Origin of the sequence: Nonomuraea sp. NPDC050786, assembly GCF_040654115.1 — a bacterium.
Classification (GTDB): domain Bacteria; phylum Actinomycetota; class Actinomycetes; order Streptosporangiales; family Streptosporangiaceae; genus Nonomuraea.
Window position 1 is genome coordinate 279,001 of the sequence record NZ_JBFAHJ010000003.1, and the last position, 113,448, is coordinate 392,448.

Here is a 113,448-nt window from a genome sequence, read left to right on the forward strand (position 1 = left end):
TTCGAGACCGCGCACATAGTTGAGCACCGGCGGCGGAGCCCACCTCTGCACGGCCGCGCGCCGGTCGACGAACGCGGTGATCGCCTCGTCGTGCATCCGGGCGACCTCGAGCAGCGCATCCTGCAGGGAGAGCGACTTGTGGGTCGCCAGCACGGTCACGAGGTTGTGCCGGGCCTTGTCGGCGCGGCGCTCCTTGGCGTACGAGAGCAGGTCGTTGTCCCACCCGACGAGGTCGCATGCCAGGTCGGAGAGGGCTCGCACGTCGGGGTGGTACCAGTCCGCGGTCTCGATCCGGTAGCCGCCGCCGATGTCGATGAGCGCGAAGCAGGTGTACGTGGCGCCGGTGGTGCGGCGCATCAGGAGGTAGTCCTCGGGGGTCGGGATCAGATCGGCCTCGCGGTTCGCCGCCTCCCAGATCTGGGCGAACAAGTACTCCTTCACCGCGCTCCGCCACCGGTCCAGCTGTTCGGGGGTGGCTATCGCGGAGATGCGGTCCATGAGCTGCTTGAGGGCGAGGCCGAACACGTCGCCGGGCTCCGGATCCCTGTTTCCCTCGAGGCTCTCCAGGAGCGACGGCAGCGCGCGGGCGACCGCCGCGGCCCGACGGCCCATGAACTCGCTCTCGCAGAACCCATCGTCGAAGGCCCAGAGCCAGAAGTACCAGTCGGTGATCAGCCGGAGACTGTCGCGCGGAACGGTGGGGTTGGTCCGTGCCGGAAGGTGGCCGAGCTCCGAGCGACTGAAGTGCTCGAGGGAGTCGGCGCTGGGAAGCATGTTGGAGGCGGCCACCCATGCCTGACTCTCCGCAGTGACCTCCGCCGCATGGACGTTGATCTCGTTAGGGAACGGGCATGGCAACGGAGGAATGTGGAGTGGCCGCCTACTGAAGGGGTGCGCAGAATTCGCCACCTCCCCAGCATGACTACAGACTGCCCGTAAGGCCACACTCGATCACTTCAATACCATAAAAGCTTATTTCATATTATGAATCACGATTCGTAAACCATTGTATAAACCGGTCATTTGCGAACATTCGCGCCGTGTCCAAAGCCGACGGCGCGCCCGCGTGCGGATCGGCCCCCGCGTCCAGCAGCGCTCTGACCACTGCCGATTCCTTCTTGAAGACCGCGCCCGCGAGCGGGGTCTGCCCGCGGCCGTTGATCCCGTTGGGATCGGCGCCGCAGCTGACAAGCATGCGTACAGTCTCGGCGTGACCGTAGTAAGCCGCCAGCATCAGCAAAGTGTCACCTTTGCCGTTGGTCAGGTTGACCGGCCCCCCGGCCTCGACGTACGCCCGCAGCGCCTCCGTGTCGCCCGCCCTCGCCAGGTCGAACATCCTGGTCGCCGACTCGTCGAGTTCCGGGTCCCGGTCCATGCGTCCCATTGTGCCTCGATAGGGTGCCGTGCACGGAGTCGTTCCGTCCGTCTCTGCGCGGAATCGTTCCGACGCGCCGTAGGTTCTGGAGATGAGTACCTAGGGAAAGGCTGTCCAACCGTGTTCGACCCGACGGATCTGTACGAGCTCGCCGATGACGTGCCCGAGCTACCCGATCCGGTGTTGTTGTACCACTTCGACGGTTTTGTCGACGCGGGGAGCGCCGGACATCTTGCGCTGGGCCACGTGCTGGCCGAGCTCGAACACCGGGTTGTGGCGACGTTCGACGTGGACCGGCTCCTCGACTACCGCTCTCGCCGTCCCATCATGACCTTCGACACCGATCGCTGGGTCGAGTGCGAGAGCCCGGAGCTGGCCGTTCATGTCGCCAAGGACGCGACAGGGACGGAGTTCCTGGTCATGAACGGGCCCGAGCCCGACCGGGAGTGGGAGCTGTTCACCAAGGCCGTGTCGGACCTGGTGGCGCGGCTGGGCGTGAGCAAGCTGGTGACGCTGCACGGCATCCCCATGGCGGTTCCGCACACCCGTCCGCTCGGCATCACGATGCACGCCAGCCGGCCCGAGCTGATCAACGCGCAGACGAGCGCGTTCGGGCGCGTCCAGGTGCCGGGGAGCGTGGCGGCACTGCTGGAGCTGCGGCTGGGAGCGCAGGGCCGCGACGCGCTCGGGTACGCGATCCACGTGCCGCACTACCTGTCTCAGGCCGAATACCCGACCGCCGCCGTGACCGGCCTGGAGGCCGTGACGAGGGGGACGGGGCTGGTGTTCCCGATGGAGTCGCTGCGCGACGCGGCCCGCCGTACGACGACGGAGATCGAGGAGCAGATCAGCGCCTCCACCGAGCTGTCCACGGCGATCAAGGGGCTGGAGCAGCAGTACGACGCCTTCGCCGCGGGCGCCGAACGCGAGAACCTGATGGCCGAGACCACGCCGATGCCCACGGGTGACGAGCTCGCCGCCCAGTTCGAGGCCTTCCTCGCCGAGCGGGACGAGGACTGACCCGCGCCCGCTCCACGTGTGTGGGGCGGGCCGGGGATCTTCACCGGGATAGCCTGGGGAAATGAGCGAACTCCGGGTGGGGCTGGTCGGCTATGGCACCGCGGGGGCGTACTTCCACGCCCCCCTCATCCGCGCCACCCCAGGGCTCTCCCTGTCCGCCGTCGTGACCGGGAACGCCGCCCGGCAGGCCGAGGTGGCCGAGAAGTACGGCGCGGCCACGGTGCCCGACGTGGAGGAGCTGTGGGGCAGGTGCGACCTCGTGGTGGTCGCCTCGCCCAACAGGACCCACGTGGCCACGGCCACGGCCGCGCTCACCCACGGCCTGCCCGTCGTCGTGGACAAGCCCCTGGCCAGGACCGCCGAGGAGGGACGCGAGCTGGTCCGGCTGGCCAAGGAGCGCGGCCTCATGCTGAGCGTCTACCAGAACCGCCGGTGGGACGGCGACTTCCGGACCGTGCGGATGCTGGTCGAGGAGGGGCGGCTGGGTGAGGTGCTGCGGTTCGAGTCGAGGTTCGAGCGGTGGCGGCCGGTGCCCAAGGGCGGCTGGCGCGAGACCGGGGGCGCGGAGGAGATCGGCGGGCTCCTCTACGACCTGGGCAGCCACCTCGTCGACCAGGCCCTGCAGCTGCTCGGGCCCGTCCGCGAGGTCTACTGCGAGAGCGACGTGCGGCGTGCGGGCGTGGCCTCCGACGACGACACGTTCATCGCGCTGACGCACGCGGGCGGTGCGCGGTCGCACCTGTGGATGAGCTCGGTGTCGGCCTTTCGCGGGCCCCGGTTCCGGGTGCTGGGGTCTGCGGCGGCGTACGTGAAGCACGGGATGGACCTGCAGGAGGAGCGGCTGCGGGCGGGGATGGCGCCCGACTCGCCCGAGTTCGGGGAGGATGACGAGGGGAGCTGGGGCCTGCTCGGCACGGAGGACGCCCATCGCGCCGTGCGGACCGAGCCGGGGGCGTACCTGGACTTCTACCGGGGTGTGGCGGCGGCGCTGCGCGAAGGCGCGCCACCGCCCGTGGACCCGGAGAGCGTGATCGACGCGCTGGCCGTCATCGAGGCCGCCCGCCTCTCCGCCACCCAGGGCACCGTCGTTCGCCTGGCCTGACGTCCCCGCCGGCGTCAGTCGCGCAGGCGGGCACGGAGCGCGGTCGTGTCGGCGTCGGTCCAGCCGTGGCGCGTCAGCCACCCCATCGGCCCGCCGAACCGGTCGTCGAGCACCCCGAGGAACTGCTCGATGTAGCGCGCCCGGGGCATGTGGTCGTCGGCCGGGCGCGAGTCCAGGTCGCCCCGGTACGTCTCGCTCCCCCGCAGCCGCTTGAGGATCAGCTCCAGCCGCTCCCCCGTGGCCTCGTAGTCCTCGACGATCGCCTCCCGGGTCGCCCCGGCGACCTCAAGGGCCAGCGCCGACAGCACTCCGGTGCGGTCCTTGCCCGCGGCGCAGTGCACCAGCGCCGCCCCGTCGTCCAGCGACATCGCGCGCAGCGCCGCGACCACGGCGTCGGGGCGGTCGCGCAGGTAGCCGAAGTAGAAGCCGGTCACCCGCAGTTCCTCGTCCAGGACGCGCTCGGCCCAGGGCAGCACCCGGTCGCCGTCGATGGTGTCGGCCTCGACGTCGGTGTGCGTGCCACCCTCCGCGAACAACGTCAGATGGTGGTGCCGCACCTCGGGCACACGGGTGAGGGGCCCTGGGCCCTCCAACGAGACCTCGGCGTTCGAGCGGAGGTCCACGACGTGCCGCAGGTTCAGCTCGTTGACCAGCAGCGTCACGTCGGCGGGCGTGAGGCCCTGCAGATTGTCGGCACGGAAGATCCGTCCGCGACGGGTGCGGCCGCCGTCGCGGGTGGGCAGTCCGCCCAGGTCACGCGCGTTGACCGCGCCTTCCAGGTCTATCCACCTCGTCATCTCATCCATTATTGCGACCCTATATGTCCGCCAAATATGAGCGGATTCGAGGTTCATAACGCAGCATGAACGTATGGATCCACGAGCTCTGCCTCCACGGCTGGTGATCGATCCATCGCTGCCCCCGGAGATCTCGGTCGAGCTGCGGTCGAGCCCGCACATCCTCCGCAAGGCCCGATCGGGTGCGCGCATGGACACCACGAAGAACCCAGCCGTCCTCTTCCTCCTCCCCAGCTTCCTGGCGATGCTCGGCGTGCTGACCGGCATGGAGGGCCTACTGGTCGCGGGCATGGGAGTCGGCCTGATCGTCCTGATCCGGTGGCTGGCAGTGGACAGCACCTATCGCTCGACCAGGCGCAAGCTCAGCCTGGCCCAGGTCCATGCCAACTACTACGTCATCCCGGAGGACCTGGACCACCCCTGCCAGATGCTGCTGCGCAGGGCCCAGAACGCGGTCGACGCGATCATGGCCTCCCGCGTCCACAAGGACGGCCTGATCGACAGCATCGAGAACCAGGTGTCGCTGCCCGAGGAGATCTGGCAGATCGCCCAGCGGCTGCGGCGGCTGTCGTCCATGCACGCCGAGCACGGCAAGCTCGTCCCGCGCGAGCTGCCACCGGGCCTGGAGGACGCGTTCAAGCCCTACTCCAGCGCGCTGGACGCCGCCTGGACGTCGCTGTCGCGGCGCGTACGCCACCTGGAGAAGTACGCCAAGCAGGTGATCAAGGCGGACCGGGTCTACCACGCGCACCGGCGGCTCGAGACGCTGGCCGCCAAGACCCCCGAGTACCAGCAGCTGATCGCCGACACCGTGCGGGACGACCTGGCCCACCAGCGCATCAGGGAGCTGGCCGATCAGGCGGCGCACGTGCGCAAGCTGTTCGAGGAGAGCATCCTGCAGGCCCGGCAGGCGGCGGGCGAGCTGATCAGGAGCCCGCTCAGCTGAGGGTCAGGGCGCGGCGCGCCTGAGGAGCTCCAGGGTACGGCGCATGCCGGCCTCGTTGCCGAGGCTGCGGTAGATCTCCCTGGCCTGCTCCAGCGGCTCCACCGCGGCCCCGCGGCCCCCCGCGTCCAGGTGGGCCTCGCCGAGGTAACGCAGGCTCCTGGCCATCCACCACCGGTCCTCGAGCTCCTCGAACCCCTGCACGGCCCGCCGCAGCTCCCGCTCCGACTCCTCGATCCGGCCCAGCCTCGCCAGCGCCCGACCGGCCGACACGGCGGTCCTGGCCACCCCCCACGAGTCGCCCAGCGCCGCGAGGATCTGCTCGGCCCGCCGTACGTACTCGAGCTCGCGCAGCCCGTTGTCCGGGTCGCCCACCTCACCGGCGGCCCGCAGGCAGCGCGCCTCCTCCCACAGCTCACCGCGCTGCCGGAACATCTCGGCGGCCCGGTCGAGGCTGAACCCCGCCCTGGTGAACAGGTTGACGGCCAGCCGGTGGTCGCCGTCCCCGTGCTCGGCGCGCGCCTGCGCGGCCAGCACCTCGCCGTAGACGCGCAGCGTCTGGGCCTCCGAGTAGCGGTTGCCCTCCCGCTTGAAGATCTCCAGGGCGTCCTCCAGCAGCTCCCTGGCCTCGTCCGGGCGGCGTTCCGCCATGCGCATCTCGGCCAGGTTGCGCTGGGTGCGGGCCATCCACCACAGGTCGTCCTCGCCCTTGAACGCGGTGATGGCGCCGATGAGGTACTCCTGCGCCCGGTCCAGGTGGCCGTCGCTGAACAGCGTCATCCCGATCGTGCGCATGGCCCTGGCCGCCCACCACGACTCCCCCAGCTCGGCGAACGCCTCCAGGGCCTGCTCGGCCTCTTGCAGCGCCCGCTCGCGCAGGCCCAGGCCGCCGTGCACGGAGGCGCTGTCGAGCAGCGCGATGGCCAGCGCGCGCCGGTCGCCGCTCCGCGCGGCGGCCTCGCAGCCGATCTCCGCCACGGCCGCCCAGTCGGCCCAGTACGCGCGCAGCGAGTGGCACAGCGAGCAGAACGCCCTGGCCAGCCCCCACGTCAGCTCCCACAGCTCGAGCTGGCGGGCCAGGTGGATCATGGCGATCAGCGACAGCCGTTCGGCGTTGAGCCAGTCGGCGGCCCGTACCTCCCCGTCGGGGGCGGAGCGGCGGCCGCCGCGGCTCCAGTCCTGCGGCCAGCGGTCCTGCGCGGCCTCCTCGGCACGGCGGCGGTAGCCGTGGAGCACGCGTTCGACGGCGGCCCGGCGCCGCGCGGCCTCGTCCTGCTCGGCCAGCTCCGCGGCGAACACCCTGACCAGGTCGTGCAGGCGGTAACGCATCGCGCCGGTCTGGTCGGTGCCCGAGCACTCGGCGAGCTGGGCGTCGATGAGGGCCTCGAGCTGGTCGGCGCCGTCGAGCCCGGAGATGTCGAGGAGCTCGCCGGCCACCCATCCGGGCACGTCCGGCGCGGTGAGCGCGCTGAGCAGGCGCAGCAGGCGGCGCTGCATCCCGGTGCAGTCGTCGTAGCTCAGCTGGACGGAGGCGCGCACGCTCTTGTCGACCGTCGGGGCCACTTCGAGCTGGTCGAGGCGGCGGCGGGTGTCGGCCAGGCGGCCCGCCATCTCGCGCATGGTCCACTGCTCGCGGGTGGCCAGCCGGGCGCCGCAGATGTTGATCGCCAGCGGCAGGTAGTCGCACATCCGCACGACCTCCTTGGCGGCGTCGAGGTCCTCGACGACCCGGGCGCCGCCGGCCAGCCGGGCCAGCAGCTCCACGCCGTGCGCCTCGCTGAGCACGCCGAGCCGCGTGTCATGGGTGCCGTTCAGGAACAGCGGCGCACGCGACGTGACCAGCACCGCGCACCCGGGCTCGGCGGGGATCAGCGCTTTGACCTGGTCGGCGTCGTGGGCGTTGTCCAGGCCGACGAGGATCCTGCGGCCCTTGGTCCAGGTCAGCCAGAGCTTGCGTAACTCGTCGAGGCCGCCGGGGTCGGTGGTCAGGCGCACGTCCAGCGCGCGCAGAAACCCTATGAGCACCTCGTCCGGGCGGACCGGGTCGTCCACGCCGCCGCGCAGGTCGGCGTAGAGCCTGCCGTCGGGGAACCAGCCGGACACCTCCTGCCCGAACCGGGTCATCAGCGCCGACTTGCCGACGCCGCCCCGGCCGTACACCGAGACGACGAGGGGCGGCGAGAGGTCCGAGGATTTCCTGCGCTCGGTGAAGACCTCGCGTAACTCGGCGAGCGACTCCGCACGGCCGGTGAAGTGCTCGGGAACGGGCGGCCACTGGTCGGGAGAGAGCGAGGCGGGCCCGGGCAGCGGCCGGCGTCCGGGCTCGCGCGTCTCGGTGGTGGCCCAGGTGGTCAGCCCCACGAGGACGGCCGCCGCCCCCGTCACGGCGATCTTGGCCGCCGACGGGATCTCCCACTCCATGGACGCTGTCAGCACGCTCGCCGCGGCGGCCGCCAGTCCGGCGGAGACCGGCGCGGCCCAACGTACCCTTCTCCGTCGTGGTTTCGGCTTGTCCGGCAGCTCGCCTGTCAACGAACACCCCCTTGGGGGTGATTCAAACCGATGGGGTACGGCTTGCGCCAGCCGTACCCCATCGTTCATTCACTAGCCGATCACCTGACAGGTGGCCGTCGCCGTCTTGGTGGGGTCGCTCTCCGAGGTGGCGGTGAGCTTGACCCTGGCCAGCCGGTCGCCGCCGGACGCGCGCACGGCGTTCACGGTGACCAGATCCTGCTTGCCGAACGCGACGGAGGCCAGCGCGTTCGGGAGCTGGGCGGTCCAGCCCTTGCCCTGGACCTCGGCCTTGAGGCGGTAGACGTCGGAGTTGAGGTAGGCGCTGACGTCCTCCGGGTGCTGACCCTGCGCCGGCGCGGACCTGCCGGTGTTGAAGAGCGGGAACTTGCAGCTGGAGGCGGCCTTGCCGGTCGGCAGGCCGGCCGTCGGGAGCACCTTGACGCCGCGCTTCTGCGGGCCCGCGCCGTCGAGCGAGCGGATGGCGACCGTGTAGGAGAGGTGGCCGTCGCGGTCGCGCTTGACGTCGGTGATGTAGAAGTGCAAGCGGTTGGCCTGGTCGACGTACTCGTACTCGCTGCCGGAGTCGGTGCCGGCGTGGAAGAGGGCGTCGGCGAGCTGGCGGTAGTCGCCGATCGTGATCGGCACCCTGGTCCCGTCGGGCATGACGTAGTCGGTCATGTTGATGTCCTGCGGGTTCGCGTCGATCACCCACTCGAACGGGGCCCTGTCCTGGTTCTTGGTCTTGGCCAGCAGGACGCCGGAGTCGGGCGTGAACGAGTCGGTGCCCATGCGGTCGACGACCTCGACCGTGTAGTTGTCGTAGCCGCCGCCGTCGCAGAGCGGGTCGGCCTTGTCGCACGAGCTCTTGTCGCCGTCGGTGTCGAAGGAGATGTTGACGCCGGACAGGCCGTTCTTGCCCGGCTGGGCCACGCGGGCCAGGACCCTGGCGGTGACCAGGCCCGACTCGTCGAGCGCCGCGCGTGACAGGCGCAGGACGTTCTGCTCGTCCACCATCTCCAGCTTGATCTTGTTGCGGAGCATGTGCTGGGCGCCCATGGAGGCGCCGGCCGTCGGCGGGATCAGCCAGCGGGAGTGCGGGCCGCCCGGGCCGTTGAAGCTGCCGCGGCTCAGCATCTCCCAGACGCCGGTGTACGCCCTCTTGGGCGGTACGGAGTACGGGTTGTTGTAGTTGTCGGCGATGCCCATGATGTGGCTCAGCTCGTGGGCGTAGACGGCCATGCCGGAGCTCTCGGCCTGCACCGAGTCGACGCCGAAGCGGGCGTTCGGCCAGAAGTTGGAGCCGGCCTGCCAGGAGGTCCAGTCGACGTAGCGGGTGTCCACCCAGTTGGGCAGCGCCGGGTCCGGCGGGCCCCACTCGTCCGGCACGTCCTCCTTGGTCGGGAACTTCATCATCCCGAACTCCTGCCAGGTGGACGACTCGTCCTGGCCGGCGCTCAGGTAGAAGACGAAGTCGAACTGCTTGGCCGCCTCCTCGCCGACGGCGGCGATCCAGGCGGCGTTGCCCTCGGTACGCAGGTTCTTGGTGCAGTCGTCACCCGCCGGGCAGCCGGTGCCCCCCTGGAACTCCATCGCGTACTCGTGGTCCTTGCCCGACAGCGTGTAGGGCCCGAACCCGGTCAGCTCCACCCCGTACCTGCCGCCCGAGTCCTCCATCCAGTACTCGTGGATGGTGTGTCCCTTGTTGAGGGCGTTCGGGGTGTTGAGGAAGTCCTGGTAGAACTTGGCCACCTGGTCGCGCGGGACGTCGTGGGCCTCGGCGCTCGGGTTCGCGTAGATGGTCGAGCCCTTGGGCTGCGTGACCACGAACGGCTGGTTCGGGTAGTCGAGCAGCACGAGCGCGCCCTTGAACGTGCGCTTCGACCCCTTGACGGCCGGGTCGTTCCACTTGGTGCCGGGCGGCTGCTTGTAGTCGGCCCACGTCATGCTGTCGGGGTTCGCCCAGTTCTGCGGGTCGATGGGCTTGATGTCGCCGGGCGTGCGGGTGCGCAGGGCCTGGGCGTCGGCGGGTGCGTCGAGCTGCCAGGGCTGCGTCTGCGGCCAGTGGTTCTGCCGCCATGGATACTCGGGGTCCGTGGGGGGTGCTGCGGAAGCAGGGGTCGCGATCAAGCTCACCGGGATCAGCACGATGGCCGCCAGCAAACCCTGTAACAGCTTCTTCGGGGCAATCACGGATTGACGGTATAGACGTTATCGACGGAGATCAACGATCAGCGCTGTGAAATGAGCGCTCTGCCGTGGGTCAGCGGAACTGCTCCTCCACCAGGCTCAGCAGGTCCCGGAGCTGGTCACGCCGCTCCTCCCCCAGCACGGCGAAGAGCTCCTGGCCCGCCTCGCGGCGGGCGTCGCGGGCGCGGGCGGCGAGGCGGCGGCCCTCCGGGGTGATCTGCACCAGCGTGGAGCGGCGATTGGCGGGATCGACCTCCCGGCGTACGAGCCCTGCGGACTCCAGGGCGTCCACCACCGGCGTGAGCGAGCGGGGCACGATCCGCAGCTGGTCGGCCAGCTGCACCATGCGCAGCGGCCGCGCCGCGTCGGCGAGCGCGCGGAGGGCGCGGGCCTGGCCGGGGTTGAGCCCGAGCGGCTCCAGCCGGTGGATGTACCCGTGCCGCAACCGCCGCCCGACCAGGTGCATGAGCTCGGCGAGCTCCGTCTCTTCCATACCTCCGAAGTTTAGCCGGAACAAATATGAGTTAACCTCTGTTTGAGTGGACATCTGAAAGGAGGCCCCACTTGGCGGAGGAACCACGCGCGCCTCTCGGGCGCATCATCAAGCTGTTCCGCCCCTACCGCGGCCGCCTGGCCCTGGTGGGCGTCCTCATCCTCCTGTCGTCGCTGGTGGCGCTGGCCTCGCCGTTCCTGCTGCGCGAGGTGCTGGACGTGGCGATCCCGGCCAGGGACGCCGGCCTGCTCACCCTGCTGGCCCTGGGCATGATCGCGGTGGCGGTCACCACCAACGTGTTCGACGTGCTGCAGACGCTGATCTCCACCACGGTGGGCCAGCGCGTGATGCACGACCTGCGCCTCGCCGTCTACGGTCACCTGCAGCGCATGTCGCTGGCGTTCTTCACCCGCACCAGGACCGGCGAGGTGCAGTCGCGCATCGCCAACGACATCGGCGGCATGCAGTCGGTCGTCACCACGACGGCCGCCTCCCTCGTCTCCAACTTCACCACGGTGATCGCCACCGTCGTCGCCATGGTCGCGCTCGAGTGGCGGCTGACGGTGATCTCGCTGCTGCTGATGCCGGTGTTCGTGTGGATCAGCCGCAACGTCGGTCGCGAACGCAAGCGCATCACCGCCGAGCAGCAGCGCAAGCTGGCCGGCATCGCGTCCATGGTCCAGGAGTCGCTGTCGATCAGCGGCATCCTGCTGGGCCGCACCATGGGCCGCTCCGGCGAGCTGACCGAGAGTTTCGGGCGGGCCTCCGGCGAGCTGGCCGACGTCGGCGTGCGGGTGAGCATGTCGGGCCGGTGGAAGCAGGCGTCGATCCAGCTCGTCATGGCCGCGATGCCCGCCTTCATCTACTGGGCCGTCGGCTACACCGGGGCGATCTCGGTCGGCACGCTGGTGGCGTTCACGACGTTGCAGACCAGCCTGTTCCGGCCGATGGTCTCGCTGCTGCGGCTCGGCGTGGACGTGCAGAGCTCGCTGGCGCTGTTCGCGCGCATCTTCGAGTACCTCGACCTGCCGGTCGACATCCACCCTGGCACGCGGGAGCTGCGCGGGGTGCGCGGCGAGGTCCGCTTCGAGGGCGTCGACTTCTCGTACGGCGAGACCCCCACGCTCACCGGCGTGGACCTCACGGTCCCCGCCGGCTCGAGCCTGGCCGTCGTGGGCGAGACCGGATCGGGCAAGACCACGCTCAGCTACCTGCTGCCCAGGCTCTACGACGTCACCGGTGGCCGCGTCACGATCGACGGGGTGGACGTGCGGGAGCTGACGTTCGAGACGCTGAGCGAGGCGGTCGGCGTCGTGTCGCAGGAGACGTACCTCTTCCATGCCTCCATCGCCGACAACCTCCGCTTCGCGCGGCCGTCGGCGACCGACGAGGAGCTGGAGGCGGCGGCGCGGGCGGCGCGCATCCACGACCACATCGCCTCGCTGCCCGACGGCTACGACACCCTGGTGGGCGAGCGCGGCTACCGGTTCTCGGGCGGCGAGAAGCAGCGCCTGGCCATCGCCCGCACGCTGCTGCGCAACCCGCCGGTGCTGGTGCTCGACGAGGCCACCAGCGCGCTGGACACCCAGACCGAGCGGGCCGTGCAGGAGGCGCTCGACAACCTCGCGCAGGGCCGTACCACCATCATGATCGCGCACCGGCTCTCCACCGTCCGCGACGCGGACCAGATCGTCGTGCTGGACGGCGGGAAGATCGTCGAGCGCGGCACCCACGACGAGCTGATGGCGCGCGGCGGCCACTACGCGGCGCTGGTGAGTCGGGACGAACCGCTCGAGCTCGTTTAAACCTCAATTAAACGTGTCTTGCCTCACATTCCGGTCAGACCGGAATCCGCCTCTGAGATCACCGTGTTTGACCCCCCGGTGAATCTTCAAGGCTAGGACCCGTTTTGTCTCTCTCCTCCTCCACGTTCAGGGCGCTTCGGCACCACAACTACCGGCTCTGGGCGGGAGCTGACCTCGTCTCCGTGACGGGCACCTGGATGCAGGTGCTGGGTGTCAACTGGCTCATCCTGACGCTGACGGGCTCGGCGACCAGCGTCGGGCTGAGCCTCGTCATGCAGGCGCTGCCGACGCTGCTGCTGGGCATGTGGGGCGGCGCGCTGGCCGACCGGCTGCCGAGCCGGCCCGTCGTGATCGCGGCGCAGCTCGCGCAGGCCGCGCTCGCCGCCGTACTGGCTCTGATCACGGTGAGCGGCGTCGAGTCGGTGCTGCCGATCTACGGGGTGGCGCTGACCGGCGGGGTCATCACCGCGCTGGGCGGTCCCGCGCTCGGACGGTTCGGCGCCGAGGTGGTACCGCCCGCCGACCTGCCGAACGCGATGGCGCTCGGCTCGATCCTCAACTCCGCGGGCCGCATCCTGGGCATGAGCCTGGCGGGCGTGCTGCTGCCGTTCACGGGGAACGAGGGGCTGTTCGTGATCAACGCCGCCAGCTTCTTCGTGGTGGTCGCGGCGGTGCTGGCCATGCGGCGCGAGGAGTTCCACCGGCTCGCGCCCGCCGGGCGGCGGCCGGGCTCCGTGCGCGAGGGCCTGGCCTACGTGCTGCGCACCCCGTGGCTGCTGGTCGTGCTGGCGCTCTGGTTCGTGTCGGGCAGCGTGGGGCGCAACTACCAGGTCACCATGGCCGCCATGAGCGCCGGCCCGCTGGCGGCGGGCGCCGGCGGCTACGGCCTGCTGTCCACGGTCTTCGCCGTCGGCACCGTGCTCGGCGGCTTCCTGGCCGCCGCGAGGCCCCACCTGACGCTCCGGCTGCTGCTGGTCACGGCGTTCGCGACCGGAGTGGCGCAGGCGGTGAGCGGGCTGATGCCGGAGCTGTGGATGTTCGGGGCCGTGCTGCTGCCGATCGCGGCCGGCGCGGTGGCGCTCGACACCACCGTCTCGGCGCGCGCCCAGCTCGACAGTCCCGAGCCCATGCGCGGCCGGGTCATCGCGGCGCTGTCCATCGTCAGCGCGGGGTCGGGCGCGCTCGGCGGGCCGCTGCTCGGCTGGCTCAGCGACGGGCTCGGGCCGCGGATCGCGCTGGAGATCGGCGGCGTGTCCTGCGTGGCCGCCGCGCTCCTGGCCGCCGCCGGGCTGGCCCGGCTGTCCGGCCGGACCTTCAGGCAGGCCGTACGGCTGCGCCCGCGCCTGGAGAACGCCTGACAGGCTTACCAGTGAGCTAATATCTCCTTACCTCGATTGCTTGCTCTCTCGTCTAGAGCTAACCTTCAACTGAAGTTAGAGGTTACCTGCAAACAAGATCGCAGCGAGGAGGTTTCGACATGCTCTTGACCTCGATTGACCCGTTCTTCCAGGAGTTCGAGCGCCAGTTCGACCGCCTGGCTCGCCAGACCTTCGGCACGGAGGGCGCCGTCATGCCCATGGACGGGCTGCGCCGCGACGACGACGTGCTCCTGCGCTTCGACCTGCCCGGCATCGACCCCGACTCCATCGAGGTCACGGTCGACCGCGGCGTCCTCAGCATCACCGCCCGCCGGGAGGAGGAGCTCGCGGAGAACGAGCGGCTCTTCGTGCGAGAGCGCCCCATGGGCTCGTTCACCCGGCGCGTCTACCTCTCCGAGCACCTGGACAGCGAGCAGATCGACGCGGGCTACGCCAACGGCGTGCTCACCGTCCGCATCCCGGTGCTGGAGCGGGCCAAGCCGCGCAAGGTGGAGATCCAGCGAGGCGAGACCAAGGCCATCAGGGCCTGACCCGCGGCCGGGGGTGGGCACCCCCGCCCACCCCCGTACGACGAGGAGCCCATGATGGCCGACCTGCCCTTCGACGACGAACACGCGCCTCTCTACTCCCTCGGGCAGGTGGCGGAGATGCTGCAGGTCCAGCAGGCCTACCTGCGCCGGCTCGACCAGCACGACGTCATCAGCCCGAGCCGTTCCAGCGGCGGCCAGCGGCGCTACTCCCGGCGCGACATCATGATCGTCCAGCACGTCACGCGGATGGCCGACGAGGGCATGACGCTCATCGCCATCCGCCGCATCCTCGAGCTCGAGCGGGAGCTCGCCGAGCTGCGCCGGCAGCTGAAGGAGGCCCGGGAGCGGATCCAGGAGCTGGAGTGACGTGATTGGACGCCATCCGGCCGGGTAGCAGTGGCCACCATGGCAACCGACGTCATCACGCTGATCACCAGTGACCACCGGACCGTGGAGGGCCTCTTCGAGCGGCTCAAGAAGGAGGAAGGCGACCCGTCGGCCGCCGTGGCCGAGCTGCACGCCCTCCTGATCGCGCACTCGCGGGCCGAGGAGGACCGGGTCTATCCGCACATCGACGCCCACCACAGCGTCGAGGAGCACAAAGAGGCCGAGATCCTGCTGGACGCGCTCGTACGGGCCAAGCCTGGCACACCGGAGTTCCGCAAGACGCTCGATGAGCTGATCACGTCCGTCACGCACCACGTCGAAGAAGAAGAGAGCAAGATCCTGCCCGCCCTCGCGAAGTCCGCCGGCGAGAAGCAGCTGAAGGAGCTCGGCAAGGCGTTCAAGGAGCGCAGGGCCGAGGAGCTCAAGGCGCTCGGCGTCCCCAAGCAGGCGGCCCCGTCCGGCTCGCGCGAGGGGGCCAGCAAGGCGGAGCTGTACGAGAAGGCCAAGAAGGCCGACATTCCCGGCCGGTCCCAGATGGACAAGAAGGAGCTGGCCGAGGCGCTACGGCACACCAAATAGGAGGATTTCGGGCTCCTCGCTGGGTAGGGGGCGCGTATGACCGAAAAACCTCCGGACCGGTTCGGCCTCAGCGACGAACAGGAGATCGAGGTCGAGGAGTGGACCGACGACCTCGGCCTCTATCACGAAGTCGTCGAGGACGACCCCCAGCACAGAGACACGCTCGACGAACGCCTGCGCCGGGAGGCCAGGGACCGGCTCCACGAGCCCCGGCCCAAACACCGGCTGACGCAGCCGGACGAGGGGCTGGAGCCCGACACCGAGGGCGAGGAGATCGCCTCGGACTGGGGCGACGACGACGGCAACGACCTGTCGGCGGAAGAGCGTGCCGTCCGCATCGACCCCGACGAGAGCCTTCCGTGAGAGGTACCGGCGCGGGCGTCAGGCCCGTCGCCGCCTCACGCGAGGCGTTCGAGCACGGGCAGCAGCGCGTGCAGGCCGTCGACCACCGCGTCGGCGGCCTCCGCCTGCGGGCGCTCGGCATGCAGGTATCCCCACGGCCCGCGGCGCAGCAGAGCGGTGCGCATGCCGGCCGCGGCGGCGGGCAGCACGTCGTTGTCCAGCCGGTCACCGACGTAGAGGATCTGGCCGGGCTCCCGCCCCGCGACGGCCGCGACCTTGGCGAAGAACCCGGGGGCCGGCTTGGAGACGCCCCATCCCTCGGAGGTGTGCACGGAGTCGGCGGGCAGGTCCATGGCGACCAGCGCGTCGTAGGCGCGTCTCGGCTGGTTGCCGGCGATGATCACCTGGTAGCCGGCGCCGCGGATGGCGGCCAGCGCGTCGCGCACGTCAGGGTAGAGGTCGTCGGCGTCGAAGTGGTTACGCAGGCCGTGGGGGTCGTCGCGCTCCCATGCGGCCTCCTCGGCGAGGAGGTCGAAGCCGGGGCGTACGAGCTCGAAGGCGTCGCCGTGCGGACGGTCCAGGGCGGCCATCCCGCCGAGCGCGCCCATCAGCACGAACCCGCTCACGCCCAGCCGCTCGGCCCAGCGCGCCCAGATTCGCTCCTCGCTGATCAGCGTCTCCCCGACGTCGAACACCACGGCCTTGATCATCGTTCCCCCGTTTCGACCTGCCCGCATGGGCACTGGTGTAAAGCCTGACAAACACCCGCAAAGGGGGATTTTCTCATGCCATCAGAGCGCGACGCGAAGGACCGCCAGCTCGACGCCCACCGCGTCCCGGTGGACGACCTCACCATGACCACCGACCAGGGCGTCGGGGTCGACCACACGGACGACTCGCTGCGGGCGGGCGAGCGCGGGCCGACCCTCATGGAGGACTTCCACTTCCGGGAGAAACTCACCCGCTTCGACCACGAGCGCATCCCCGAGCGCGTGGTGCACGCCCGGGGCGCCGGCGCGTACGGGATCTTCCAGCTCTACGAGCCGCTCGGCGACCTGACCACGGCCGCCTTCCTGAACGACACGTCGAAGCCGACGCCGACCTTCGTCCGCTTCTCGACCGTGGCCGGCTCGCGCGGCTCGGCCGACACCGTGCGCGACGTGCGCGGGTTCGCCACGAAGTTCTACACCTCGCAGGGGAACTTCGACCTCGTCGGCAACAACTTCCCGGTCTTCTTCATCCAGGACGGCATCAAGTTCCCCGACTTCGTGCACGCGGTCAAGCCGGAGCCGCACAACGAGATCCCGCAGGCGCAGTCGGCGCACGACACGTTCTGGGACTTCATCCAGCTGCAGCCGGAGTCGCTGCACATGGTCATGTGGCTGATGTCCGACCGGGCTATCCCGCGCAGCTACCGGACCATGCAGGGGTTCGGCGTGCACACGTTCCGGCTGGTGAACGCCCTGGGGCAGGGGACGTTCGTCAAGTGGCACTGGCGGCCGGTGCTGGGGACGTACTCGCTGGTGTGGGACGAGGTGCTGCGCATCCAGGGCAACGACCCCGACTACAACCGCCGGGACCTGTGGGAGGCGATCGAGCGCGGCGCCTACCCCGAGTACGAGCTGTGTGTGCAGCTCGTGCCGGAGTCGCGGGAGCACGACTTCGACTTCGACCTGCTCGATCCCACGAAGATCATCCCGGAGGAGCAGGTGCCGCTGCGGCCCATCGGCAAGATGACGCTCAACCGCAACCCGCAGAACTTCTTCGCCGAGACCGAGCAGGTGGCCTTCCACACCGCCAACGTGGTGCCCGGCATCGACTTCTCCAACGACCCGCTGCTGCAGGCCAGGAACTTCTCGTACCTCGACACCCAGCTGCTGCGCCTGGGCGGGCCGAACTTCCCGCAGATCCCGATCAACCGGCCGGTGAACGAGGTCCGCAACGACCAGCGCGACGGCTTCCACCAGCACATGATCCACGAGTCGCGCACGAGCTACGCGCCGAACTCCATCAGCGGCGGCCACCCTGCGGCGGCCGACGGCTACCGGCACTACCAGGAGCGGGTGGACGGCGTCAAGATCCGCAAGCGCAGCCCCAGCTTCGACGACCACTACAGCCAGGCCACCCTGTTCTGGAACAGCATGGCCGACTGGGAGAAGCAGCACATCGTCGCCGCGTTCCTGTTCGAGCTGGGACATGTGGAGCGCCCGCACATCAAGGAGGGCCTGCTCCGGCACCTCGGCCAGATCCACCCGGACCTGGCCGCGCAGGTGGCGGCGGGGCTGGGCCTGCCCGAACCGCCGATGGCCCAGGTCCACTCGAACGCCTCACCCGCGCTCAGCATGACCGGCCAGCCGCAGAGCGTCGCCACCCGCAAGATCGCCATCCTGATGGCCGACGGGACGGACGCCGGAGAGGTCACGGCCCTGCGCGAATCGCTCGAGGCCAAGGGCGCCATCTGCGAGGTGGTCGCCCCGGCGGAGGGCACCGTCGGCGGCATCCCGGTGGACCGGCAGCTCAGCGCGGCGAACTCGGTCATCTACGACGCGGTGGTGGCCGCCGACGGCGCCGCGCTGGCGCCGGTGGGGCGGGCGCAGTTCTTCGTCAAGGAGGCGTTCAAGCACGGCAAGGCCATCGGCGCGGTGGGGTCCGGGCGCGAGCTGCTCGAGGCCGCGCGGCTGCCCAACGACGTGGGGGTGGTGATGGGGGACGGCATCGCGGAGAAGTTCGCGACGGCGGTGGCCGGGCACCGCTTCTACGAGCGGGACGTGAGCGCCGTTCCGGCGTGATCGGTACGTGAATCGGCCGCCCTTCGGGGCGGCTGATTCGTGTGGCGTGAGCGTGCGTGTGATGGAATACTTAGCGTGTCCGTTCGAATACGAAGGGAAAGATTCCATGGTCGCCATGATGGAAGAGAAGTACCAGACGGAATCGACCTCAGCGGAACTCCCAGACGTGCCACGCACCGCTCGGGAGTTGTTCGATGTCCTACCCCCCCTCCCCGGCTTCCGGGTTGAGGTCATCGGAGGGAAACTGATCGTGAGCCCGATGGGCAGCCCCGAGCATTTCTGGATAGGCGAAGAGCTGGCCGACGCTCTGCGTCCGTTGCGCAAGGAGCGCGGCTGGCGTGGATCGCAACATGGTCCAGGCATCTGCATCGAGGGTCCCCGGGACTCGCTCTCCCCCGACTACGTGCTGACGTCACCCGATTGCCCACGATGGGGCAGCAATGAGCTGCTGTCATCCGGAGTGATCATGGCAGCTGAGCTGGTTTCGCCCAGCAGCGTTCGCGACGACCACGAGGACAAGTTGCGCCTCTACGCGCTGGGCAAAGTGCCGGTCTATCTGCTGATCGACCCGATCGCAGAATGCCCGAGCGCGACTGTCTACAGCGACGTCGAGGACAGCGCATATCGCGCGATCACCTCAGTGCCCATGGGAAAGCCGCTCTATCTGCCGGACCCCATCAACTTCGAGCTCGACACGTCGATCTTCATGGTGTGAGCTTCTCCATCGCCTTGGCGATGCGCTTCTCCGACACCGGCGTAGGCGTCCCCAAGGTCTGAGCGAAGAAGCTCACCCTCAGCTCCTCGATCATCCACCGGATCTCCACCACGTCCGCATCCCCCCTTCGCACCGGGGGGAGCTTCTCCAGCAGGTCGTGATAGTCGTCCTCGACCTTGTGCACCCGGTCCATCCACTCCTGGTCCCGCCAGGGCTCCTCCGGGAGCTTGGCGAGGCGGCGGTCGATTGCCCGGATATATCGGAGGATGTCAGAAAGGCGCCGGTAGCCGGTGGCCGTGGCGAAGCCCCGGAAGACGAGCTTGCCGAGCTGGTCGCGGATGTCGTCCGTGGCCGCGCCGGGCCGCAGGGCGTCGAGCCGGGCCCCGGCCTCGTGCCACACGCTCAGGATCTGCTCCACCTTCGACAGCACGTCGGCCGCCGTGTCGTAGAGGTTCGCCCGTACGTGCTGGTAGAGACGGTCGAAGGCCACCGGGTCCCACGCCGGGCCCCCGGCGTCGAGCATCAGCTTGTCCACCGCCGCGTTCACCACGTCGTCGAAGAGCGCCACCGCCCCGCCGTGCGGGCTGCGTGACAGCGCCAGCTTGGCCTGGTTGGACAGGCCGCCGAGCAGCGACTTGGCCGGGTTGGTGACGTTCAGGAGGAGCAGGCGGCGCACGCCGGGCCAGTGGGAGCGGCGCTGCTCGGCCGCCGTCTCGAAGATCTTGATCGAGACGGAGTCGCCCGCGTCCACCAGCGCCGGATAGCCCTTCATCCGGCCCTGCTCGAACACCTTGGGCAGCGTCCCGAAGCTCCACGTGTGCAGGCCCGTCTGCTCCAGGTCGTCGCCCGCCTGCGAGAGCGTCTGCCGCAGGCGCGGGGCGAGGCGGCGTTTCAGCGCGTCGAGGTCCTTGTCCTCGGCCACCGTGCGCCTGCGCTCGTCGATCACCCGGTACGTGATGCGCAGGTGGTCGGGCACCTGGTCGAGCTGCCAGGCGTCGCGCGGCACGCGTACGCCGGTGAGCCGCAGCAACTCGCGCTCCACGGCCGCCAGCAGCGGCTCGCCGCCCTGCTTGACCCCCGCCAGCACCTGCTTGGCGTAGTTGGGGGCGGGGACGAAGTTGCGGCGCAGGGCCTTGGGCAGGGAGCGGATCAGCGCGGTGATCAGCTCCTCGCGCAGGCCGGGGATCTGCCAGTCGAAGCCGTCGGAGCTGACCTGGTTGAGCACCTGGAGCGGCACGTGGACGGTCACGCCGTCGGCGTCCGCGCCGGGCTCGAACTGGTAGGTCAGCTTCATCCGCTGGCCGAGCTGCTTCCACGTGTCGGGGTAGTCGCGGGCGCTGACGTCGGCGCCCTCGTTGACCAGCATGTCCGGCGAGAACGTGAGCAGGTCGGGGGTCTCCTGCCTGGCCTTCTTCCACCAGGAGTCGAAGTGGCGGGCCGAGACCACGTCGGCGGGCACCCGCTGGTCGTAGAAGTCGAACAGCGCCTCGTCGTCCACCATGATGTCGCGGCGGCGCGCCCTGTTCTCCAGCTCCTCGACCTCCTCGAGGAGCCTGCGGTTGTCCTTGAGGAAGCGGTGGTGGGTGTCCCAGTCACCCTCGACCAGGCCGTGCCGGATGAACAGCTCCCGCGACAGGTCGGGGTCGATGCGGCCGTAGTTGACCTTGCGGCCCACCACGAGCGGCACTCCGTACAGGGTGACCTTCTCCAGGGCGATGACCGCGCCCTGGTTCTTCTCCCAGTGCGGCTCGGAGTAGGTCCGCTTGACCAGGTGCTGGGCGAGGGGCTCCACCCAGTCGGGCTCGATCTTGGCGTTGACCCGCGCCCAGAGCCGGGAGGTCTCGACCAGTTCGGCCGACATGACCCACTGCGGCTGCTTCTTGGCCAGGGCGGAGCCGGGGAAGATGGCGAAGCGGGCGTTGCGGGCCCCGAGATATTCCTGCATCGGCCTGCGGCCGTCCTGCCCGCGCTGCTGCTTGTCCAGGACGTCCTTGACGCCGATGTGCGACAGCAACCCGACCAGCAGGGAGACGTGCACGTGGTACGGCTGCGCCGGCTGGCTGTTGGGCTGCGCGCCGAGCGACTGGCGGAGCTGGCTGTAGATGTCCTGCCACTCGCGGACCCGCAGGTAGTTGAGGAACTCCGCCTTGCACAGCCTCCTGAACGCGCTGGACGACAGCTCCTTCTGCTTGTCGCGCAGGTAGTTCCACAGGTTGAGGTAGGCCATGAAGTCGGACTCGGGGTCGGCGAAGCGCCGGTGCTTCTCGTCGGCCTGCTGCTGCTTGTCGGACGGGCGCTCGCGCGGGTCCTGGATGGACAGGGCGGCGGCGATCACCATGACCTCGCGCAGGCACCCGTTCTTCTCGGCCTCCAGCACCATGCGGCCCAGGCGCGGGTCGACGGGCAGGCCGGCCAGCTTGCGGCCGGTGCCGGTGAGCTTGCCGTGGCCGTCGAACGCGCCCAGCTCGTGCAGCAGGTTGACGCCGTCCTTGACCTGGCGGCGGTCCGGCGGCTCCACGAACGGGAACGCCTCGATGTCGCCCAGCCCGATCGAGGTCATCTGCAGGATGACGGAGGCCAGGTTGGTGCGCAGGATCTCGGGGTCGGTGAACTCGGGCCGGTTGAGGAAGTCCTCCTCCTCGTACAGCCTGATGCAGATGCCGTCGGAGGTGCGGCCCGAGCGGCCCTTGCGCTGGTTGGCGCTGGCCTGCGAGATGGGCTCGATGGGCAGGCGCTGCACCTTGGTGCGGTGGCTGTAGCGGGAGATGCGCGCGTAGCCGGGGTCCACGACGTATTTGATGCCGGGGACCGTGAGCGACGTCTCCGCCACGTTGGTGGCCAGCACGATGCGGCGGCCGGTGTGGCTCTGGAAGACGCGGTGCTGCTCGGCGGCGCTCAGGCGGGCGTAGAGCGGCAGGATCTCGGTGTTGCGGAACTCGGCCTTGCCGAGCGCGTCGGCGGCATCGCGGATCTCCCGCTCGCCCGACAGGAAGACCAGGATGTCGCCGGGGCCCTCCCCGATCAGCTCCTTGCAGGCGTTCACGATGCCCTGGGTCTGGTCGTCGTCCTCGTCGAGCGGCCGGTAGCGCACCTCGACCGGGTACGTGCGCCCGGAGACCTCGACGATCGGCGCGTCGTCGAAGTGGCGCGAGAACCGCTCGGGGTCGATCGTGGCGCTGGTGATGACGACCTTGAGGTCGGGCCGCTTGGGCAGGAGCTGTTTGAGGTAGCCGAGGATGAAGTCGATGTTGAGGCTGCGCTCGTGGGCCTCGTCGATGATCAGCGTGTCGTACTGGTCGAGCATGCGGTCGTTCTGCAGCTCGGCCAGCAGGATGCCGTCGGTCATCAGCTTGACCAGCGTGCGGTCGCTCGCCTGGTCGGTGAAGCGGACCTTGTAGCCCACCACCTCGCCGAGGCCGGTGCCGAGCTCCTCGGCGATGCGCTCGGCGACCGTGCGGGCGGCGATGCGGCGGGGCTGGGTGTGGCCGATGAGCCCGCGCACGCCGCGGCCAAGCTCCAGGCAGATCTTGGGGATCTGGGTGGTCTTGCCGGAGCCCGTCTCGCCCGCGATGATCACGACCTGGTGGTCGCGGATGGCCGCGAGGATGTCGTCCTTGCGCTGGGAGACCGGCAGGTTTTCCGGATATGTCACCACCGGCACGGCTTCGCGGCGCCGGACGAGCCGCTGCTCGGCCCGCTCGAGATCGGCGAGGATCTCCGCGACGATCTTGTCCCGGGCGTCGCGGGAGCGCACCCGGCGCATGCCGTCAAGCCTGCGCCGCAGCCGCCGCTGGTCGCGCGGCATGAGCTCGGGCAGGCGGGAGTGGAGCTCGGCCAGTGGAGAGGACAACGAAGGCGTTCCCATACTGCTTTCAGGATATTTGAGCCCGGCTTCCCCGGAGCCAACCGCCCATGCTGCCCGACCGTGGCGGCGACGCGCATCCCAATATCAGCAGGCGAATGCCTGCCGGAGCGGATGGCCGGCCTTCCGGCGCGCCGTACGGGGTTCGTCCCGGGAGACGCGGACGACGGCCGGCCCGGGGCCAGGCCGCCGCGGTCAGCGGGCGGCGGCCAGGGCGGCGCCGATGATGCCGGCCTCGTTCTGGAGGGCGGCGGGCACCACGGGCGTGTCGATGTGGACGTGCGGCAGGAACTTGTCGGCCTTCCTGCTCGCACCCCCGCCGATGACGATCAGCGAGGGAGACAGCAGCATCTCCACGTGCCGGAGGTACTCCTCCACCCGCTCGGCCCACTTCTCCCAGCTCAGGTCGTGCTCCTCGCGCGCCCGCGCCGACGCCCGGTGCTCGGCGTCCTTGCCGTGGAGCTCGAGATGCCCGAGCTCCGTGTTGCGCACCAGCGTCCCGTCGGTGAACAGCGCGCTCCCGATCCCCGTGCCGAACGTCAGCACGAGGACGGTGCCCTGCTTCCCCCGGCCGCGCCCGAAGGTCATCTCGGCCACGCCGGCCGCGTCGGCGTCGTTCAGCACCGTGGCCCCGCCGAAGAGCTTCGCCGCGTCGACGCCGATCCATGAGTGGTCCACGTTGGCGGCCGTCAGCACGACGCCGTCCTTGACCACGCCGGGGAACGTGACCCCGACGGGACCGTTCCAGCCGAAATGCTTGATGATCGCCTCCACCGCCTCGGCGACCTCATCGGGATTGGAGGGCTGGGGCGTGGGGATGCGCAAACGCTCCTCGACCAGTTCGCCGGCCTCGATGTCGACGGGCGCGCCCTTGATTCCGGAGCCGCCGATGTCAATGCCCAACACGTTCATGCCAATCCCCTCTGCCCTTCAGGACGGGAAAAATTCCCCTCCCGATATTTCCAGAACGAGTGAACCCCCTCTGCACGCCTCCGCGTATCTCGCGTCACAAGCGCTAACTAGGAGGCAACGGATGCGGCCACGCATCATCACACTCTGCGCTGTTGCGGTCGTTCTGGGAGCGACTCTCACCACTCCCGCACACGCCACCACCAGGAACCGTTTCGACGTCATCAACCTTGTGTCGGATATCAAGGGCAAAGCCCCTGTCACCGACCCCAAGGTCGTCAACCCGTGGGGCCTGGCCATGGGCAAGACTTTGTGGGTCTCGAACACCGGCACCGGCAGCGCCACCGTCTACTCCGGCACGGGCAAGAAGGAGCAGACCGAGGTGGCCATTCCGGGCGGAGCCCCGACGGGCCAGGTGTTCAACCCGGGCGAGGGCTTCACCGTCAAGGGCAAGCCCGCCACGTTCATCTTCTCCAGCCCGAGCGGCGCCATCAGCGGCTGGAACGCGGAGGTCGACCCGGCCAACGCGATCATCGCGGCCTTCACGCGTGGCGCCGACTACAAGGGGCTGGAGCTCGTCGAGACCGACGACAGCGCCTTCCTGCTGGCCGCCGACTTCGCGAGCGGGCGCATCCACGCCTTCGACGAGGACTTCCAGCGCATCCGCCTGAAGAGCTGGCAGTTCAGGGACCCGGGCGTCCCCCGGACGTACAAGGCCTACAACGTGGCGGTCGCCAACAGCAGCATCTGGGTGGCCTACGCCCTGCGTGACGAGTCCACCGGCAAGCCCGTCTTCGGCGCCGGCAAGGGCTTCGTGAGCCGTTTCAACGCCGGCGGCCGCGTCACCGGCCGGATCTCCCGAGTCGGGCTCAACGCTCCCTGGGGGATCACCGCCGCGCCGAAGGGCTGGGGTCAGTACGCCGGCGCGCTGCTGGTCGGCAACTTCGGCGACGGCACCGTACACGTGTACAAGCACTCGCGGCACCTCGGCGCGCTGCGCACCGCCGACGGCAAGCCGATCGTGCTGCCCGGCCTCTGGGACCTGGAGCCCGGCACGGCCACCACCGGCGGCGAGAACTCCCTGTGGTTCTCCGCCGGCATCGACGGCACCAAGCACGGCCTGATCGGCGTCATCGCCCCGCAGGGCACCAGGCCGACGTCCACCGGCGCGCCGTCGAGCACCCCGACGAACCACCCGTCGGGCCACCGGTCGAGCGCGCCCAGCAGCTCGCCGTCCTCCCAGAACCCGTACGGCGGGTACTGACCGGCGCTCGCTCGCCGTCGCCCCCAGCCTGGCGGGATGCGCAGCTCGCCGACGTGAGGCTGGGGGCGGCGGTCATACTCGGCGACAAGGCTTCGATACGGTCGGAGCGTGAGCGGAGTGACCTTCAGCGAGTGGCTCAGGGAGCAGTGCGAGCCCGAGTGGACGGCCGTGGTGACGCACCCGTTCGCCATGGCGATTACGACGGGCGCGGCGGCCGACGAGGACATGCGGCGCTACCTGGAGCAGGACTTCCAGTTCGTGGACTCGTTCACGGCCTTGCTCGGGGCGGCCGTGGCGAGTGCCGACACGTTCGAGGCGCGGGTGCCGTACGGGAGGTTCCTCGGGCAGGTCGCCACCACCGAGGAGAAGACGTACTTCCACCGGGCGCTGGCCGAGCTGGGCGGGCGGACCGAGGTGCCGCTGGAGCCGGTGACGGCGGCGTTCAGGCGGCTCATGGACGAGGTGCGGGCGTCACAGGACTACCTGCTGATCGTGGCCGTGCTCTGCGTGGCCGAGTGGTCCTACCTGGGGTGGGCGTCGCGGGCCGGGGAGCCGCTTCCTGAGCGGTTCGTGCACCGCGAGTGGATCGAGCTGCACGAGGGCGAGGAGTTCCGCGCCTGGGTGGCCTTCCTGCGCGGCGAGCTCGACCGGCTGGGCGCGGAGCTGGACGGGCCGCGCCGGGCGGAGGTGCTCCACGTGTTCCGGCGCGCGGTCGAGCTGGAGCGGGCCTTCTTCGACATGGCCACCAGCAGCGCCCATCAGTAGGCCAGTACGGCCGCCAGGTCCTCGTACGTCCGGTAGTGGACGCCCGTCATGCCGAGCGCCCTGGCCGCCTCCACGTTCGGCAGCCGGTCGTCCACGAACAGGCAGCGCTCGGGCGCGGCACCGGCGCGCTCGGCCGCGATCTCGTAGATCCGGCGATCGGGCTTGGCCACCCCCACTTTCGCGCTGCTCACCACGTCGTCCGCGAAGTAGGTGAGCCCCAGCAGGTCGAGCTGCTCCTCCAGCCGGTCCATGGCGTTGGTCACGATCACCACCGGCACGTGCTGCTGCACCTTGGCCAGCAGCGCCCTGACCTCCTCGTCCACCCAGTACCGGATCTGCGCGAACTCGGTGACCGCCTGGCGGGCGCGCTCGTCGCCGCCCAGCGCGGCCACGATGGACTCGAACCACTGGTCCTCGGTGACCTGGCCGAGCGTGGGAGGCAAGATCAGCTTGGGGTCGAGAGCCGTCTTCATGAGCGGGAGGCCGTAACGGGCCTCGATGTCCGCCTGGGCCGCGTGGTCGAAGTGGCGGAGCACGCCATCGAGATCAGACAGAACCGCGTCAAAGGGGATCACAGCCCCTCATTGTGACAGCGATCCGCTTTTCGCGCGCCACCAAAGGTGCCGGGGCGACCGGCGGCACTACCATCTCCGAGACAGGATTCGGTATCGGAACGGTAGGGCATGAAGGATCACCGGCTGCCACTCGAGCTGGGCCGGCTGTTCGCCGACGGCGGCGGGGGGCGCAGGCTGCCCGTAGCGCTGCCGCCGGGGGACGTGGTCTGGCCCGACCCCGGCTACACCGGGCAGGGCGAGGCGGCCAGGCCGGCGTTCTGGATGAGCGACGAGGCCGCGAGCGGCGAGGACTGGGCGCGGGTGCGCGAGTGGCACCCGCACAGCGGCCTGTGGCCGGTCCTGCTGGACGAGTCGGCGCAGCCCTGGGCGATCGGGCAGATCGTGCCGGACGATCCACGCCAGATCGACCACTTCACCGCCGAGGGGTTCATGACCGAGGTGTGGGAGGAGTGGGTGGCCCAGATGCCGCAGGGCGCGCTGGCCGAGCTGGAGCCGTACGGCGCGATCTGCCCCGGCCCTGCCCCGCCCGGCGTGCTCAAGGCCGATCCCGAGGCGGTCGCCGACTGGCTCGCGCGGGAGCTGGCGGTCAAGGGGATGCCGCTGGGCCTGGTCGCCGCGCCCCGGGGCGCCGACGCGCTGGCCGTGATGGGCTGGCAGGGCGCGCTGCACCACAACGAGTGGATGGTGCCGATGGCCGCCGTGGTGCGCAGCTGGGAGGAACGGTTCGGGGCGCGGGTGGTGAGCGTCGGGTTCAACACGCTGGACCTGAGCGTGGCCGCGCCGCCTGTCGATCCGGAGCACGCGTTGCACGTGGCCGCGGAGCACTGGACGTTCTGCCCGGACAACATCGTCCAGGGACCCGGCGACCTGGAGGGCTACGCCGAGCAGATCATCGGCGGGCACGCCTGGTCGTTCTGGTGGGACTGAGCCCCGGCCGCCCACCCCCCTCTCCCGTGCGGGAAAGGGGGTGGGCCGTCGCTCACGGAATGTGGGCCACGGCGCCGTACGTCCCCGAGGAGCTCGGCTGATCGGCGCAGGCGGTGTCGAGGCCGTTCGGCCGCCATTCCGGGACCCACACCAGTCCCGGATCCACCAGCACCAGACCGTCGAGCAACGCCGCAACCTCCTGCCTGGTCCGGATCGCGTGCCCGGGCAGCGTCATCGCCAGCAGGTCGTGAACGGCCGGCAGCAGCTCCCGCGGGATCGCGTCGAACGTGGTCTGCAGCAGCGACAGGTAGCTCCTTTCCGGCACCACCTGCCGGATCCGCTTGATCACGTAGTGGAAGTACTCGTCGTCGTTCAGGCTGTGGGTCGACAGCAGCAGCACGGCCATGGGCCGGTCCCAGTCGAGGAACGTCTGCATGACCCGGTCGTCGAGGAGGTCGTCGATCTCGCGCACGTCGCCCTCTACGACGCGTACGAGGTCGGTGACGGGCTCGATGGTCGCCCGGGCTCCGGCCAGCACCATCGGGTCGTTCTCCACGTAGACCACACGGGGGACCGCGGCGCCCAGGGCGTCACGGGCCACGTCGTGCAACTGTCTGCCCGCCGGCAGGCCGCTGGGCACGCCACTCCCGACGATCACGAACTGGTCCACGCCCGCGGTCGCGAGGTGGCGTACCACACGGCATAAATAGTGCAGCACGGCCCGTGCGGCCGTCGTCACGATGGGCGCGGCCTGGTCGTAGCGGTGCACCGCGTCTCTGTCCGCCACGAAATTGTTCTTTCCACCCGTGGCGGCGTCGAGAACCCGGGTGATCCTGGCTTGGGTCATCTCCAGCTTCGCCAGGTTTCGGATGGCACGCTGACGCATTGAGTGTTGCCCCTTTCCCCTCGCCCACTATCTCGGGAAAAGCTGATCCTTTCGGACCCCACACTCGATGACCCAGACCATATGATCCCCGATCGGGGAGAGATGACAACCGGAAAAGCCATTAGTTTTCGGTATATCTGGCTAACCCTCTACCGGGAATAACGATCTCTCCATTCGGGGAAGAGATCACTTTCCGAGGGAACGCGAAAGCCGTTCGCGATGGAAATTGAGGACCTCGAAGGTCTCCTCGCGCGTGGTCGTCGTGACCGACAGCTTCGTGAAAGCCTGGTGGTACGCCTCCACCGCGGCCGTGTCCGCGACGATCTCGTCCGACTCGATGCCGTGCGCGCACGCGATGTCCGGCTCGAACGCCTCGGCGAAGCGCCACAGCGTGAACGGGCCGGTGCGCGGCACGTAGGCCGGGTCCTCCATCGGCACCACGTGCAGCGAGACGTTGGGGCGCTTGGCGTGGTCGAGGAGCTGCTCGATCTGGCGGAGCTGGACGTGCGGCCCGACGATCGAGCGCGCCAGCACGCTCTCGTCGATCACCGCCCACACCACGATGCCGCCGTCGCCCGCCACGGCCTCCTGGCGGGCCAGCACGAGGGCGAGCGCCTCGTCGACCGTCTGCTGCCCGAGCGTCGCCGGCCCGGCCGCGGTGATGGCGGCCCTGGCGTACTCCTCGGTCTGCAGCAGCGGCGGGACGAACTGGGGCTGGTACGTGCGGATCACGGTGGCCCGCTGCTCGAGCGCGTACGTGGCGGCCAGCCAGACCGGCACCGGCTGCGCGTCGTACCAGGCGGCCTGGCGCTCGCCCCTGGCCAGCGAGAGCACGTATTCGCGGATGGGCGGTGCGGCGACGCCGTAGAGGGTGAGCAGGCGCTCGACGGAGATGGGGGCGGGGGCGATCCGGCCCTGCTCGACGGCCGCGATCGCGGCGGTCCCCCTGCCGATGGCGGTCTCCACCTGCTCGACCGAGAGGTCGGCGGCCAGGCGCAGGCCGTGCAGCCGCTTGCCGAGCGCCCGGCGCTGCGGCCCGCTCAGCGGCGCGGCCGCGTCGGGGATGTCGGAGGCGGCGGGCTCGGACTCCTCGCTCAGGCCCTCGGCCTTGCGCGCCAGCTCGACGACGCCGCGCAGGACGGTCAGCGAGCTCTCGGAGAGCCCCGAGGCGTTCAGGCCGACGGCGGCCGCGCGCAGCTGGAGGTCCTCGACGGCGCCGGACTCCAGATAGTCGTCACCGACCAGCCAGCCGACACTCACCTGGAGGCAAGAGGCCAGCGCCCGGAGCACCTGGAGCGTCGGGTTGGTCTGCTTGCCGGTGCGCAGCTGGCTGACGTAGGCGCGGGTGATGGGGATGCCCGCCTCCGTCAGGGCGGAGGCGACCTGCGCGCCGGTGAAGCCGCGCTTGGTCAGCGCGAGATCGAGCCGCTCGGCGAAGTTCGCCACGGCACACCTCCTACCGCCCGTGAACTTTTCCAGCGTAAGGGACGCGGGCCGCACTGTCCCCTGCCATGCGGGCCAGCTCTGCCCCGCGCGTAGGTATCAACTTATGCGCAAACTGTCAGTTGACATAGCCCCGTACATAAGCGGACTATCGGAGCGCGTGGTAACTGAGGCTTAACAGCCAGACGGGGAGGAGGTGACCGGACATGACCGCGGAATCCTTGTTCCAGGAAGGTCCGGCCTCCGCCGGCCAGGAGCAGGTGGTCCAGCGGATCTGCGCGCGCGTGGCGGGGCCGGTGGTGGGAGCCGGCGTGCACGTCGCGAGCCTGCCGCTGGGCGGGCTGGAGGTATGGCTGGACAGCCCCCGCCACCGTTGGCGCTTCCATCACCGGATGGCTCGCGAGCTGCGGCTGGCCGGATGGCACACTGAGACGGGATCTGATCGGCTGGTGCTGCTCGGGTGGAGTGCGGTCTGCCTGAGCCATCGGGCCAGGATGCTGAGCGCGGCCCTGGCCGGACGGCTGGCCGACTTCGACAGGACGGCCTTTATGGCCGTCATGGTCGCCACCCGGCTGCGCCACGAGGGGTTCCCCGTCGGGGACCTTCCTGCCGAGGTGGAAGCTCGCTGCGGCGACGCGCTGCGCTGGCCCGCCCGGCTGGCCGATCTCGACGGCCTCGAACGCCGGTCGTCGCTGGAGCCGCTGAGGCTCAGGCTGGCCCAGGTGGCCGGGCTGGAGGCCAAGGTGAGCCGTCGCTGCGGCGAGCATCTCGCGCTCGCCTCCAAAGTCGCGCGCACGGTGGCCGGTGGTGCGGTGCCGGCCAGGTCGCGCGCGCGTTCGTCGGCATCGTCCGCGCCTGGGGCCGGACTGACGGAGCGCATGGTCTGCGTCAGCGTCCCCAACGTGACCAGAAGGGCATCGGTGTCGTCATGATGGTGCCCGCCTCGCTCGCGCTGCCGCTCGGCGCGCCGCCCACCGGCCGCAGGGCCTGGGGTGTCGCGTGCCGGTGCGCGTGCGGTGGGGCGGGAAAGCCGGCGCTGCCATCGGGCGGCGGGCGGCCACCGGCCGAGCACGGCCGGCCCGCCCTTTCCGCGGAACCGATGGCGGCGCGTGTGCGGCTGGCCCCGGCGCTTCCCCAATCCCCCGGCACCGTGCGGCACGTGCCCGACTTAGTCGGCGCGGTGTTGTCGGCCAGCGCGGTAGCGGCTGGCGTGCTGGCCGACTCGAGGGGTTGCGCCTGGGGCTGGCTTTCTCAGCGTCCGCCGGGCCGGGTGGCCGCGTTCGCGGTGCTGCTCGCGGGGTCGTTCGCGACCCTGTGGTGGCGTCGTGGCGACGCGATCGACCTGCGGCTCCGGCGGCGGCGCGGCATCCCACGGGCGGCGGGCGCGATCTGCCCGCCCGGCGCGGCAGTTGGGCCGGCGTGGTTCGCCGTGCTCGCCGTGGGGCCGCCTTTTGTGGAGACGGCCGTGCTGCCGGCAGCCATGATCGCGGCGATTCCGGCGGCCCTGGTGGCCGCCCGCCGCGTCGGGCTCGTCCGGGCCGGCCACGACGGAGGCGTCGCTCTGGGTGGAGGAGCGATGCTGGGTGGGGCGATCAGCGTGGTGGGCGCCATGGTGCTGATCGACCGGCCGTTCTTGGAGGTGCCCGTGACCGGGCGCGCCTCCGTTCAGGTGGCCGTTCTCCTGGCCGCCGTTCTGCTCGCCGCCGCGGCGCTGGTGCGGGTCGCCGGGGCGTCGGGCCATGAGACCGAACCTCGATCTCAACGTGCGGCGGAAGAGGAGCCGGCGATGTGCCGCCGGCTCCTCGCCGAGCCGCGTCATCCCGCGATGAACAGGAGCCGTCATGCTCACCGATGAGCTGCACAGGTCAGAACCGCACGAATTTCACGCGCGCGGGGCGCGGCACGCGCCGCCGCCGTCCTGGGGCGAGGACCAGGGCGACACCCCGCCGCCGGAACCGGCGCGCAGCGTGCACCGGCTGCGCCGCATCCGGCAGGTGTCCGCGGCCGCGATCACCGAGATCGACCAGGCACTGCGGCACCGCGCTTCCTGAACACTCAGCCTTCCGCACAGGAGGAGAACCCATATGCGCACCGTCCTCGCCCGGAGTATCCCGTGAGCCGCGGGAGGGTGGGCGTGATCGTGGCGCCCGCGAACCCCTCGGCGGAGCCGGAGCTGACCCGCCTGCTCGGGTCGCGCGCCGACATGCACGTCACGCGCTTGCCCGTCCGGCCCGGGTCCCTGGCCGAACGGCTCGAGAGCTACAACGAGGCCCTGCCCACCATGGTCTACGCGTTCGACGGGCTGCCGCTGAGCGCCATGGTCATGGCCTGCAGCGAGCCCCGCTACCTGCTCGGCCCCGACGAGGACCGCGACCAGTGCGCGGAGCTGACGGACGCGACCGGGGTGCCGTTCGCCTCGGCCACGCAGGCCACCCGCGAGGCCATGGAGCACGCCGAAGTGAGCGACATCGTGCTGGTCTCGCCGTACCAGCCGTGGCTGACGGAGCTGGCCGAGCGCTTCTGGAAGTCGGCCGGGCTCAACGTCACGCAGGTCGTCCAGGTACGCGCGAAGAACGGCTACTCGTCGTACGCGGTCACCCCCGCCGAGCTGATCAGCCAGGTCGAGCTGGCGGAGCTGCCCGGGGACGCGGCGCTGCTGTTCACCGGCACCGGCATGGCCACGCTGCCCGTGCTGGCGCGGCTCAGCGCCGGCAACGACCGGATCCTGCTGACCTCCAACCTCTGCACCGCCTGGTGGGCCCTGTCCAGGGCCATCGGGCAGCACGTGACGCTCGGCCGCGTGCCGCACCGCCGGTACATGGGAGGCGCGGCATGAGCGGCGTCATCGTGGTGGGAGCGGGGCCCGCGGGGCTCACCGCGGCGCTCTCGCTGGCCCGGGCCGGGATCCCGGTCACCGTGCTGGAGCGCGGGACCGAGCTCAGCACGCAGACCAGGGCCTGCACCTTCCACCCGGCCACGCTCGACCTGCTCGACGACCTCGGCGTGGCCTCCCAGCTCGTCGCCAAGGGCCGCGTCGTGGACCGCGTGCAGTGGCGCGACCGGTCCGGGATCGTGCTGGCCGAGATGGGTATGAACCGGCTCAACGGCCTGACCAGGCATCCGTTCCGGATCCACGCCGACCAGGCCGCGCTGACCCCGCTGCTGCTCGCCGCCCTGAGCGGCTACCCGGACGTGGACGTGCGGTTCGGCACCCACGTGGACGGCGTGGCGGAAGGCGGCACAGGGATCCGGGTCCGCGTCGGCCACACCTGGACGCGGGCCCGGTACATGATCGCCGCCGACGGCGCGCACAGCACGGTGCGCGGCTCGCTGGGGCTGCCGTTCCCCAGGTCCGCCTATCCGACGCAGGCGCTGCGGGTGTTCACCGACTCGCCGCTGGACCGGCTGCTGCCGAGCCTGGCACCGCTGACGTACGTGCGGGACGTGCAGCAGTCGTGCACCCTGCTCGGCCTGCCGGACCACTGGCGGATCATCTTCAAGATCCCCTGCGACGCGCACGAGCCGCTGTCGCCCGCCAACCTGTCCCTGCTGGTCCGCCGGGCCCTGCCGGGGGCGAGCGGGCCGATCCACGTGACGGGCGCCGACCGGTTCGGGCTGTCCAGGGGCGTGCTGACGTCGTACCGGTGCGGCCGGGTGCTGTTCGTGGGCGACGCCGCGCACCTGACCTCCACGATCGGCGGGCTCAACATGAACGCGGGCATCCACGACGCCGCCGAGGTGGGCCAGGTGATCGCCGCCGTGATCGGCGGCTTCGCCCCGCCCGCCGCGCTGGAGGCGTGGGCGTGGCGGCGCCGCTCGGTGCTGCTGCAGCGCGTGGTCCCGCGCGGCGAGACCCGGCTGGCGGGCGTCCGGGAGCACGACAGCGCCAGGCTGGCGGCGGCCATTGCCGGGCTGCGGGCCATCGCCGGTGACCCGGACGCGACCCGCGCCTACCTGGCGCAGGCCTCGCTCCTGGACACCGTGCCGGGCAGACCCCTGGCCGGCATGCCGGGGAAGAGCTGACGACGACCCGTGGAGGAGGTGGCGCCGGATGTGGCGAACCCTGTCTGACGACGCTCGCCAGGCCATTCGGGACCTGTGCGACAAGCACGGAGCCCGCCTCTACGACTACTGCCGCACAGAGCTCGCCGCGGACGACGCCGAGCAGGCGGTGGCCGGCGCGGTGCTGACGGCGCATCTGTACGCCGACCGCGTGGTCGACCCGGCGCTGCGGCGGCCCTGGCTGTACGCGGTGGCCCGCGCGCACCGGGCGATCGTGGCGGGGCCCGCCAGCATCGGCTCGTGGTCGCGGCCGGGCCGGATGTCGGAGCTGCTGCCCGAGGCGCTGCTCTCCCTGGACCGCCCGCAGCGTGAGCTGCTCGACCTGTCCCTGCGGCACGGCCTGGCCGACCCGGAGCTCGCCGTGATCTTCGAGCTCCGCGAGGACGAGGTGCGGGCCGTCGTCACCCGGGCGGCCGCCTCCCTGGAGGAGTGGTTCGCCGCGATCATCGCCGCTCGGGGGCACGACGGGTGCCCCGACCTGACGGCGCGGATGTCGGAGTGGGTCGCGGCGCCCGGCCGGCGGGCCAGGGCCAGGATCGGCCGTCACATCCAGTCCTGTGCGACCTGCCGGGCCGCGCCCAGGACCGTGTCGGCGGCGGCGCTGCTGCGCCGGCTGCCGATCACCACGCTGCCCGGCACGCTTCCCAACCGGCTGGCGTTGGCGCAGCCGTTGCCCGGCGAGGGGCCTCTTTGGCGGGCTGACGGCTTCCCCGTGCAGGCTCGCACACTGGTGGAGATCGGCCCTTCCCCGGCTCCCCAGGTCGCCGACGCCACGCCGCAAGTCCCGGTCGCCGACCCCACGACGGCGACCTCGGGAAAGCCCTGGTCGGCGGCGGGCGCGGCTGCCGCCGACCAGGAGCCTCCCGCGGCCCCAGCCAGTGGGCACGCCATACGTGGGCGGCATCCGTTCACGCCGCCGAGCCGCACCCGGGCCTTCCGCGGCGGAGCGAACGGCGACAAGCTCGTCTACAGCGCCGCCGTCACGGGCTCGAGCAACGGGCACAGCCACGAGCACCATCACGGGGCCATCATCCGGTACGGCGGGATCACCCTGAACGGTGATCTGGTCGAGCTGCGCGACGGGCACGTGCAGGAGTTCTGGCGGGAGCGGCCGGACGACGACGATCCGGAGGCCGGACCGCCGATCAGGGCCGTGGCCAGGCTCGGGCTCGTCGTCGGCGTGGGCCTGCTGGTGGCGGGGCTGGTCTGGGCCGTCGTGAACGCCCAGCGGCATCCCGCGACGCTCACGAAGGCCGCCGCGCAGACGGGCGTGCTGGAGGAGCCCCGCGTGACCGGCTCGCCCTGGGTGGCCGAGGTCGTCCCGGTCGCGGGGTCGGGGCTGACGAGCACGGCCAGGAGGGCGGAGCTGCCCAGGCCCGCGCCTCCGGTGGCGCGGCTGACGCCGCCGTCGGTGTCGCTGGGCTCCGGGCGTACCGGAACGTTCTCGCTGTCGTGCACCGGGCACTGCGAGATCATCTCCGCCACCGGCACGAACGGCATCGCCGTCTCCGGGACTTCCTTCACCGTGCGCGTGCCGCTCTCCGAGCGCGGCTGCTCGGCGCGGCCGGCCGTGCGGCAGGGCAGGATCACCGTACGGTGGGCGGGCAGGAGCACGGGCGACGGCAGGACCACCGGCGGCGCCACCGCCGGGCGCGGCACCCTGACCATGCGCGTGACGTGGACGGTCGCCGGAAAGAACGGCGTGCGGATGCTCGACAGAGAACGCGGCGTCGTCTACTGCAAGTGAGGGCCCCGGGCGTGCGCCCGAGGCCCTCTCAGGCCGCTGGAAGCTCTCAGGCCGCTAGAAGAACGAGAACTCGGGCTCGGGCCGCGGCAGTTCGACCCGGCCGGGGCCGCGGAACGTGCGCGCGTCCTTCGGCACGTCGGCCAGCGGGGTGCCGAGGACGAACGGGACGACGACGCTGGACCTGGCCAGGTCGATGGTGACGTTCGCGCCGGTGCCGCTCTCGTCGCTGTAGGTCGAGTCGGTGCCCGCCACGACGAGACCGATCCGGTGGCCCTTCCTGAAGGTGTAGTCCTGCGGCAGCGTCAGCCACCTGACCGTGCCGTACGTGTTCGGCGGCAGCGGCGTGGCCTGGCTGAGCGAGTCGCGGTTCTGGACGTCGATCCAGCCGCGGGCGACGATCTCGAGCGGGCGGGTGGCCACGTTGGTGACGACCTTCTTGTAGCAGGCGTCGTCGGCCGCGGTGCTCTCGCCGTAGCAGTCCTCCTCGGTGAGCGTGCGGATGCCCTGGCCGAGGCGCCAGTCGACGCGGGTGTCCGCGCCGAAGTCGACGAGCAGGGCGGTCAGGTTGGCGGTCGGCCTGTCCAGCTTGACCCGCAGGTCGGCGGTGGGCGTGCCGGACAGGCGCAGGTCGAGCGGGAGCTCGCCCGTGGTGAACGCCACCCGTCCCGGGTTCGCCGTGCCGACGTCGGCCACCATGTCGCTCTCGCTCATGGCGACGTCGGTGAAGGACGCCGTGCTGTTGCCGGCGGCCGGCTTCAGGCCGAGCGAGCCGTCGGCGGCCGGGCGCAGCGACGCCCTGAGCGCGTACGGCGCCGGCCAGTCGCGCTGCGTGATCCACCGCGCGGGGCCGATCTCGACGTCGGCACGGGGCTCGTTCATGATCCCGTTGCGCACGCCGTGCAGCCAGTAGTCGAACCACCGGTGCAGGGTGTCCACCCAGAGCGCCCTGCGGTCCTGGAAGTCGAACGGGTCCACGTGCTGGGTCTGGCCGACCCAGATCTTGCGCGGCACGTTCCGCTCGGACAGGGCCTTCCACCAGGTGGAGAAGTTGTCGGGCTTGACGTTGAGGTCGTTGACCGTGTGCACGACGAAGACGCTGGCCTTGACCTTGGAGGCGTCGCCGAGCAGGCCCTTGAGGTAGTCGCGCTCGGCCCAGAACACGTTGTAATTACCGGTGTCGTCACCGTCCTCGGCGTCCATCTTGTCGCGTACGGGCTGACACTTGGCCTCGGGGTCGGTGTCCACATAGTTGGCCAGCCAGGAGGCGTAGTCATAGTTGTAGATGACGCCGTTGGAGCGCTGGTACTTGTACCAGGAGCTGATCGCCGAGATGGGGACGATCGTCTTCAGTCCCTCGACGCCGGTGGCGGCCACGGCGTTGGCCAGGGTGCCGTCGTACGACTTGCCGATCATGGCGGCCTTGCCCGTCGTCCAGTCGGCCATGGCCGGTGTGCCGTCCTCCTTGACCGCCTTGGCGCGGCCGTTCAGCCAGTCGATGACGGCCTTGCCGCCCAGCACGTCCGCCTTGCCGCCGATGTCCGGGCAGCCCTCCGAGCGGGTGGTGCCGAGCATGTCGACGTTGAGGACGGCGTAGCCGCGGGGGACGAAGTAGTTGTCGTAGAAGAGCGGGAATTTAACGACATTTCCGGCGGCGTCATAAATTTTGCGCTCTGACTCGTTTCCGCGGCCTGAGTTGTCGTAGTACGGGCTCTCATCGATGATCACCGGCACCTTGAGCCCCGGACCGGACTCCTTGGGCCTGATGATGTCCACCCGCACCTTGTCCGGCTTGCCGTCCAGATCGCTGTCGACGGTGGACTCGACGTACACGTGCTCGCGGACGGCGTCCGCGTACGAGAAGACCGGCTGCGTACGGCCGTTCTCGACGGTGATCGTTGGTCCGGCTGCCGCCTGGGCGGGGGTCGCCATCGCCAAGGCGAGGGCGACGGCGAGCACGGCCGGTCGTAATTGTGGCACGCGTGACCTCCGGGACAGTTGGTCAAATACACCGCAATCTCTCAGACCGCCCGGAAGCTGACAAGATTTCCCGTATGGATGTAGTGGATCGAGTCCGGGGCTGCCTCCTCGGCGGCGCGATCGGCGACGCGCTGGGGGCGCCGATCGAGTTCCAGTCACTGCGGCAGATCCGCAGGGATCACGGGGTGGAGGGCATTACCGGATATGTCGCTGACTGGCGCGGCAAATCCGGCCTCGTCACTGACGACACCCAGATGACCCTCTTCACCGTGGAGGGCCTCCTCCGCGCCCGTACCGGCTCAGAGGCTGGCACCCCCGGAGGCGGGGCGGCGCAGGTGGTGGAGGCGGTGCGGCAGGCGTACCTGCGCTGGCTCGACACCCAGGACCACCACGCTCCCCCGCCGGCGGACCGCCCGCACCGCAGCGGGTGGCTGCGCGAGGAGCGCTGGCTGTACTCGCGGAGAGCCCCGGGCAACGCCTGCCTGTCCGGCCTCCACCGGCCGTTCCCCGGCCCGTCCCCGCTGGGCAACCCCGGCCCGGTGAACCCCGGCTCGAAGGGCTGCGGCACCGTCATGCGCTCGGCCCCCTTCGGCCTGATCGCGCCGCACGACCCTCAGGAGGCGTTCGAGGTGGCGGCGGCATGCGCGCAGATCACGCACGGGCACCCGACCGGCTACCTGGCCGCGGGGGCGTTCGCGGCGATCGTCGCGCGGCTGGCGGCGGGCGAGGCACTGGAGCCGGCCGTCCACAGCACCCTGGAACTGCTGGCCACGTACCCGGCGCACGACGAGACCACCGCGGCACTGCGCGCGGCCGTGGCGCTGGCCGCCGGCGGCGGGCACTCGCCGGAGCGGGTCGAGTCGCTGGGCGGCGCGTGGGTGGCCGAGGAGGCGCTGGCCATCGGCGTGTACTGCGCCCTGGCCGAGCCCTCCGTGGAACGCGCGCTCCTGCTGTCCGTCAACCATTCGGGGGACAGCGACTCCACCGGCTCCGTCTGCGGCAACCTGCTCGGCGCCCTCCACGGCGTCGCCGCCCTGCCCGCCGCCTGGCTGCGACCGCTGGAGGGCCGCGACACGATCGAGCGCCTCGCCTCGGAGCTGGCCGGGTGACGCGGACCACATGGTGTCCACGTCGCCGGGCCGGCGTCTAGGCTGGAGCCTCTCCAGCCGATGAGGAGAAGGCGCATGCGAAACGTCGCTCGGACCTCCCTGGTGGACGCCGCCATCGACGAGCTCCGCAGGGAGATCGCGCGTGGGGTGTGGCCGGTCGGCACGAAGATCCCTTCGGAGAGCCAGCTCGCGCAGAGCCTCGGCATGAGCAGGCTCTCCGTGCGCGAGGCGGTCCGCGTCCTGGCCCACGCGGGGCTGCTGCACACCCGCCAGGGCGACGGCACGTACGTGACCGCCACCGACGAGTCCAAGGTCGCCCTGCGCCGGCGGCTCGACACGGCGGCCGCCATGGACATCATCGACGTGCGCCGCGGCCTCGACCTCGTCGCGGCCAGGCTGGCCGCCGGCAGGCGCACGGAGGAGGACCTGGCCGCGATGCGCGAGACGCTGGCCCGCAGGGACGCGGCCGGCCGGGCGGGCGACCTCGACGGGTTCGCCGACGCGGACGTGGAGTTCCACGTGCGGGTGGCGGACGCGGCGCACAACCCGCTCCTCGCCGACCTCTACCGCAGCATGAGCGACGCCCTGCGCGACAGCATCAGGCCGGAGCAGTCGGGGCTCGACCTGGACGGCTCCCACGACGACCTGCTGCGCGCGATCGAGGACGCCGACGTGACCAGGGCGGTCGCCGTGTCGGTCGCCATCCTCGACCAGCAGGAACGCCACCTCTGACACCGCCCGGACGGCCCGCGACGCCTCACCCGGCGCGGTCCGGTCGCACGCACGTCGGCTGGGAGGCGGCGAAAGCCGGGGTGAGCCGCGACGCGGTGCCGCTCGGGAAAGCGGCGTCGCAGAGCACACCCCGGCGATCTACCCAAGCCCCGCTCAGCGGCCTCGTGGCACGGGGCATGGCACCATCTGCCCCTGCCGAAGGGGCGTAATCATGGCGGGAACGGCCCGCAGCAAGAATTCTCTTCATGAGACCCCCAAGGCCTGCGACTTTTCCCGGCAGGGCGCACAATGGAAGTGAGGCGAGAATTCGGCGAGGAGCGAGGAGGCTTACGCCGTGTCCGCCGCCGGACGCGAATATCTGACTGCGATGCTCGACGTTCTCGTTTACGAGAACGTGCTGGTCGCGTGGCGAAGGATTCCCTGGATCGGCTACCTGATCGTCTCGCACGAGGGCGAGGAGATCCGGTTGACCACGCGACAGGCGGAAATGTGGGCGCGCGGCGCCTTCGCCGTGTATCTGGCGCTCGTGGACCAGCGCCGTATCACTCCGCGCATCCCCGGCGACACCCCGCAAACATAGCCCGCCATAATGTCGCGGTAAATATTGATGTGCGCGGCCGGGATCAGGACGGTTTGTTGTTCATCAGCTCCGTGATCTTCCACTCGGCGCCGTCTTTCATGAGCAGGAACAGCTCGCGGTGAGTGCTGTTCCCCGACTTGCTCGTCGAGCGGACGACGGCGTCCTTGTCGCCGATCGTGCGCACGTCGTCGACGGTGTACGTGGCCTGCTTCGCGCTCCCGCCCTGGAGCACCTTCTGGACGAGGGCGCGGATCGCGTCGGGGCTCTCCGCCGTGGGCGCGCCGTCCAGCTCGACCACCGCGGTGCTGGCGAACGCGCCGACGACCTGGTCCAGGTTCCCGGACTTGAGCGCGGAGAAGAAGTCCTCGACGGCCGAGCGGGGCAGCCCGGCGCCGCTGCTCGTCGCGGTCGGCGTGGCACCCTCGCTGATCGTCTCCTCCGGCTCCCCGGTCTCGGTCTCGCCGGGCGACGTCTCCTCCGTCGTCTCCTCCGTCGGGCTCGCGGCGGCCCCCTTCATCGCTTGCGTACCGTTACCGCCCACGGCGCAGCCCGCGACCAGGAAGGCCGGGACGACCGCCGCCAGCAGGAGCCCTCTGCGCTGAAAAATCTTGCTCATGGCCGCTTGATGCCCCGGCAGGTCTTTCGCGAATGCGGGGTTTGGCCACTCAGCACGACGCCTTTACCTCTGCCGGGTATTACTCACAGTAACGGTTCACGGGATTTGGTGAGACCGGTCAGAGCTTTGATCGTTGCCGCCGCGCAACCAGATCACCGGGCGCCGCCCGATAACGTCCGTCCGGTGCCGCGAATTCAGGCGAACCCCGAACCTCTCCCCCAGCGCGAGGACGCCGAACGTTGCGACAGCGTCGACTCAGGACGGCGTTGCGTGCTGCCGGCGGCTCATCGGAGCCCCCATGTCTATCCCCCGGTGGAGACTGGAGCATAGCCGCCGAGGGGCCGCCGGCGCAGCCGATATGTCAGAACGGCAGCGCCGGGCAGCACTCCTGCAGGGCTAGAGGCCGACCTCCACGCGGCCGTCCGCCACCCGTACCGGATAGACCGGCACGGCCACCGCCTCCTCGTCCAGGCACTGCCCGGACACCAGCGAGAACACCTGCTTGTGCAGCGGCGAGGCCACGGTCGGCTCGCCCTTCCTGGTGCCGACGATGCCGCGGGAGAGCACGTACGCGCCGCTGAACGGGTCGAGGTTGTCCAGCGCGTGCAGCTCGCCGTCGTAGGTCCGGAAGATCGCCACCTGCACGCCCTTCACCAGGGCGCAGACGCCGCGCTCCGGCAGCATGGTCTCGTAGTCGCAGATCCGCGTCCAGTTGCTCATCGGGCCATCACCGGCTTGATCTGGCCGCGCTCGCTGGCGAAGACGATGGACGGGTCGGGCACGCCGGGGGCGTTGACGAAGCTGACGAACCTGCTCAGCTTCTCCGGGTCGTCCAGGGTGGCCGCCCACTCGTCGGCGTAGGTGGCGATGTGGTTCTCCATCTGCGCGTCCAGGTCGGCGCAGATGCCGAGCGAGTCTTGCATGATCACCTCACGGAGATAGTCGAGGCCCCCGTCCAGCGACTCGAGCCAGGCGGCGGTGCGCTGCAGGCGGTCGGCCGTGCGGATGTAGAACATGAGGAATCTGTCGATGGTCCTGATCAGCTCGTCGGTGCTCAGGTCCGTGGCCAGCAGGTCGGCGTGGCGGGGCTTGAAGCCGCCGTTGCCGCCGACGTACAGGTTCCAGCCCTGCTCGGTGGCGATGATGCCGAAGTCCTTCGACCTGGCCTCGGCGCACTCGCGGGCGCAGCCGGAGACGGCCGACTTGAGCTTGTGCGGGGAGCGCAGCCCTCGGTAGCGCAGCTCCAGCGCGATGGCCAGGCCCACCGAGTCCTGCACGCCGTAGCGGCACCAGGTCGAGCCCACGCACGACTTCACCGTGCGCAGCGCCTTGCCGTACGCGTGGCCCGACTCGAACCCGGCGTCCACCAGCCGCCGCCAGATCTCCGGGAGCTGGTCGACCCGGGCGCCGAACAGGTCGATGCGCTGCCCGCCGGTGATCTTCGTGTAGAGGCCGAAGTCGCGGGCCACCTCGCCGATCACGATCAGCTTGTCGGGGGTGATCTCACCGCCGGGGATGCGCGGCACCACCGAGTACGTGCCGTTCTTCTGCATGTTGGCGAGATAGGCGTCGTTGGTGTCCTGCAGCGCGGCCAGCTCGCCCTCGAGCACGTGGCCGTTGTGCAGCGAGGCCAGGATCGAGGCCACGGCCGGCTTGCAGATGTCGCAGCCCCTGCCCTGCCCGTGCTCGGTGATGAGCTGGGAGAACGTGGTGATCTTGCGGACCCGTACAATGTCGAAGAGCTCGGCCCGCGAGTACGTGAAGTGCTCGCACAGCGCCTTGCTGACCTCGACGCCCGACTTCTCCAGCAGCTGCTTGAGCATCGGCACGCAGCTGCCGCAGGTCGTGCCGGCGCGCGTGCAGGCCTTGATGCCGGGCACGTCGGTGACGCCCTTGTCGGCGATGGCCGTGCGGACGTCGCCCGCGCAGACGTTGTTGCACGAGCACACCTGCGCCTCGTCGGGCAGGTCCAGGCTGGCCCCGGCCCCGCTGAACAGCAGGTCGGACGGCGAGGCGGGCAGTTCCTTGCCCACGAAGGGCCGCAGGGAGGTGTACGGGGAGGCGTCGCCCACGCAGATGCCGCCGAGCAGCGTCTTCGCGTCGTCGCTGATGAACAGCTTCTTGTAGACGCCGGCGACCGGGTCCATGTAGGTGACGTCGAGCGCTCCGGTCATCGCCCCGAACTGCGCCACCTCGACGCCGAGCAGCTTGAGCTTCGTGGACATGTCGGCGCCCTCGAAGGTCGAGGCGCCGCCCATGATCCGGTCGGCCGCCACCTCGGCCATCGAGTTGCACGGGCCGACGAGCCCGTAGACCATGCCGCCGACCAGCGCGCACTCGCCGACCGCGTAGATCGAGGGGTCGGAGGTGAGCATCGCGGAGTCCACCACGATGCCGCCCCGCTCGCCCACCTCGAGCCCGGACGACCTGGCCAGCTCGTCACGGGGCCTGATGCCCGCCGAGAAGACCACGACCTGCGCGTCCACCAGCGTCCCGTCCGGCTTGCGCAGGCCGGTGACCCGGCCGTCGTCGCCGGTGACGATCTCCTGCACGCCGGCACCGGCGTGCACGCTCAGCCCGAGCCCCTCGATGTGGGACTTCAGCACCGAGCCGCCGCCCTCGTCCACCTGCCGCGGCATCAGCCAGGGGCTCATCTCGACGATGTGCGCCTTCAGCCCGAGCGCGCGCAGCGCGTCGGCGGCCTCCAGGCCGAGCAGCCCGCCGCCGATCACGACGCCCTCGACCGCGTCCTTGGCGGCCACCCTGATGGCGTCCAGGTCCTCGATCGTCCGGTAGACGAAGGCGTGCTCGGCGCCGGGCACCGGCGGCACGAACGGCGCCGACCCGGTGGCCAGCACGAGCACGTCATAGGGCTCGGTGCCGCCGTCCGCCATGGTGACCAGGCGGGCGTCCCTGTCGATGCCGGTGACCCGGCTGCTCAGCCTCGTCACGACGCCCACGGGCACCTGGTAGGTGAGGTCCTCGGCGGTGATGCCCGACAGATAGGAGGTCAGGGCCACCCGGTCGTACGCCGGGCGCGGCTCCTCCCCGATGACCGTGATCCGGCCGTCGAAGCCCTTGTTCACGAGGGTTTCGACGAGCCGGTGGGCCGTCGGCCCGTACCCAACGACGACGATCCTGCTCATACGGAGATCCCTTCCTGCTCGCACAGCCAGCCGACGATGCCCTCCACGGCGTCGCGGCAGGTCCCGCATCCGGTCGTGGCCCTGGTCGCGGCCGCCACTCCGGCCACGTCGCGTGCCCCGGCCTCCCAGCACGCCCTGATCTGTCCCTTGGTCACGTTGTTGCACTGGCAGATCTTGGCCGCGTCCGGCATCAGCGTCGGGCTGTCGGCCACCGGTGTCGTCGACAGCCCCGGGAACAGCAGCCCCGCCCGGTCCCCCGGCACCTGCGCGCCGCGGTCGAAGAGCTGGGTGAGCGTGCCCACGGCGTCGCTCTCGCCCAGCACGATCGCGCCGACCAGCCGCCCGTCGCGGATGACGAGCTTGCGGTACGTGCCGCGGGCCCGGTGGCTGAAGCGCACCACCTCAGCGTGCTCCTCGGTGAGCTGGGTCTCGCCCATCGCGGCCAGCTCGACGCTCCTGGCCTTGAGCCTGGTGACGAGCCGGGAGCCCCGGTAGAGCGCCTTGCCGCCGGTGATGACGTCGGCGGCCACGGTGGCCTGCTCCCAGGCCGGCGCGACCAGGCCGTACACGGTGCCGTCGTGCTCGGCGCACTCGCCGATGGCGAAGATCGACGGGTCGTCCGTACGCAGCTCGTCGTCCACGACGACCCCGCGCCGCACCTCCAGCCCGGCCTCGGCGGCCAGCCCGGTGACGGGGCGGACGCCGCAGGCCAGCACCACGAGGTCCGCCTCGACGAGCTCGCCGCCGGTCAGCCGGACGCCGTCCTCCTGGACCGACTCGGCGCTGACGCCGGTGCGGATCTCCACGCCGAGCCCGGCCAGCGTCTCGCCCAGCACGAGGCCCGCCTCGACGTCGAGCTGGCGCTCCATGAGGTGCCCGGCCAGGTGCAGCAGCGTCACGGGCAGGCCGCGCCCGGCCAGCCCGCGGGCCGCCTCGATGCCGAGCAGGCCGCCGCCGACGACCACGGCCCTGCGGGCCCGCTGCGCGACCTCCATGATCCGCTCGCAGTCGTCGAGCGTGCGGAACGGGATGGCCCGCTCCACGCCGGGGATCGGCGGCACTATGGCCTCGCTCCCGGTGGCCAGGACCAGCAGGTCGTACGGCTCGCGCCGCCCGCCCTCGGTCACCACGTGCCTGGTGTCCCTGTCGATGTGGGCGACCGCGTCACCGAACGCGGCCTCGACGCTGTGGGCGTCGTACCACGCGGAGTCGAGCAGCCGCACCTGCTCGGGGCGCGAGCTGCCGGCCAGCACGTTGGACAGCAGCACCCGGTTGTACGGCTGGCGCGACTCCGCGCCGAACACAGTGATCTTGATGTGCGGGTCCCTGTCGCGTACCTCGCTGACCAGCCGCGACCCGGCCATCCCGTTGCCGACGACGACGAGCCTCATTGGTTCTCCTCAATCGTGGAGACCCCCGGCGCGATGCCGCAGGGTTCGGTATCGTGCTCGGCGGTGGCGATAACCAAGCCACCATGTGCATGGCCTGCAGTGCCCTCGCCGCCGGGCTGGCGGAGAGGTGAAACGCCTGTGGAGGGCTGGTAAGACCCGACCCGTGAGAGCGGCGACGGCGCGGCCCTGTGAAGCAGGAAGATCCACCCGCGAGGGCTGGAATCCCTCGGCTTCGGCCGTGTGGAGGAAGTCAAGAGTCCCTCTCCACCCTCACAGCGCAGACCTTGAACTCCGGCATCTTCGACGTCGGGTCCAGTGCCGGGTTGGTGAGCCGGTTGGCGCCCTCCCAGTGGAAGGGCATGAAAACGGTGTCGCGCCTGATGGCGTCGCTGATCCTGGCCACGGCCTTGCTCTCGCCCCTCCTGCTGCTGACCCGTACGACGTCCCCGGGCGAGATGTCGAGCTGCTCGGCGAGGTCCGGGTGGAGCTCGACGTACGGCTCGGGGACGGCCTGGACGAGCGGCGCGATCCTGCGGGTCTGGGCGCCGCTCTGGTAGTGGGCGAGCACCCGGCCGGTGCTCAGGTAGATCGGGTAGTCCTCGTCGGTCTCCTCGGCCGCGGGCCGGTGCTGGACGGGCACGAACCTGGCCCGGCCGTCCGGGGTGGCGAAGGAGTCGAGGAACGGGCGCGGCGTGCCGGGGTGCCCGGGCTCCGGGCAGGGCCAGAAGACGCCCTTCTCGGCGGTGATGCGCTCGTAGGTGATGCCCGAGTAGTCGGCCAGGCCGCCCCGGCTCGCCCGGCGCAGCTCGTCGAAGATCTTGACCGGCTCGGTCTCGAAGCGGTGTCCGAGCCGTTCGGCGAGCGCCGCGATCACGTCGAGGTCGCTCCTGACGCCCTCGGGCGGCGCGACGGCCTGGTCGCGGAGCAGGACGCGGCCCTCGAGGTTGGTCATGGTGCCGCTCTCCTCGGCCCACTGCGTCACCGGGAAGACCACGTCGGCCAGCGCCGCGGTCTCGGACATCACGAAGTCGCAGGTCACGAGGAGGTCGAGGGAGGCGATGCGCTCGGCCACGTGCTCGGAGGCCGGCGCGGAGATCACCGGGTTGGACCCGAACAGCAGCAGCGCCCGCGGCCCGTCCGGGGTCCCGAGCGCGTCGAGCAGCTCGTACGCCGACCGCCCGGGCCCCGGGAGGCTCTCCGCTGGGACCCCCCACACGCTCGCCACGTGCTCGCGCGCCGCCGGGTCGTCGATCTTGCGGTAGCCGGGGAGCTGGTCGGCCTTCTGCCCGTGCTCCCTGCCGCCCTGCCCGTTGCCCTGCCCGGTGACGCACCCGTACCCGGAGCCGTGCCGGCCGGGCAGCCCCAGCGCCAGCGCCAGGTTGATGAACGCGGTGACCGTGTCGGTGCCCTTGGCGTGCTGCTCGGCGCCGCGCCCGGTCAGGATGTACGCGTTGCCCGCCGCGGCCAGCGCCCTGACCGCCTGCCGCATCCGGTAGACCGGCACGCCGGTGATCCGCTCGACCCGCTCCGGCCACCAGGCGGCCAGCGACGTGCGCACCTCCTCGAAGCCGGTGGTGCGGGCGGCCACGTACTGCTCGTCCACGAGCTCGTCCGCGATGGCCAGGTGGAGCATCCCGAGCGCCAGCGCCAGGTCGGTGCCGGGCATGGGCTGCAGGTGCAGCCAGGCCAGCTTGGCCGTCTGCGTGCGCCGCGGGTCGATGACGATCAGGCGCGGGCCGCTCAGGTGGCGCACGAACGGCGGCATGGTCTCGGCGACGTTCCCGCCGGCCAGGAGCACCACGTCGGCCTCGGCCAGGTCGGTGATCGGGAACGGCATGCCGCGGTCCATCCCGAACGCCTTGATCGAGGCCGCCGCGGCCGACGACATGCAGAAGCGGCCGTTGTAGTCGATCTGGCTGGTGCCGAGCGCGACCCTGGCGAACTTGCCGAGCGTGTAGGCCTTCTCGTTCGTGAGCCCGCCGCCGCCGAACACGGCCACGCCGTCGGGGCCGTGTTCGGCGCGGATGGCGGCCAGCCGCTCCGCCACGTAGTCGAGGGCGACGTCCCACTCCACGGGCTCGCCGTGGAGGAGCGGGGCGGTCAGGCGCTCGCCGTTGGTGAGCAGCTCGCCCGCCGTCCAGCCCTTCTGGCACAGCGCGCCCGAGGCGTTCGCGGGGATGTCGGTCCTGGGGCTGATGGCCAGTCCGGGGCCGATCTCCATGCCGCACTGGAGCGCGCAGTACGGGCAGTGCGTCTTCACGGGCTCGCTCATTGGGTCAGACCCGGGCATAGGCGAGGCTGGCCACGACCGAGGCGCCGACCTTGCGGGTGTAGCACCACCAGGTCAGGGCGAAACAGGACACGTAGAAGACGCCGAAGGCGAGGAAGGCGGGTGCCGGGGTCCCGGCGGCGGCGAACGCCATCCCGAAGGCCCGGTTGATGAGGAAGCCGCCCAGCGCGCCGACCGCCGAGATGATGCCGATGGCCGCCGACGCCTGGCGCTTGCCGTACAGCAGGCTCTCCTCGCTCTCGCCGCGCTCGGCGATCGCCTTGGCCTGGAAGATGGCCGGGATCATGCGGTACGTGGAGCCGTTCCCGATGCCGGCGGTCACGAAGAGCAGCTGGAAGGCCAGGAAGAAGAGCCAGAAGTCGCCCGAACCGCTGGCCAGCCAGACCAGGAGCACGCCGCCGCCCATCCCGGCGAAGTTCCAGAGCGTGACCGGGGCGCCGCCCAGCCTGTCGGCCAGCCAGCCGCCCACCGGCCTGATCAGCGAGCCCAGCAGCGGCCCCACGAACGCCACCGCGGCGAACGGGGCCTCGGGGAAGAGGCTCTTGCTGAGCAGCGGGAAGGCGGTCGAGTAGCCGATGAACGAGCCGAACGTCCCGATGTACAGGAACGACATGATCCACGTCTGCGCCTTGCCGGCCACGGCGAGCTGCTGGCGCGGGTTCGCCTTGGCGCTGGTGAGGTTGTCCATGAAGAACCAGGCGCAGGCGGCGGCCACGACGATGAACGGGATCCAGAACCATCCGGCGGCGGCCAGGCCGAACGCGCCGATGACCAGCGGCATGACCAGCTGGACGGAGCTGACGCCGATGTTGCCGCCGGCCGCGTTCAGCCCCAGCGCGACCCCCTGCTTGTTGCGGGGGTAGAAGTAGGTGATGTTGGCCATGCTGGAGGCGAAGTTCCCGCCGCCGAACCCGGCCAGGGCCGCGATCACCAGGAAGAGCCAGTAGGGGGTGGCCGGGTTGCTGACCGCCACCCCGAGCAGCACGGCCGGGATGAGCAGCAGCGTCGCGCTCAGCACCGTGAAGTTGCGCCCGCCGACCTTGGCCGGGCCGAACGTGTAGGGGACGCGGAGCACCGAGCCGACCAGGTTGGGCAGCGCGACCAGCCAGAAGAGCTGGTCGGTGGAGAACTCGTAGGCCCCCATCTTGGTGGCCACGATGCTCCACACCGTCCACACGGTGAAGCCGAGGTGCTCGGCCAGGATCGAGAAGATCAGGTTGCGCCGTGCGACACGCTTGCCTGAACTCTCCCAGAAGGCTGGGTCATCGGGGTGCCACTCGGCGATCCAGCGCGCCATCGAACTCTCTCCTACGCTCGGCGTCCGGGGAGTTCCAAGGTAGGAAGCGCGCGTTACGCACTTTGACGATCCGTGGCTGTGCGTTCGTTACGTGTGATTCACCGCTGTAACAAGCCACGCACAAGCGTCACGGACGAAACACGCTCGTAATGATCGACTACCGCTCACCGAAACGTGGGCGTCACCTATGTCACGGTACGTGACCATCAGTCCCGAGGGGCGGCCAGGCGCTGGAGCGGCTCGTCGGTCATCCGGTACCTCAGCCACTCGTCCTGGCGCACCGCGCCGAGCTTGTCGTAGAACGCGATGCTGGGCTCGTTCCAGTCGAGGACCGACCATTCGAGCCGCTGGTAGCCCCGCTCGTCGCAGATGCGGGCCAGCTCCTTCATGAGTGCCACGCCGTGGCCGGCGCCGCGGTGCTGGGGGCGTACGTAGAGGTCCTCCATGTAGATGCCGTGCACTCCCCGCCACGTCGAGAAGGTGAGGAACCACAGCGTGAAGCCGGCCACCTCGCCGTCCTGCTCGGCGATGTGGACGAACGCGGCGGGGTGGTCGGAGAAGAGCGCCGCGTGCAGCTGCTGCTCGGTCGCGCGTGCTTCGTGCGCGGCCTTCTCGTACGTGGCGAGCTCCCTGATCATGCTGAGGATCTGGGGGACATCGGCGGGTGTGGCGGGTCGAATCATGCCGTTCAGTATCGGCCATCCCGTGAGGCGACCGGACGGAACCTTTCACCGGTTACGTGCCCGGCCCAGGTCGCGGAGCTGGTCCTGACCACCGTTCGGGAGGCGCGCCCCTGGGCCGGCGGCCCGTTGACCATCCTGGAGACTGTTACCCATGGAACAACGCACGTTGGGACGGACAGAGCGCCAGGTGGGCATCGTGGGCCTGGGCGCGTGGCAGCTCGGCGCCGACTGGGGGCAGGTGACGGAGGACGACGCCGTCGCCACCCTCAGTGCCGCCGTGGACGCGGGCGTCACCTTCATCGACACGGCCGACGTCTACGGCGACGGGCGCAGCGAGCAGATCGTCGGCCGCTTCGCCAAGGACCGCCCGGAGCTGACCGTCGCCACCAAGATGGGCCGCCGGCTCGAGCAGATCCCCTCGAACTACGTGATGTCCAACTTCCGCGCCTGGAACGAGCGCTCCCGCCGGAACCTGGACGTGGACACCATCGACCTGGTCCAGCTCCACTGCCCGCCGACTCCGGTGTATTCGACGGACGCGGTCTTCGACGCCCTGGACACGCTGGTGGCCGAGCAGAAGATCGCCGCGTACGGGGTCAGCGTGGAGACGTGCGAGGAGGCGCTGACGGCGATCGCGCGGCCCGGGGTGGCGACCGTGCAGATCATTCTCAACGCGTTCAGGCTCAAGCCGCTGGAGCGGGTCCTGCCCGCGGCCCGCGCCGCCGGGGTGGGCATCATCGCCCGCGTCCCGCTGGCCAGCGGCCTGCTGTCCGGCCGGTACGACGAGCACACCACCTTCAGCTCCGACGACCACAGAAACTACAACCGGCACGGCGAGGCGTTCGACGTCGGGGAGACCTTCTCGGGCGTGGACTTCGGCACGGGCCTGGAGGCGGTCCGCCGCCTGGCCCCGCTGGTGCCCTCGGGCGTGACGATGGCCCAGTTCGCCCTCCGCTGGATCCTCGACCAGGAGGGCGCCTCGGTGGTCATCCCGGGCGCCCGCAACCCGGCCCAGGCCACCGCCAACGCCTCCGCGGCCTCCCTGCCTCCGCTCGACGCGGCGACCCTGAAGGCGGTCCAGGAGATCTACGACGACCTGATCCGCCCCCAGGTCCACCACCGCTGGTAGGGCGGCGCTGCTTGCCGGCACCGCGAGACCCCTCTGGTAGGGGCGGCGATGGTTGCCGGCACCGCGAGACCCCTGTGGCCGTACGGTGAGGCAGGGGTTGCGGTGCCGGCGGACGCGCCGCGATTGTCAGTGGCGGCGCGTAGCGTCGCGGCTGTGAATCGTACCGACCGGCTCTACGCGCTCGTCGAGGATCTGCGCGCCATCGCGCCCCGCTGCCGCTCCGCACGCGAGCTGGCCGAGCGGTTCGAGGTGAGCGTACGCACGATCGAGCGCGACATCACCGCCCTGCAGGAGTCAGGGGTGCCGATCTACGCCGAGCCAGGCCGCAGGGGCGGTTATGCCATCGACAAGAAGATGACCCTGCCCCCGCTCAACTTCACCCCCGCCGAGGCGGTGGCCATCGCGGTGGCGCTCAGCCGGGCCGGCGACCAGCCGTTCGGCCGGCAGGCGCGCAGCGCGTTACGCAAGGTGGTGGCCGCGATGCCGGGGTCCGAGGGCGAGCTCGCCAGAGAGCTGGCGCGGCGGGTGCAGCTGATCCAGCATGCGCCCGAGACCGGCGCGGAGACCCAGCCGCTCGGCGCCGAGGGGATCTCCCGGGCCATCGAGGAGGCGCTGCTGCGCCGGCGCGTGCTCAGGCTCGACTACGCCGACGCCAAGGGCATGCTGACCTCGCGCGACGTGGAGCCTGGCGTGTTCCTGGGCGGCCGGGGCGGGTTCTGGTATCTCGTGGCGTGGTGCCGGCTCCGCGATGACGTGCGGGTCTTCCGCCTCGATCGGATCGCCGCCGCGACCGTGACCGCCGAGCGCTGCCCCGACCGGCCGCTCGAAGGCTTCGCCCCCGACGTGCCCGAGATGATTGTGCACGGCACTGTGCTCGATTAGTCAATCGAAAACACCGACATAGGGTTGTCGCCATCACGTTAGATCGTTGTCCTGTTCGAGAAAAACGACTTGGAGACGACGATGGACAACACGGTGACCTGGTTCGAGGTGGCGACCGACGACCCCGAGGGCGCGCAGGCGTTCTACGGCGGGCTGTTCGGCTGGACGTTCACCCGCGACGACGAGGGGCCGCTCGACTACCGGATGATCAACTATCCGGGCGGTGAGCGGCCCGGCGGCGGGCTGTTCAACACCAAGGGCGAGTTCCCCGCACACGCCGTCTTCCACGTGCAGGTTGCCGACGTCGAGGCGGCCTGCGCCAAGAGCGAGTCGCTGGGCGGCAAGGTGATCATGAAAGTGATCGACGACGGCGCCGGCACCGACTTCGCCTACCTCCGTGACACGTCGGGCAGCGTCTTCGGGATCTTCCACCGGAGGTGACCGGCGCCGTCACGGCACCTGGGTGATCCACCGTTCGAGGCCGGAGAGAGCGCCTTCCCCGCGGGCTCCGGCATCCGGACGGGTCGCTTCATACAGAGCGGTTCACCCGGCCCTGGACACGCCGCCGATCGCCGAGCGGCGGCGCGTCCAGGGCCAAGCACGATCAGAAGCGAGCCGGCGGCCAAGCACGGTCAGAAGGCGGCCGCGGCGAGCACGGTCAGAAGGCGGCCGTGGCGAGCCAGCGGCCGAGCAGGTCCGCGTCGCCGTAGACGGTCAGCTCCTCCGGCGAGCGCCGGCCGTACATCAGGAGCAGCAGGTCCCGGGCGCTCCCCTGGACCGCGCTGTCGCCCTTGGCGTGCCCGCGCTCCCAGGAGATCCGCCCGGCCGGCCCCTGGGTGATGGTCCACTCGCCGTCGGCGTCGGTCGCGTGGAGGTGGATCGTGGCCCCCTCCACACCCAGCTCCGCCAGCCGCGGCGTGATCCAGCCGGCGTACGGCAGGTTGTGCAGAAACTCCTCGACGCCGTCGACCGCCACCTCGGCCGGGACCACCGGGTCGATGCCGAGCGCCAGCTCCGCGTCGGCCCGGTGGAGCACCAGCTCGAAGACCATCCGGCGCGGCCACCAGGACGCCTGTCTGTCAGGGCCCCACGTCCACACCGCCGTCGACGGGTCGGTGGCGCGGAGCGTGTCGAGCAGCTCGGCGGCCCCGGCGGCCAGCCAGGCCGCGTCGCCGCTCTGCCCCTCGGCCAGCCCGCTGGGCACCTGGCGCGACCAGATCCGCTCCTGGACCTGGTTACGCAGGATGTGCGTGGCCCAGCGATGCGTCTGGCCGACATGCGTGATCAGGTCGGCCATCGTCCATCCCGGGCACGTGGGCACCGGGATGGACAGGTCCGTGGCCAGGGCGCCAAGCCGCGTGGCCTCCGTGTCGATGAGCGAGTCGTACGTCACAGGACCACACTAGGCCGCCGGGCAGGTGGTGCCCTTCGCCGGTAGCTTGCCGTCGATCAGGAACCCGTCCACGAGCCCCTGCACGCACCGGCTCCCCGACAGGTAGGCCCCGTGCCCCTCGCCCTCGTACGTGACCAGGGTGGCGGTCTTGAGCTGGGCCGTCAGCTTGGGCGCCCACTCGTACGGCGTGGCGGGGTCGCCCTTGCCGCCGACCACCATGATCGGCGCGGACCCGGTGGCGTTGACGTGCCGCGCCTGGTCGCTGCCCTTGACCGGCCAGACCCGGCACAGCCCGCCCGAGCCCTCGGACCCGAACAGCGGCGAGATCTTCATCGCGGCCGCCTCGGTGCGCCTGATCTCCGCCACGCTGGGCCGTTCGGAGGTGTCCACGCAGGTGATGGCCGGGAAGCTGGTCATCTGCGTCGAGTACGAGCCGTCCTCGGAGCGGCCCGTGTAGGAGTCGGCCAGGTACATCAGCCCGTCGCCCCGGCCCTTGAGCGCCTCGCTGAGCGCCTGCTCCAGGAACGGCCAGGTCATCTCCGAGTACAGCGCCGCCGCCACGCCCGTGGAGGCCAGGCCCTGGGTGAGCTCGCGCTGGCCGACCTTGAGCGGCTGCGTGGTGAGCTGCGTCATCAGCTTCTCGACGTTCGCGTCGGCGGTGGTCTGGTCCGCGCCGAGGTCGCACTTGTTCTTGACGCACGCCCGCAGGAAGCTCTCGTACGCCCGCTGGAACCCGCGCGTCTGCACCAGCGTCCGCTGCTCGAACGAGACCGTCGGGTCGAGCGGCGCGTCGAGCACCATGCGCCCCACGTTCTTGGGGAACTCGGTGGCGTACACGGCGCCGAGCTGCGTGCCGTACGACATGCCGACGTAGTTGAGCTTGGGATCGCCCACCGCGGCGCGGATCCTGTCCATGTCGCGGGCGGCGTTCACCGTGCCGATGTACGGCAGGATCTTGCCGGAGTTCTGCTCGCAGAGCTTGGCGAACTGCTTGTTGGCCTGCTCGGTCTCCTGGTGCGTCTTGTTGTCGGCCGGCAGGGTGTCCAGGGCGGTGAACCTGTCCATCTCGGCGTTGTCACCGCAGCGCACCCCGGCGCTGCGCTCGACGCCGCGCGGGTCGAAGCTGATCAGGTCGTAGCGGTCGCGCAGCGCGGTGAGCGCCTTGCCGGCCTGGTCGAGCGTGTCGACGCCCGAGGCGCCCGGCCCGCCGAAGTTGAACACCATCGAGCCCAGCTTCTTGCCCTTGCCCGTGGCCTGGAGCTTGATGAGCGCCAGGTCGATCTTCTCCCCGTCGGGCTTGGCGTAGTCCAGGGGCACCGCGAGCTTCCCACATCGTACGGACGCGTCCTGGCGGGCCGGCGGCTCGCCGTCAGGGCGCTTGATGTCGGTGCACGGTCCCCAGTTGATCGTATCTGTGCCCCCCGTGGACTGCGTGGCGGGCTCCGCTGCCGGCACGGTGGAGCAGCCGGCGGCGGCCGTCATGAGCAGGGCGGCGGCTAGGACGCGTCGCATGAAACTGATTTCCCCTCGTCTCTCAGGGGGAAGTAGTGCCCACAATACGTGACGCCGCACCATACCCGGGTGAGGCGGCACGTACCCCTCCTCGACGTGCCGCCTCACAGGCCAACCGGCGTGGGCGCTGAAATGACGGCGCTCCCGCGAAAGAATCTTCGCGGGAGCGCCGTCCGTGGATGACTCAGACGCCCATCGACTGGGTGTCGTTGCTCTCGGCACCGCCGGCCTCGGTGACGCCGTTCTTGAGGTGGTAGCGGGCGATGGCCTCGCGCAGCACCTCGCCGTCGAGCTCGCCCCGCTTGACCAGGCTGGTCAGCACGGCCAGGGTGATCGACGCGGCGTCCACGTGGAAGTGGCGGCGCAGCGCCGAGCGCGTGTCGGACAGGCCGAACCCGTCGGTGCCCAGCGAGGACCAGTCACCCGGCACCCACTGCGCGATCTGGTCCTGGACGGCCTTCATGTAGTCGCTGACGCCCACGAACGGGCCCTGCGCGTGGGAGAGCGCCTGGGTCACGTAGGGGACCCGCTGCTCGGCGTCGGGGTTGAGCAGGTTGTGCTCCTCGCAGGCCAGGGCGTCGCGGCGCAGCTCGGACCAGGACGTCGCCGACCACACGTCGGCCGACACGCCCCAGTCCTCGGCGAGCAGGCGCTGGGCCTCCATCGCCCACGGGCCCGCCACGCCCGAGGCCAGGATGTTGGCCTTCGGTCCCTGGGTCTGCGGCCCGTCGGCGAACTTGTACAGGCCCTTGAGCAGGCCCTGCACGTCGATGTCGGCGGGCTGGGCGGGCTGCAGGTAGGGCTCGTTGTAGACGGTCAGGTAGTAGAAGACGTCCTCCGGCTGGTCGCCGTACATCCTCCGCAGGCCGTCCTTGACGATGTGGGCCACCTCGAACGCCCAGGACGGGTCGTAGGAGACCGCGGCCGGGTTGGTCGAGGCGATGAGCGGCGTGTGGCCGTCCTCGTGCTGCAGGCCCTCACCGTTGAGCGTGGTGCGGCCGGCGGTGGCGCCGAGCAGGAAGCCGCGGCCCATCTGGTCGCCCATCTGCCACATCTGGTCGCCGGTGCGCTGCCACCCGAACATCGAGTAGAAGATGTAGATCGGGATCATGTGCTCGCCGTGCGTGGCGTAGGCGGTGCCGGCCGCGATGGCCGAGGCCATCGAGCCCGACTCGCTGATGCCCTCGTGCAGGATCTGCCCCTGCACGGCCTCCTTGTACGACAGCAGCAGCTCCCTGTCGACGGCCTCGTACGTCTGGCCGTGCGGCGAGTAGATCTTGGCCGTCGGGAACATGGCGTCGAGACCGAACGTGCGGGCCTCGTCCGGGATGATCGGCACGAACCGGTGGCCGATCTCCTTGTCGCGCATGAGGTCCTTCAGCAGCCGCACGAACGCCATCGTGGTGGCGACCTGCTGCTTGCCCGAGCCCTTCTGGAAGGTGCCGTAGACCTCGTCGCCGGGCAGCTTGACCGGCTTGGCGCGGACGACCCGCTTGGGCAGCACGCCGCCGAGCGCCGCGCGGCGCTCCTTCATGTACTGGATCTCGGGGTCGTTCTCGCCCGGGTGGAAGTAGGGGGGCAGGTCGCCCTCCAGCGCGGAGTCCGGGATCGGCAGGTAGAGCCGGTCGCGGAACTCCTTCAGCTCGGCCTTGGTGAGCTTCTTCATCTGGTGGGTGGCGTTGCGCGCCTCGAAGTCCTTGCCCAGCGTCCAGCCCTTGATGGTCTGGGCGAGGATCACGGTCGGCTGGCCGACGTGCTCGCGGGCCGCCTTGAACGCCGCGTAGACCTTGCGGTAGTCGTGGCCGCCGCGCGACAGCTTGCGGATGTCGTCGTCGGTCAGGTGCTCGACCATCTTGCGCAGGCGCGGGTCGCCGCCGAAGAAGTTGTCGCGGATGTACCCGCCGGACTCGACCGAGTATGTCTGGAACTGGCCGTCGGGGGTGGTGTTCATCTGGTTGACCAGCACGCCGTCGACGTCGGCCGCGAGCAGCGGGTCCCAGTCGCGGCCCCACACGACCTTGATCACGTTCCAGCCGGCGCCGCGGAAGTACGACTCCAGCTCCTGGATGATCTTGCCGTTGCCGCGTACCGGACCGTCGAGCCGCTGCAGGTTGCAGTTGATCACGAACGTGAGGTTGTCGAGCTCCTCGCGGGCCGCCACGCCGATCGCGCCGAGCGACTCGGGCTCGTCCATCTCGCCGTCGCCCAGGAACGCCCACACGTGACTGCGGCTGGTGTCCTTGATCTGCCGGTTGAGCAGATAGCGGTTGAACCGCGCCTGGTAGATCGCGCCGATCGGGCCGAGGCCCATGGAGACCGTCGGGAACTCCCAGAAGTCGGGCATGAGGCGCGGGTGGGGGTAGGAGGGCAGGCCGTGGAAGCCGTGCGAGAGCTCCTGCCGGAACGCGTCGAGCTGGGCCTCGTTGAGCCGGCCCTCGAGGAAGGCGCGGGCGTAGATGCCGGGCGCCGCGTGCCCCTGGAAGAAGACCTGGTCGCCCGACTCGCCGTGGTCCTTGCCGCGGAAGAAGTGGTTGAAGCCCACTTCGTAGAGGGAGGCGGCGGAGGCGTAGGTGGCGATGTGGCCGCCGACGTTGGTGCGGGCGTTGGCCCTGGACACCATGATCGCCGCGTTCCAGCGGATGTAGGCGCGGATGCGGCGCTCGACGTGCTCGTCACCCGGGAACCAGGGCTCGCGCTCCGGCGGGATCGTGTTGATGTAGTCGGTGCTCCGCAAACCCGGCACGCCGACCTGGTGCTCGCGGGCCCGCTCCAGCATGCGCAGCATGAGGTAGCGGGCTCTGGTGCGGCCTTCGGTCTTGACGACATTGTCGAGAGACTCGAGCCACTCGTTGGTCTCGCTGGGGTCGACATCAGGCAGCTGGCTGGGTAGGCCGTCGCTGATGATCGAGAATCGCTGGCGTCCGGAAGCCACTGGGTCTCGCCTTCCGAGGATGACTGATGTCTGGTCTTTTGGGTCTAGCCCTCGCGGTCGCCTTCCATCCTGGTCGCTAGTCGTAGAAAACGCATCTCTACTGGCCGGTAACCAGAGGCGTCCCTGCTGGCAGAGACGATCAGATGGCCTAGACCACCGATGGTAGGACGAATCGCCCCCAAAGGTTACATCGCGGGAGCAATTTAACAAGACAGGAAAACGGACGAAATTTCGCTCGAATGCCCCCTTGCCGCCGCTGCCCCGTACTCTCCTCTCTCCCCAGAAGAGGAGAGGTTCTCACCCGCGACAGCGCGATGTGACCGAGGGAGTCTACCGGTAGGGCTTCTGAGGGTCCTGGACAGGCTCTTCGCCCTACCCCAGGGCTTCGTCCAGGGGGACGTGGCCCTGCTGGAGCGCGAAGATCGCGGCCTGGGTGCGGTCGGCCACGCCGAGCTTGGCCAGGATGCTGGAGACGTGCGTCTTGACGGTCTCCCTGCCCATGCGCAGATCCCTGGCGATCTCCGCGTTCGACCGTCCCCTCGCCACGGCCGACAGCACCTGCCGCTCTCTGGGCGTCAGCAGGTCGAGCGGCCTCGGGCGGCCGCCCTGCCGCACCCGCCCGAGCAGCAGCGCCGCGATCCCGGGCTCCAGCACGCTGCCGCCCCGCGCCGCCGCGCGCACCGCCTCCACCACCTGGTCGACCGCGGTCGTCTTGGACAGGTACGACAGCGCGCCGAGCCGTACCGCCTCCACCACCCTGTCCTCCTCCTGGAACGAGGTCAGCACGATCACCGCGGGCCGCCCGGCCTCCCCGCGCAGCCTCTCCAGCACCGCGAGCCCGTCCATGACGGGCATGACCAGGTCGAGCAGGACCACGTCCGGCCGCAGCCCCCGGACGGCGTGCAGCGCCGCCGCCCCGTCGCCGCTCTCCCCCGCGACCTCGATCCCCTCCTCCTGCTCCAGGACGAACCGCAGCCCCTGGCGCACCACCTCGTGATCGTCGACGATGAGGACGCGGATGGTCATGGCAGGCTCGCTCTCACTGTGGTCCCGCTCCCGTCACTGTGGATCTCCCATCGGCCGCCGAGCTCCTCCACCCGCTCGCGCATCAGCGCCAGGCCCATGCCGTGCTTGGCGGCCACGCCGGAGGGGTCGAAGCCCCGGCCGTCGTCCGACACCTCCACGATGACCGGGCCGGCGTGGCGGCCCAGCCGTACCGTGATCCTGGCCGGCTCCGCGTGCTTGACCGCGTTGCCGAGCGCCTCCTGGACGAGGCGCAGCACCGCGTGCTCGGCCGGGGGCGACAGCGCGACCTCCGCCAGCTCGGCCTCGACCCTGACGCCGAGCCGCGTCTCGTACGCGTGGCAGAGCTCCTCCAGCGCGGGCAGCAGGCCCGCGTCCTCCAGCGCCACCGGCCGCAGCTCCAGCAGCAGCGCCTGCATCTCGCGCATCGCGCGGGCGGCGGTGCGCTCCATCGCCTCGGCCTGTTCGCGCAGGGCGTCCGGCGCGGCCCTGCGCATGCCCCCGGCCAGCAGGCTCAGCGAGAACAGGTCCTGCGAGATCGAGTCGTGCAGCTCCCTGGCGATCCTGCCGCGTTCGGCCTGGCGGGCCTCGGCCCGCGCGGTCAGCCTGGCCCCCTCGACCGCCGCGCCGAGCCGGTCGGTCATGACGTTGAACGAATGCTCGAGCGTGCTCACCTCATCGCTCCCGGTGACCGCCACCCGCGGCCGGAAGTCGCCCGCGGCCACGGCCGTCGTGACGCCGGCGAGCCGGCGCACCCTGGTGGTCAGCCGGCGCGTGCTGAGCAGGCCGAACAGCAGCCCGACCGGCACCACCAGCCCCACCGCCACCAGCCCGGGCGCCAGCAAGGGCGCGAGCGAGCCCAGGACCGGCGCGGCGGGCGCGACCTCCGCCGGGGCCTGGACGTAGACGTAGCCGAGGATCTGCAGGCCCACGGGCGTCTTCACCGTCACGGGGCTGAAGTGCCAGACCGTCGTGCCCGTCCTGGTCCTGCCCGTGCCGCCGCCTCCCTCGCGACCCGGCAGGGGGACGTCCAGGCCGGTGCCCACGCCGTAGATCTCGGGCGCGGAGCTGCCGACGACCAGGCCGTCCGTGTCGACGAGCATCTCCAGCATGGCGAAGCCCGGCTCGGGCGGCCTGACTCCGTCCACGAGGGTCCGCGGCCCCGCCGCCGACATCGCCCTGCGCAGGAGATCGCGGCCCGGGACGTCGGGCGGCGGCGGCAGGAGATCGCGGCCCGAGGTGTTGGGCACCGGCGACGGCCGCCTGGCCGCGTCCAGGCTGAGCAGCTTGGCGTCCCGCCCCGCCTGGTCCCGCAGGACCGAGGCCAGGTCGGTCGCGCTGGCCTGCGGGATCACGTAAAGGGCCACGATCACGGCCTCGACCAGCAGCACCGCGGTGGCCGTGACCAGCACGTACGACATCGCCATCCGGCCTCGGAGCCCGAAACGCCACATCCGCGAAGCGTAACGTTTCGGTCATATTTCTCCCTCCCCCTGCAGGGGGAGCAAAACTTGCGAATCGCTCTTTTCGTACGGCTTTCCGCGTACCAATGTGGGTTGTATGAATGCTGCGGTAGGAGACCGGCTCCTGGTGCACGGGCATATCGTCGGCGAAAGGGACCGGAGTGGTGTGATCATGGAGGTCCAGGGCCCCGAGGGCGGACCTCCGTACATGGTGCGCTTCGACGACGGGCACACCGGACTGGTGTTTCCTGGGCCGGATGCCGTCGTGGTGCATAAGTAGGATTTCACGCGTGAGATCTGAAATCATCTCTGTGGCCACGGGGTCACGAGAGACGGTGCACGACATCACGGGCGAATGCTCGGATTTCGTGCGCGCACAGGGCGGCGACGGGCTGCTGCACATCTTCGTGCCCCATGCGACGGCCGGTGTCGCCCTGCTCGAGCTGGGCTCGCGCAGCGACGACGACCTGCTCGCCGCGCTGCGCGACCTGCTGCCGCCGGACGACCGCTGGGGTCACGCGCACGGTTCGCGGGGTCACGGAAGGTCGCATGTCATGCCGGCACTGATCCCGCCGTACGCCACGGTGCCCGTGCTGGGCGGGCGTTTGGCGCTCGGCACATGGCAGTCGATCGCACTTGTCGATCTGAACGTCGACAACCCGCAACGCCAGGTTCGCCTGTCGTTTTTGTCTGATTGATTCTGAACGACTACGGCCGTACCCGTGGCGACCGTTGACGACTGAGGGTCACAGCGTGTGGACTGTGCCGAAGCGATAAACCGCATAAGCGGGGCCACTCAAGCAGGAGGGATAAACGTGAGCGCGACCGCGGGTCAGGCGCAGGGCGAGCGCGGCCTGGCCGAACGGCTCGGCCTCAAGCCGGGTCAGGTGGTGCAGGAGATCGGTTGGGACGAGGACGTCGACGACGAGCTTCGCGAGTCCATCGAGGACCTGACCGGCAACGAGCTGCTGGATGAGGAGAGTGACGACGTCGTCGACGTTGTGCTGCTGTGGTGGCGCGACGGCGACGGAGACCTCTTCGACGCCCTCAGCGACGCCATGCGAGCACTCGCCGACGGCGGCCAGATCTGGCTGCTGACTCCCAAGGCCGGGCGAGATGGCCACGTGGAGCCGAGCGACATCGGGGAGGATGCCGCCACCGCGGGTCTCTCGCAGACCAGCAGCATCTCCGCCGCACCCGACTGGTCCGGCACCAGGCTCGTCACGCCCAAGGGCAAACGGTAGGGGGCCCGAGCGCCTTCCATGCGGCAGGATGATGCCTGTGAAAGCACATCCTGCCGAGGTCGGTGCCCTGGCTCCGGATTTCGAGCTGCAGGACCAGCACGGCACCCCGGTGAGCCTGTCTCAGTTCCGGGGCTCCAAGGTCGTGCTGGTCTTCTACCCGCTTGCCTTCAGCGGGATCTGTCACAGCGAGCTGTCCGCCCTGCGCGACCAGCCTCTGGAGGGCGCGCAGCTGCTGACCGTCTCCGTCGACTCCGTGTTCACGCACCGTGCGTGGGCGGATCGCGAGGGTTATACGTTTCCGCTGCTCTCCGACTTCTGGCCACACGGACAGGTCGCGCGGGCGTACGGTGTGTTGGACGAGACGAAGGGGGTCGCCCTTCGGGGGACCTTCGTCATCGACGGCGAGGGCGTGATCCGGTGGTCGGTCGTCAATCCGATCTCCTCCGCACGTGACGTCGCCGCCTACGTGAAGGCACTCGCCGACATTTCTTGACTTCGGAGGGAACGATGCCCTGCTACCGCTGCGGGGCCCGGCAGACCGACCCCGTGCGCGGCGCCAGCCCGTGGCAGCGCGGGGTGCGCAACGAGACCCAGGTGTTGATCTGTCCGGACTGTCAACGACTGCACGACCTCGACCTGGACTCCTGCTCGACCTGCGGGTCCTCGGCGCTGATCTGCCGGCTGGGCGAGGTGGAGTGCCGCTCCTGCGGCGCCGTACGGCTGGCCCGCTCGGACGCCCTGACGGCTCCTGCGGTGACGCCGCCTCCCGGGCTGTCGGCGGAGGTGGAGGCGGCGCTCAACCGCGTGCTCGGGCGCGCCTGAGCGCCTTCCATGCGCGATTCCCTTCTCCGGGACGGCCGGTGGAGCACGCCCGCGGGAAGTAGCTGGAACCCCGGGAAGTCCGGCCGGAGCACGACAGACCCTTTCCAGACATTTACTGAGCTGCGCTATCGTCTCTTTCCGTGTCCGCAATGAGTTCGTTCGTAGTCGCGCTCGACGTCGGTGGCACGTCCATGAAGGGCGGCCTGGTCAGCGAGTCCGGCGCGGTGCTGCTGAGCGAGCGGCGCCCGACCCCCCGGGCGGAGGGCCCTGAGGCGGTCGTGGCCGCCATCTCCGAGTTCATCAGCCACCTGGCCTCCTCGGGCGACGGCATCCCCGCGGGCGTCGGCCTGGCCGTACCTGGCCTGGTGTCCGACAACTCCGCCGTCTACGCGGCGAACCTGGGCTGGCGCGACGTCCCCGCCGCCAGCTTCACCAGCCTGGACATCCCGGTCCTGCTCGGCCACGACGTACGCACCGGCGGCCTCGCGGAGAGCATCCTGGGCGCGGGCCGGGGCCTGTCGGACTTCCTCTTCCTCCCGATCGGCACGGGCATCGCCGGCGCCTCGATCATCCGCGGCGAGCCGTACGGCGGCTCCTCGGGCTGGGCCGGCGAGATCGGCCACACCCCGGTCTTCCCGGACGGGGAGCAGTGCGCGTGCGGCCAGTTCGGCTGCCTGGAGACGTACGCATCGGCGGCCTCGGTGGGACGCCGCTACAGCCAGCGAGCCGGCGTGGAAGGCGTCAAGGCGGAGCAGGTGGTCTCCTCCGACGACCCGATCGCCATCGAGGTCTGGGACGAGGCCGTGGAGGCCCTGTCGCTGGCCCTGGCGACGTACACACTGCTGCTGGACCCCTCGGTGATCGTCCTCGGCGGCGGCCTGGCAGAAGCGGGCCCCGCCCTCTTCGACCCGGTACGCACCCGCCTCGTCAGGCGCCTGGCCTTCCGCGACGCACCTCCCTTGGTCCCGGCGGCGCTCGGGGTGGACGCCGGCATGCTCGGAGCGGCCCTCCTGGGCTGGCGCGCCGCCGACCGCCCCGAACTGGGCCCTGGGTGGGTGCTGGATGTGCGATCGGGCCCTGTGGTGTCGTAAGGTGTAGTGCCGATCAGGGGCGGTTAGCTCAGCGGTAGAGCACTCGCCTTACAAGCGAGGGGTCACTGGTTCGAACCCAGTACCGCCCACCTGCGTAGACATTTGATCTCTGATCTTGAAAACGGCGCCTGAGTGACCAAGTGAGTGACTAACTCCCGAAGATCTGGTCCATCGTCGCAGCTCCTTGCATGATCACGGGCCGGATCTGGTGCCGGTAGACCGTCTCGGTGACCACCGTGTTGGAGTGCCCGACCAGGCGCGAGATGTCCTCGATGGGAACGCCGGAGTCTGACAGCACGGACACAAAGCTGTGCCGCAGCTCGCGAGGCGACCACTCCCGCCCGGTGAGCCCTGCCGCTTCCACGACCTTGCGGATGTCACGCCGTACGTTGTGGGCCGTGACCGGTGTGCCGGTCCGCGTGCAGAACACGAGATCCGTGTCCTTCCACCGGTCTCCCGCCTTCTCCTGAGCGAGCTCTTGGGCGGCGTCCAGATGCTCGCACGCGGCCGGATCCCCGACCTCCAGGGCGTCGATGATCCAGGCGTGCTGGGCGCGAACGGCGTCGGCGGTCGATGCCGTCGGAGAGGGTGAGAGCAGCCTCATCCGACGGCTCGTCGAGGCGTTCCACCCTGTTGAGGTTCCAGGAAGTGCCGGCCTGGGCTGCGGCATCGGCGGCTCGGGTGGCGTAAAGGCAGACGTCAGGTCGGCCGGCTCAGCACGAGGAGGAGTCCACCGCCGTCCCCTCAGCGCAGGCCGCGGCGACCAGCGTCGTGCGGAGGGCTGTCAGGCTCGGTGGCGTGGTGTTCGCCGGTTCGGTGCCGCCCGCGGGAACGGATGTCGCCGTAGCCGAAGGCTTGCTCGTCGGCGTGTAGCAGGGGTCAATGTCGTCGCAGGTCGGCGAGGGAGACGGCTCCGCTTCGCCGTCCTCGGACACGTATGTGTACCCGAGGAGCTGCGCCGCGCGCTGGCCGTCCATGAGCGGGGCCATCACGGGGCTGCCCGCCGACTCCTCGACGAAGAGGCCTTCGCCGATCGGGGTGTAGACGGACTGGGCATAGGCCAGTTGGGTGGGGTCGGTGATGGGGCGACCGAGGACTTGCTGCCGTTCCGCCAGGTTGTGGACGAACATCAGGCCCGTGCCGGCCGTGGCGATGGAGTCTTTGAGTTCGGCGAGTGTGGTGGTGACCGGCTGCTCGACCTGGATGCGGATCTTGCCGTCGGTGTACCCCTGGCCGAGCCGGCCTGCCAGCACCTTGTCGACGCGCACCACCAGGCCGGCGTAACGCATGGCCGCGTCCTCGCTGTCGTAGGGAACGACGGTCGAGCCGATCGCCGAGTCGTCGGAGGCGAAGGCGATGCCGGGTTCGATGTCCACGACGGTGCCCTGGACGAGCGCTCCGGCGGCCTTGAAGGCGCCGGAGTCGGGCGCTCCGGGGACGATGTCGGCCACGGAGTCGAACAGGTAGTCCCCGTCGGACATGCTGACCCCGTAGCGGAGCCGCTGCCAGAAGGAGGGGTCGGGGCTGTTGAGGAATGTGCCTGCGAGGGTGCCGGTGGCGATGGCGGCGACGAGGGTGAGGATTACCGCGAAGCGGTTCTTCATGGTTACCACGCCCCGTTGACGTGCGAGCGGTCGTGGCTGCTGTAGGTCTGGGTGGTGGACGAGCCCTGCTTCATGCAGGAGGTCAGATTGGTGTGCCCGAGGCCGATGGCATGGCCGATCTCGTGGCAGGCCGTCTTCTTGCGGACGGTCGAGCTGGTCATGTCGGCCAGGTCGAAGCGGAGTTCGGCGCGGTCGCACAGATACTCGCCGCCGATCTGGTAGAGGGCCCTGACGCACTTGGTCGAAGCGGTGATGTTGACGCCCGTGCTCGAGCCGTCCCAGTCCTTGCCCCAGTAGTCGGTGTAGTAGGCGTCGTACATCACCAGGTCGGTGTGTGTGCCGGCGGTGCTGTCGTAACCGCCTATTCTCAGGTCGGTCTGGTAGTCAAGGTTGGCCATGCCGTAGTCGGCCGCGGTGATCATGTTGCTGGTGAGGGTGGAGCCGTTCCAGTAGACGTCGCGGTTGTCCGTCCTGGGACAGCACCAGGTGGGATGGTACGCGTAGAAACCAAACGTGTTGGCAACCACTGGGGCGGCGGCCGTGAGCCCGGCGGAGAGTGACGCCACGATGGCGAACACCAGAGCGAGTGCTGACTTGCGCATGGATGAGCAATCTAGGCATTCGCCGCGGTGGCCAAAAAGATCGAAAAGATGAACCATCTTGCAACAGCGGATGCACAGTGTCTGACGTCAGTCTCGACCAGCCTGTGCGGCGGCCGGGCACGACGCCCGCTGCTGAACAGCAGTGTTGCGAGGACCCCTTGCACCAAGATGCTCGGAGAACGGCCACGGAAAGGCGTCAGTTCCCCGGATACCGATGCGCGCCATCAAGGGGCTGGAGGTCACCGAGGCCGGCGGCCGTTCCCTTTTCGCCTGGCCGGCGCGGCCCGGCGACGGGAGCGATTCTGTGCGGGTTTCTGCTCCTGCCGCTGTGCCGGCTTCTCCGCAGGGGAGGCGGGAGTACGACCCCGCGAGCTGTTCACCGTCCGGCCGCGGACGATGCCGATGAAATCTTCCACCAGGTCGGTGGTCGCGTCCGTGGGCCAGGCCAGCGCGACCTGAGACTGCGGCGCGTCCGACACCGGCCGGTAGGTGAGATCCCTGCGGTGGTGGAGGCGTGCCAGCGACTGCGGGACCAGGAGAAGGCCGGCGCCGGAAGCCACCAGCTCCACCGCCTCCGCCGTGGTGGCGGGGCGGGTGAACGCGGGCAGCCCGGGCCGGACCGGCCACTCGATGGTGTCGTCCAGAGGATGGAACACCTCGTCGTCGGCCAGGTCGGCGACCGTCACCTCGTCGGCGGCGGCCACCGCGTGGTCCTTGGGCACCACGACCACCGTGGTCTCCACGTAGAGAGGAATCACGCTGAGCCCGTCCCGGTCGACGGGCAGCCTGACGAATCCGGCGTCGGCGGCGCCGTCCCGCAGGAGTCCCACCGCCTCGGCGGCGGGGACCGTGACCAGGGAGATCGGCACGTCGGGCAGCCTCTCGGCCCAGATGTTGACCCACTTCGCGGGTGTCACCCCGGGCACGTACGCCAGCCGAAATGCCTTGCCGGTCTCACCATCAGTCACTTCCTCAGCGTACCGATGTCAGAGAACCCGTTCCGACTGACTACTCTTGGCATCATGCCCTCGCCCAAACCGAAGACCGTCCAGACGATGAAGCCCGAGACCGCGGCCAAGAAGCTGGGCGTCCTCCTCTCGGCCACTCCCGCCGAGTTCCAGTCGGGCGTGGTCTCCAGGGACGAGCTGAACGCGTTGCAGGCGTCGCCACCTGCCTGGCTCGCTGACCTGCGCCGCAACGGCCCGCACCCCAAGCAGGTCGTCGCCGCGAAGCTCGGGGTCTCCATTTCCGGCCTGGCCAGAGGCGGGATCACCGAACCGCTCACCACCGCCGAGATCAATGCCCTCAAGGCGGAGAACCCGGAATGGCTGGAGCGGGAGCGGTCCATCCAGGCCGAGACGCGCAAAGAGGCGCTCCGCCTCAAGCAGCGCTAGACAGCCGAGATCCCGCATGTCTGCGGCCCGGCACGAGCCGGTCGGATGATCGGTTGCCTGCCAGCCGGGACGGTGCTGCCGCCCGACCGCAGGCCAAGAACCTCATCACACCGGCGCCACCCTGCTGATCCGCTGCAAGGACGGCAGGGTGCTGCCCCGCCTGGCGACCATCGCCGACGGGTCGTGGATCTGTGTGCTGGGCGGCGTGCCGATACGGGTGATCGATGCCGACATCACCGTCCCCCTGTCCGGTTCCTGCCACTCGTCCTCGGGTGGCGCTGATGGGGAAAGCGTTCAGGCGATGCGGGTGTCGTACTCCTCGCGATTGGCGAGCACCTCGTCCATGTGCGCCTCGGCCCAGAGCTTGATGCCGCGCATCATGTGCTGGAGCGAGAGGCCGAGGTCGGTCAGCTCGTATGTGACCGTGACCGGCACCGTCGGCGTCACGGTGCGGGTGACCAGCCCGTCGCGCTCCAGGGAGCGCAGGGTCTGGGTGAGCATCTTCTGGCTGACACCGGCCAGCCTGCGGGACAACTCGGAGTAGCGCATCGACCGTGACTCACCGGCACAGTCGTCTCCCGTCAGATGCGGGCCGTCGCTGCCGAGCGCGGCCAGGACCAGCGCGACCCACTTGTCGGAGATCCGGTCGAGCAACTGGCGGCTCGGGCACCTCGCCAGGAACGCGTCGTAGTCGCCCTTCGCTTGCGCCCGATTCTGGGCCGCCGTCCTCGTTGGCATCTACCGCTCCTTCCTACCGGGCGGTGAGCTACGCACTTCGAAGTGCCTACTTTCCGCTGGAGAGCTACCCGCCCATAGTGAAGCAGGTCAACTGTCGAACACAAGGCGCGAGGCGCGAAACCATGAGCAGCTCTACCTTTCGTACGGCCGCCGTCCGCATTCCAGGCGGCCCCGACTCCATTGAGATCATCGACGTTCCCGTCGTCGAGCCTGGCCCCGGCGAGGTCCGGGTCAGGATCGCCGGCGCGCCGGTCAACCCCGTCGACCTGGCCGTCGCCCGCGGCCTCTTCCACGCCATGGGGCTGATCGACCAGCCCGAGCACACCGGCCTGGGCTGGGACTTCTCCGGGACCGTCGTCGCCACCGGCCCCGGCGTGGACCTGGCGGCCGGAGCCCGGGTCGCCGGCCTGGTAGCCGGCTTCGATCGCGACTTCGGCACCTACGCCGAACAGCTCGTCGTGCGGGCCTCCGACCTCGCCGTCCTACCCGACGGGCTGGACCTGATCGCGGCGTCGACGGTGCCGCTCAACGGGCTGGCCGCCGCCCAGATCGTCGATCTCCTCGGTGACGCGCCCGGCGACGGCGATCAGCTGCTGGTGACGGGGGCGGCCGGCGCGGTCGGGGGGTACGTCGTCCCGCTCGCGCAGGAGCGCGGCTGGCGGGTGACCGGTCTGGCCAGAGCCGAGGACGAGGAGTTCATCCGCGGCCTCGGTGCCGAGTTCACCACGCACGCGGAGCCGGGCTGGGACGCGGTCGCCGACGGTGCGGCGCTGCAGGAGCGGGGCCTTTCCCTGGTCCGTGATGGCGGGGTCTTCGTCGGTGTCCAGCCGAGCGCCGAGCCGGCTGCGGAGCGCGGAATCACCGTACACGTCGTGGTTGCGCATCCCGACGGCGCTCGACTGGGCGACCTGCTCGCCCGCTCCGCCTCCGGCAAGCTGCCGACCCGAGTGCACGCGGTCCTGCCGCTGGACCAGGTCGCCCAGGCCCACCACGCCATGGCCAAGGGCGGGGTGCGCGGTCGCTACGTGCTCCAGCCCTGACCGGCTCGCCGAGCCGGCCGCTCACGCCCCTTCACCCGCGACAAGACCTGGACCCCAGGTCAACCACCTCGCCGACGTCAGAATCCGCCGACACATCCCATAGCAACGAACGGAGCAAGCATGATCTGGACAGCCGGCTTCCGCAGCGCAGTGATCAGTCCCTACGAGCAGATCCAGCTCACCGAACCGCGCGGCTTCGCCGATCAGACGGTGCGTCAGGTGCTCCACATGGCCGGCGGCGGAGAACGCCTCCGCGTACGCCTGACGAACCGTTACGGCCGCACCCCTTTGACCATCGCCGCCGTGCGGGCCGCCACCGAGCACGGGCAGGCCACCCCCACTTTCGACGGCGCCGAGAGGCTCACCATCCCACCGGGAGAAGAGGCCGTCAGCGACCCGATCGATCTGCCTGTCGCCCCCGGCGCCGACCTGATCCTCGGCCTCTATCTCCCTGAGGAGACAGGCCTGGCCACCTACTCCCACATGCCCATGGAGACCGCTCACATAGTCGGCGGCAACCACCTCATGTCTCCCGCGCTCCCGGATGCCGAGCAGGTAGCAGCCAGGTTCTACGTCTCGGGCGTCGACGTGCTCGCCCCGGACGACACCGCGATCGCCGTGGCGTTCGGCGACTCCTGGTTCGAAGGGGTCGGCTCCACGACCAGCGCGAACAACCGCTCCGTGGACTTCCTCAACCGCCGCCTCAAGCGGGGATGGGTGGTCAACCAGGGCATCGCCGGAAACCGCCTCCTGCGGGACGAGGTCGGCGAGCACGCGCTGGCGCGCTTCGACCACGACGTTCTCTCGGTTCCCGGCCTGACCCACGTCCTGGTGCACTTCGGCATCAACGACCTCGGCCTCCCCGGCATGGTCGGCGAGCCTCCGGCCACCTCCGACGCCCTCATCGAAGGCTTCAAGGCTCTGGCTCACCGCGCCCACGAGGCCGACCTGAAGATCCTCGCCGCCACCATCGGCCCCTTCGCGGCCGCCGTCTACCCCGGGATCAGCACCCCCGAGGGCCTCGCCGCCCGACGCGAGGTGAACGACTGGATCCGTAGCACCGACACTTTCGACGCCGTCTTTGACGTGGCCCGAGCTGTCGAGAACCCCGAAGCCCCCGACTACATCCACCCCGCCCTGGACAGCGGTGACGGCATGCACCTCAACGACAAAGGCGCCCAAGCCATGGCCACCGCCGTGGACCTGGAAACCCTCGCCCTCTAGGAACCACGACCAGGGCGCCCGACCGGAGGTGTGCGTGTCGTTGCTGCGTGCCGTTGCTGCGTGCCGCCCGCCGTGCGCCCGCCGCGCCACCCCGTGCCCGCCGCCCCCAAGGGCGCGCCGTCATCGGCAATGCAACGTCAGCGCGGGCCGGAGCGGATGCGCCGGCTCACCAGCCCTCATAGAGAACGACGCAGTCGCGTCCTCTAGCCGGCGAGGCGGTGGCGGGCGAGCGCGTCGTAGAACGGCTGGTGGTACTCGGCGACGCGGCGTAGATGCGCGTTCGTGTCGGGTGTCTCGCGCCGCTTGGACGCCTTGGCCTCCAGCCCGCTGCTCTCGGCCACCTCCGCATGCCACCGATCCGTACGCCGCCAGTTCGCCCGCTGCCCGGGATCCCAGCGCATCGCCTCGGCCTTGAACTCGAGCCCGACCCGCTCGCAGTAGGCCCGGACCGTCGCCTCGGGAGCGGACACGAGATCGTCACCATCGATCACCAAGGGGACCTCGCCGACGGCCGACCGCACGGATTCGAAAATGACGTGCAGGTACTCGAACCCGTACTCCTCCAGGGTGGCGGCGGGGTTCATGGCGTAGTGCGAGGAGATCGCCGCCCGCGGCTCCCGGATCATGAAGGTGTTGAGGATGTCGCTGTACAGGCGCCCGTCCTCGAGCAGCGGTGTGTACGTGTAGTCGGAGGTCTCCTTGACGAACACCCGGCGCCCCCCGGCATTCACCTCGAGGATCGCGTCGAGCAGCTCGACCGCCGACGTGACCCGCCGGCCTGCCACCTCGAAGTGCCCGTCCGCCTGCAGGTACGAGAACGGCTCGTGGAGGACCTCGAGATCGCCGCGCTCGAGCATGATGCGCAGGAACGCCGTGGACCGCGACCGAGGAACCGCCCACAGCACGATGGGCTTCTGTGCGGCACTCATTGCGACCACGCAGTGGGCCGGCGGTCCCAGCGATGCTCGCGCAGCTGCGCCATCAGTTCGTCGCTCAGTGGCTCGGCCTCGCCGGCGGCGATGTTGGCGCGCACGTGGGTGAGCTTGCGCATGCCGGGGATGACGGTGGCGACATCGGGATTCGCGAGGATGAACCGGAGGGCGAGTTCCGGCATGGTCATGCCCTCGGGCACGATCCGCGCCAGCCGTTCGGCGCGCTCCACGCTGGGGATCAGGTTCTCGGGCACGAAATACGTGTTCCGCCAGTCACCTTCGGGCCAGCGAGTGTCCCGGGTGAGAGTGCCGGTGAGTGTGCCTTCGTCGAAGGGGACGCGAGCGATCACGGCGATGTCCAGCTCACGGCAGGCCGGGAACAGTTCGTCTTCGGGGGCCTGGTCGAAGATGTTGTAGATGACCTGCACCGCGTCGATCAGCCCGGTGCTCAGCGTCTGCAGCACGTTCCAGGGTTCCCATCGGTTGACGCTGATCCCGACACCTTTGATCAGCCCGCGCTCCTTCATCTCGGCGATGGCGTCCTGCCAGGACGCGTCGTGTGCCCAAGCGTCCTCCCAGACGTGGAACTGGAACAGGTCGACGGACGGCATGGCCAGCCCTTCGAGGCTGCGGTGAAGGTATTCCCAGAGATGATCCGGCGGGTACACATCGGCCAGTTTGGAGTCGCGGGTGGACGGCCAGGTTCGGTCCTTCGGCGGGGGCTTGGTCGCGAGGTAGAGGCGGCGGTCCGGGTGCCGCTTGACCAGCTGCCCGAGCATCCTTTCGCTGTGTCCGCGCCCGTAGATCCAGGCGGTGTCGAAGAAGGTGCACCCGAGCCGCACGCCCTCGTCCAGCGCGGAGTCGCCGGCCACGTCGTCGGCGCCGGTCCATCCGCCCTCGCCGCCGGCTATGCCCCACATTCCGTAGCCGATTTCGCTGACCTTCCAGCCCAGCCGGCCGAATCGGCGCTCACGCATCGCTTTCTTCCTCTCATGTCTGAACCGCGGCTACTTCGCTCCAGCGGTTACCGCCCGAGCCGAACCGGGTCTGCTGCTCCACATGGCCGGCGACCTTTGTCCGTTCGACCTGGACGACGCCCCGGTGCACGGACAGGGTCACGCTGCCGCTGACGTCACCGACCAGCCGGTCGATCGCCGCCCGCGCCGCCTGCGCGGCCGGCTCGAGCCACCGGCCTTCGTACATCGCGGCGCCCAGTACGGCGGCCAGCCGGTCGTAGAGTTCGTGGCCGGCCGCGTCAAGGCTCGCCTGCAGGATGCGGGTCCACGCGGGGGCGAGGACTTCCAGGCCGGGTGCCTCGTAGATGCCTCGGCAGACCGTACCGACGATGCGCCGCTCGACCACGTCGCGAAGCCAGACGCCGTGCCGGGCGCCGATCGTGTTGGCCTGCGTCATCCATGCGACTGGATCGGGCCCGCTGCCGTTGACGTCGGTGACCCGCCCGTCGAGGAATCCGACCGTGACCGTCTCGGGCTCGGCCGGGCCCTGTCCGGGCCAGTTGCTCCACCGCGGGCCGAGGCGGGTGACCGGCGTTTCGAGGTCTTCCAGCTCCGCCGACTCGTGCGAGATGCCGGCGAGGTTGGCGTCGGTGGACCGCTCGGCACCGCTGCCCGGGTCGAGCGGCAGTCCGCGCTCGACGACGGCCGCCAGCATGGCCTCGCGATCGGGGAATCGCTCAAGCGCCTGCGGATTCGTCCACGGCTCGACGACCGCCAGGTCCGGGGCCACCTGGGCGCCGTAGCGCGCGAAGCGGCGCTGGTCGTTGCCGCCGCCGACACAGCCGTGCGCGAATGTCCGGCATCCGTCCGCCTGCATCAATGGGGTGAGTTCGCTGACGAGCACGAAGCGCGCCGCACCGGTCGTGTTCCAGTAACCGCCGTCGTGGCGGGCACCGTACCGGAGGAGATCCGACGCCACGGCGGCCATTGACGAGCGTAAGTCGATGACGACGGCTTCGTCCCCGAGTCTTCGCAGACAAGCAGCGAGCGCGTCCATCGCCGTACGGTCGGACTGACCGATGTCGGCGATGTAGTGCCGCGCCGGCGCGGATATTTCATGAAGCCAGACTCCGACCGCCAGGGAGGAAAGTCCTCCTGATTGGAATACTCCGGCACGCGCGTTGCCATTGACTGACCGCACAACCTCCTCCTTGCGTGGATGATGGGCGTGACGCCGGACCTGAATACGCCGGCGGTCACCGACCCTACCCGCGGATGGCGGCTTTTCACGCCCGGCACGGAATGATCTCGGAACTGCAGCCGTCGCCGCCGGAGCCGACAAAGGTTCTGTATCGGCTTTTCTGCCGGTCCCATTCTGCCGACCGGACGTGCACGTATATGACCCATTGACGGTTGATCATCCGTGGCGTCCGAATGATCAGCAGAGCGCTTCGGCAAGTTGTCACAAAAGAACGCGACCCCGGATTAGCGGACGCGGGCCCGGGTAACGCCGGGTATGCCTCTCGCGCCGCCACCGAGCCGTGCTTGTCCGGCTCGCCGTTCGTCATGCAGGCGTCGAGGCTCTCTCTCGCATCACACGCGGAAGCCCGTCATCCCGCCACTCCGAATTTCAGCGTGCGGCACATTCGCATTTCTGCAGGCCATACCGCCCCGCGCGGCGGCGTCCGAGCCGGCGGTGGTGACAGCCGGGGTTGCGGATCCCGGTTCCGTACTCCAAGATGTGAGTAACTTGTAATAAGCCGTATATAGGTTACTTTGATCGCACGTGCAGCACTCAGCCGACAGGAGAAGGAAGGAACCCATGGTTACTGCACGCACGAGTCAGCACGTCAGGAGCTATCACGCCGTCTCGGAGCCGCCATCGGCGGCACGTGATCGGTGCGCGTGACAGCACCGGTACGGGCCGCGGAGCACCGCGCCCGCTCTCTCTTCTCATGCCTCACAGCTCACCGGCCGAGCGCTACATCCGCATGATCGAGCTGGGACCGACATAGCCGGTCGGCTGCGCCCACTCGCCGGAGCCCGGCGTTTCCCGTGATATTGCGGCCGGTTGTCCATGGCCGCGAACCCGAACATTGTTATTCGACTCTCGTCATGCTTGCCGAGGGCCGGTCCCGGCTACCCGAAAATCACCGACCTGAATAGCGACTGATCCGCCGGGAACGGCGATCCGTTGCCGGTCGAGACCATGGGAGCACGATGCCACGCCATAAACAGAACCGCCTGAGCGAACACGTCCTGGCCTTATCCCTGGGGCCGCAGCATGCGTTTCCCCGGCACCGCACGGTCCTCGACCTCTTCTACGAACAGAAAGAGCAGGAACCGGACCGTCCCGCCATTCGCCATCGGGACACGACGATGAGCTATGCCGACCTGGACACCGCGGCCAATATAACGGCCAATCAACTGATCGGCAACGGCGTCCTGGCCCGGCAATTGATACCCGTACTGGTGGCGGACGGACCGGAATTCCCGGTGGCGCTCTTCGGGGTGATGAAGACGGGTTCGGCGTTCGTACCGCTGGATCCGGATTGGCCGATCGACCGGCTCGGCGCAATTATGGCCGAATTGTCGCCGCCCGCCATCGTGGCGTCGCCCGCGACCGTGGAGACCATCGCCGAACTGGAGTCGGGCCTCCCGACGGTAATTGTCGACTGCGCGGAGGAGCCGTGCGATCCGGCTGACCGGAAATCCCCGCCGGCAGATCGTAGACCGACACCCGAGGACTTGATTTACGGGTTCTACACCTCCGGCTCGACGGGCACGCCCAAGTGCGCTCTCAACCGCCACCGCGGCCTGGTCAACAGGCTGACCACGATGTCACGCCGGTTCGGTGACGGCGCCGATCATGTGACGCTGCAGAACAGCCGCTCCACATTCGACTCCTCGATGTGGCAGGTGCTGTGGCCACTGGTGTCCGGCGGGCAGGTTGTGCTTCCGCACCGCGACGGCATCCTCGACCTCGAGCGGACCGCGATGACCATCGGCCGCTACGGCGTCACGATGACCGACTTCGTACCGTCCGTGCTGGAAGCGTTCGTATCGCTGCTGGAGGTGCGTGAGGACCTGCGCGAGGCGACGTCGAGCCTGCGGCGCATGCTGATCGGCGGGGAGGCGGCCGCCCCCGGTGCGGTGCACCGGCTGCGCGCGCTGCTGCCCGGGCTGGAGGTCACCAACACGTTCGGGCCGACGGAGTGCTCGATCGGGTCGGTGTTTCACGACATCACGGATGCCGACGTGGACCGGATCCCCATCGGGCGTCCCATCGACAACACCGCCGCAATCGTGCTCGACGACGACCTCGAGCCCGTCCCGGTGAACACGCCAGGCGAGCTGTACCTCGGCGGTGAATGCATCGGAGCGGGCTACCTCAACGACCCCGACCGCACCGCCGGGGTGCTCGTGGCCAACCCCTTCCCCGACATCCCCGGCGAGAAGCTCTATCGGACCGGCGATCTGGCGAGGGTCGGCGAAGACGGGTTGCTGTACTACAACGGCCGGCTCGACGAACAGGTCAAGGTCGGCGGGGTACGGGTGGAGCTGGGCGATGTCGCATCCGCCCTGGCCGGCCATCCGCTCGTGGGCAGCGCCGTGGCGCTCGTACTCGGTGAGCCGCCCGAGTCCACGCTGGTCTGTTGCGTCACGCCGCGGTCGCCGGACAATCCACCCTCCGCGGCGGGGCTTCGCGCGTACGCGGCGGAGAAACTGCCGGCCGAGCAGGTCCCCCACCAGATCGTCGTGCTCGACGCGCTCCCGCTCAACCGCAACGGCAAAGCGGACCGCAAGGCCCTGGCCGCGCTCATCGTGGCCGAGACCGCGCGGCAGACACGCCCGGAGGAGCAGGTCGAGCCGCCGACCGACCCCATGGAGGAGCTGGTCTGCTCTGCGTGGCGGGAAGTGCTCGAACGAGACCAGATTTCGGTGGTCGTACCCTTCTCCGAATACGGGGGCACCTCGCTGCTCGCCTACCGGCTCACCACTGCGATCAGCGAGCGGCTGGGCCAGCCGGTACGTCCCCGGGATCTGCTCGTCGCGTCGACCGTGCGCGCGCAGGCGGCGCGGCTGACCAAGGGCGTCGACGACGACAGCGCCGAACTCGCCTACATCAAGCACGACCTGGCGTGGCGACCGCCGCAGACTCTGCTGATCACCGGCGCGACCGGCTTCGTCGGGGTGCACATCTTCGCCGAGTTGCTGATGCACTCCAGCGCCACGCTGATCTGCCTGGTACGGTGCTCCGACCCCCCGGACGGCGCCCGGCGGCTGACCGAGGTCCTCGACCAGTACGGTCTGACGTCCGCCTGGCAGGCGCTGCCCATGGCGCTCAAGACCGGGCGGGTCGAGGTGGTCCCCGGCGACCTGGGCAGCGAGCTACTCGGCCTGCCGCGGTGGCGATTCGACGCGATCGCGTCGACCGTGTCCGGGGTCGTCAACGCCGCGGGCGCGGTGAACTTCCTGTCCGGCTATCTGGACCACCGGCCCGCCAATGTGCTCGGCGTGCAAGAGCTCATCAAACTGGCCTCAGGCGGCGCCCGCCTGCACACCCTGTCCACGTTGAGCATCTTCCCGCCCCCCGGGCCCGGCGCTCCGCGCATCACCGAGGACCAGATCCCCGAGGCGGGGCAGGTCGCCGCGGACGGCTACAACCGATCGAAGTACGTCGCAGAAAGACTGCTCGCCGACGCGCACCGGCAGGGCGTCAGATCCGTGGTGTACCGCCTCGGCGAGGTCTGGCCGCACCGGGCGATCGGTGTGGCCAACCCGGACTCACTGGCGCACAACCTGCTGTACGCCTGCGCGCGCACCGGATGCGTGTTCCCCACCGAAGCCGAGACAGACGTGACGCCGGTGGACGTGGTCGGCGAGTTGGTGGCACGGGCCGCGACCGGCGACATCGAGGTGCCGGACGGCGCGATGCACCTGCTCTGCCCGGCCAGGCTGCGCTTCGCCGAGGCGTTCGGCGTGCTCGCCGACCGGTGCGGGCTCGACCTGGTGGGCTACGCGCGCTTCCGCGAGCGCCTGGAGGCCATCGCCGGGCCGGAGGAACGGCTCGCCAGGCTGTCCATGCTGCTGCCGCCTGCGAGCGCCGGCTGTGACGCGGCGCCGGCCGAGTTCGACCAGCTGTTCACCGACGGCACCCGGCACTTCGACACCCAGCGGTTCAGGCGGCACGCGGCCTCGTTGGCGCAGCCGACGGCAGACGGGCTCAGGACGCTCGATCGCTACCTCAATGAGCTGACCGACATTCCCGCCTTCGTACCACAGGAGAGGTAGGCGCAATGGAAGCGAATTACATCGTGGTGCTCAACCACGAGGAGCAGTACTCGATCTGGCCCGCCGGCCGGGACCTCCCCGCCGGCTGGCGCGAGGCCGGGGTCGAGGGCGGCAAGAGCGAATGCCTGGAACACATCGCGCGGGTGTGGACCGATCTGCGCCCGATCAGCGTGCGACGGTGAAGGAGGAACCCGAGATCATGTCCGCACCCAACGAACGAAACGTCGCCGACATCAGGCGCGCCTTGCTGGAGCGGAAGGTCCGCCAGCGAGTGGCGGAGAAGGCCGAGCGGGAGAAGATCGTCCCCGTCCCGCGTACCGGAAAGATGGCCATCGCCGAACAGCAGCGGTTCCTGTGGTTTCTGCACCAGATGGTCGCGGGCGCACCGGTCTACAACGTCCCGTTCGCGATGCGCCTGCGCGGGCCGCTCGACGTGGCCAGACTCTCCGAGGCGCTGCGCGGGATCGTCGCGCGGCACGAGAGCCTGCGTACGCGGTTCGGCGATGAGCACGGCGTGCCCTTCCAGACGGTCGATCCGCCACCCGAGAGCTGGGACCTGCCGGTGACCGACGGGAGCGAGGAGTCCATTCAGGACTGGATCGACGGGCAGGTGCGCGAGGAGTTCGACCTGCGCAACAGCCCGCCGTACCGGTTCGGCCTGCTGCGGCTGGGCCCTGAGGACCATGTGCTCTCCATCGTCTGGCATCACATCGTCATCGACGGATGGTCCTCGCGCCAGTTCGCCGAGGAGCTGACGGCCCGCTACGCCGATCCGGAGGGCGCGGACTTCCCCGAACTGACCCTTCAGCCCGCCGACTTCGCGGCGTGGCAGCGGCTCTGGCTGCTCAGCGATGAACCGGCCAAGCAGATCGAGTACTGGCACTCCGCGGTGGACGGGATGGAACCGCTGGAGTGGCGTACCGACCGGCAGCGCCCGTCGGCGCCCACCGGGGCCGGCCGCATCTACGAGACCCGCCTGCCCGACGACCTCGCACGCGGGATCCGCGATCTGGCCAAGGCCGAGGGCGTCTCCCTGCTCGCCCTGACGATGGCCGGATACCAGGTCCTGCTGAACCGCTACACCGGCCAGCAGGACATCGCGCTCGGGTCGGTCCTTTCCGGGCGGACGCGCTCGGAGATCGAACCCATGATGGGGTTCTTCGCCAACACGGTGGTGGTCCGCGGCGATCTCGGGGGCAACCCCGTCTTCCGCGACCTGGTGCACGCCGCCAACGACAACATCCTCGAGGCGATGGCCCACCAGGACGTGCCGTTCGGCCGCCTGGTGGAGGAGCTCAAACCGGAGCGGCTGCCGGGGCGGAATCCGCTGGTCGCGCACCTGTTCACGCTGCTGCCCGAGCAGATGATCGCGCGCTGGCGCCTGCCCGGCGTAGAGGTCGAGATGCTGACCCCGCAACCGGAGACGACCCGGTTCGACATCACGTTCCAGATCAACGACCTGCCGGACGGCGGCTTGGGCGTGTGGATCGAATACTCCTCCGAGCTGTTCGACCACGAGCGCATCGAGCGGCTGGTGGAACACTTCACCACGGTCATGGGCGACGCCCTGTCCAGGCCGGACGCTCGCGTGGACTCCTTGGACATCATGTCCGACGACGAATATCTGCGCGTGCTCACCGCATGGAATCCCGAGCCGGGCGAGCGGGACGAGCGCCTGCTGCACGAGCTGGTCGCGGCGCGCGCGGCCGAGGCGCCCGACGCGGTCGCGATGCGGTTCGCGGGAGAGGACCTCACCTACGCGCAACTGGACGAACGGTCCAGCCGGCTGGCGCACGCGCTCGTCGAGGAGTTCAAGGTGGCGCCGGGACGCGTGGTCGCGGTGCTGCTCGAGCGCGGCTTCGACCTGCCGGTCGCCGAACTCGGCGTGCTCAAGGCGGGCGGGGCGTGGCTGCCGCTCGACCCGCAGTATCCGCCGGAGCGGCTGGCCTACCAGCTCGGCGACGCCGACGTGGCGGCCGTGCTCACCACGTCGGATCTGGCCGGCGGCGTGCCCGCGGACGTGGCGCGGCTCCTGCTGGACACGGACGCGCTCGACCGATGGCCGGCTTCGCCGCCGTCGGTGCAGGTGTCGCAGGAGGACACGGCGTACGTCATCTACACCTCGGGCTCGACCGGCACCCCCAAGGGCGTCATGGTCCCGCACCGGGCCGTGGTGAACTTCTGCACCACCTTCCAGCAGATGTTCTCGGTGACGCCGGACGACCGGATCCTGCAGTTCTCCAACCCCGCCTTCGACGTGAGCGTGTCGGACGTGTTCTCGACGCTCACCGCGGGCGGCACCATCGTGGGCGCGCCGCGCTCCGAACTGCTCGACCCGGAGAAGTTGCAGGGGCTGCTGGCCCGCGAGCGGGTGACGATGGTCGACATCCCGCCCGCCGTGCTGGGGTTGCTCGATCCGTCCGCCCTCGACGATCTGCGGGTGTGCTTCATCGGCATGGAGCCGTTCGGCGCCGATCTGGTCAACCGGTGGAGCAAGCCCGGACGCGAGTTCCACAACGGGTACGGGCCGACAGAGGTCACGGTGACCTGCGTGGACTACCTGTGCCCGCCGGAGCCGTTGGACGGACCGCCGCCGATCGGCCGGGCGATGGCCAATCAGCGGGCCTACGTCCTGGACAAGGCACTGCGGCCGGTGCCGGTCGGCGTACCCGGGGAGCTTTACATGGCAGGCGCCGGTCTGGCCATCGGCTACCTCGGCCGGCCCGACCAGACCGCCGAGAAGTTCCTGCCCGACCCGTTCGCCACCACCCCGGGCGAGCGCATGTACGCCACCGGCGACCTGGTGCGCTGGAACTCCGACGGCAATCTGGAGTTCCTGGGCCGGGCCGACCGCCAGGTGAAGCTGCGCGGGCTGCGCGTGGAGCTCGGCGAGATCGAGCACGCCATCGAGACCTTCGACGGCGTGCGGCAGTGCGTCGTGACCGTACGCGACCAGGGCACGTCCTCGGCCTGGCTGGCCGCCTACGTGGTCGGCGAGTTCGAGCAGGACGCGCTCCGCGAACACCTGAGCGGGCTGCTCCCCCTGCACATGGTGCCCACCGACTATGTGCGCCTGGATCAGCTCCCGCTGACCTCGACCGGGAAGGTGGACCACGCACGGCTGCCCGATCCGCGCCCCGACGGCGGTGCGGGACAGGTCGAGCTGAGCACCGAGACGGAGCGCCGGGTGGCCGAGATCTGGCAGAGCCTGCTGAGCCTCGATGCCGGCAGCATCGGCGCGCAGGACAACTTCTTCGTCCTCGGCGGCAACTCCCTGCAGGTGACCCAGATGATCTCGCGGGTGCGCGACGCCTTCCAGGTGACACTCGACCCGCGGCGGCTGTTCAGCTACCCGCTGCTCAGCCAGTTCGCCGCCCAGATCGACGACGCGCAGCGCGCGTTGCTGGGCGACGACGAGGTGGCGCGGCTGGAGGCGCAGATCGCCGATCTGCCCGAAGAGGAACTCGATCGGCTCCTGAAGGAGTCGAGCTGATGACCGCTTCGCGTCCCGCCATCCTGGCGGAGAAGCGGCGCGCGGTGCTGCACCTCCGGCTACGGCGCAAGCGGGAGGAGGCCCTTGCCCGGCAGGGGACCTCCTCCGCTCCGCCGGAGGGGCGGCCGGGCTCCCCGCTCGTGCCGCTCCATCGCGCGGGTTCGAAGCCGCCGCTGTTTCTCGTGCACGCCGCGGGCGGATCGGTGGCGCCTTACGTCCCGCTGGCCCCGCTGCTGGGCGACGACCAGCCCGTCTACGCGCTGGAGGATCCCGGCCTGCACGGTGCCGCGACCGAGGGCCGGGGGCTGCCCGATCTCGCGGCCACCTATCTGGCCGCGGTCCGCGAGGTCCAGCCCGACGGGCCGCTGCAGGTGGGCGGCTGGTCGGTGGGTGGCGCGGTGGCGCTCGAGATGGCGCGTCAGGACGGCGATGTCGCGCTGACGTTCGTGCTCGACACCGCCATCCCCGACGAACCCTCCCATCCCCGCGACGATGAGCTGAACGCGTGGTTCGCCGCCGACGTCACGGCCATGGGCGCCGAACCGGATGAGCCCGAGCTGGCCGAGCGGTTCCCGGTGTTCGCCGCGAACGTGCGTGCGCTCCTGACGTTCCGTCCGTCGCGCGTGGACAGCCGGGTGGTGCTGCTGCGCGCCGAGGAGTCGGCGGCCGGGAGGATCGACCGGTGCCGTGCCTACGCGGATGAGACCCATGTGGTGCGTGGCGACCACTACACCATGCTCCGACCCCCACACATCGAGGCGCTGGCGGAAGTCATGCGCGACAGATCAAGCGAGGTGAGTGTCCGATGATGCCGGCCTTCACGCCGGAACAGGACAGCTTCCGGAAAGAAGTCTGCAAGCTGCTGTGCGAGGACGCGGTACGCGCGGAGATCGCGCAGTCCCGGCGGATGCCGTACGGGGAGGAGAGCGGCCTGCTCGACGTGCACCGGCGGCTCGGCAAGCTCGGGTGGCTCGCGATCAACTGGCCCGAGCGGTACGGCGGCGCGGGCGCGACGATCGTGGAGAAGGCGATCCTCACCGAGGAGATGATCCGCCACGGCGTGCCGGAGAACGTGCACTCCCTGGGCATCGACATCGTCGGGAACGCCATCCATCTGTTCGGCACGCAGGAGCAGAAGGAACGGTTCCTGCCGGGCCTCGCGCGCGGGGAGATCACCGCCAACGTGCTGTTCAGCGAGCCGGACATCGGATCCGACCTGGCGTCGCTGGGCACGCGCGCCGAGCCGGACGGCGACCACTGGCGCCTGTACGGCCGCAAGATCTACAACATGAAGGCGCAGCACAGTGATTTCGCGCTGTGCGCGGCCCGCACATCCTCCGGCCCGGTGAACTTCGCCGGGATCACGCTGTTCCTGGTGCCGCTGCAGAGCATGGGCGTGGTCATCGAGCCGGTGTGGAACCTGTCCGAGGAGCGGTTCGACCTCGTGACACTCGACGGGATCCGGGTCGGGTCCGAGGACGTGCTCGGCGAGGTCGACGACGGCTGGCAGGTGCTGGGCAAGGTGCTGCCGCTGGAGCGTACCGGGTTGGACCACTCCGCCAAGGCGGAGCGCACGCTGGCCGCGCTGCGTGAGCACGCGCCGCCCGGGTGCGAGCAGCGGCTGGTGCAGCTGGAGACGCGGGTACGCGCGGCGCGGCTGCTGGCCTGGCGGTGCGTGGCCAACCTGCAGGACGGGCGGCCCGACGAGGTGCACTCGGCGACCGCCAAGTGGTACACCTCGGAGACGGCCAAGGAAGTGTCGGTGGCGGCGGTCGAACTGCTCGGGCCGCGGGCGCTGCTGGACGCGCGCGACCCTGCGGCGATCGCCGAGGGCGTCTTCGACGCCGGGTTCCGGGAGGCTCCTGGGCTGACGCTCGCCCAGGGTTCTTCGGAGATCATGCTCTTCTCTGTCGCCACATCGAAATTGGGGTTGCCGTCATGACCGCAGTGGAGACCACGGCGATTGCCGACTTCTTCGACGAGGATCTGGCACCGCTGGTCCGGCGGATGGCCGATCGGCCGCGCGCCGAGGGCGGGGACGACGACAGTCGCGAGGTCCGCGCCATGGTGTGGGAGGGGCTGGTCAAGCTCAACGCGCTGGACTCCTCCGACACCGTGCGACTGGCCGAGCTGCTCGGGTCGGTGCTGTACCAGGGTCCGCTGCTCGACACGCTCACCGCGCGAGAGCTGCTGCCCGACCACGACCTCGGCCAGGCGCCGGTGGCACTGGCGGTCGCCGACGAGCCATGGACCGAGCAGAACGGTGCGATCTCCGCGCGGCGGGCCTTCGTCGGGTTCGCGGCGGAGGTGGACCACTTCCTGGTGGGCGGCGTCGACGGCGCCGGGCTGCGCCTGGCGCTCGTACGCGCCGGCCACCCGTCCATCACGATGCGGCGGTACGAGGAAACGAGCCGGGGCGAGGCGTACGAGGTCGAGTTCGCGGGCACGCCCGTGACCACGTGGGCCGGCTCCGCCCCCGAGTGGGAGGCGGCATTGGCCAACGCGCGGGTGCGCCAGGCGGCGTACCTGGTGGGTCTCGCCCAGGCCGCGCTCGACCACGCCGTCGACCACGCCAGGACGCGCCGCCAGTTCGGCCAGCCCATCGGCAAGTTCCAAGCCCTGGCGTTCCGGCTCAGCGAACTGTCGATGCACATCGACGCGACGCGCCTGCTGGTGCACGACTCCGGCGCGGCCGCGCACGCGGCCGCCGTCCTCGCGGCGGCCTCGGATCTGGCCCGCACCGTCACGACGCAGACCATGCAGATCAACGGCGCCGCGGGCATGCGGTCGGACAACGACGCCCAGTTGTACTACAGGTGGGCGGCGTTCGAATCGGTGCGACTCGGCACGCCGTACCGGCTGCGCGGCGAAAGCTGGGAACGGCGATGACGGAGACCGCGGCGAACGGCCGGCGAGTCCTTCGCACCCGCGGCACTGCGGGTGCGGCTCGACCGGCCGACCCGCACCCCCGGCTCCACCTGGCCGGATGGTCCGCAACAAACGATGTGGCGCAGGAAGAGAAGACCGATGGACCTGGTGATACAGAAGTACGGCGGAACATCACTAGGTGACGCGAGCAAGATCCGGCGCGCGGCGCGGCGCATAGCCGCCGCGGATGGGCCCGTGGTCGCCGTGGTCTCCGCGATGGGCCGCACCACCGACTCCATGCTCGGCCTGGCCCGCAGCCTCACCGACAACCCGCAGGCCCGGGAGCTGGACCTCCTGCTCAGTACCGGCGAACAGGCCTCCGCGGCCGCGCTCGCCCTGGCGCTGCACGAACTGGGGGTGCCCGCCCGTTCGTTCAGCGCCCACGACGGCGGCATCATCACCGACGGGGTGCACGGTTGTGCACGTATCGTCAATGTCGACCCTGCCCCCATCCGCGAATGCGTCCGGTCCGGCCTGGTCCCTGTGGTGACCGGTTTCCAGGGCATCGCCGCGGACAGCGGCGAGCTCACCACCCTGAGCCGAGGCGGCTCCGACACCACCGCCGTCGCCCTGGCCGCCGCGCTACGGGCTGCGGCGTGCGAGATATTCACCGACGTCGAGGGGGTGTTCACCGCCGATCCCCGACATGTCGCCGAGGCCCGCAAATGGGACCACCTCTCCTACGAGGACATGGCCGAGCTGGCCGCCTGCGGCGCCACGGTGCTCGCCCATTCCAGCGTCGAGTACGCCGGCATCCATCGCGTTCCGGTCCACGTCCGATCCAGCATGGCCGAGACCGCCGGCACGTGGGTGACCGACCTTCCCGCGGCGGCACTCGACAGCGAGCGATCCACCGCCATCGGCGTCGTCCACCGGACCGATCAACTCCGATGCCGGCTCGACGGCGTCGACCCCGCCGCCCTGACCACGATCGCCGCCGCGCTGGCCGATCCGATGCTCCCCGTCGACATGCTCGACCACCTGATCACCGACACCCCCGGTTCGCTCCGTTTCCTCGTCAACGCGACCGACCGGGACCAGATCGACGGGGTGCTCACCGACCTGCGCGCGGCCAACGCCTTCGCCGGATGCCAATGGTCCGGCCCCATGGGGAGAGTGTCACTGGTGGGCCGCGGTTTCTGTCCGCACCAGCCCGAGGTGCGCCTTCTGCTGGACACGCTCACCACCCACGGCGTCATCGTGCGGGACGTGACCGTCCATGCCCGGCGGATCTCCATCACGTGCGCCGAGCACGACGTACTCAACGCGCTGACGCATCTTCACCGCCTGTTTCTCGGCTCCCTCGGGGAGGCCCACACGCCCGCTCCGGAACCGACTCGGGTCCGCCCATGGTGCACTGCCCGATCGGGATGACCCATCACCAGAGGGGGCCGCCTGACCTATCGGAGCCGACGGCCGGCAGGAGCGAAAGGAACGGAAATGAAGCAAGCACCGTCACCGGCAACTGTTGAGAGCGAAGTCCGGTCCCGGCAGTTCTGGCAGCTCATCGTCATCTGCGGCACCCAGTTCCTGGTGGCTCTTGACTATTCCATCATCAACGTCGCCGCCCCCAGCATTCTCAAGTCCATGGACTTCTCGTCCGGGCTCGGCGTCGCCTGGGTCCTTTCCGCCTACCCGCTCGCCTTCTGCGGCTTCCTCCTCCTCGGGGGCAGGGTCGCCGATCTGTACGGAAGGAAGCGAGTGTTCATCTGGAGCCTGGCCGGCTTCCTCCTTGCTTCGCTGCTCGCGGGGCTTGCCTGGTCTCCGGCCTCTCTTGTCGCGGGCCGCGCCCTGCAAGGGGTGGCCGCCGCGTTCATCGCCCCGGCGGGGCTGGGGCTGCTCCAGGCGGCCATCCCGGAAGGACCGCAACGCGAACGCGCTCTCGGCATCTACGGGTCGGCCCTGTCGGCGGGGTTCGTCGCGGGCATGGTGCTCGGGGGCGTTCTCACCGAGTTCGCCGGCTGGAGGTCCGTCTTCCTGATCAACGTACCCATTGTCCTGGTCTTCGGTCTGCTCGCGAGAGCCCATCTCGACGAGAGCCGGGACAGGCACGCATCCCGCGACCTCGACGTCACCGGTGTCGCCCTGGCAACCACGGGCATGGTCGCGCTCGTGTTCGCCCTCACCGAAGGGGAGAAGTACGGCTGGACGTCAGCTCCGATCCTGCTCTCCGCGGTGATCGCGGTGCCCGCGGTCGCCCTCTTCATCTGGGTGGAGTCCAGAAGACACAACGCCCTCGTGCCGATCTCCATCTTCCGCCGAGCCGCCATCGGCGCGGCCAACCTGGTCACCATCCTGCTGATCTGCTCGTACGGTGGAATGCTGTTCGTTCTCACCCTCTACCTGCAGACGCATCTCGGTATGGGGGCGCTCCCGACCGGCTTGACGTTCGCGGTCTCGGGCGTGATCGCGATCGTCACCGGAATCTACGCGGGTAAGTTCGTCGAGCGCTTCGGGCTTTACCGGGTGCTCCTTCTCGGGATCGTCATCGAGACGTTCGGCATTCTGATCATGGTGGGACTGCCGGAGGGTCACGGGCTCGCCCTCGTCCTGATCGGCACCTCCGTGAACGCCTTCGGCCACATCATCGCGCTGATCACGACGAGCATCGCCGGCACGAACGGCGCCGAGGAGGGGCGGCAGGCCACCGCCGGCGCTCTGATCAATGTCTCCCAGCAGCTCGGGCTGGCCGTCGGTGTCAGCGTGGTGACCGCGGTGGCGGCCCACTTCGCCGCCTCCGGTGGACCCGAGGCCACTCTGGAGGGCTGGCGCTGGGCCCTGTGGTGCTCCGTCGTGTTCGCGGTCGGGGCGATCATCACGACCGTCCTGCTCCGGAGACGTTTCCAGGGGGAGGTCGCATAGCGGCTCTTCCCAACGCCGGAGAAACCATTTACATTCGGGAAGATGGTTACTTTGGGCGCTGAGGTCCAGGCGCCGTGGCAGGACGCCCACTTCGTCGGCGGCCACCCGGTGCTGGATCTCACCAATACCGTCTTCGACCGGAACCACCCGGTGGAGGACGGCGAGCTGCTGAAAGAACCCTCGGACGTCCTGACGTGGTGCGCGTCCGCGGGCCTGGTCGAGACGGTGCCGCCGCTGCCGGAGGCCTCCGCGAGCGGTCTCGTGCCGGAGGTGCAGGCAGTCCGCGAACAGGCGTGGGCCATCTTCAGCGCGATCGCTCATGGCGAGTCCGTACCGCCCGATCCGTTCGGCGCGCTGCTCGAGCGGGCCGGGAGAGGCGTGCGGGCGGGACAGGTCAAGCAGATCGGCGCCACGCCTGACCGCTTCACCGCGGACTGGACGGCGCCGGGAGCGATTCCCGCGGCCTTGTCCTTGCTGGTGGTCAACGCGGTGTTCACGCTTCCGCACGACCGGATCCGGGCGTGCGGAAGATGCGGCTGGCTGTTCCTGGATTCCTCGCGGGGTGGCCGGCGTCGCTGGTGCAGCATGAGCATTTGCGGAAATCGCGAGAAGGCGCGCCGTCACCGTCAGAGCCGGACGCGGCCCTGATCCGCCGCGCGCCTTCTCGCGATCTCCGGTGTCACCCGAGTTTCCGCCGCATGATCGGCCGATCCTTGCGCGGGCGCGCCACCTCGGAGAAGCCGGCCTTGAGGAAGGCGCTGGCGATCCCGGTCATCGCCGTGTCCGCGCCCGCGCGTTTCCCGTCGCGAGGTTCGACCGGATAGCCCTCAGCGGTCGTGTAACCCGCGGAGGCGGCATAGCCACAGACGGCTTCCAGAATGGCCGGCAGCAGCCCGGAGCCCCGATGCTTCTTGTGGACGAAGACGCACGCGAGCGCGCAGACCGGCTCGTCGTCGATGTTCGACAGGAGCGGCGAGCGCTCGAGTCTCGGGAACGAGGAGCGCGGCCCGAGTGAGCACCATGCCACCGGCGCGTCTTCGTCGTAGACGATGACGCCGGGCGCCGGTTCGCGCTGGGCGAGACGGCTCATGGCCTTCTTGTTCCCCTCGCCCTTTCCCTCCGTCCACTCGGCAATGGAGAGCCGCCAGTGCATGCACCAGCACCCGCGGGCGCCTCCGTTGTCTCCGAGAACCGTCTCGAAGTCGCTCCAGGTCTTCTTGGAGAGTTCTCTGACCGTCAGGGAGCCGGCCGCTTTCTGCTTGCTACGAGCGTTCATCGCCGCACCGCCAATCTGGTTGGAAGGCTTGCTGGAGGGCTTCCCCGGAGGGCTGGGATACTGCCTGACGAAGAATAACCGTTATGATGTTTTTACAGGTTACTCCGGGGCAGCAGAGCCGCATCGTTCATCAGGCATTTCTGCTCAACGACGACGGAGGGCCGAGACTTGGCCGAAGAACACGTCCTGGACAGGCTCGAGGCCGAGGCGATCCACGTCCTGCGTGAGGTCGCCGGGGCATTTCGCCGGCCGGTGTTGCTCTACTCGATCGGCAAGGACTCCTCAGTGCTGCTGCACCTGGCGATCAAGGCGTTCGCGCCCGGTCAGATGCCGTTTCCCGTGCTGCACGTGGACACCGGCTGGAAGTTCCGCGAGATGATCGCCTTCCGGGACGACACGGCCCGGCGGCTGGGGCTCGACCTACGGGTGCACACCAACCCCGAAGGAGCCACGCCGTTCACCCACGGCGCGCACGAGTACACGCGGATCATGAAGACCGTCACGCTGCGCCGGGCGCTCGACGACAGCGGGTTCGACGCGGCGATCGGCGGCGCGCGGCGCGACGAGGAGCGGTCGCGGGCCAAGGAGAGGATCTTCTCGCTGCGTGAGCCCCACCACCGCTGGGAGCCGCGCTCGCAGCGTCCGGAGTTCTGGTGGTCGGCCAACACCGAGCTGGCCGACGGCCAGACGATGCGGGTGTTCCCGCTGTCGAACTGGACGGAGCTGGACGTCTGGCGCTACATCAGGCGGGAGGACATCCCCGTGGTGCCGCTGTACTTCAGCGCACCGCGCCCGGTCGTCGAGCGGAACGGCTCATTGATCATGGTGGACGATGAGCGCTTCCCGCTGTTACCCGGCGAGCAGCCGCAACTGCGCCACGTACGGTTCCGCACCCTCGGCTGCTACCCGCTGACCGCGGCCGTCGAGTCGAAGGCCGCGAACCTCGACGAGATCATCGACGAGATGCGACTCGACCGCAGGTCCGAACGCGCAGGCCGGCTCATCGACGGTGAGGGCGGCACATCCATCGAGAGCAAGAAGTCTGAGGGGTACTTCTGATGATCTCCATGCTTCGAGTGATCGCGTGCGGGTCGGTCGACGACGGCAAGTCCACCCTCATCGGCCGGCTGCTCGCCAACACCGGCAGCGCCACCGAGGAGCAACTGGACTACGCGCGGCGGACCAGGCGCGGCGGTTCCACGATCCCGGCCGGAGAGGTGGACTACTCGCTCCTGACCGACGGGCTGGAGGCCGAGCACGAGCAGGGCATCACCATCGATGTCGCGTACCTCTTCCTGGACCTGCCGTCCGGGCGGCGGGTGATCATCGCCGACGCGCCGGGACACGAGCAGTACACCCGCAACATGGCTGTCGCGGCGTCCACCGCGGACATCGCCGTACTGCTCGTCGACGCCACCAAGGGGGTCCGCGAGCAGACCCATCGGCACCTGGCGATCTGCGCGCTGATGGGCGTGCGGGCCGTCATCGCGGTGGTCAACAAGCTCGACGCGATGGGCTACGACCAGGCGGTGTTCGACAAGCTCGCGAGCGAGGTGCTGGCGGCGGCGGGCGGGTTCGACATGGCGGCGACCGTGATACCGGCCAGCGCGCTCAGCGGGGACAACGTCGTCGAGCGGTCGCCGAATCTGCCTTGGTACAACGGGCCGACGCTGCTCGACGCGCTGACGACCTGGGAACCGTCGCGACCGGAGAGCACCGACGACTACCGGCTGCCCGTCCAGTACGTGATTCGCGCGGACGACTTCCGCGGTTTCGCGGGCACGGTGGTCGGCGGCCCGGTCCGGCCGGGCGACACCGTCGCGGTCGCCGGCGGCGGCGCGGCCTCGAAGATCGAGCGGGTTCTCGGCCCCGGCGGCGGCGACCTCGACCAGGCCGGCCCCGGCACCCCGGTGACGGTGACGCTGGCCGACGACGTCGACGTCCGCCGCGGAGATCTCCTGACCACGCCGGACACCGCCGGCAACGAGCTGTCCCCGGCGACGGCGTACTCCGCCACGTTGGTCTGGACCGCAGAGGAGCCACTGCGGCATGGCCGCTCCTACCTGCTGCTGGCCGGATCGCGGACCGTGCCAGCCATGGTCACGAACGTGCGCGGCCGGATGGAGGTGATGTCCGGCAAGCAACTCGCCGCGCGCACCCTCGGCCTCAACGACATCGGCACCGTCGAGCTGACCACCGACACCCCGGTCAGCCTGGACAGGTACGAGGCGTGCCGCGACACGGGCAGCTTCCTGCTCGTGGATCGGGTCAGCAAGGAGACCGTGGCGGCCGGCATGGTCCGGCACGCGCTGCGGCGCGGTCGCAACGTCGTGCCACACTCCTACACCGTCGACCGCGACGCCAGGCAGCGGCTGAAGGGGCAGCGAGCCATGGTGCTGTGGCTGACCGGTCTGCCGGGCGCCGGCAAGTCGACGATCGCCAACGCCGTAGAGCGGCGGCTGCACGGCATGGGGCTGCACACGTATGTGCTCGACGGCGACAACGTCCGGAGCGGGCTGAACAAGGACCTCGGGTTCACCCCCGAAGATCGCTCGGAGAACGTGCGCCGGGTCGCCGAGCTGGCCCGCATCCTGCTGGACGCCGGGCTGATCGTGATCGTCGCGCTGGTGTCGCCGTACCGGGCGGACCGGGCGACGGCCAGGAGCCTGTTCCAGCCGGACGATTTCGCCGAGGTCTGGGTGAACACCCCGGCCGAGGTGTGCGTGCGCCGCGATCCGAAGGGCCTGTACGCTCAGGCGAAGCTCGGCCGGCTGCCGAACATGACCGGCCTCGGCCAGATCTACGAGCCTCCGGAGCACCCCGACCTGGTGGTCGACGGCTCGGGTTCGCTCGACGACGTGACGGACGAGCTGTGCGCCCTCCTGGACCCCGCACCGGGCGAGCCCTGACGCACGGTGGCATGGCCGGGGCCTGCTTCGCCGTCAGCCACGGTGCGCCCGAGCCCGTGACGAGGCGACGCGGGCCCTCCAGCCTTGCACTATTTTCTGACCAAGGTGAAACTTTCCTAATTCCACGGAAACCTTGACGCAACACGTGCTCCCGATCCATAGTGAGCCAACAAACCCCACAAGCCCGATCCACGGATGGCGTACAGCACACCAGAATGTTAGCGCTAACAGAACAATTGCCCTTTCCACCCCTGTCGTAATGTCGCAGGTCAGCGGGCATATCGCCGAAGGCCCGGCCGCACGGTGGCCGCTCGCGCCTTTCGGTTGAACAACCCATGCCTGAAAAATCCCCGGCATTCCGCGGCGCCCCCTGAAAGGCAGAGGTTCATCATGATTGCCCGGTCCGGATTACGGCAACTCAAAAAGGCACTGCTGTCCGCGGGTGCGGCCGTCGCGCTCGCCGCCGGCCTGCTGGCCGGCATCTCCACGCCGACACAGGCCGCGACGTCCCAGTCGTGTGACATCTACGCCTCCGGCGGGACCCCGTGCGTGGCGGCGCACAGCACGACCCGCGCCCTGTACGGCTCCTACAACGGCCCGCTCTACCAGGTGCGCCGCGCTTCGGACAACACCACCCGGGACATCGGCCTCCTGAGCGCGGGCGGATACGCCAACGCCGCCACGCAGGATTCGTTCTGTGCCGGCACCACCTGCCTCATCACCATCATTTACGACCAGTCCGGCCGGGGTAACCACCTCACCCAGGCTCCCCCCGGCGGGTTCCAAGGTCCCGCTCCAGGCGGGTACGACAACCTCGCGAACGCGACCGCGGCGCCGACCATGATCAACGGCCACAAGGCGTACGGCGTCTTCGTCGCCCCCGGCACCGGCTACCGCAACAACAACACCAACGGCGTCGCCAGGGGGGACCAGCCGGAGGGGATGTACGCGGTCTTCGACGGCACGCACTACAACGGCGGCTGCTGCTTCGACTACGGCAACGCCGAGACCAACAGCCGTGACAACGGAAACGGCACCATGGAGGCCATCTACTTCGGCAACATCAAGGTCTGGGGCTACGGCACGGGCAACGGCCCCTGGGTCATGGCCGACCTCGAGAACGGCCTGTTCTCCGGAGTGAACGCCGGCTACAACGCCAACGACCCGAGCGTGAACTACCGGTACCTGACCGCCATCATCAAGGGCGAACCCAACCACTGGGCGATCCGAGCCGGCAACGCGCAGTCGGGCAACCTGTCGACCTTCTACAACGGACCCCGCCCCAACGTCGCGGGCTACAACCCGATGAAGAAGGAGGGGGCCATCATCCTCGGCATCGGCGGCGACAACAGCCACGGCTCCGCCGGCACCTTCTACGAGGGCGTGATGACCTCCGGCTATCCGACGGACGCCACCGAGAACGCGGTGCAGGCCAACATCGTCGCCGCCGGATACACGACCTCGACGGGCGGCCCGGGCGGAACGCTGACCCCCGGCTCGTCGATCTCGCTGCGCGCGACGACGGCCTGCTGCACCGGCCGCTACATCCGCCACCAGAACGACCAGGTCATCACGTCGGTGATCACCTCGTCCAGCTCGTCCGGCGACAAGAGCGACGCCACGTGGATCGTACGCAACGGCCTGGCCAACAGCTCCTGCGTGTCGCTGGAGTCCAAGAACTACCCCGGCGACTACCTGCGCCACCAGAACTACCAGTTGTACCGGCAGCACAACGACGGCAGTTCGCTGTTCGCCTCGGACGCCACCTTCTGCCCGCAGGCCGGCCAGAACGGCCAGGGCGTCTCGCTGGCCTCCTACAACTTCCCGGACCGGTACATCCGCCACTACAGCAACACCGTCTACATCGCCAGCAACGGCGGCTCGCACACCTTCGACAGCACCTCGCTCTGGGCCGACGACGTGAGCTGGGTCGTCGCCTCGCCCTGGGCATAGCCGCCGGCTCCTCCGCCCTTACTCGGGCGGCGGGGCCACCGAGGCGCGCTGGATGAGATGGGAGCGGAGGGTGTGCATGGTGCGGGCCGGCTCGGCGCCGCCCAGGATGTCGAGGAGGACCTCGGCCGCCTTGGCGCCGAGCTGGTGCACCGGCTGGGCGATCATCGTCAGGGGCGGGTCCATGACCGCCGCCCACGCGCTGTCGTCGAACCCGATCAGCGCCACGTCGTCCGGGTACGACAGCCCCGCCTTCCGCAGCGCCCGCAGGGAGCCGGTCATGCCGTCCGTCTCCGTGCAGAACACGGCGGTGACCCGGTCGGGGAGGGCGAGCATGCGGCCGACCTCCCCCACCACCCGCTCCTCCGTCTTGGGCCCGACCATCACGAGCTCGGGGTCGAACGGGATGTGCGCGTCGTCGAGCGCGTCGAGATAGCCGCGCAGCCGCTCGCCGTCGGTCCACAGGCTGGCGGAGGCCGCCGCCAGCAGCTCGCGCCTGGTCGACGGCGGCTGCGCCACCGGCGGACCCCACACGAACCCGATGCGGCGGTGGCCGGCCGCGATGAGCACCTCGACCGCCTCGCGGGCGGCGTCGCGGTTGTCGATGACGACCGCGTCGAGGTCGAGGGCGGCCACCGCGCGGTCGACGAGCACGACGGGGATGCCCCGATCCATGGCCGCCCTGATGTGCGCGACCTGGTCGCGGTCGAGGGCGGCCGAGGAGACGATGACGCCGTCGACCCGCTTGTCGATGAGCACGTTGGTGGCCGCGATCTCCTGCTGGAGGTTCTCGTACGTGCTCAGCACGATCACGTCGAACCCCCGCGCCCGCGCGGTGTCGGAGATCCCCCGCAGCAGCCCCGCGAAGAAGGGATTGCCGATGTCGGCCACGATCACGCCGAGGGTGTGGCTCACGCCGGTCGACATGCTGCGCGCGAGCGCGTTGGCGCGGTAGCCGAGTTTCTCGGCCGCCGCGAGCACCCGCGCGCGCAGCTCGGGGCTGACGTATCCGTAGCCGCCGAGCGTACGGGCCGCCGTGGCGCGGCCCACGCCGGCCTCCGCCGCGACCTCGGAGATCGTCGGCCCCTGGCCGCGGTCCGCTGGCATGGATCCCTTCCCCCGTTCCTGATCAGCCCATCACATCGTAGTCAGCCGGCCATGGCCGAAGGCGCCCTCGACGAAGCACTGGTCGCGGGCCGATTCGGCCCCGCGGCGCAGCGCCCGCGCGATCTGATCGGGCTCCGGCCGGTCCGCCGAGGTCCAGCCGTCGCGCAGCAGCGAGGCGGCGAACCCGGCGAGGAAGGCGTCGCCGCACCCCATCGTGTCGACGATGCCGTCGGCGTGCCGCGCGGGGGCGCTCACCGGGGCATGGCCGTCGTGGGCGATGGCGCCGCCCACGCCGCGGGTGCCGACCGCGAGCCGGGCGCCCCGCCGTACCGCCTCGGCGAGGAGGTCGGCGGTGGCGGCCTCGTCGAGGTCGGAGCAGGACAGCAGCACGAGGTCGGCGTGCGGGCAGACGCGGTCCAGGTAGTCGGGAGCGCGGTACTCCTCCTCGCTGGACAGGTCGAAGCTGACCAGCGTGGGGAGCGCGGCCAGCTTCGGCAGCTCGGGTTCGCTGCGCGAGTAGACGCTCGAATGCACGAGGTCGAAGCCGCGCACGTAGCCGAGCAGGCCGTCGTCGAGCACCAGGGGCTCGCGGACGGTGACGCCGCCGCCGTTCCAGCCGACGAAGACGCGGTCGCCGTCGTCGACCCGGAGGTGGGAGACGCCGCTCTCGCCCTCCCGGATGACGCACCGGTCGATGGAGACCCCCTCCGCGGCGATCGACTCCCGCAGGAAGGCGCCGAGCGAGTCGTCGCCGAACACGCCCAGGTACGCCGACTCGAGGCCGAGCCGGCGGGCGTAGACGGCGACGTTGACGCTGTTGCCGCCGGGGTAGTCGATGCCGCGGTCGATGAACCGGTCGACGATGTTGTCGCCGAAGCCGAGCACTCGCATCAGGGCCTCAGTAGTCCATGACCCGGTAGTAGCGGCGCAGGTCGAGGGAGTGGTCGCGGACCCGCTCCAGGTGCTTGCTGACGCGGCTCATCACGGTGTCGAGGACGAGGGGCGCGAGCAGGCCGCGGAACTCGGGGCTGATCCCGGTGAGCGGGTAGTCGCGGGTGTCGAAGACGGTCACGTCCTTGGAGACGCGCCGGGCGAAGGCCTCGGCGCGGTCGGTGAGCGCCCGCGTCTCGTCCTCACCCTGGAAAATGATCACGCTGGTGTTCTCCTCGAGCAGCTCGAGCGAGCCGTGGAAGAACTCCGCGCTGTGCACCCTGGTGGTGCGGAGCCACTGCATCTCCTCGAGGATGCACATGGAGTAGAGGTACGTGAACCCCCAGAGGTTCCCGCCGCCGATGAGGAAGTGGTAGTCGTTCTCCTTGTGGGCCTCGGCGAAGGCGGCGGCCACCGGCTCGGCCTGCTTGGCGACCTCGACGAGGATCCCCGGGATGCCCTCGAACTCGGCGGCGAACTTCTCGTACCCCTCGAACTCGCCCCGGCGGGAGAGCAGCCGCGTCATGAACAGCAGCAGCTGCATGTCGAAAGGCCAGGTCTTGGGCTGTGAGACGAGCGCCGTGTCCACCTTCGTGGCCACGGGCGAGTCGGGGTAGCCGGTGAAGGAGACCGTGTAGGCCCCCTTGGACTTGCAGTACTCGATGGCGCGGATGGTGTCGTCCGTGGTGCCGGAGACCGAGGTGAAGACCGCAACGGTGTCCTCGCCCAGGCGGGCGTCACCGGAGACGATCAGCTCGGCCGCGATCGCCGCGCGCACGTCGAACGTGGAGCTGCGCCGCGCGAGGTGCTCGTACGGCCACATCTGGGCGTAGGTGCCGCCGGCGCCGACGAGGAGCACGTGCTTGAACCCCTCGTTCACGAGCCGGTCGACCAGCTCCTCGATCTGTGGGCGCAGGCCCACCGCGCTCGTCACCTGGGAGACAAATTCCGGCTCGTTGAACCCGAGCATCTTCGCATCCTTTCCCGGGGAAATGTCACGTGACCGATCTGATACCGGTATCACGCGGCAGTCACGTTGGCACAGCGAGCCGCGATCCGTCAAACACCAAAGCTATGAACAGGGATTACAACGGCAGATTCGGGCTGCGACAGAAAAGATCTTGGCGCTAGGGCTGGTACCGGTATCAGACGCACTGTAGGGTCGGCCAACACCAAAGGCGTTCCTGAAAGAGAAAGGAAGCCCATGCGCCCTCGCGCACTGCCGACGTTCGCGGCACTCATCGGGACCCTCACGCTGGCCGCATGCTCCGGCGGCGGCGGCTCCGCGCAGGCCCCGGCGGCCGACGCGGCTGCCAAGCCGGACTTCTCCGGCACGCTCAGCGTGCTCACCAAGTTCGCCGGCGACCCGACGGACTCCTACTTCGAGAGCCTCGCGGCCGAGTACCAGAAGCAGCACCCGCAGGTGAAGGTCGAGCTCATCCAGGAGACCGACCAGAGCGTCAAGGACAAGCTCAAGACCCTCACGGCCTCGGACGCGCTGCCCGACGTCTACTTCACCTGGACCGGCAACTGGGCGGACAACTACATCCGCGGCGGCCGCGCCGCCGACCTCACCAAGGTGATCGGCCCGGACACGGAGTGGGGCAAGACGTTCAGCCCCGGCTCGCTGGCCGCCTTCGCCCGCGGCGGCAAGAACTACGGGATCCCGCTGTACGGCAACGGCAAGTTCATGGGCTACAGCAAGAGCGCCTTCGCCAAGGCCGGGGTCGAGGTGCCGAAGACGTTCGAGGACCTCATCGCCGCCTGCGGACCGCTGCGCAAGGCCGGGTACGAGCCCGTCGCCTTCGGCAACAAGGACGGCTGGCCCGCCCTGCACTACCTGCAGCAGCTGTTCGCCTACAACGTGCCGGACGCCGTGCTCCAGGCCGACTTCGTCCCGGAGACGGCCAAGCTGGACAACCCCGGCTACGTCACCGCGCTCAACCAGTTCAAGACGCTGGTCGACCAGTGCACGGACACGAAGAGCGGCACCAACGGCGTGCTCTACTCCTCCGCGCAGGAGGCCTTCGCCAACGGCAAGGCCGCCATGTACTACCAGGAGATCCTGGAGTTCGACAACGCGACGTCGAGCAAGCTCAAGCCCGAGGACTTCGGCATCTTCCAGCTCCCGGTCCCGAAGAACGCCCCCGGCGACCCGACGGTGCTGGAGGGCTCGCCCGAGGGATACCTGGTCAACGCCAAGTCGCCCAGGATCCCGCTCGCCGTCGACTTCATGAAGTTCGTCACGAGCGAGAAGAACGCCAAGACGCTCTCCGCGCCGCCGTACGGGCAGCCCAGCACGGTCGTCGGAGCGGTCACGCCGGAAACCTCAAGCAAGGCCGTCTACGAGGGCATCCAGCAGGTCAACAAGGCGCCGAAGCTGGCCATCTGGCTCGACATGGTCACCGTGCCCGAGGTGGCGGACGCGTGGCTGGCCGGCGGCGAGGCCATGGTCAGCGGCGACAAGACCGCCGAGCAGGTGCTCGAAAGCGTGCGCCAGGCCTCGGCCCAGGCCAAGTAGGGGAGAGCGTACGTGCGCGCCACGCTCAGGCTCGTGTGGGTCCTGCCGGCCCTCGTGCTGGTAGGAGTGTTCGTCTACCTGCCGCTCGTGCAGAACCTGCAGTTCAGCACGCTCAAGTGGGACATCTACAGCGGCAGCCAGGAGTACGTCGGGCTCGACAACTACGTCAAGCTCGTCGACGACCCGGTGTTCTGGACGTCGCTGGGGAACAACGTCCTGTACGCGGTGGTCTCCGTCGTGTTCCAGGTGTTCGGCGCGCTCCTGCTCGCCGCGCTCATCGAGAGCATCGGCAGCGAGCGGTGGCGGCGTGGCCTGCGCGCGGTCTACTTCATCCCCTCGGCGATCTCGCTGACCGTCTCCGGGCTGCTCTTCTACTTCCTGTACGAGCCGAACCTCGGCCCTCTCAACCACGCCCTGAAGGCGGTGGGCCTCGGCCAGTTCGCCCAGGCGTGGCTGGGTCAGGAGAGCACGGCCATGTCCGCGATCGTCGCGATGAGCCAGTGGCAGGGCTTCGGCTACTCCACGCTGCTGTTCGCGGTCGCGATCCAGCGCATCCCCTCGGAGATCTACGGCGCCGCCGCCATCGACGGCGTCGGCGCGGTCCGCCGGTTCTTCCACGTGACGGTGCCGCTCGTGCGCGAGATGACCGGGCTCATGGCGATCGTCACCATCTCGGGCGCCTTCCAGGTGTTCAACGAGGTCATGGTGATGACCGCCGGCGGGCCGAACAACTCGACCCAGGTGCTGGGCACCTGGCTGTACCGCAGCGGGTTCGTCCGCAACAACTTCGGCTACGCCGCCGCGATCGCGAACGTCCTGTTCCTGATCACGCTCGGCATCGCGGTGGCGCAGCTCTGGGTCACCCGCAGGAGAAGGGTGGAATGGTGACGCGCCTGAGCTTCCTCGGAGTGATCGCCCGCGTCTTCATGTGGGCCTTCCTGCTGTCCCTCGCGGTGGTCGTGCTCTATCCGCTGCTGTGGATGACGCTCAACGGGTTCAAGACCAACGCCGAGCTCTTCGGCGACCCGTTCGCGCTGCCCCTGCACTGGAGTTTCGAGAACTACGCCAAGGCGTGGAACCGCGGCGTCAGCGACTACCTCACCACCAGCGTGCTGGTCACGCTGACCTCGACGGTCGCCACCGTGTTCGTCAGCGCGTGGGCCGCCTACGGCCTCACCCGCGTGAACATCCCGCTCAACAGGACGCTCACGGCGGCGATACTCGGCGGGCTCATGCTCGCCCCCACCGTGGCGCTCGTGCCGCTGGTGAAGATGTTCCAGGCGATGGGGCTGTACAACACGTTCTGGGCGCTGCTCATCCTCTACACCGCCTTCCGGGTGCCGTTCACGACCTTCCTCATCCGCGCGTACATGATCGACCTGCCCCGCGAGGTGGACGAGGCGGCCGAGATGGACGGCGCGGGCCGGTGGACGGCGTTCTGGCGGATCATCCTGCCGATGTGCAAGCCGATCCTCACCTCGACGATCCTGCTGCACATCCTCTTCACCTGGAACGAGTACCTCTTCGCGATGATCTTCACCAGCGGGACCGGCGTGCAGACCCTGCCCGTGGGCCTGACGAGCCTGATGAGCAAGCACGGCACCGAGTACCCGGTCGTCTTCGCCGGGATGGTGATCGCGGCGCTCCCCGTGGTCCTGCTCTTCTTCCTCGGCCAGCGCTACATCATCAAGGGTCTCGCTGACGGAGTCGGCAAGTAGGCCCGCTGACGGAGTCGGCAAGTAGGGGCGGCTCAGGCCGCGGCCCACTCGAGCAGCCGCCCCACCGGCCAGGTGTTGACGATCCGGTCCGCCTCGACGCCGCATCTCGCCGCGCGCTCGCAGCCGTACCGCTGCCAGTCGAGCTGCCCGGGCGCGTGGGCGTCGGAGTCGATCGCGAACACGCACCCCATCTCGTACGCCAGCCGCATCAGCCGCTTGGGGGGATCGAGACGGTCGGGCCGGGAGTTGATCTCCACCGCCACCCCGAAGCGGCGGCACGCCTCGAAGACCAGCTCGGCGTCGAACGACGACTCGGGGCGGCGCTCGCCACGCTTGCCCCCGGCCTGCACCACCCGTCCCGTGCAGTGGCCGAGCACGTCCACCAGGGGGTTGGCGATGGCGGTGACCATCCGGCGGGTCATGTCCTCGCCGTCCATGCGGAGCTTGGAGTGGACGCTGGCCACCACCACGTCCAGCCGTCCGAGCAGCTCGTCGGTCTGGTCGAGCGAGCCGTCCAGGTTGATGTCCACCTCGATGCCGGTCAGGATCCTGAACGGGGCCAGCCGCTCGTTCAGCTTGGCCACCACGTCGAGCTGACGTTCCAGCCGCTCGGCCGACAGCCCCTTGGCGATGCTCAGCCGGGGTGAATGGTCGGTCAGCGCCAGGTAGGAGTGGCCGAGCCCGATGGCCGCCTCCGCCATCTCCTCGATCGGCGAGCCGCCGTCCGACCAGTCCGAATGGCTGTGCAGGTCCCCTTTCAGCGCGGATCGCAGGGCGGCGGTCTCCTCGTCGAGCTGGACTCCGGCGGTCGCCCGCATTCTGCGCAGATAGGTCGGAACCTGGCCCTCCAGCGCTTCGTTGATCACCAGTGTGGTGACCTTCCCGATGCCCGGCAGGTCACCGAGTCCGCCGGTGCGGGACAACCGCACCAGCTCGTCCCCGGGCAGGTCGGCGACGACCTCGGCGGCGCGGCGGAAGGCTCGCACGCGATACGTGGGCTCTCCGGCGCGCTCCAGCAGGAAGGCGATCTCGCGTAGTGCCTCAACCGGTTCCATGGGTCACTTCATACCCCCCGGCAGCCGGCACCCGCCAGATCGGCCACCTTCCGGATTGAACGCGGACAAGCACCACCGATAGGCTGATCGGCCCAGGAAAGCAGGAGCTTGATGGCACCACCGCCCCAGCACCAAGACGCGCCAGAGCGCAAGTCGTCCAAGGCCGTCGTGCTGACAGTCCTCGGCGCGCTGTCCGTGACGATGGTCGCCGTCTGGGCGATCGCCGAGTCCAACGACGACGACGTCACCGCCGACTGCGTCCTCCTCGTGGAGGAGGACACGCCCACGCTCACGACCGACGGCGCCACGCCGACTCCCGACCCGGGCTCCTACCAGGTCGTGGACGACTCCTACTGCGACGACGACGACAACAACAGCTCGTACCGGCTCAGCAACGGCGGCTCGCACGGGGCGTACCACTGGTACTACGGCGGCACCAGGAGGGGCGACCGGGTGTACAACGGCAGCACCTACCGCCCGTCCGACGTGACCATCAGCAGCCGCTCGGGGAAAGAGATCCAGCGCGGTGGCTTCGGCAACCGCTGGAGCAGCGGGAGCTGACACATGCGCCGTGAGCATGGCACTCCCAGGCCGGGCTGGGAGAAGACGATCGAGAGCCAGGGCCTGGCCTACCACCGGGCCGCGCACCCGTCGGGGCTGGCCCGGCCCTACTGGGACGAGTCCGTGCACTACGTCTTCTCGCTGGACGAGGTGGAGGCGCTGGAGGAGCAGGTCGGAGAGCTCCACGAGATGTGCCTGAGCGCCGCCGAACACGTGGTCACGACGGGGCGCTTCGCCGATTTCGCCATCCCCGAGTGGGCGTGGGAGGAGGTCGCGCGCTCGTGGGAGCGCCGCGACCCGCATCTGTACGCCCGCTTCGACCTGCGCTACGACGGCACGGGGCCGGCGAGGTTGCTGGAGTACAACGCCGACACGCCGACCTCGCTCGTGGAGTCGTCGGTTGTGCAGTGGTTCTGGCTGCAGGACGTCCACCCGGGCGCCGACCAGTGGAACTCCGTCCACGAACGGCTCATCGAGCGCTGGCGCGAGTTGCGGCTGCCGCCGGGGCCGACGCACTTCGCGTTCACGAACGCGGACGAGACCGGCGAGGAGGCCATGACGGTGGCCTACCTGCAGGAGACCGCCGAGCAGGGCGGCCTGCGGACGATGGCCATCGCCATGGAGGACATCGGCTGGGACTCACTCAACCGCCGCTTCGTGGACGTCGAGCAGCGCCCGATCCGCTCGGCGTTCAAGCTCTACCCCTGGGAGTGGATGCTGGCCGACGAGTTCGGGCGGCACGCCGTACGGCACGCCACCTGGGTCGAGCCGCTGTGGAAGACGCTGCTGTCCAACAAGGCGCTGCTGGCCGTCCTGTGGGAGCTCTTCCCCGGCCATCCCAACCTGCTGCCCGCCTACCTCGACGGGCCGCGCGAGCTGACCTCCTACATCGCCAAGCCGCTGCTCGGCAGGGAGGGCGCCTCCATGCGCATCGTCACCCCCGAGGGCGTCCAGGAGACGCCCGGCTCCTACGGCCAGGAGGGCTACGTCTTCCAGGGCTTCGAGGCGCTGCCCGAGTTCGAGGGGCAGCGGCCGGTGCTCGGTGCCTGGGTGGTCGCCGACGAGGCCGCCGGACTGGGTATCAGGGAGACGAGCGGCCTGATCACCGACGACACCTCCTCGTTCGTCCCCCACCTCATCGCCTGACCCCCTGAAGAGGAATCACCGTGACCCTTCTCGAGACCCTCGCCCGCGGCGCCGGCGCCATCGCCGCCTACGCCGCCGTCGGCGTGATCCTGATGATCGTCGGCTTCTACGTGATCGACTGGGCCACCCCCGGCAAACTGAGCGAGATCATCCGCACCCAGCGCAACCCCAACGCCACGCTGCTCACCACCTCCGCCCTGGCCGCCGTCGGCCTGATCGTGGCCTCCTCCATCTGGGCCTCCGGCGGCCGGCTCGCGGAGGGACTGGCGGGCACGGCCGTGTTCGGCCTGGTCGGCATCGTGGTGCAGACCGTGGCGATGCTGGTGTTCGACCGCGTCGTGGGCATCTCCGTACGCGACCTGGTGAAGGAGCAGGAGCTGCAGCCGGGCGCGCGGCTGCTCGCCGTCACGCACGTGGCGATCGGCCTCATCACCGCGGTCGCGGTCATCTAGCCGCCCGTACGTACGGCGTCCTGACCGCGGCAGAGCGGCCGGCGGCCGTCGCGGCGTCGCGACAGGCACCGAGCGGCCGTCGCGGTCATCCGGGCGGAGCTGGCACTCTAGGAGGCGTGACAGACCGGACCCGCGAGGACACCACACGCAGGCTCGAGCGGGCCATGGGCTCGCTCGGCACGGCCGCGATGGCTCGCATGGACGAGCAGCTGCCGTGGTTCCGCGCGCTCAGCGCGGAGGACCGGTCGTGGGTGGGGCTCGTGGCGCAGGCCGGCATCGCCGCGTTCGTCGAGTGGTTCTCGACCGCCGGCGAGGATCGCCCCACCCCCAGCATCGAGTTCTTCGGCACGGCCCCGCGCGAGCTCAAGCGCTCCATCTCGCTCCAGCAGACCGTCGACATCGTCAGGGTCGTGGTCGAGGTGGTCGAGGCGCAGGCCCACGAGCTGGCCGCGCCCGGCGGTGAGGACCAGCTCCAGCAGGCGATGCTCCGCTACACCCGCGACGTCGCCTTCGCCGCCGCCCACGTCTACGCCCGCGAGGCCGAGGCCAGGGGGTCGTGGGACGCCAGGCTCGAGGCCCTGATCGTGGACGCCCTCGTACGCGGCGAGGTCGACGACGGCCTGCACTCCTGGGCGGCCGCGCTGGGCTGGACCTCCTCTCCCGTGGTCGTCATCGCCGGCCACGCCCCCGACGACGATCCCCGCGCGGTGATCGACGGCCTGCGGGAGAAGGGCCGCCGCATCGGCATGGACCTGCTGGCCGGCGTGCAGGGCGACCGGCTGATCGTGATCGTGGGCGGCGCGGGCAGCGTCAACGACGCGGCCAAGCAGGTCGTGCACCGCTTCGGGATGGGCCCCATCGTCATCGGCCCCGAGGTCGCCGACCTGCACGCCGCCGCGAGCTCCGCCAGGGCGGCGCTGGCCGGGCTGAAGGCGTCGTGCGGCTGGCCCGACGCGCCGAGGCCGGTGCACTCGGAGGAGCTGCTGGCCGAGCGGGCGCTCGACGGCGACGACGACGCCAGGCAGCAGCTCATCGAGAACGTCTACCTGCCGCTCGCCGGCACGCCGCTGCTCGACACGCTGGCCACGTACCTGGAGCAGGGCACCTCGCTGGAGGCGACGGCGCGGCTGCTGTTCGTCCACCCCAACACCGTCCGCTACCGCCTGAAGAAGATCACCGAGCTGACCGGATACCAGCCCACCGAGGGCAGGTCGGCCTTCACTCTCCAGGTCGGACTGATTCTCGGGCGGTTGTCGGAGAGCGCCGAAACATGGCGCGCCCTAACGTAATGGCGGCGAAACCCCCACTGTAGGCTTCCTACAAAACCCCCCGGAGGAAGTTCGTGCGGATCATTATCCGCGTGTCGGAGTTCTACAGGGCAAGGTGGGGTTTGTGCTTGTACTCGTCGCTCCGGGCCAAGGTGCCCAAACGCCAGGCTTCCTGGCCCCCTGGCTCGAGCTGCCTGGCGTGGCCGACAGAATCGGCACCTGGTCGGAGGTCGTCGGGCTCGATCTGATCGCCTACGGCACCACCGCCGGCGCCGACGAGATCCGCGACACCGCGGTCGCGCAGCCCCTGCTCGTGGCCGCCGCGCTGGCCTCGGCCGAGGTGCTCGGCGCGGCTCCCGACGTGGTCGCCGGCCACAGTGTGGGCGAGTTCGCCGCCGCCGCGCTGGCCGGGGTGCTCACCCAGGAGCAGGCGCTCACGCTGGTCCGCGAGCGCGCCAAGGCCATGGCCAAGGCCGCCGCCGTCACCGAGACCGGCATGACCGCCGTGCTCGGCGGCGCCGAGGACGAGGTCCTGGCCGCCATCGACAAGCACGGCCTGACCCCCGCCAACATCAACGGCGCCGGCCAGATCGTGGCGGGCGGCACGCTCGAGCAGCTCGCCGCGCTCAAGGACGACCCGCCGGCCCGCGCCCGCCTCATCCCGCTGAAGGTGGCAGGCGCCTTCCACACCCGCCACATGGCCTCCGCGGTGGAGAGCCTGCGCGAGGCCGCCGCCACCGTCGTGCCCGCCGACCCCGGCATCACGCTGCTGTCCAACTCGGACGGCCAGGCGGTCTCCGGCGGCGCCGAGTTCGTGGAGCGGCTGGTCAAGCAGATCAGCAGCCCCGTGCGGTGGGACTCGTGCATGCAGACCATGGGCGCGCTCGGCGCCACCAAGATGATCGAGCTGCTGCCCGGCGGCACGCTCACCGGCCTGGCCAGGCGCGGCCTGTCCGGCGTTCAGACCGTGGCGCTGAAGACCCCCGACGACCTCGAAGCGGCCAGGGAGCTGATCAAGTGAAGGTCCCCGACATCGCCCCGGGCGGCAAGATTCTCGCCTTCGGCCACTACCAGCCGGCGAACGTCGTCACCAACGACGACCTGGCCAAGACCATGGACACCAACGACGAGTGGATCCAGTCCCGCGTCGGCATCAAGGAGCGCCGGATCGCCCCCTACGGCGAGTCCGTCGAGGACATGGCCACCATCGCCGGCGGCAAGGCGCTGGCCGCGAGCGGCCTGTCGCCGGAGGACGTCGACCTGGTCATCGTGGCCACCTGCACGCTCGAGACCCAGATCCCCAACGCCTCCGCCGTCGTGGCCCACCGCCTCGGCATCAAGGCGCCCGGCGCGTTCGACGTGAACGCCGCCTGCGCCGGGTTCTGCTACGCGCTCGCCACCGCGAGCGCCGCCGTCCGCGGGGGCGCGGCCAGGAACGTGCTGGTCATCGGCGCGGAGAAGCTGTCGCAGTGGGTCGACTGGACCGACAGGTCCACCGCCGTGATCTTCGCCGACGGCGCGGGCGCCGCGGTGGTGGCCGCCTCCGAGACCCCGGGCATCGGCCCCGTGGTGTGGGGCAGCGCCGGCGACAAGTCCGAGGCCATCAACGTCGCGGACCGCGAGCACTTCCTCCACCAGGAGGGCCAGACCGTCTTCCGCTGGGCGACCACCGCGCTCCACCCGGTGGCGCTCGAAGCCTGCGAGCGGGGGGGCGTGGACCCCGCGGAGCTGGGCGCGTTCGTGCCGCACCAGGCCAACCTCCGCATCATCGAGGCCATCGCCCGCAAGCTGGGCGCCGACAAGGCCGTGATCGCCCGCGACATCGTCAACGCGGGCAACACCTCGGCCGCCTCGATCCCGCTGGCGCTCTCGCGCATGATCGAGCGCGGCGAGGTCCGCTCCGGCGACCTCGCGCTGCTGCTCGGCTTCGGCGCGGGCCTCACGTACGCGGCCCAAGTGATCGAGATCCCTTAGCCTCCCCCCACCCATCAAGAGCTTGTACGGCGCTGCCGTACAGAACCCAGAAATCAAAGGAGAACCATCGACATGGCTGCCACCGAGCAGGAGATCCTCGCGGGCCTCGGCAAGATCATCAACGAGATCACCGGCATCCCGGCCTCGGACGTGACCCCCGAGAAGAGCTTCGTGGACGACCTCGACATCGACTCCCTGTCCATGGTCGAGATCGCCGTGGCCGCCCAGGACGAGTTCGGCGTCGAGATCCCCGACGACCAGCTCAAGAACCTGAAGACGGTCAAGGACGTCCTCAACTTCATCCAGGGCTGAGACCAACCCCATTCATTCTGGCTAGCAAGGAGCGCGAAAAAGTGAGTGCGAACCGGGCACGTGTCGTCGTCACCGGGCTTGGCGCGACGACGCCCGTCGGTGGAGACGTCACCTCGACCTGGACGGCGCTCCTCGCCGGTCAGTCGGGTGTCGAGACCCTCACCACGGACTGGATCGACGCCGTCCCCGTGAAGTTCGCGGGGACGGCAGCTGTCGATCCCACCGAGGTGCTGCCCCGGCCCGAGTCCCGCCGCCTCGACCGCAGCGAGCAGTTCGCGCTGGTCGCCGCCAGGGAGGCCTGGCAGGACGCCGGCGCTCCCGAGGTGGCGCCGGAGCGGCTGGGCGTCGTGGTCTCCAGCGGCATCGGCGGCATCAGCACCACGCTGAGCGCCTACGACACCTGGCGCGAGAAGGGCTGGAATCGGCTCTCGCCGTTCACGGTGCCGATGCTCATGCCCAACGGGCCTGCCGCCTGGATCGGCCTCGACCTGGGTGCCCAGGCCGGCGTGCACGCCACCGTGTCGGCGTGCGCGTCCGGAGCAGAGGCCATCGGCCACGCGATGGACATGATCAGGGCCGGCCGCGCCGACATCGTGGTCGCCGGCGGCACCGAGGCCGCCATCCACGGGCTCAACATGGCCGCCTTCGCCGCCGCGCGGGCCATGTCCCAGCGCAACGACGACCCGCAGGGCGCCTCCCGGCCGTGGGACCGCGACCGTGACGGGTTCGTGCTCGGCGAGGGCGCCGGCATCGTGGTGCTGGAGTCCGAGGAGCACGCCAAGGCGCGCGGCGCGCGGATCTACGCCTACTGCGCCGGCGTCGGCTACTCCGCCGACGCCCACCACATCACCCAGCCCGAACCCGAGGGCCGCGGCATCATCATGGCGATGACGCAGGCGCTGAACGACGCGGACATCACCGGTCTCGACGTCAAGCACGTCAACGCGCACGCCACCTCCACCCCCGCGGGAGACGTCGGCGAGGTGCAGGCGGTGGCCAAGGCCATCGGCAACCACCCGCTGGTGACCTCCACCAAGTCCATGACCGGCCACCTGCTCGGCGGGGCCGGGGGCATCGAATCCGTCTTCACGATCAAGGCGCTGCAGGAGCGGATCGTTCCCGCCACCATCAACCTCGACAACCCCGACGACGGCATCGAGGTGGACCTCGTTTACGGGGCCAACCGCACGCTCCCCGAAGGTGACATCGCCGCGGTCAACAACTCGTTCGGGTTCGGCGGCCACAACGTGGCCGTCGTGTTCAAGGGAGCCTGACATGACCGTGCTGGACAACAGGGTGACGGCAGACGGCTCCTCACAGGAGCCTGCGGATCCCCGTGATCCCGTCGTCCGGCTGGCCGCGCTGCTCGACGAGGGCTCGCTGCGGCTGATCACTCCCCAGGACAAGAGCGGTGTGCTGGCCGCCATGGGCCGCGTCGAGGGTGTTCCCGTCGTCGCCTTCTGCAGTGACGCCCGCTTCCAGGGCGGCGCGATGGGCAGCGAGGGCTGCGAGCACATCGTGCACGCCTACGACGTGGCCGTCCGTGAACGGGTGCCGATCATCGGGATCTGGCACTCCGGCGGTGCGCGACTCGCCGAAGGCGTCGAGTCGCTGCACGCCGTCGGCACGGTCTTCGCCGCCATGACGAAGGCGTCCGGCGTGGTGCCGCAGATCTCCGTGGTCGTCGGCGCGGCCGCCGGCGGCGCCGCCTACGGCCCCGCGCTGACCGACCTGGTCATCCTGGCCGACTCCGGCCGCATCTTCGTCACCGGCCCCGACGTGGTCCGCAGCGTCACCGGCGAGAGTGTCGACGCCGCGGCACTGGGCGGCCCCGAGCCCCACAGCAAGCGCAGCGGCGTCGTGCACGTCGTCACCAAGTCCGAGACCGACGCGTACGTCAAGGCGCGCCAGCTCGCCACGCTCCTCGGCCACCAGGGCCGGGTGCGCACCGGAGAAATCGAGGAAGTGGACTTCTCCACGCTGCTGCCCGACTCGGCGAGGCGCGCATACGACGTCAAGCCGCTGGTCAACGGCCTGCTCGACGAGACCGGCATCGAGCTGCACCCGAAGTGGGCGCCCAACATCGTCACGTCGCTCGGCCGCCTCGGGGGCCGGACGGTCGGTGTGATCGCCAACAACCCGATGCGGCTCGGCGGCTGCCTCGACGCCACGTCCGCCGAGAAGGCCGCCCGATTCGTTCGTATGTGTGACGCGTTCGGAGTGCCGCTGGTTGTCCTCGTGGACGTGCCCGGTTACCTGCCCGGGGTCGGGCAGGAGCACGACGGGGTCGTCCGGCGGGGGGCCAAGCTGCTGCACGCCTTCGCCGAGGCCTCGGTGCCGCGGGTCACGCTGGTGACGCGGAAGGCGTACGGCGGGGCGTACATCGCGATGAACTCCCGCGCGCTCGGCGCCACCAAGGTGTTCGCCTGGCCGACCACCGAGGTGGCGGTCATGGGGGCGGTGGCGGCCGTACGCATCCTCAAGCGGCGCGAGCTGGCCGCGGCGCCGGAGGAGGAGCGGGCGGAGCTGGAGCAGCAGCTGGCCGCCGAGCACGAGAAGCTGGCCGGTGGGCTCGTACGGGCGCAGGAGCTGGGGGTCATCGACGAGGTGATCAAGCCCGCGGAGACGCGCGGCGCCATCGCCAAGGTCCTCGCCCAGGCCACGCCTGCCCGCGGCGCCCACGGCAACATCCCCCTGTAACCCCACTCCGAGCTCTTCCGAAGGACCTCGCCGGCATCGGCGGGGTCCTTTCGGCGTGTGCCTCCCCTGCCCTTGGGGGCGAGGCCCGGCCGACTTCCCAAGAGGCCCCGCACCGGCGTCGGTGCGGGGCCTCTTGGGTGACGGGAGCCCGTGGCGCGGGTCAGACGGCGGCGTGGAGCCAGCGGACCGGGGCGCCGTCGCCCGCGTACCGGAACGGCTCCAGCTCCTCGTCCCAGGGCCGCCCGAGCATCTTGTCCAGCTCGTCCTCCAGCACACACCGCCCCTGGGCCGCCATCATCATCGCGGTCCTGAGCCGGTCCTCGGGGATCATGATGTCGCCCGCGACGCCGATGACCGCGGTGAAGGCGCCGAGGGTCGGCGTGTAGGCGTGGCGGGACCCGTCCACACCCGGCGAGGCGTCCTCGGTGATCTCGAACCGGAGGCGCTGCCAGCCCATGAGCGAGGAGGCGATGGCCGCGGCGATGCCCGGCCTGCCTTCCCACTCCGCCTGCGCGCGCACGACGTTGGGCGCGGCGGGTTGCGGCGTCCACGTCAGGTCTACGGGCACGCCAAGGACACCCGCGACTGCCCATTCGATGTGAGGGCACAGCGCGGGCTGAGCCGAGTGGACGTAAAGGACGCCACGAGCAGACACCGGACCTCCCGTTTCGGTACGAGGTGCGCCTTCCCCAACGGCCTCGCCCCGGGATGATCACAAGTGACTAGGGAGAGACTACCGTCGGTCGCTATCTGACACCAGAGGGGGGCCATACCAACTTGGTGCGGGAGTGGCATGTGACAGTTGGACGAGCGGGGAAACATACCGCCTCATGGAAATGCAATCTGTCGGCGCGGCGTTCATCCGGCCTGGTCAGGTGCTGACTGACCGCCCCGCGCTCTCCGCCGCCAGGCGGTGGACCCAGGCGGTCTCGGAGGCGGACGGCGTCTGCGTGATCCACCTGTCGCCCGGCGCCGACCCCTGCGAGATCACGGCCGAACTACGCGAACAGGGCCTCAGAGCGTCGCCGAACCACGTCCTCCGCGGCCAGCCCCTGTTCTTCGGCGGTCCCGCGTCCAGACCTTTCCCCGTCCCGCCCATCCCCCACAAACCGGGCCGGTCCCACTCGGACGTGGTCGTGGGGCTGCTCGACACCGGCGTGGCCAAGCACCCGTGGTGGGCCGGCAGCGACTGGTACGGCGAGACCGCCCCGGAGGACGCCGACGCGACCGAGGGCTCGCAGGCCGGCCACGGCACGTTCATCGCCGGCCTGCTGGCCCGCCGGGCACCGGGCGCGGCGCTGCGGGTGCACCGGGTGCTCGACGGCGACGGCATCAGCGACGAGGCGTCCGTCGCACGCGCCCTCTTCCGCATGCGTGAGCGACCGCCACACGTGCTCAACCTCTCCTTCGGCTGCCACACCTTCGACGACCGGCCGCCTCAGCTCCTGGGCGACGCCATCGCCGCGCTGCAGGACACGGTGACGGTGGCCTGCGCGGGCAACACCGGGTCCGACCGGCCGTTCTGGCCCGCGGCGCTGCCCAATGTGGTGGGCGTGGCCGCCGTGGACGCGTCCGAGGAGCGCAGGGCCCCCTACTCCGGCTACGGCACCTGGGTGGACGCCTGCGCCCGCGGCGACTGGCTGACCAGCAGTTTTCTGGACGGGGGCGACTTCGCCGGCTACGCGACGTGGAGTGGCACGTCCTTCGCCACCGCCCTGGTGGCGGGGGCCGTCGCGGACGCGGCCAAGAGCGAGCCGGCCAAGGAGGTGGCCAGGCGCCTGTTCGACTCGGAGGGCGCCCGGCAAATTCCCGATCTGGGAGTTCACATCCCGGCGAGTCTGTAGAGTTTACGCTCAGTCCTCAGGTAATCACGGGGAGGCATGATCGCCTGTCCGTGCCGGGCGAAAGGAGGCCGCATGCGGGATCCAGCGGAGCTGCTTGTCGCGGCCGCTGAGGGAGACCGCTCGGCTTGGGACGAGCTGGAGTCCAGGTTCGGGCCGCGTATGTGGGCTGTGGCCCGCGCGTGCGGCCTGAGCCCCTCCGACGCGGCGGACGCGGTCCAGGGCTCCTGGCTGCGCCTGCTGCAGCACTTGCAGAGCATCAGGGATCCAGCGGGGGTGGGGGGCTGGCTCATGACGACCGTGCGCCGCGAAGCCCTCCTGCTGCTGCGGAAGGAGAGCCCGCGCCTCTCCTCCTTCGAGGTCGTCGAAGACCCTGACCCGGAGTCCGCCGTCCTGGAGGCCGACGGCAGGCGCCTGCTCTGGAAGACGGTCTCCACCCTGCCCGAACCCTGCCGGTCACTCCTCCAGCTGGTCGCCATCGACGTCGGCAACCAGCAGATCGCGGCTCGGCTCGGGCTCCCCGTAGGCAGCATCGGACCGACCAAGGCCCGCTGCCTGGAAAAACTGCGCACTCTGCTCTCACTACAGGAGACAGCGCAATGATCAACGATGAATACTTCCTGGCGGCCCTCCGGTTGGCCTCCGGGAACGACCCGATCCCCGGTCACGTGTCCGCCGCCGCACGTGACGTGTACGGGCTTCGGGTCCCGGGAGCGGTCACGGCCGCTCCCGGCGAGTGCGCCGCAGCCGGCGGCGTACGCGATGGCGAGGGCTCCCACCTGGTGCGCTTCGTCACGGCGGATCTCACCTTCGATCTGGAGGTGACGATCGGCGACGGCCTCATCGATGTCGCCGGACACATCTCCCCCAACCCCGGAGAGGGCGCCCTCATCGATGTGAAAACCCCTCATCTGACACTGTCCCGGCGGGTCACGCCCACGGGCGAGTTCGCCGTCACCGGCCTGCCACCGGGCTGGCTCAGCATCGTGTGCCACCGGGTCGGCCAGAAACCCGTCCAGACCAGATGGGTACGCATCCGTCCCTGACCCCCCGACCCGACGACCCACCGACCAGCCGAGAGAGCCGCGATCCCTCTCTCGGCCATTTCGTATCAAGGCCCCGACATGAGCGCGACACCAGACCCGCCCGGCGACCGCGACCCACTCGTCGTGGCGGCCGAGGCCGCCGTCATGCGCTCCCTGGTCGATCCCGATCACGCACTCCAGGCAGGCCGCTTCGTCCTGGCCGCCGCCCGCCGCGCCCGCCATCCCGAGGCCGAGGCCGTCGCACTCAGAGCCATCGCGCTGGCCGCCCGCGAGCTGGGCGATCTCCGCAGCGCCGAGCACCATCTCCGCGAGGCCATCGCCACCGAGGACGCCCCGCCGGAGCGGGTCGCCCAGGCCCGCCTCTCCCTCGTCACCGTACGCACCGAACGCGGTCACCCACGCCAGGCCCTGCACGTGGCCGCCCTGGCCTGGTCGCATCTTTCGCCGCTCGACCGCGCCAAGCTCGACACGCAGCGCGCGGTGGCCCTGGCCCGCCTCGGCCGCCACCAGGAGGCCATCGCCGCCTGCGACCGCGCGCTGCGGGTGCTCGTGACCGCTCCCGGCACCATCGACGACCGCCGGTTCCTGGCGGGCGGGCTGCTCAACCGCGGCCTCGTCCACTCCTACCGCGGCGACTGGGACGCCGCCATGCGCGACCTCACCGCCTGCCTGGAGATCTCCCAGAGCTCGGGGCTGCGGCACCTGGCCCGCCTGTCCGCGGCGAACCTGCCCTTCCTCGCCGTACGGCGTGGCGACATCGCGGGGGCGTTCAAGCACTACCGCGAGGCCGAGGACACCCTGTTCGGCTTCCCCGAGCGGCTGGCCACGATGCGGGCCGACTTCGCCGGCGCCCTGCTGGCCGCCCATCTGCCCGGCGAGGCCAGGGCCATGCTGAGCCTGGCCGTACCCGATCTCGAGGCGTCGGGCGCGCACGTGGCACTGGCCGAGGCGCGGCTGAAGCTGGCCCAGGTGGAGCTGCTCACCGGCGACGCGCACCGGGCGCGGCAGGTGGCCGAGCAGGCGGCCGCCGAGCTGGCCGCGCAGGGCCGCACCTCGTGGCTGCCGCTGGCGAACGAGGTCGTCCTGCGTGCCCGGCTGGCGCTCGAGCCCGTCACCCCCGCTCTGCTCGCCGAGCTGATCGCGTGCGCGGACGAGCTGGAGGACGACTCCGCCCACCTCGAGGGGGCGGCCGCGCTGCGGCTGGTGGCGGCCGAGGCGGCGCTGGCCCTCGACGACCACCCGACAGCCTCGGCGCAGCTCGCCCGCCTCACCGAGCACGCCGAGCGCGAGGAGCCGTGGACCCCGGTCGGTACCCGGCTGACCTCCCTGGCCGCCGAGCCCGCGCGGACGCCGGACATCCTGGCGCCCGTACGCCAGCACGCGCTCGCGCTGGAGGCGTCGCTGCAGGAGGACGCCACGGGTGCGTTCCGGGCGGTCCGCAACGGGCTGTCGGAGGTGAGCGAGCGGGTGGAGACGTTCGACGACCCCTCGCTGCGCGCCCACGCGGCCAGGGCCGGGGAGCGGCTGGCGGCCTTCGGGCTGGGGCTGGCGGTGCGTGGAGGGCGCGCGCGGGAAGTGTTCGAGTTCGCGGAGCGGTGGCGGGCGGTGGCGGCACCCTCGCATGCGTGCTCGCCGGTGACGCCCGATCGGGTGCGGGCCGGGCTGGGGTCCGGGGCGCTGGTGGAGTTCGTGGCGGACGAGGACGCCCTGCTGGCCGTGGTGATCACTGGGGAGCGGGTGGCGCTGCGGCGGGTGGGCGACCTGCGGACGATCAAGGAGGCGATCGTCCGCCTGCGGTACGCGCTACGCCGCCGCTCCGCCGCACCGGTCGGGTGCTCGCCCTGCGACGTTGGGAACGTCGAGGCGGCGGGCCTGGAGGTCGAGCGGCTGCTGTTGCACCCGCTGCTGGCGGAGCTGGGCGACGGGCCGTTGGTGATGGTGCCGGTGGGCGCCCTGCACACGCTGCCGTGGGGTGCGCTGCCGTGCCTGCGCGAACGTCCGGTGAGCGTGGCCGCCGGCGCCGCCGCCTGGGTGCATGCCAGGGAGGCCTGGGTGCACGCCAGGGAGGTCGCTCTCTCCGGTCAGGGCGGGCCACCGGTGGTGGTGGCGGCGGCCGGACCCGCTCTGACGCACGCGCACGCCGAGGTGGCGGACGTACTGGCCTGCCACCCGGACGGCCGCGAGGTGCCGGGGCGCACCAAGGCGGTGCTGGAGGCGCTGGAGGCGGCTGACGTGCTGCATCTGGCCGCGCACGGGGTCTTTCACGCGCGGAGTCCGCTGGTGTCCGGGATCACCATGGAGGACGGGTCGCTCATGGCGTACGACCTGCTGGACATCCCGCGGTCGCCGGGGTTGGTGGTGCTGTCGGCCTGCAACTCCGGGATGTCGCGCGCGCCGGTCGAGGGGGCGCCGCTGGGCCTGCCGGGGGCGTTCCTGGCCAAGGGGTCGTCGTGCGTGGTGGCCGGGCTGGTGCCGGTGCGCGACGAGGCGGCTCGGGCGCTGATGAGCATGTTCCACGAACTCGTGGCGACCGGCCTGCCACCGGACGCGGCGCTGGCGTCCGCCGCCGCCAAGACGGGCGAAACCGGCTTCGCCTGCTTCGGCGCAGGCAGCCGCCCGTTGTACTGACGCGGAGAGCCCGCGGCAGGCCACGGCCCTCTGGAGAGGCGGCCGAACGACCGGAGCGGCCGGCCCTCCCGAGCAGCCGCACGGCCGGAGCGGCCGGCGCAGTCGGACAGCCGGCGCCGCCGCACGGCCCGCGCCTCGGCACAGCTACCGCCTCGGACGGCCAACGCCTCCGCACAGCCAACGCCTCGGACGGCCAACGCCTCCGCACAGCCAACGCCTCGGACGGCCAACGCCTCCGCACAGCCAACGCCTCGGAAGGCCAACGCCTCCGCACGGC

Annotated in this window: 103 protein-coding genes and 1 tRNA gene (1 of these 104 only partly in view); 64 read left to right on the forward strand and 40 right to left on the reverse strand. The window is 70.2% G+C overall.

Translation table 11 applies throughout. From position 1 onward, the window contains the following. Positions 1–774, reverse strand: the 5' portion of a protein-coding gene (locus tag AB0H84_RS08890) for a hypothetical protein (protein ID WP_357600384.1). It extends 93 nt beyond the left edge of the window; 774 of the gene's 867 nt are visible here — the first part of the coding sequence; it begins with the start codon at positions 772–774; its stop codon lies off the left edge, out of view. Positions 775–982: 208 nt separating this feature from the next. Further along, entirely contained in the window at positions 983–1,375 is a 393-nt protein-coding gene (locus AB0H84_RS08895; protein WP_357600387.1) for an ankyrin repeat domain-containing protein, read from the reverse strand. A gap of 120 nt (positions 1,376–1,495) precedes the next feature. Here AB0H84_RS08895 and AB0H84_RS08900 point away from each other — a divergent pair, with 120 nt between their 5' ends. Both AB0H84_RS08900 and AB0H84_RS08905 read left to right on the forward strand, forming a co-directional pair. Beyond that, on the forward strand, positions 1,496–2,395 hold the full coding sequence (locus tag AB0H84_RS08900; protein WP_357600390.1) for a PAC2 family protein: 900 nt from the start codon (positions 1,496–1,498) through the stop codon (positions 2,393–2,395). A gap of 61 nt (positions 2,396–2,456) precedes the next feature. Beyond that, positions 2,457–3,497, forward strand: a complete 1,041-nt coding sequence (locus AB0H84_RS08905; protein ID WP_357600393.1) for a Gfo/Idh/MocA family oxidoreductase — start codon at positions 2,457–2,459, stop codon at positions 3,495–3,497. A 14-nt stretch (positions 3,498–3,511) separates the two neighbouring features. Here AB0H84_RS08905 and AB0H84_RS08910 read toward each other — a convergent pair whose 3' ends face one another. After that, a complete protein-coding gene (locus AB0H84_RS08910; RefSeq protein ID WP_357600396.1) occupies positions 3,512–4,294 on the reverse strand; it encodes a tyrosine-protein phosphatase in 783 nt (260 codons plus the stop codon). A 73-nt stretch (positions 4,295–4,367) separates the two neighbouring features. Here AB0H84_RS08910 and AB0H84_RS08915 point away from each other — a divergent pair, with 73 nt between their 5' ends. Then, positions 4,368–5,240: a hypothetical protein gene (locus AB0H84_RS08915; protein ID WP_357600399.1), complete on the forward strand. Its 873-nt coding sequence runs from the start codon at positions 4,368–4,370 to the stop codon at positions 5,238–5,240. A gap of 3 nt (positions 5,241–5,243) precedes the next feature. Here AB0H84_RS08915 and AB0H84_RS08920 read toward each other — a convergent pair whose 3' ends face one another. The 3 genes from AB0H84_RS08920 to AB0H84_RS08930 form a co-directional block, all read right to left on the reverse strand. Next, positions 5,244–7,769 (reverse strand): tetratricopeptide repeat protein, encoded by a 2,526-nt coding sequence (locus AB0H84_RS08920; protein WP_357600403.1) that lies wholly within the window; start codon positions 7,767–7,769, stop codon positions 5,244–5,246. 72 nt (positions 7,770–7,841) lie between these two features. Next, positions 7,842–9,941 carry a M6 family metalloprotease domain-containing protein gene (locus AB0H84_RS08925; protein ID WP_357600406.1) on the reverse strand — a complete coding sequence of 700 codons (2,100 nt, stop codon included), beginning with the start codon at positions 9,939–9,941 and terminating at the stop codon, positions 7,842–7,844. A 70-nt stretch (positions 9,942–10,011) separates the two neighbouring features. Then, positions 10,012–10,431 (reverse strand): MarR family transcriptional regulator, encoded by a 420-nt coding sequence (locus AB0H84_RS08930; protein WP_357600409.1) that lies wholly within the window; start codon positions 10,429–10,431, stop codon positions 10,012–10,014. A gap of 71 nt (positions 10,432–10,502) precedes the next feature. Between AB0H84_RS08930 and AB0H84_RS08935 the strand changes: the two genes are divergently transcribed. The 6 genes from AB0H84_RS08935 (at position 10,503) to AB0H84_RS08960 (ending at position 15,474) form a co-directional block, all read left to right on the forward strand. Further along, positions 10,503–12,236: an ABC transporter ATP-binding protein gene (locus tag AB0H84_RS08935; RefSeq protein WP_357600412.1), complete on the forward strand. Its 1,734-nt coding sequence runs from the start codon at positions 10,503–10,505 to the stop codon at positions 12,234–12,236. 104 nt (positions 12,237–12,340) lie between these two features. Then, entirely contained in the window at positions 12,341–13,594 is a 1,254-nt protein-coding gene (locus AB0H84_RS08940) for an MFS transporter (protein ID WP_357600415.1), read from the forward strand. 119 nt (positions 13,595–13,713) lie between these two features. After that, a complete protein-coding gene (locus tag AB0H84_RS08945) occupies positions 13,714–14,145 on the forward strand; it encodes an Hsp20/alpha crystallin family protein (protein ID WP_357600418.1) in 432 nt (143 codons plus the stop codon). 54 nt (positions 14,146–14,199) lie between these two features. Beyond that, entirely contained in the window at positions 14,200–14,511 is a 312-nt protein-coding gene (locus tag AB0H84_RS08950) for a MerR family transcriptional regulator (RefSeq protein WP_357600421.1), read from the forward strand. 39 nt (positions 14,512–14,550) lie between these two features. Beyond that, complete coding sequence (locus tag AB0H84_RS08955) at positions 14,551–15,111, forward strand: hemerythrin domain-containing protein (protein WP_357600424.1); 561 nt, start codon at positions 14,551–14,553, stop codon at positions 15,109–15,111. 36 nt (positions 15,112–15,147) lie between these two features. Continuing rightward, complete coding sequence (locus AB0H84_RS08960; RefSeq protein WP_357600427.1) at positions 15,148–15,474, forward strand: DUF5709 domain-containing protein; 327 nt, start codon at positions 15,148–15,150, stop codon at positions 15,472–15,474. Positions 15,475–15,509: 35 nt separating this feature from the next. Here AB0H84_RS08960 and AB0H84_RS08965 read toward each other — a convergent pair whose 3' ends face one another. Then, the gene (locus AB0H84_RS08965) at positions 15,510–16,163 is read right to left on the reverse strand and encodes an HAD family hydrolase (protein ID WP_357600430.1); all 654 of its coding nucleotides are present in this window, start codon (positions 16,161–16,163) and stop codon (positions 15,510–15,512) included. Positions 16,164–16,238: 75 nt separating this feature from the next. Between AB0H84_RS08965 and AB0H84_RS08970 the strand changes: the two genes are divergently transcribed. Next, positions 16,239–18,242 (forward strand): catalase, encoded by a 2,004-nt coding sequence (locus AB0H84_RS08970; RefSeq protein WP_357600432.1) that lies wholly within the window; start codon positions 16,239–16,241, stop codon positions 18,240–18,242. Positions 18,243–18,303: 61 nt separating this feature from the next. After that, the gene (locus AB0H84_RS08975; protein ID WP_357600434.1) at positions 18,304–18,957 is read left to right on the forward strand and encodes a Uma2 family endonuclease; all 654 of its coding nucleotides are present in this window, start codon (positions 18,304–18,306) and stop codon (positions 18,955–18,957) included. Here AB0H84_RS08975 and hrpA read toward each other — a convergent pair. Continuing rightward, complete coding sequence (gene hrpA / locus AB0H84_RS08980; protein WP_357600437.1) at positions 18,947–22,822, reverse strand: ATP-dependent RNA helicase HrpA; 3,876 nt, start codon at positions 22,820–22,822, stop codon at positions 18,947–18,949. The genes AB0H84_RS08975 and hrpA overlap by 11 nt on opposite strands. 192 nt (positions 22,823–23,014) lie before the next feature. Further along, positions 23,015–23,731: a polyphosphate--glucose phosphotransferase gene (gene ppgK / locus AB0H84_RS08985; protein ID WP_357600440.1), complete on the reverse strand. Its 717-nt coding sequence runs from the start codon at positions 23,729–23,731 to the stop codon at positions 23,015–23,017. Positions 23,732–23,852: 121 nt separating this feature from the next. Here ppgK and AB0H84_RS08990 point away from each other — a divergent pair, with 121 nt between their 5' ends. Beyond that, positions 23,853–24,992 carry a TIGR03118 family protein gene (locus tag AB0H84_RS08990; protein WP_357600443.1) on the forward strand — a complete coding sequence of 380 codons (1,140 nt, stop codon included), beginning with the start codon at positions 23,853–23,855 and terminating at the stop codon, positions 24,990–24,992. Between the two features lie 108 nt (positions 24,993–25,100). Beyond that, positions 25,101–25,757 carry a TenA family protein gene (locus tag AB0H84_RS08995; RefSeq protein ID WP_357600446.1) on the forward strand — a complete coding sequence of 219 codons (657 nt, stop codon included), beginning with the start codon at positions 25,101–25,103 and terminating at the stop codon, positions 25,755–25,757. On the opposite strand, the gene AB0H84_RS09000 is transcribed toward AB0H84_RS08995, so the two are convergent. Next, complete coding sequence (locus AB0H84_RS09000; RefSeq protein WP_357600449.1) at positions 25,751–26,332, reverse strand: HAD-IA family hydrolase; 582 nt, start codon at positions 26,330–26,332, stop codon at positions 25,751–25,753. The genes AB0H84_RS08995 and AB0H84_RS09000 overlap by 7 nt on opposite strands. 108 nt (positions 26,333–26,440) lie before the next feature. On the opposite strand from AB0H84_RS09000, the gene AB0H84_RS09005 reads away from it, so the two are divergent. Then, positions 26,441–27,259 carry a DUF4253 domain-containing protein gene (locus AB0H84_RS09005; RefSeq protein ID WP_357600452.1) on the forward strand — a complete coding sequence of 273 codons (819 nt, stop codon included), beginning with the start codon at positions 26,441–26,443 and terminating at the stop codon, positions 27,257–27,259. A 52-nt stretch (positions 27,260–27,311) separates the two neighbouring features. Here the strand turns inward: AB0H84_RS09005 and AB0H84_RS09010 are convergent, their stop codons facing one another. Continuing rightward, complete coding sequence (locus AB0H84_RS09010) at positions 27,312–28,145, reverse strand: SAM-dependent methyltransferase (protein WP_357600455.1); 834 nt, start codon at positions 28,143–28,145, stop codon at positions 27,312–27,314. Positions 28,146–28,331: 186 nt separating this feature from the next. Beyond that, on the reverse strand, positions 28,332–29,591 hold the full coding sequence (locus tag AB0H84_RS09015; protein WP_357600458.1) for a Scr1 family TA system antitoxin-like transcriptional regulator: 1,260 nt from the start codon (positions 29,589–29,591) through the stop codon (positions 28,332–28,334). A gap of 203 nt (positions 29,592–29,794) precedes the next feature. Here AB0H84_RS09015 and AB0H84_RS09020 point away from each other — a divergent pair, with 203 nt between their 5' ends. The 6 genes from AB0H84_RS09020 (at position 29,795) to AB0H84_RS09045 (ending at position 35,397) form a co-directional block, all read left to right on the forward strand. Continuing rightward, entirely contained in the window at positions 29,795–30,520 is a 726-nt protein-coding gene (locus tag AB0H84_RS09020; protein WP_357600461.1) for a hypothetical protein, read from the forward strand. Then, positions 30,517–31,443 (forward strand): hypothetical protein, encoded by a 927-nt coding sequence (locus AB0H84_RS09025; protein ID WP_357600464.1) that lies wholly within the window; start codon positions 30,517–30,519, stop codon positions 31,441–31,443. Before AB0H84_RS09020 ends, AB0H84_RS09025 begins: the two co-directional genes overlap by 4 nt. Next, positions 31,430–31,639 carry a hypothetical protein gene (locus tag AB0H84_RS09030; protein WP_357600467.1) on the forward strand — a complete coding sequence of 70 codons (210 nt, stop codon included), beginning with the start codon at positions 31,430–31,432 and terminating at the stop codon, positions 31,637–31,639. The genes AB0H84_RS09025 and AB0H84_RS09030 overlap by 14 nt, the downstream gene beginning before the upstream one ends. Before the next feature lie 62 nt (positions 31,640–31,701). Next, positions 31,702–32,424 carry a hypothetical protein gene (locus AB0H84_RS09035; RefSeq protein WP_357600470.1) on the forward strand — a complete coding sequence of 241 codons (723 nt, stop codon included), beginning with the start codon at positions 31,702–31,704 and terminating at the stop codon, positions 32,422–32,424. After that, the gene (locus AB0H84_RS09040; protein WP_357600473.1) at positions 32,421–33,611 is read left to right on the forward strand and encodes an NAD(P)/FAD-dependent oxidoreductase; all 1,191 of its coding nucleotides are present in this window, start codon (positions 32,421–32,423) and stop codon (positions 33,609–33,611) included. Before AB0H84_RS09035 ends, AB0H84_RS09040 begins: the two co-directional genes overlap by 4 nt. Before the next feature lie 28 nt (positions 33,612–33,639). Continuing rightward, positions 33,640–35,397: a hypothetical protein gene (locus AB0H84_RS09045; protein WP_357600475.1), complete on the forward strand. Its 1,758-nt coding sequence runs from the start codon at positions 33,640–33,642 to the stop codon at positions 35,395–35,397. Positions 35,398–35,451: 54 nt separating this feature from the next. Here the strand turns inward: AB0H84_RS09045 and AB0H84_RS09050 are convergent, their stop codons facing one another. Further along, positions 35,452–37,374, reverse strand: coding sequence for a Xaa-Pro dipeptidyl-peptidase (locus tag AB0H84_RS09050; RefSeq protein ID WP_357600478.1), 1,923 nt, complete (start codon positions 37,372–37,374; stop codon positions 35,452–35,454). Between the two features lie 74 nt (positions 37,375–37,448). Between AB0H84_RS09050 and AB0H84_RS09055 the strand changes: the two genes are divergently transcribed. The 3 genes from AB0H84_RS09055 to AB0H84_RS09065 all read left to right on the forward strand — a co-directional run bounded on the left by AB0H84_RS09055 (position 37,449) and on the right by AB0H84_RS09065 (position 39,795). Beyond that, positions 37,449–38,483 (forward strand): ADP-ribosylglycohydrolase family protein, encoded by a 1,035-nt coding sequence (locus AB0H84_RS09055; RefSeq protein ID WP_357600481.1) that lies wholly within the window; start codon positions 37,449–37,451, stop codon positions 38,481–38,483. A 75-nt stretch (positions 38,484–38,558) separates the two neighbouring features. Continuing rightward, positions 38,559–39,215 (forward strand): FCD domain-containing protein, encoded by a 657-nt coding sequence (locus tag AB0H84_RS09060; protein WP_357600484.1) that lies wholly within the window; start codon positions 38,559–38,561, stop codon positions 39,213–39,215. Between the two features lie 334 nt (positions 39,216–39,549). After that, entirely contained in the window at positions 39,550–39,795 is a 246-nt protein-coding gene (locus tag AB0H84_RS09065) for a hypothetical protein (RefSeq protein ID WP_357600487.1), read from the forward strand. Between the two features lie 43 nt (positions 39,796–39,838). Here AB0H84_RS09065 and AB0H84_RS09070 read toward each other — a convergent pair whose 3' ends face one another. The 7 genes from AB0H84_RS09070 to AB0H84_RS09100 all read right to left on the reverse strand — a co-directional run bounded on the left by AB0H84_RS09070 (position 39,839) and on the right by AB0H84_RS09100 (position 49,218). Then, complete coding sequence (locus AB0H84_RS09070; RefSeq protein WP_357600490.1) at positions 39,839–40,411, reverse strand: nuclear transport factor 2 family protein; 573 nt, start codon at positions 40,409–40,411, stop codon at positions 39,839–39,841. 396 nt (positions 40,412–40,807) lie between these two features. Further along, complete coding sequence (gene nirD, locus AB0H84_RS09075) at positions 40,808–41,131, reverse strand: nitrite reductase small subunit NirD (RefSeq protein WP_357600493.1); 324 nt, start codon at positions 41,129–41,131, stop codon at positions 40,808–40,810. Beyond that, positions 41,128–43,557, reverse strand: a complete 2,430-nt coding sequence (gene nirB, locus AB0H84_RS09080; RefSeq protein ID WP_357600496.1) for a nitrite reductase large subunit NirB — start codon at positions 43,555–43,557, stop codon at positions 41,128–41,130. Before nirB ends, nirD begins: the two co-directional genes overlap by 4 nt. After that, positions 43,554–44,948 (reverse strand): FAD-dependent oxidoreductase, encoded by a 1,395-nt coding sequence (locus AB0H84_RS09085; RefSeq protein WP_357600499.1) that lies wholly within the window; start codon positions 44,946–44,948, stop codon positions 43,554–43,556. Before AB0H84_RS09085 ends, nirB begins: the two co-directional genes overlap by 4 nt. A gap of 250 nt (positions 44,949–45,198) precedes the next feature. Further along, the gene (locus tag AB0H84_RS09090) at positions 45,199–47,220 is read right to left on the reverse strand and encodes a molybdopterin-dependent oxidoreductase (RefSeq protein WP_357600502.1); all 2,022 of its coding nucleotides are present in this window, start codon (positions 47,218–47,220) and stop codon (positions 45,199–45,201) included. A gap of 4 nt (positions 47,221–47,224) precedes the next feature. Next, the gene (locus AB0H84_RS09095) at positions 47,225–48,535 is read right to left on the reverse strand and encodes an MFS transporter (protein ID WP_357600505.1); all 1,311 of its coding nucleotides are present in this window, start codon (positions 48,533–48,535) and stop codon (positions 47,225–47,227) included. A gap of 206 nt (positions 48,536–48,741) precedes the next feature. Further along, positions 48,742–49,218 carry a GNAT family N-acetyltransferase gene (locus tag AB0H84_RS09100; protein ID WP_357600507.1) on the reverse strand — a complete coding sequence of 159 codons (477 nt, stop codon included), beginning with the start codon at positions 49,216–49,218 and terminating at the stop codon, positions 48,742–48,744. Between the two features lie 151 nt (positions 49,219–49,369). On the opposite strand from AB0H84_RS09100, the gene AB0H84_RS09105 reads away from it, so the two are divergent. The 3 genes from AB0H84_RS09105 (at position 49,370) to AB0H84_RS09115 (ending at position 51,670) form a co-directional block, all read left to right on the forward strand. Beyond that, positions 49,370–50,347 carry an aldo/keto reductase gene (locus tag AB0H84_RS09105; protein ID WP_357600510.1) on the forward strand — a complete coding sequence of 326 codons (978 nt, stop codon included), beginning with the start codon at positions 49,370–49,372 and terminating at the stop codon, positions 50,345–50,347. Between the two features lie 153 nt (positions 50,348–50,500). Next, positions 50,501–51,229 carry a YafY family protein gene (locus AB0H84_RS09110; RefSeq protein ID WP_357600513.1) on the forward strand — a complete coding sequence of 243 codons (729 nt, stop codon included), beginning with the start codon at positions 50,501–50,503 and terminating at the stop codon, positions 51,227–51,229. A gap of 81 nt (positions 51,230–51,310) precedes the next feature. Next, positions 51,311–51,670: a VOC family protein gene (locus AB0H84_RS09115; protein ID WP_357600516.1), complete on the forward strand. Its 360-nt coding sequence runs from the start codon at positions 51,311–51,313 to the stop codon at positions 51,668–51,670. Positions 51,671–51,887: 217 nt separating this feature from the next. On the opposite strand, the gene AB0H84_RS09120 is transcribed toward AB0H84_RS09115, so the two are convergent. The 5 genes from AB0H84_RS09120 to AB0H84_RS09140 all read right to left on the reverse strand — a co-directional run bounded on the left by AB0H84_RS09120 (position 51,888) and on the right by AB0H84_RS09140 (position 59,543). Further along, entirely contained in the window at positions 51,888–52,622 is a 735-nt protein-coding gene (locus AB0H84_RS09120; protein ID WP_357600519.1) for a maleylpyruvate isomerase family mycothiol-dependent enzyme, read from the reverse strand. Positions 52,623–52,631: 9 nt separating this feature from the next. Then, positions 52,632–54,134 carry an alpha/beta hydrolase gene (locus AB0H84_RS09125; RefSeq protein ID WP_357600522.1) on the reverse strand — a complete coding sequence of 501 codons (1,503 nt, stop codon included), beginning with the start codon at positions 54,132–54,134 and terminating at the stop codon, positions 52,632–52,634. Positions 54,135–54,318: 184 nt separating this feature from the next. Beyond that, positions 54,319–57,066, reverse strand: a complete 2,748-nt coding sequence (aceE, locus tag AB0H84_RS09130) for a pyruvate dehydrogenase (acetyl-transferring), homodimeric type (protein WP_357600525.1) — start codon at positions 57,064–57,066, stop codon at positions 54,319–54,321. A 372-nt stretch (positions 57,067–57,438) separates the two neighbouring features. Continuing rightward, positions 57,439–58,092 carry a response regulator transcription factor gene (locus AB0H84_RS09135; protein ID WP_357600528.1) on the reverse strand — a complete coding sequence of 218 codons (654 nt, stop codon included), beginning with the start codon at positions 58,090–58,092 and terminating at the stop codon, positions 57,439–57,441. Next, positions 58,089–59,543 carry an ATP-binding protein gene (locus AB0H84_RS09140; protein ID WP_357600531.1) on the reverse strand — a complete coding sequence of 485 codons (1,455 nt, stop codon included), beginning with the start codon at positions 59,541–59,543 and terminating at the stop codon, positions 58,089–58,091. Before AB0H84_RS09140 ends, AB0H84_RS09135 begins: the two co-directional genes overlap by 4 nt. A 106-nt stretch (positions 59,544–59,649) precedes the next feature. On the opposite strand from AB0H84_RS09140, the gene AB0H84_RS09145 reads away from it, so the two are divergent. The 7 genes from AB0H84_RS09145 (at position 59,650) to AB0H84_RS09175 (ending at position 62,798) form a co-directional block, all read left to right on the forward strand. Further along, a complete protein-coding gene (locus tag AB0H84_RS09145; RefSeq protein WP_357600534.1) occupies positions 59,650–59,832 on the forward strand; it encodes a DUF1918 domain-containing protein in 183 nt (60 codons plus the stop codon). Positions 59,833–59,842: 10 nt separating this feature from the next. Further along, a complete protein-coding gene (locus AB0H84_RS09150) occupies positions 59,843–60,250 on the forward strand; it encodes a secondary thiamine-phosphate synthase enzyme YjbQ (protein WP_357600536.1) in 408 nt (135 codons plus the stop codon). A gap of 117 nt (positions 60,251–60,367) precedes the next feature. After that, positions 60,368–60,796 (forward strand): DUF3052 domain-containing protein, encoded by a 429-nt coding sequence (locus tag AB0H84_RS09155; protein ID WP_345002295.1) that lies wholly within the window; start codon positions 60,368–60,370, stop codon positions 60,794–60,796. A gap of 31 nt (positions 60,797–60,827) precedes the next feature. After that, positions 60,828–61,289: a peroxiredoxin gene (locus AB0H84_RS09160; protein WP_357600976.1), complete on the forward strand. Its 462-nt coding sequence runs from the start codon at positions 60,828–60,830 to the stop codon at positions 61,287–61,289. A 14-nt stretch (positions 61,290–61,303) separates the two neighbouring features. Next, complete coding sequence (locus tag AB0H84_RS09165; protein ID WP_357600539.1) at positions 61,304–61,618, forward strand: hypothetical protein; 315 nt, start codon at positions 61,304–61,306, stop codon at positions 61,616–61,618. Positions 61,619–61,767: 149 nt separating this feature from the next. Continuing rightward, on the forward strand, positions 61,768–62,709 hold the full coding sequence (locus tag AB0H84_RS09170) for an ROK family protein (RefSeq protein WP_357600542.1): 942 nt from the start codon (positions 61,768–61,770) through the stop codon (positions 62,707–62,709). Positions 62,710–62,726: 17 nt separating this feature from the next. Continuing rightward, positions 62,727–62,798 (forward strand) — tRNA-Val (locus tag AB0H84_RS09175). A 59-nt stretch (positions 62,799–62,857) separates the two neighbouring features. Here AB0H84_RS09175 and AB0H84_RS09180 read toward each other — a convergent pair. From AB0H84_RS09180 to AB0H84_RS09195, 4 genes are all read right to left on the reverse strand, one after another. Beyond that, a complete protein-coding gene (locus AB0H84_RS09180) occupies positions 62,858–63,313 on the reverse strand; it encodes a tyrosine-type recombinase/integrase (protein WP_357600545.1) in 456 nt (151 codons plus the stop codon). 109 nt (positions 63,314–63,422) lie between these two features. Then, complete coding sequence (locus tag AB0H84_RS09185; RefSeq protein ID WP_357600548.1) at positions 63,423–64,313, reverse strand: hypothetical protein; 891 nt, start codon at positions 64,311–64,313, stop codon at positions 63,423–63,425. Positions 64,314–64,315: 2 nt separating this feature from the next. After that, positions 64,316–64,915 (reverse strand): hypothetical protein, encoded by a 600-nt coding sequence (locus tag AB0H84_RS09190; RefSeq protein WP_357600551.1) that lies wholly within the window; start codon positions 64,913–64,915, stop codon positions 64,316–64,318. Between the two features lie 239 nt (positions 64,916–65,154). After that, complete coding sequence (locus AB0H84_RS09195) at positions 65,155–65,883, reverse strand: LysR family substrate-binding domain-containing protein (protein WP_357600554.1); 729 nt, start codon at positions 65,881–65,883, stop codon at positions 65,155–65,157. A gap of 54 nt (positions 65,884–65,937) precedes the next feature. Here AB0H84_RS09195 and AB0H84_RS09200 point away from each other — a divergent pair, with 54 nt between their 5' ends. Further along, the gene (locus tag AB0H84_RS09200; RefSeq protein ID WP_357600557.1) at positions 65,938–66,309 is read left to right on the forward strand and encodes a DUF5997 family protein; all 372 of its coding nucleotides are present in this window, start codon (positions 65,938–65,940) and stop codon (positions 66,307–66,309) included. A 105-nt stretch (positions 66,310–66,414) separates the two neighbouring features. Here the strand turns inward: AB0H84_RS09200 and AB0H84_RS09205 are convergent, their stop codons facing one another. Together AB0H84_RS09205 and AB0H84_RS09210 are read right to left on the reverse strand one after the other, a co-directional pair. Then, positions 66,415–66,543 carry a hypothetical protein gene (locus AB0H84_RS09205; RefSeq protein ID WP_357600560.1) on the reverse strand — a complete coding sequence of 43 codons (129 nt, stop codon included), beginning with the start codon at positions 66,541–66,543 and terminating at the stop codon, positions 66,415–66,417. A gap of 60 nt (positions 66,544–66,603) precedes the next feature. Next, positions 66,604–67,047, reverse strand: a complete 444-nt coding sequence (locus AB0H84_RS09210) for a helix-turn-helix domain-containing protein (RefSeq protein ID WP_357600563.1) — start codon at positions 67,045–67,047, stop codon at positions 66,604–66,606. A 122-nt stretch (positions 67,048–67,169) separates the two neighbouring features. On the opposite strand from AB0H84_RS09210, the gene AB0H84_RS09215 reads away from it, so the two are divergent. After that, the gene (locus tag AB0H84_RS09215) at positions 67,170–68,087 is read left to right on the forward strand and encodes an NADP-dependent oxidoreductase (RefSeq protein WP_357600566.1); all 918 of its coding nucleotides are present in this window, start codon (positions 67,170–67,172) and stop codon (positions 68,085–68,087) included. A gap of 120 nt (positions 68,088–68,207) precedes the next feature. After that, positions 68,208–69,311 (forward strand): GDSL-type esterase/lipase family protein, encoded by a 1,104-nt coding sequence (locus AB0H84_RS09220; protein ID WP_357600568.1) that lies wholly within the window; start codon positions 68,208–68,210, stop codon positions 69,309–69,311. A 203-nt stretch (positions 69,312–69,514) separates the two neighbouring features. On the opposite strand, the gene AB0H84_RS09225 is transcribed toward AB0H84_RS09220, so the two are convergent. The 3 genes from AB0H84_RS09225 to AB0H84_RS09235 are packed head-to-tail and all read right to left on the reverse strand — an operon-like array spanning position 69,515 to position 72,400. Beyond that, on the reverse strand, positions 69,515–70,240 hold the full coding sequence (locus AB0H84_RS09225) for a sulfotransferase family protein (RefSeq protein ID WP_357600571.1): 726 nt from the start codon (positions 70,238–70,240) through the stop codon (positions 69,515–69,517). Continuing rightward, on the reverse strand, positions 70,237–71,220 hold the full coding sequence (locus AB0H84_RS09230) for an aldo/keto reductase (protein WP_357600574.1): 984 nt from the start codon (positions 71,218–71,220) through the stop codon (positions 70,237–70,239). Before AB0H84_RS09230 ends, AB0H84_RS09225 begins: the two co-directional genes overlap by 4 nt. 13 nt (positions 71,221–71,233) lie before the next feature. Further along, positions 71,234–72,400 carry an argininosuccinate synthase domain-containing protein gene (locus AB0H84_RS09235; RefSeq protein ID WP_357600577.1) on the reverse strand — a complete coding sequence of 389 codons (1,167 nt, stop codon included), beginning with the start codon at positions 72,398–72,400 and terminating at the stop codon, positions 71,234–71,236. A gap of 1,019 nt (positions 72,401–73,419) precedes the next feature. Between AB0H84_RS09235 and AB0H84_RS09240 the strand changes: the two genes are divergently transcribed. The 9 genes from AB0H84_RS09240 to AB0H84_RS09280 all read left to right on the forward strand — a co-directional run bounded on the left by AB0H84_RS09240 (position 73,420) and on the right by AB0H84_RS09280 (position 86,425). Further along, on the forward strand, positions 73,420–76,494 hold the full coding sequence (locus AB0H84_RS09240; protein ID WP_357600580.1) for an amino acid adenylation domain-containing protein: 3,075 nt from the start codon (positions 73,420–73,422) through the stop codon (positions 76,492–76,494). A 5-nt stretch (positions 76,495–76,499) separates the two neighbouring features. Next, positions 76,500–76,676 carry an MbtH family NRPS accessory protein gene (locus AB0H84_RS09245; RefSeq protein ID WP_357600584.1) on the forward strand — a complete coding sequence of 59 codons (177 nt, stop codon included), beginning with the start codon at positions 76,500–76,502 and terminating at the stop codon, positions 76,674–76,676. 17 nt (positions 76,677–76,693) lie between these two features. Further along, the gene (locus tag AB0H84_RS09250; protein WP_357600587.1) at positions 76,694–79,987 is read left to right on the forward strand and encodes an amino acid adenylation domain-containing protein; all 3,294 of its coding nucleotides are present in this window, start codon (positions 76,694–76,696) and stop codon (positions 79,985–79,987) included. Continuing rightward, complete coding sequence (locus tag AB0H84_RS09255; RefSeq protein ID WP_357600590.1) at positions 79,987–80,796, forward strand: alpha/beta fold hydrolase; 810 nt, start codon at positions 79,987–79,989, stop codon at positions 80,794–80,796. The genes AB0H84_RS09250 and AB0H84_RS09255 overlap by 1 nt, the downstream gene beginning before the upstream one ends. Next, positions 80,793–81,929, forward strand: a complete 1,137-nt coding sequence (locus tag AB0H84_RS09260) for an acyl-CoA dehydrogenase family protein (protein ID WP_357600592.1) — start codon at positions 80,793–80,795, stop codon at positions 81,927–81,929. Before AB0H84_RS09255 ends, AB0H84_RS09260 begins: the two co-directional genes overlap by 4 nt. Further along, a complete protein-coding gene (locus AB0H84_RS09265) occupies positions 81,926–82,876 on the forward strand; it encodes an acyl-CoA dehydrogenase family protein (protein WP_357600595.1) in 951 nt (316 codons plus the stop codon). The genes AB0H84_RS09260 and AB0H84_RS09265 overlap by 4 nt, the downstream gene beginning before the upstream one ends. Positions 82,877–83,014: 138 nt before the next feature. Then, positions 83,015–84,289: an aspartate kinase gene (locus tag AB0H84_RS09270; RefSeq protein WP_357600598.1), complete on the forward strand. Its 1,275-nt coding sequence runs from the start codon at positions 83,015–83,017 to the stop codon at positions 84,287–84,289. 66 nt (positions 84,290–84,355) lie between these two features. Beyond that, the gene (locus AB0H84_RS09275) at positions 84,356–85,777 is read left to right on the forward strand and encodes an MFS transporter (protein ID WP_357600601.1); all 1,422 of its coding nucleotides are present in this window, start codon (positions 84,356–84,358) and stop codon (positions 85,775–85,777) included. Between the two features lie 42 nt (positions 85,778–85,819). Beyond that, a complete protein-coding gene (locus AB0H84_RS09280) occupies positions 85,820–86,425 on the forward strand; it encodes a CGNR zinc finger domain-containing protein (protein ID WP_357600604.1) in 606 nt (201 codons plus the stop codon). Positions 86,426–86,456: 31 nt separating this feature from the next. Here AB0H84_RS09280 and AB0H84_RS09285 read toward each other — a convergent pair whose 3' ends face one another. Continuing rightward, the gene (locus AB0H84_RS09285) at positions 86,457–86,930 is read right to left on the reverse strand and encodes a GNAT family N-acetyltransferase (protein WP_357600607.1); all 474 of its coding nucleotides are present in this window, start codon (positions 86,928–86,930) and stop codon (positions 86,457–86,459) included. 252 nt (positions 86,931–87,182) lie between these two features. Between AB0H84_RS09285 and cysD the strand changes: the two genes are divergently transcribed. From cysD to AB0H84_RS09300, 3 genes are all read left to right on the forward strand, one after another. After that, complete coding sequence (gene cysD / locus AB0H84_RS09290; RefSeq protein WP_357600979.1) at positions 87,183–88,112, forward strand: sulfate adenylyltransferase subunit CysD; 930 nt, start codon at positions 87,183–87,185, stop codon at positions 88,110–88,112. 8 nt (positions 88,113–88,120) lie between these two features. After that, the gene (gene cysC, locus AB0H84_RS09295; protein ID WP_357600609.1) at positions 88,121–89,962 is read left to right on the forward strand and encodes an adenylyl-sulfate kinase; all 1,842 of its coding nucleotides are present in this window, start codon (positions 88,121–88,123) and stop codon (positions 89,960–89,962) included. Between the two features lie 390 nt (positions 89,963–90,352). Continuing rightward, on the forward strand, positions 90,353–91,915 hold the full coding sequence (locus AB0H84_RS09300) for an alpha-L-arabinofuranosidase B (RefSeq protein ID WP_357600611.1): 1,563 nt from the start codon (positions 90,353–90,355) through the stop codon (positions 91,913–91,915). Positions 91,916–91,933: 18 nt separating this feature from the next. On the opposite strand, the gene AB0H84_RS09305 is transcribed toward AB0H84_RS09300, so the two are convergent. From AB0H84_RS09305 to AB0H84_RS09315, 3 genes are read right to left on the reverse strand one after another with little or no spacing between them, the layout of a single operon-like run. Then, complete coding sequence (locus AB0H84_RS09305) at positions 91,934–93,019, reverse strand: LacI family DNA-binding transcriptional regulator (RefSeq protein WP_357600614.1); 1,086 nt, start codon at positions 93,017–93,019, stop codon at positions 91,934–91,936. Positions 93,020–93,049: 30 nt separating this feature from the next. Then, positions 93,050–93,910, reverse strand: a complete 861-nt coding sequence (locus AB0H84_RS09310) for a PfkB family carbohydrate kinase (protein ID WP_357600617.1) — start codon at positions 93,908–93,910, stop codon at positions 93,050–93,052. A gap of 7 nt (positions 93,911–93,917) precedes the next feature. Next, positions 93,918–94,919 (reverse strand): SIS domain-containing protein, encoded by a 1,002-nt coding sequence (locus AB0H84_RS09315; RefSeq protein ID WP_357600619.1) that lies wholly within the window; start codon positions 94,917–94,919, stop codon positions 93,918–93,920. Positions 94,920–95,153: 234 nt separating this feature from the next. On the opposite strand from AB0H84_RS09315, the gene AB0H84_RS09320 reads away from it, so the two are divergent. The 3 genes from AB0H84_RS09320 to AB0H84_RS09330 are packed head-to-tail and all read left to right on the forward strand — an operon-like array spanning position 95,154 to position 98,188. Beyond that, a complete protein-coding gene (locus AB0H84_RS09320; RefSeq protein ID WP_357600622.1) occupies positions 95,154–96,470 on the forward strand; it encodes an ABC transporter substrate-binding protein in 1,317 nt (438 codons plus the stop codon). A 12-nt stretch (positions 96,471–96,482) separates the two neighbouring features. Beyond that, on the forward strand, positions 96,483–97,358 hold the full coding sequence (locus AB0H84_RS09325; protein ID WP_357600625.1) for a sugar ABC transporter permease: 876 nt from the start codon (positions 96,483–96,485) through the stop codon (positions 97,356–97,358). Further along, a complete protein-coding gene (locus AB0H84_RS09330) occupies positions 97,352–98,188 on the forward strand; it encodes a carbohydrate ABC transporter permease (RefSeq protein ID WP_357600628.1) in 837 nt (278 codons plus the stop codon). Before AB0H84_RS09325 ends, AB0H84_RS09330 begins: the two co-directional genes overlap by 7 nt. Positions 98,189–98,220: 32 nt before the next feature. On the opposite strand, the gene AB0H84_RS09335 is transcribed toward AB0H84_RS09330, so the two are convergent. Further along, entirely contained in the window at positions 98,221–99,243 is a 1,023-nt protein-coding gene (locus AB0H84_RS09335) for a PHP domain-containing protein (RefSeq protein ID WP_357600631.1), read from the reverse strand. A 111-nt stretch (positions 99,244–99,354) separates the two neighbouring features. Here AB0H84_RS09335 and AB0H84_RS09340 point away from each other — a divergent pair, with 111 nt between their 5' ends. From AB0H84_RS09340 to AB0H84_RS09380, 9 genes are all read left to right on the forward strand, one after another. Then, a complete protein-coding gene (locus AB0H84_RS09340; protein WP_357600634.1) occupies positions 99,355–99,804 on the forward strand; it encodes a hypothetical protein in 450 nt (149 codons plus the stop codon). A 3-nt stretch (positions 99,805–99,807) separates the two neighbouring features. After that, positions 99,808–100,950 carry a glutathionylspermidine synthase family protein gene (locus tag AB0H84_RS09345; protein WP_357600637.1) on the forward strand — a complete coding sequence of 381 codons (1,143 nt, stop codon included), beginning with the start codon at positions 99,808–99,810 and terminating at the stop codon, positions 100,948–100,950. Between the two features lie 20 nt (positions 100,951–100,970). Further along, a complete protein-coding gene (locus tag AB0H84_RS09350; RefSeq protein ID WP_357600639.1) occupies positions 100,971–101,402 on the forward strand; it encodes a DUF350 domain-containing protein in 432 nt (143 codons plus the stop codon). Between the two features lie 164 nt (positions 101,403–101,566). Beyond that, positions 101,567–102,691, forward strand: coding sequence for a helix-turn-helix domain-containing protein (locus AB0H84_RS09355; protein ID WP_357600982.1), 1,125 nt, complete (start codon positions 101,567–101,569; stop codon positions 102,689–102,691). Between the two features lie 103 nt (positions 102,692–102,794). Next, positions 102,795–103,691 (forward strand): ACP S-malonyltransferase, encoded by an 897-nt coding sequence (locus tag AB0H84_RS09360; protein ID WP_357600642.1) that lies wholly within the window; start codon positions 102,795–102,797, stop codon positions 103,689–103,691. Further along, positions 103,688–104,644, forward strand: a complete 957-nt coding sequence (locus AB0H84_RS09365) for a beta-ketoacyl-ACP synthase III (protein WP_357600645.1) — start codon at positions 103,688–103,690, stop codon at positions 104,642–104,644. The genes AB0H84_RS09360 and AB0H84_RS09365 overlap by 4 nt, the downstream gene beginning before the upstream one ends. A 72-nt stretch (positions 104,645–104,716) precedes the next feature. Further along, a complete protein-coding gene (locus tag AB0H84_RS09370) occupies positions 104,717–104,956 on the forward strand; it encodes an acyl carrier protein (RefSeq protein WP_344989088.1) in 240 nt (79 codons plus the stop codon). Between the two features lie 41 nt (positions 104,957–104,997). Continuing rightward, positions 104,998–106,230 carry a beta-ketoacyl-ACP synthase II gene (gene fabF / locus AB0H84_RS09375; protein ID WP_357600649.1) on the forward strand — a complete coding sequence of 411 codons (1,233 nt, stop codon included), beginning with the start codon at positions 104,998–105,000 and terminating at the stop codon, positions 106,228–106,230. Between the two features lies 1 nt (position 106,231). After that, positions 106,232–107,656 carry a carboxyl transferase domain-containing protein gene (locus AB0H84_RS09380; RefSeq protein ID WP_357600652.1) on the forward strand — a complete coding sequence of 475 codons (1,425 nt, stop codon included), beginning with the start codon at positions 106,232–106,234 and terminating at the stop codon, positions 107,654–107,656. 160 nt (positions 107,657–107,816) lie between these two features. Here AB0H84_RS09380 and AB0H84_RS09385 read toward each other — a convergent pair whose 3' ends face one another. Next, positions 107,817–108,311, reverse strand: coding sequence for a DUF3145 domain-containing protein (locus AB0H84_RS09385; protein ID WP_357600655.1), 495 nt, complete (start codon positions 108,309–108,311; stop codon positions 107,817–107,819). Positions 108,312–108,486: 175 nt separating this feature from the next. Between AB0H84_RS09385 and AB0H84_RS09390 the strand changes: the two genes are divergently transcribed. The 4 genes from AB0H84_RS09390 to AB0H84_RS09405 all read left to right on the forward strand — a co-directional run bounded on the left by AB0H84_RS09390 (position 108,487) and on the right by AB0H84_RS09405 (position 113,171). Further along, positions 108,487–109,500: a S8/S53 family peptidase gene (locus AB0H84_RS09390; RefSeq protein WP_357600658.1), complete on the forward strand. Its 1,014-nt coding sequence runs from the start codon at positions 108,487–108,489 to the stop codon at positions 109,498–109,500. A gap of 72 nt (positions 109,501–109,572) precedes the next feature. Next, positions 109,573–110,100 (forward strand): sigma-70 family RNA polymerase sigma factor, encoded by a 528-nt coding sequence (locus AB0H84_RS09395; protein ID WP_357600660.1) that lies wholly within the window; start codon positions 109,573–109,575, stop codon positions 110,098–110,100. Then, positions 110,097–110,543, forward strand: coding sequence for a hypothetical protein (locus AB0H84_RS09400; protein ID WP_357600663.1), 447 nt, complete (start codon positions 110,097–110,099; stop codon positions 110,541–110,543). The genes AB0H84_RS09395 and AB0H84_RS09400 overlap by 4 nt, the downstream gene beginning before the upstream one ends. Positions 110,544–110,621: 78 nt before the next feature. Beyond that, a complete protein-coding gene (locus tag AB0H84_RS09405; protein ID WP_357600666.1) occupies positions 110,622–113,171 on the forward strand; it encodes a CHAT domain-containing tetratricopeptide repeat protein in 2,550 nt (849 codons plus the stop codon). The last annotated feature ends 277 nt before the right edge of the window (positions 113,172–113,448 follow it).

Coding starts and splice junctions, on each gene's coding strand:
- AB0H84_RS08895 (WP_357600387.1), bottom strand. CDS start 1,375: ATGGACCGGGACCCGGAACTCGACGAGTCGGCGACCAGGATGTTCGAC.
- AB0H84_RS08905 (WP_357600393.1), top strand. CDS start 2,457: ATGAGCGAACTCCGGGTGGGGCTGGTCGGCTATGGCACCGCGGGGGCG.
- AB0H84_RS08910 (WP_357600396.1), bottom strand. CDS start 4,294: ATGACGAGGTGGATAGACCTGGAAGGCGCGGTCAACGCGCGTGACCTG.
- AB0H84_RS08915 (WP_357600399.1), top strand. CDS start 4,368: ATGGATCCACGAGCTCTGCCTCCACGGCTGGTGATCGATCCATCGCTG.
- AB0H84_RS08930 (WP_357600409.1), bottom strand. CDS start 10,431: ATGGAAGAGACGGAGCTCGCCGAGCTCATGCACCTGGTCGGGCGGCGG.
- AB0H84_RS08945 (WP_357600418.1), top strand. CDS start 13,714: ATGCTCTTGACCTCGATTGACCCGTTCTTCCAGGAGTTCGAGCGCCAG.
- AB0H84_RS08950 (WP_357600421.1), top strand. CDS start 14,200: ATGGCCGACCTGCCCTTCGACGACGAACACGCGCCTCTCTACTCCCTC.
- AB0H84_RS08955 (WP_357600424.1), top strand. CDS start 14,551: ATGGCAACCGACGTCATCACGCTGATCACCAGTGACCACCGGACCGTG.
- AB0H84_RS08960 (WP_357600427.1), top strand. CDS start 15,148: ATGACCGAAAAACCTCCGGACCGGTTCGGCCTCAGCGACGAACAGGAG.
- AB0H84_RS08965 (WP_357600430.1), bottom strand. CDS start 16,163: ATGATCAAGGCCGTGGTGTTCGACGTCGGGGAGACGCTGATCAGCGAG.
- AB0H84_RS08970 (WP_357600432.1), top strand. CDS start 16,239: ATGCCATCAGAGCGCGACGCGAAGGACCGCCAGCTCGACGCCCACCGC.
- AB0H84_RS08975 (WP_357600434.1), top strand. CDS start 18,304: ATGGAATACTTAGCGTGTCCGTTCGAATACGAAGGGAAAGATTCCATG.
- hrpA (WP_357600437.1), bottom strand. CDS start 22,822: ATGGGAACGCCTTCGTTGTCCTCTCCACTGGCCGAGCTCCACTCCCGC.
- ppgK (WP_357600440.1), bottom strand. CDS start 23,731: ATGAACGTGTTGGGCATTGACATCGGCGGCTCCGGAATCAAGGGCGCG.
- AB0H84_RS08990 (WP_357600443.1), top strand. CDS start 23,853: ATGCGGCCACGCATCATCACACTCTGCGCTGTTGCGGTCGTTCTGGGA.
- AB0H84_RS09005 (WP_357600452.1), top strand. CDS start 26,441: ATGAAGGATCACCGGCTGCCACTCGAGCTGGGCCGGCTGTTCGCCGAC.
- AB0H84_RS09010 (WP_357600455.1), bottom strand. CDS start 28,145: ATGCGTCAGCGTGCCATCCGAAACCTGGCGAAGCTGGAGATGACCCAA.
- AB0H84_RS09020 (WP_357600461.1), top strand. CDS start 29,795: ATGACCGCGGAATCCTTGTTCCAGGAAGGTCCGGCCTCCGCCGGCCAG.
- AB0H84_RS09025 (WP_357600464.1), top strand. CDS start 30,517: ATGATGGTGCCCGCCTCGCTCGCGCTGCCGCTCGGCGCGCCGCCCACC.
- AB0H84_RS09030 (WP_357600467.1), top strand. CDS start 31,430: ATGCTCACCGATGAGCTGCACAGGTCAGAACCGCACGAATTTCACGCG.
- AB0H84_RS09040 (WP_357600473.1), top strand. CDS start 32,421: ATGAGCGGCGTCATCGTGGTGGGAGCGGGGCCCGCGGGGCTCACCGCG.
- AB0H84_RS09045 (WP_357600475.1), top strand. CDS start 33,640: ATGTGGCGAACCCTGTCTGACGACGCTCGCCAGGCCATTCGGGACCTG.
- AB0H84_RS09055 (WP_357600481.1), top strand. CDS start 37,449: ATGGATGTAGTGGATCGAGTCCGGGGCTGCCTCCTCGGCGGCGCGATC.
- AB0H84_RS09060 (WP_357600484.1), top strand. CDS start 38,559: ATGCGAAACGTCGCTCGGACCTCCCTGGTGGACGCCGCCATCGACGAG.
- AB0H84_RS09070 (WP_357600490.1), bottom strand. CDS start 40,411: ATGAGCAAGATTTTTCAGCGCAGAGGGCTCCTGCTGGCGGCGGTCGTC.
- nirD (WP_357600493.1), bottom strand. CDS start 41,131: ATGAGCAACTGGACGCGGATCTGCGACTACGAGACCATGCTGCCGGAG.
- nirB (WP_357600496.1), bottom strand. CDS start 43,557: ATGAGCAGGATCGTCGTCGTTGGGTACGGGCCGACGGCCCACCGGCTC.
- AB0H84_RS09085 (WP_357600499.1), bottom strand. CDS start 44,948: ATGAGGCTCGTCGTCGTCGGCAACGGGATGGCCGGGTCGCGGCTGGTC.
- AB0H84_RS09090 (WP_357600502.1), bottom strand. CDS start 47,220: ATGAGCGAGCCCGTGAAGACGCACTGCCCGTACTGCGCGCTCCAGTGC.
- AB0H84_RS09095 (WP_357600505.1), bottom strand. CDS start 48,535: ATGGCGCGCTGGATCGCCGAGTGGCACCCCGATGACCCAGCCTTCTGG.
- AB0H84_RS09100 (WP_357600507.1), bottom strand. CDS start 49,218: ATGATTCGACCCGCCACACCCGCCGATGTCCCCCAGATCCTCAGCATG.
- AB0H84_RS09105 (WP_357600510.1), top strand. CDS start 49,370: ATGGAACAACGCACGTTGGGACGGACAGAGCGCCAGGTGGGCATCGTG.
- AB0H84_RS09115 (WP_357600516.1), top strand. CDS start 51,311: ATGGACAACACGGTGACCTGGTTCGAGGTGGCGACCGACGACCCCGAG.
- AB0H84_RS09125 (WP_357600522.1), bottom strand. CDS start 54,134: ATGCGACGCGTCCTAGCCGCCGCCCTGCTCATGACGGCCGCCGCCGGC.
- AB0H84_RS09135 (WP_357600528.1), bottom strand. CDS start 58,092: ATGACCATCCGCGTCCTCATCGTCGACGATCACGAGGTGGTGCGCCAG.
- AB0H84_RS09140 (WP_357600531.1), bottom strand. CDS start 59,543: ATGTGGCGTTTCGGGCTCCGAGGCCGGATGGCGATGTCGTACGTGCTG.
- AB0H84_RS09145 (WP_357600534.1), top strand. CDS start 59,650: ATGAATGCTGCGGTAGGAGACCGGCTCCTGGTGCACGGGCATATCGTC.
- AB0H84_RS09160 (WP_357600976.1), top strand. CDS start 60,828: ATGCCTGTGAAAGCACATCCTGCCGAGGTCGGTGCCCTGGCTCCGGAT.
- AB0H84_RS09165 (WP_357600539.1), top strand. CDS start 61,304: ATGCCCTGCTACCGCTGCGGGGCCCGGCAGACCGACCCCGTGCGCGGC.
- AB0H84_RS09170 (WP_357600542.1), top strand. CDS start 61,768: ATGAGTTCGTTCGTAGTCGCGCTCGACGTCGGTGGCACGTCCATGAAG.
- AB0H84_RS09180 (WP_357600545.1), bottom strand. CDS start 63,313: ATGAGGCTGCTCTCACCCTCTCCGACGGCATCGACCGCCGACGCCGTT.
- AB0H84_RS09185 (WP_357600548.1), bottom strand. CDS start 64,313: ATGAAGAACCGCTTCGCGGTAATCCTCACCCTCGTCGCCGCCATCGCC.
- AB0H84_RS09190 (WP_357600551.1), bottom strand. CDS start 64,915: ATGCGCAAGTCAGCACTCGCTCTGGTGTTCGCCATCGTGGCGTCACTC.
- AB0H84_RS09200 (WP_357600557.1), top strand. CDS start 65,938: ATGCCCTCGCCCAAACCGAAGACCGTCCAGACGATGAAGCCCGAGACC.
- AB0H84_RS09205 (WP_357600560.1), bottom strand. CDS start 66,543: ATGTCGGCATCGATCACCCGTATCGGCACGCCGCCCAGCACACAGATC.
- AB0H84_RS09210 (WP_357600563.1), bottom strand. CDS start 67,047: ATGCCAACGAGGACGGCGGCCCAGAATCGGGCGCAAGCGAAGGGCGAC.
- AB0H84_RS09215 (WP_357600566.1), top strand. CDS start 67,170: ATGAGCAGCTCTACCTTTCGTACGGCCGCCGTCCGCATTCCAGGCGGC.
- AB0H84_RS09220 (WP_357600568.1), top strand. CDS start 68,208: ATGATCTGGACAGCCGGCTTCCGCAGCGCAGTGATCAGTCCCTACGAG.
- AB0H84_RS09225 (WP_357600571.1), bottom strand. CDS start 70,240: ATGAGTGCCGCACAGAAGCCCATCGTGCTGTGGGCGGTTCCTCGGTCG.
- AB0H84_RS09230 (WP_357600574.1), bottom strand. CDS start 71,220: ATGCGTGAGCGCCGATTCGGCCGGCTGGGCTGGAAGGTCAGCGAAATC.
- AB0H84_RS09240 (WP_357600580.1), top strand. CDS start 73,420: ATGCCACGCCATAAACAGAACCGCCTGAGCGAACACGTCCTGGCCTTA.
- AB0H84_RS09245 (WP_357600584.1), top strand. CDS start 76,500: ATGGAAGCGAATTACATCGTGGTGCTCAACCACGAGGAGCAGTACTCG.
- AB0H84_RS09250 (WP_357600587.1), top strand. CDS start 76,694: ATGTCCGCACCCAACGAACGAAACGTCGCCGACATCAGGCGCGCCTTG.
- AB0H84_RS09255 (WP_357600590.1), top strand. CDS start 79,987: ATGACCGCTTCGCGTCCCGCCATCCTGGCGGAGAAGCGGCGCGCGGTG.
- AB0H84_RS09260 (WP_357600592.1), top strand. CDS start 80,793: ATGATGCCGGCCTTCACGCCGGAACAGGACAGCTTCCGGAAAGAAGTC.
- AB0H84_RS09265 (WP_357600595.1), top strand. CDS start 81,926: ATGACCGCAGTGGAGACCACGGCGATTGCCGACTTCTTCGACGAGGAT.
- AB0H84_RS09270 (WP_357600598.1), top strand. CDS start 83,015: ATGGACCTGGTGATACAGAAGTACGGCGGAACATCACTAGGTGACGCG.
- AB0H84_RS09275 (WP_357600601.1), top strand. CDS start 84,356: ATGAAGCAAGCACCGTCACCGGCAACTGTTGAGAGCGAAGTCCGGTCC.
- AB0H84_RS09280 (WP_357600604.1), top strand. CDS start 85,820: ATGGTTACTTTGGGCGCTGAGGTCCAGGCGCCGTGGCAGGACGCCCAC.
- AB0H84_RS09285 (WP_357600607.1), bottom strand. CDS start 86,930: ATGCACTGGCGGCTCTCCATTGCCGAGTGGACGGAGGGAAAGGGCGAG.
- cysC (WP_357600609.1), top strand. CDS start 88,121: ATGCTTCGAGTGATCGCGTGCGGGTCGGTCGACGACGGCAAGTCCACC.
- AB0H84_RS09300 (WP_357600611.1), top strand. CDS start 90,353: ATGATTGCCCGGTCCGGATTACGGCAACTCAAAAAGGCACTGCTGTCC.
- AB0H84_RS09305 (WP_357600614.1), bottom strand. CDS start 93,019: ATGCCAGCGGACCGCGGCCAGGGGCCGACGATCTCCGAGGTCGCGGCG.
- AB0H84_RS09310 (WP_357600617.1), bottom strand. CDS start 93,910: ATGCGAGTGCTCGGCTTCGGCGACAACATCGTCGACCGGTTCATCGAC.
- AB0H84_RS09315 (WP_357600619.1), bottom strand. CDS start 94,919: ATGCTCGGGTTCAACGAGCCGGAATTTGTCTCCCAGGTGACGAGCGCG.
- AB0H84_RS09320 (WP_357600622.1), top strand. CDS start 95,154: ATGCGCCCTCGCGCACTGCCGACGTTCGCGGCACTCATCGGGACCCTC.
- AB0H84_RS09330 (WP_357600628.1), top strand. CDS start 97,352: ATGGTGACGCGCCTGAGCTTCCTCGGAGTGATCGCCCGCGTCTTCATG.
- AB0H84_RS09335 (WP_357600631.1), bottom strand. CDS start 99,243: ATGGAACCGGTTGAGGCACTACGCGAGATCGCCTTCCTGCTGGAGCGC.
- AB0H84_RS09340 (WP_357600634.1), top strand. CDS start 99,355: ATGGCACCACCGCCCCAGCACCAAGACGCGCCAGAGCGCAAGTCGTCC.
- AB0H84_RS09345 (WP_357600637.1), top strand. CDS start 99,808: ATGCGCCGTGAGCATGGCACTCCCAGGCCGGGCTGGGAGAAGACGATC.
- AB0H84_RS09355 (WP_357600982.1), top strand. CDS start 101,567: ATGGGCTCGCTCGGCACGGCCGCGATGGCTCGCATGGACGAGCAGCTG.
- AB0H84_RS09370 (WP_344989088.1), top strand. CDS start 104,717: ATGGCTGCCACCGAGCAGGAGATCCTCGCGGGCCTCGGCAAGATCATC.
- AB0H84_RS09380 (WP_357600652.1), top strand. CDS start 106,232: ATGACCGTGCTGGACAACAGGGTGACGGCAGACGGCTCCTCACAGGAG.
- AB0H84_RS09390 (WP_357600658.1), top strand. CDS start 108,487: ATGGAAATGCAATCTGTCGGCGCGGCGTTCATCCGGCCTGGTCAGGTG.
- AB0H84_RS09395 (WP_357600660.1), top strand. CDS start 109,573: ATGCGGGATCCAGCGGAGCTGCTTGTCGCGGCCGCTGAGGGAGACCGC.
- AB0H84_RS09400 (WP_357600663.1), top strand. CDS start 110,097: ATGATCAACGATGAATACTTCCTGGCGGCCCTCCGGTTGGCCTCCGGG.
- AB0H84_RS09405 (WP_357600666.1), top strand. CDS start 110,622: ATGAGCGCGACACCAGACCCGCCCGGCGACCGCGACCCACTCGTCGTG.